This is a genomic window from Actinoalloteichus caeruleus DSM 43889 (assembly GCF_000429185.2).
GTDB classification, from domain to species: domain Bacteria; phylum Actinomycetota; class Actinomycetes; order Mycobacteriales; family Pseudonocardiaceae; genus Actinoalloteichus_B; species Actinoalloteichus_B caeruleus.
In genome coordinates this window covers 3,626,087-3,741,429 of record NZ_AUBJ02000001.1, presented here as the reverse complement: position 1 = coordinate 3,741,429, position 115,343 = coordinate 3,626,087, and the positions used below count along the sequence as shown (strand labels likewise).

At 72.8% G+C, this 115,343-nt stretch carries 101 protein-coding genes, 1 tRNA gene and 1 riboswitch (2 of these 103 running past the window's edge); of the genes, 47 read left to right on the top strand and 55 right to left on the bottom strand.

Annotated elements, in window-relative coordinates:
* Nucleotides 1-464, top strand: the 3' portion of a protein-coding gene (locus G443_RS14565; protein ID WP_253860217.1) for a DUF3558 domain-containing protein. It extends 94 nt beyond the left edge of the window; 464 of the gene's 558 nt are visible here — the last part of the coding sequence; its start codon lies off the left edge, out of view; its stop codon occupies nt 462-464.
* Between the two features lie 257 nt (nt 465-721).
* Here G443_RS14565 and G443_RS14560 read toward each other — a convergent pair whose 3' ends face one another.
* Nucleotides 722-1,282 (bottom strand): hypothetical protein, encoded by a 561-nt coding sequence (locus tag G443_RS14560; protein ID WP_026417583.1) that lies wholly within the window; start codon nt 1,280-1,282, stop codon nt 722-724.
* Between the two features lie 134 nt (nt 1,283-1,416).
* Between G443_RS14560 and G443_RS14555 the strand changes: the two genes are divergently transcribed.
* From G443_RS14555 to G443_RS14540, 4 genes are all read left to right on the top strand, one after another.
* A complete protein-coding gene (locus G443_RS14555; RefSeq protein WP_051313401.1) occupies nt 1,417-1,722 on the top strand; it encodes a type VII secretion target in 306 nt (101 codons plus the stop codon).
* Between the two features lie 57 nt (nt 1,723-1,779).
* Complete coding sequence (locus G443_RS14550; RefSeq protein WP_051313399.1) at nt 1,780-2,505, top strand: hypothetical protein; 726 nt, start codon at nt 1,780-1,782, stop codon at nt 2,503-2,505.
* Entirely contained in the window at nt 2,502-2,909 is a 408-nt protein-coding gene (locus G443_RS14545) for a hypothetical protein (RefSeq protein ID WP_026417580.1), read from the top strand. The genes G443_RS14550 and G443_RS14545 overlap by 4 nt, the downstream gene beginning before the upstream one ends.
* 190 nt (nt 2,910-3,099) lie before the next feature.
* The gene (locus G443_RS14540; protein WP_162147268.1) at nt 3,100-4,461 is read left to right on the top strand and encodes an alginate O-acetyltransferase AlgX-related protein; all 1,362 of its coding nucleotides are present in this window, start codon (nt 3,100-3,102) and stop codon (nt 4,459-4,461) included.
* 128 nt (nt 4,462-4,589) lie between these two features.
* On the opposite strand, the gene G443_RS14535 is transcribed toward G443_RS14540, so the two are convergent.
* The 7 genes from G443_RS14535 to G443_RS14505 form a co-directional block, all read right to left on the bottom strand.
* Nucleotides 4,590-5,444: a metal ABC transporter permease gene (locus G443_RS14535; protein ID WP_026417578.1), complete on the bottom strand. Its 855-nt coding sequence runs from the start codon at nt 5,442-5,444 to the stop codon at nt 4,590-4,592.
* Nucleotides 5,441-6,301 carry a metal ABC transporter ATP-binding protein gene (locus tag G443_RS14530; protein ID WP_026417577.1) on the bottom strand — a complete coding sequence of 287 codons (861 nt, stop codon included), beginning with the start codon at nt 6,299-6,301 and terminating at the stop codon, nt 5,441-5,443. The genes G443_RS14535 and G443_RS14530 overlap by 4 nt, the downstream gene beginning before the upstream one ends.
* Before the next feature lie 49 nt (nt 6,302-6,350).
* Entirely contained in the window at nt 6,351-7,409 is a 1,059-nt protein-coding gene (locus tag G443_RS14525) for a metal ABC transporter solute-binding protein, Zn/Mn family (RefSeq protein WP_026417576.1), read from the bottom strand.
* A 309-nt stretch (nt 7,410-7,718) separates the two neighbouring features.
* Nucleotides 7,719-8,828, bottom strand: coding sequence for an ABC transporter ATP-binding protein (locus tag G443_RS14520; protein WP_026417575.1), 1,110 nt, complete (start codon nt 8,826-8,828; stop codon nt 7,719-7,721).
* A 146-nt stretch (nt 8,829-8,974) separates the two neighbouring features.
* Nucleotides 8,975-9,895, bottom strand: coding sequence for a sugar ABC transporter permease (locus G443_RS14515; RefSeq protein WP_026417574.1), 921 nt, complete (start codon nt 9,893-9,895; stop codon nt 8,975-8,977).
* 1 nt (nt 9,896) lies between these two features.
* The gene (locus G443_RS14510; protein ID WP_026417573.1) at nt 9,897-10,889 is read right to left on the bottom strand and encodes a carbohydrate ABC transporter permease; all 993 of its coding nucleotides are present in this window, start codon (nt 10,887-10,889) and stop codon (nt 9,897-9,899) included.
* A 3-nt stretch (nt 10,890-10,892) separates the two neighbouring features.
* Nucleotides 10,893-12,155: an extracellular solute-binding protein gene (locus G443_RS14505; RefSeq protein ID WP_026417572.1), complete on the bottom strand. Its 1,263-nt coding sequence runs from the start codon at nt 12,153-12,155 to the stop codon at nt 10,893-10,895.
* A gap of 252 nt (nt 12,156-12,407) precedes the next feature.
* On the opposite strand from G443_RS14505, the gene G443_RS14500 reads away from it, so the two are divergent.
* The gene (locus tag G443_RS14500; protein WP_026417571.1) at nt 12,408-13,448 is read left to right on the top strand and encodes a LacI family DNA-binding transcriptional regulator; all 1,041 of its coding nucleotides are present in this window, start codon (nt 12,408-12,410) and stop codon (nt 13,446-13,448) included.
* Nucleotides 13,449-13,579: 131 nt separating this feature from the next.
* Nucleotides 13,580-14,680, top strand: a complete 1,101-nt coding sequence (locus G443_RS14495) for a LacI family DNA-binding transcriptional regulator (RefSeq protein WP_081715225.1) — start codon at nt 13,580-13,582, stop codon at nt 14,678-14,680.
* A 106-nt stretch (nt 14,681-14,786) separates the two neighbouring features.
* On the opposite strand, the gene G443_RS14490 is transcribed toward G443_RS14495, so the two are convergent.
* The 4 genes from G443_RS14490 to G443_RS14475 form a co-directional block, all read right to left on the bottom strand.
* Nucleotides 14,787-15,656 carry a class II glutamine amidotransferase gene (locus G443_RS14490; RefSeq protein ID WP_026417569.1) on the bottom strand — a complete coding sequence of 290 codons (870 nt, stop codon included), beginning with the start codon at nt 15,654-15,656 and terminating at the stop codon, nt 14,787-14,789.
* Between the two features lie 634 nt (nt 15,657-16,290).
* Nucleotides 16,291-18,825 (bottom strand): trehalose-phosphatase, encoded by a 2,535-nt coding sequence (otsB, locus tag G443_RS14485; RefSeq protein WP_026417568.1) that lies wholly within the window; start codon nt 18,823-18,825, stop codon nt 16,291-16,293.
* Nucleotides 18,826-18,868: 43 nt separating this feature from the next.
* Nucleotides 18,869-20,311, bottom strand: a complete 1,443-nt coding sequence (locus tag G443_RS14480) for an alpha,alpha-trehalose-phosphate synthase (UDP-forming) (RefSeq protein WP_026417567.1) — start codon at nt 20,309-20,311, stop codon at nt 18,869-18,871.
* A 260-nt stretch (nt 20,312-20,571) separates the two neighbouring features.
* A complete protein-coding gene (locus G443_RS14475) occupies nt 20,572-21,990 on the bottom strand; it encodes a threonine/serine exporter family protein (protein WP_026417566.1) in 1,419 nt (472 codons plus the stop codon).
* Nucleotides 21,991-22,532: 542 nt separating this feature from the next.
* On the opposite strand from G443_RS14475, the gene G443_RS14470 reads away from it, so the two are divergent.
* From G443_RS14470 to thpD, 5 genes are all read left to right on the top strand, one after another.
* Nucleotides 22,533-22,608, top strand: a tRNA-Thr gene (locus G443_RS14470).
* Nucleotides 22,609-23,389: 781 nt separating this feature from the next.
* Nucleotides 23,390-23,935, top strand: a complete 546-nt coding sequence (gene ectA, locus G443_RS14465) for a diaminobutyrate acetyltransferase (protein ID WP_030105138.1) — start codon at nt 23,390-23,392, stop codon at nt 23,933-23,935.
* Nucleotides 23,936-24,074: 139 nt separating this feature from the next.
* Entirely contained in the window at nt 24,075-25,328 is a 1,254-nt protein-coding gene (ectB, locus tag G443_RS14460; protein ID WP_026417564.1) for a diaminobutyrate--2-oxoglutarate transaminase, read from the top strand.
* Nucleotides 25,329-25,407: 79 nt separating this feature from the next.
* Complete coding sequence (locus G443_RS14455; RefSeq protein ID WP_026066275.1) at nt 25,408-25,842, top strand: ectoine synthase; 435 nt, start codon at nt 25,408-25,410, stop codon at nt 25,840-25,842.
* A gap of 241 nt (nt 25,843-26,083) precedes the next feature.
* On the top strand, nt 26,084-26,989 hold the full coding sequence (gene thpD, locus G443_RS14450; RefSeq protein WP_026417563.1) for an ectoine hydroxylase: 906 nt from the start codon (nt 26,084-26,086) through the stop codon (nt 26,987-26,989).
* Between the two features lie 185 nt (nt 26,990-27,174).
* On the opposite strand, the gene G443_RS14445 is transcribed toward thpD, so the two are convergent.
* A complete protein-coding gene (locus G443_RS14445) occupies nt 27,175-28,269 on the bottom strand; it encodes an ADP-ribosylglycohydrolase family protein (RefSeq protein WP_026417562.1) in 1,095 nt (364 codons plus the stop codon).
* A gap of 394 nt (nt 28,270-28,663) precedes the next feature.
* Here G443_RS14445 and G443_RS14440 point away from each other — a divergent pair, with 394 nt between their 5' ends.
* Together G443_RS14440 and G443_RS14435 are read left to right on the top strand one after the other, a co-directional pair.
* Complete coding sequence (locus G443_RS14440; RefSeq protein WP_051313395.1) at nt 28,664-31,528, top strand: AfsR/SARP family transcriptional regulator; 2,865 nt, start codon at nt 28,664-28,666, stop codon at nt 31,526-31,528.
* 105 nt (nt 31,529-31,633) lie between these two features.
* Nucleotides 31,634-32,473, top strand: coding sequence for a DUF3159 domain-containing protein (locus tag G443_RS14435; protein WP_081715246.1), 840 nt, complete (start codon nt 31,634-31,636; stop codon nt 32,471-32,473).
* A 25-nt stretch (nt 32,474-32,498) separates the two neighbouring features.
* Here G443_RS14435 and G443_RS14430 read toward each other — a convergent pair whose 3' ends face one another.
* The 3 genes from G443_RS14430 to G443_RS14420 all read right to left on the bottom strand — a co-directional run bounded on the left by G443_RS14430 (nt 32,499) and on the right by G443_RS14420 (nt 34,803).
* Nucleotides 32,499-33,521 carry an N-acetylglucosamine kinase gene (locus G443_RS14430; RefSeq protein ID WP_035291315.1) on the bottom strand — a complete coding sequence of 341 codons (1,023 nt, stop codon included), beginning with the start codon at nt 33,519-33,521 and terminating at the stop codon, nt 32,499-32,501.
* 235 nt (nt 33,522-33,756) lie between these two features.
* Nucleotides 33,757-34,452 carry a LytR C-terminal domain-containing protein gene (locus G443_RS14425; protein ID WP_026417561.1) on the bottom strand — a complete coding sequence of 232 codons (696 nt, stop codon included), beginning with the start codon at nt 34,450-34,452 and terminating at the stop codon, nt 33,757-33,759.
* A gap of 51 nt (nt 34,453-34,503) precedes the next feature.
* Nucleotides 34,504-34,803 carry a DUF3263 domain-containing protein gene (locus tag G443_RS14420; RefSeq protein WP_016698464.1) on the bottom strand — a complete coding sequence of 100 codons (300 nt, stop codon included), beginning with the start codon at nt 34,801-34,803 and terminating at the stop codon, nt 34,504-34,506.
* Between the two features lie 272 nt (nt 34,804-35,075).
* On the opposite strand from G443_RS14420, the gene G443_RS14415 reads away from it, so the two are divergent.
* From G443_RS14415 to G443_RS14400, 4 genes are all read left to right on the top strand, one after another.
* On the top strand, nt 35,076-35,648 hold the full coding sequence (locus G443_RS14415) for a peptide deformylase (protein WP_026417560.1): 573 nt from the start codon (nt 35,076-35,078) through the stop codon (nt 35,646-35,648).
* A gap of 476 nt (nt 35,649-36,124) precedes the next feature.
* Nucleotides 36,125-37,789, top strand: coding sequence for a phosphomethylpyrimidine synthase ThiC (gene thiC / locus G443_RS14410; RefSeq protein ID WP_026417559.1), 1,665 nt, complete (start codon nt 36,125-36,127; stop codon nt 37,787-37,789).
* Complete coding sequence (gene thiD / locus G443_RS14405; RefSeq protein WP_035291313.1) at nt 37,786-38,640, top strand: bifunctional hydroxymethylpyrimidine kinase/phosphomethylpyrimidine kinase; 855 nt, start codon at nt 37,786-37,788, stop codon at nt 38,638-38,640. Before thiC ends, thiD begins: the two co-directional genes overlap by 4 nt.
* Nucleotides 38,641-39,662: 1,022 nt before the next feature.
* Nucleotides 39,663-41,591 carry an FUSC family protein gene (locus tag G443_RS14400; RefSeq protein WP_051313391.1) on the top strand — a complete coding sequence of 643 codons (1,929 nt, stop codon included), beginning with the start codon at nt 39,663-39,665 and terminating at the stop codon, nt 41,589-41,591.
* Nucleotides 41,592-41,625: 34 nt separating this feature from the next.
* On the opposite strand, the gene G443_RS14395 is transcribed toward G443_RS14400, so the two are convergent.
* From G443_RS14395 to G443_RS14385, 3 genes are read right to left on the bottom strand one after another with little or no spacing between them, the layout of a single operon-like run.
* On the bottom strand, nt 41,626-42,393 hold the full coding sequence (locus G443_RS14395) for a thiazole synthase (RefSeq protein WP_026417557.1): 768 nt from the start codon (nt 42,391-42,393) through the stop codon (nt 41,626-41,628).
* A 5-nt stretch (nt 42,394-42,398) separates the two neighbouring features.
* Nucleotides 42,399-42,599, bottom strand: a complete 201-nt coding sequence (thiS, locus tag G443_RS14390; RefSeq protein WP_026417556.1) for a sulfur carrier protein ThiS — start codon at nt 42,597-42,599, stop codon at nt 42,399-42,401.
* A complete protein-coding gene (locus G443_RS14385) occupies nt 42,599-43,858 on the bottom strand; it encodes an FAD-dependent oxidoreductase (RefSeq protein WP_026417555.1) in 1,260 nt (419 codons plus the stop codon). The genes thiS and G443_RS14385 overlap by 1 nt, the downstream gene beginning before the upstream one ends.
* 6 nt (nt 43,859-43,864) lie before the next feature.
* Nucleotides 43,865-43,973, bottom strand: a riboswitch (TPP riboswitch).
* 113 nt (nt 43,974-44,086) lie between these two features.
* Here G443_RS14385 and thiE point away from each other — a divergent pair.
* Nucleotides 44,087-44,767, top strand: coding sequence for a thiamine phosphate synthase (gene thiE, locus G443_RS14380; RefSeq protein WP_026417554.1), 681 nt, complete (start codon nt 44,087-44,089; stop codon nt 44,765-44,767).
* 14 nt (nt 44,768-44,781) lie between these two features.
* On the opposite strand, the gene G443_RS14375 is transcribed toward thiE, so the two are convergent.
* From G443_RS14375 to G443_RS14355, 5 genes are all read right to left on the bottom strand, one after another.
* A complete protein-coding gene (locus G443_RS14375) occupies nt 44,782-45,453 on the bottom strand; it encodes a S1 family peptidase (RefSeq protein WP_155886025.1) in 672 nt (223 codons plus the stop codon).
* Between the two features lie 202 nt (nt 45,454-45,655).
* Nucleotides 45,656-46,798, bottom strand: coding sequence for a S1 family peptidase (locus G443_RS14370; protein ID WP_026417553.1), 1,143 nt, complete (start codon nt 46,796-46,798; stop codon nt 45,656-45,658).
* Nucleotides 46,799-47,395: 597 nt separating this feature from the next.
* Nucleotides 47,396-48,544 (bottom strand): S1 family peptidase, encoded by a 1,149-nt coding sequence (locus G443_RS14365; RefSeq protein ID WP_026417552.1) that lies wholly within the window; start codon nt 48,542-48,544, stop codon nt 47,396-47,398.
* 1,234 nt (nt 48,545-49,778) lie between these two features.
* The gene (locus G443_RS14360) at nt 49,779-50,900 is read right to left on the bottom strand and encodes a hypothetical protein (protein WP_026417551.1); all 1,122 of its coding nucleotides are present in this window, start codon (nt 50,898-50,900) and stop codon (nt 49,779-49,781) included.
* Between the two features lie 74 nt (nt 50,901-50,974).
* The gene (locus tag G443_RS14355) at nt 50,975-51,817 is read right to left on the bottom strand and encodes a GntR family transcriptional regulator (RefSeq protein ID WP_081715245.1); all 843 of its coding nucleotides are present in this window, start codon (nt 51,815-51,817) and stop codon (nt 50,975-50,977) included.
* A 341-nt stretch (nt 51,818-52,158) separates the two neighbouring features.
* On the opposite strand from G443_RS14355, the gene G443_RS14350 reads away from it, so the two are divergent.
* On the top strand, nt 52,159-53,217 hold the full coding sequence (locus tag G443_RS14350) for an SIS domain-containing protein (RefSeq protein WP_035274192.1): 1,059 nt from the start codon (nt 52,159-52,161) through the stop codon (nt 53,215-53,217).
* A 113-nt stretch (nt 53,218-53,330) separates the two neighbouring features.
* Here the strand turns inward: G443_RS14350 and G443_RS14345 are convergent, their stop codons facing one another.
* The 7 genes from G443_RS14345 to moeA form a co-directional block, all read right to left on the bottom strand.
* Nucleotides 53,331-53,723 carry a hypothetical protein gene (locus tag G443_RS14345; RefSeq protein WP_026417549.1) on the bottom strand — a complete coding sequence of 131 codons (393 nt, stop codon included), beginning with the start codon at nt 53,721-53,723 and terminating at the stop codon, nt 53,331-53,333.
* Nucleotides 53,724-53,854: 131 nt separating this feature from the next.
* A complete protein-coding gene (locus G443_RS14340) occupies nt 53,855-55,000 on the bottom strand; it encodes a quinone-dependent dihydroorotate dehydrogenase (RefSeq protein ID WP_051313387.1) in 1,146 nt (381 codons plus the stop codon).
* Nucleotides 55,001-55,130: 130 nt separating this feature from the next.
* On the bottom strand, nt 55,131-57,899 hold the full coding sequence (locus tag G443_RS14335) for an AAA family ATPase (protein WP_245588683.1): 2,769 nt from the start codon (nt 57,897-57,899) through the stop codon (nt 55,131-55,133).
* A gap of 83 nt (nt 57,900-57,982) precedes the next feature.
* Nucleotides 57,983-58,894 carry a CDP-diacylglycerol--serine O-phosphatidyltransferase gene (pssA, locus tag G443_RS14330; RefSeq protein WP_026417548.1) on the bottom strand — a complete coding sequence of 304 codons (912 nt, stop codon included), beginning with the start codon at nt 58,892-58,894 and terminating at the stop codon, nt 57,983-57,985.
* A 4-nt stretch (nt 58,895-58,898) separates the two neighbouring features.
* Nucleotides 58,899-59,723 carry a phosphatidylserine decarboxylase gene (locus G443_RS14325; protein ID WP_103055799.1) on the bottom strand — a complete coding sequence of 275 codons (825 nt, stop codon included), beginning with the start codon at nt 59,721-59,723 and terminating at the stop codon, nt 58,899-58,901.
* 669 nt (nt 59,724-60,392) lie between these two features.
* Entirely contained in the window at nt 60,393-60,662 is a 270-nt protein-coding gene (locus tag G443_RS14320) for a GlsB/YeaQ/YmgE family stress response membrane protein (RefSeq protein WP_026417546.1), read from the bottom strand.
* Nucleotides 60,663-60,720: 58 nt separating this feature from the next.
* Nucleotides 60,721-61,983 carry a molybdopterin molybdotransferase MoeA gene (gene moeA, locus G443_RS14315; protein ID WP_026417545.1) on the bottom strand — a complete coding sequence of 421 codons (1,263 nt, stop codon included), beginning with the start codon at nt 61,981-61,983 and terminating at the stop codon, nt 60,721-60,723.
* Between the two features lie 144 nt (nt 61,984-62,127).
* Here moeA and G443_RS14310 point away from each other — a divergent pair, with 144 nt between their 5' ends.
* The 3 genes from G443_RS14310 to groL all read left to right on the top strand — a co-directional run bounded on the left by G443_RS14310 (nt 62,128) and on the right by groL (nt 65,958).
* Nucleotides 62,128-62,772, top strand: coding sequence for an AIM24 family protein (locus tag G443_RS14310; protein WP_026417544.1), 645 nt, complete (start codon nt 62,128-62,130; stop codon nt 62,770-62,772).
* A gap of 97 nt (nt 62,773-62,869) precedes the next feature.
* Nucleotides 62,870-64,003, top strand: coding sequence for a serine/threonine-protein kinase (locus G443_RS14305; protein ID WP_030105163.1), 1,134 nt, complete (start codon nt 62,870-62,872; stop codon nt 64,001-64,003).
* A 335-nt stretch (nt 64,004-64,338) separates the two neighbouring features.
* Entirely contained in the window at nt 64,339-65,958 is a 1,620-nt protein-coding gene (gene groL, locus G443_RS14300) for a chaperonin GroEL (protein WP_026417543.1), read from the top strand.
* Nucleotides 65,959-66,160: 202 nt separating this feature from the next.
* On the opposite strand, the gene G443_RS14295 is transcribed toward groL, so the two are convergent.
* Together G443_RS14295 and G443_RS14290 are read right to left on the bottom strand one after the other, a co-directional pair.
* Nucleotides 66,161-66,382, bottom strand: a complete 222-nt coding sequence (locus G443_RS14295; RefSeq protein WP_026417542.1) for a PspC domain-containing protein — start codon at nt 66,380-66,382, stop codon at nt 66,161-66,163.
* Between the two features lie 469 nt (nt 66,383-66,851).
* Nucleotides 66,852-67,256, bottom strand: coding sequence for a hypothetical protein (locus tag G443_RS14290; RefSeq protein WP_026417541.1), 405 nt, complete (start codon nt 67,254-67,256; stop codon nt 66,852-66,854).
* A gap of 244 nt (nt 67,257-67,500) precedes the next feature.
* Here G443_RS14290 and G443_RS14285 point away from each other — a divergent pair, with 244 nt between their 5' ends.
* Nucleotides 67,501-68,643, top strand: a complete 1,143-nt coding sequence (locus tag G443_RS14285; protein WP_026417540.1) for a CapA family protein — start codon at nt 67,501-67,503, stop codon at nt 68,641-68,643.
* A gap of 179 nt (nt 68,644-68,822) precedes the next feature.
* Nucleotides 68,823-72,554 carry a S8 family serine peptidase gene (locus G443_RS14280; protein WP_026417539.1) on the top strand — a complete coding sequence of 1,244 codons (3,732 nt, stop codon included), beginning with the start codon at nt 68,823-68,825 and terminating at the stop codon, nt 72,552-72,554.
* A 60-nt stretch (nt 72,555-72,614) separates the two neighbouring features.
* On the opposite strand, the gene G443_RS14275 is transcribed toward G443_RS14280, so the two are convergent.
* The 6 genes from G443_RS14275 to G443_RS14250 form a co-directional block, all read right to left on the bottom strand.
* Nucleotides 72,615-73,637 carry an o-succinylbenzoate synthase gene (locus G443_RS14275; RefSeq protein WP_081715222.1) on the bottom strand — a complete coding sequence of 341 codons (1,023 nt, stop codon included), beginning with the start codon at nt 73,635-73,637 and terminating at the stop codon, nt 72,615-72,617.
* Entirely contained in the window at nt 73,634-75,295 is a 1,662-nt protein-coding gene (locus tag G443_RS14270; protein WP_026417537.1) for a DNA repair helicase XPB, read from the bottom strand. Before G443_RS14270 ends, G443_RS14275 begins: the two co-directional genes overlap by 4 nt.
* A gap of 190 nt (nt 75,296-75,485) precedes the next feature.
* A complete protein-coding gene (locus G443_RS14265; RefSeq protein WP_030105170.1) occupies nt 75,486-76,460 on the bottom strand; it encodes an ABC transporter ATP-binding protein in 975 nt (324 codons plus the stop codon).
* A 2-nt stretch (nt 76,461-76,462) separates the two neighbouring features.
* Nucleotides 76,463-77,290 (bottom strand): ABC transporter permease, encoded by an 828-nt coding sequence (locus G443_RS14260; RefSeq protein WP_026417536.1) that lies wholly within the window; start codon nt 77,288-77,290, stop codon nt 76,463-76,465.
* Nucleotides 77,287-78,054: an ABC transporter permease gene (locus tag G443_RS14255; RefSeq protein WP_026417535.1), complete on the bottom strand. Its 768-nt coding sequence runs from the start codon at nt 78,052-78,054 to the stop codon at nt 77,287-77,289. The genes G443_RS14260 and G443_RS14255 overlap by 4 nt, the downstream gene beginning before the upstream one ends.
* 39 nt (nt 78,055-78,093) lie before the next feature.
* On the bottom strand, nt 78,094-79,128 hold the full coding sequence (locus tag G443_RS14250; protein WP_026417534.1) for an ABC transporter substrate-binding protein: 1,035 nt from the start codon (nt 79,126-79,128) through the stop codon (nt 78,094-78,096).
* A 938-nt stretch (nt 79,129-80,066) separates the two neighbouring features.
* On the opposite strand from G443_RS14250, the gene G443_RS14245 reads away from it, so the two are divergent.
* The 4 genes from G443_RS14245 (at nt 80,067) to G443_RS14230 (ending at nt 85,250) form a co-directional block, all read left to right on the top strand.
* Entirely contained in the window at nt 80,067-83,228 is a 3,162-nt protein-coding gene (locus G443_RS14245) for a sensor histidine kinase (protein ID WP_253860216.1), read from the top strand.
* Nucleotides 83,229-83,517: 289 nt separating this feature from the next.
* Nucleotides 83,518-83,940 carry a roadblock/LC7 domain-containing protein gene (locus G443_RS14240; RefSeq protein ID WP_026417533.1) on the top strand — a complete coding sequence of 141 codons (423 nt, stop codon included), beginning with the start codon at nt 83,518-83,520 and terminating at the stop codon, nt 83,938-83,940.
* 31 nt (nt 83,941-83,971) lie between these two features.
* A complete protein-coding gene (locus G443_RS14235; RefSeq protein ID WP_103055796.1) occupies nt 83,972-84,661 on the top strand; it encodes a DUF742 domain-containing protein in 690 nt (229 codons plus the stop codon).
* Nucleotides 84,642-85,250, top strand: coding sequence for a GTP-binding protein (locus tag G443_RS14230; protein WP_026066338.1), 609 nt, complete (start codon nt 84,642-84,644; stop codon nt 85,248-85,250). Before G443_RS14235 ends, G443_RS14230 begins: the two co-directional genes overlap by 20 nt.
* Nucleotides 85,251-85,513: 263 nt before the next feature.
* On the opposite strand, the gene G443_RS14225 is transcribed toward G443_RS14230, so the two are convergent.
* On the bottom strand, nt 85,514-86,194 hold the full coding sequence (locus G443_RS14225) for a RibD family protein (RefSeq protein WP_026417532.1): 681 nt from the start codon (nt 86,192-86,194) through the stop codon (nt 85,514-85,516).
* 159 nt (nt 86,195-86,353) lie between these two features.
* Here G443_RS14225 and G443_RS14220 point away from each other — a divergent pair, with 159 nt between their 5' ends.
* Nucleotides 86,354-87,226 carry a helix-turn-helix domain-containing protein gene (locus G443_RS14220; protein WP_051313381.1) on the top strand — a complete coding sequence of 291 codons (873 nt, stop codon included), beginning with the start codon at nt 86,354-86,356 and terminating at the stop codon, nt 87,224-87,226.
* A 49-nt stretch (nt 87,227-87,275) separates the two neighbouring features.
* Here G443_RS14220 and G443_RS14215 read toward each other — a convergent pair whose 3' ends face one another.
* Nucleotides 87,276-87,770 carry an SRPBCC family protein gene (locus G443_RS14215; protein ID WP_081715218.1) on the bottom strand — a complete coding sequence of 165 codons (495 nt, stop codon included), beginning with the start codon at nt 87,768-87,770 and terminating at the stop codon, nt 87,276-87,278.
* Nucleotides 87,771-88,000: 230 nt separating this feature from the next.
* Between G443_RS14215 and G443_RS14210 the strand changes: the two genes are divergently transcribed.
* Nucleotides 88,001-88,384, top strand: coding sequence for a hypothetical protein (locus G443_RS14210; RefSeq protein ID WP_026417531.1), 384 nt, complete (start codon nt 88,001-88,003; stop codon nt 88,382-88,384).
* 41 nt (nt 88,385-88,425) lie between these two features.
* On the opposite strand, the gene G443_RS14205 is transcribed toward G443_RS14210, so the two are convergent.
* Entirely contained in the window at nt 88,426-90,708 is a 2,283-nt protein-coding gene (locus G443_RS14205; protein ID WP_026417530.1) for a helicase-associated domain-containing protein, read from the bottom strand.
* 114 nt (nt 90,709-90,822) lie between these two features.
* Here G443_RS14205 and G443_RS14200 point away from each other — a divergent pair, with 114 nt between their 5' ends.
* From G443_RS14200 to G443_RS14165, 8 genes are all read left to right on the top strand, one after another.
* Nucleotides 90,823-91,008, top strand: a complete 186-nt coding sequence (locus tag G443_RS14200; protein WP_026417529.1) for a hypothetical protein — start codon at nt 90,823-90,825, stop codon at nt 91,006-91,008.
* Nucleotides 91,009-91,194: 186 nt separating this feature from the next.
* Entirely contained in the window at nt 91,195-92,589 is a 1,395-nt protein-coding gene (locus G443_RS14195; RefSeq protein WP_026417528.1) for an NAD-dependent malic enzyme, read from the top strand.
* Between the two features lie 108 nt (nt 92,590-92,697).
* Nucleotides 92,698-93,324 carry a GNAT family N-acetyltransferase gene (locus G443_RS14190; RefSeq protein ID WP_030105179.1) on the top strand — a complete coding sequence of 209 codons (627 nt, stop codon included), beginning with the start codon at nt 92,698-92,700 and terminating at the stop codon, nt 93,322-93,324.
* Nucleotides 93,325-93,369: 45 nt separating this feature from the next.
* Nucleotides 93,370-93,861: a cyclic pyranopterin monophosphate synthase MoaC gene (gene moaC / locus G443_RS14185; RefSeq protein ID WP_026417526.1), complete on the top strand. Its 492-nt coding sequence runs from the start codon at nt 93,370-93,372 to the stop codon at nt 93,859-93,861.
* A complete protein-coding gene (locus G443_RS14180) occupies nt 93,834-94,883 on the top strand; it encodes a molybdenum cofactor biosynthesis protein MoaE (RefSeq protein ID WP_051313377.1) in 1,050 nt (349 codons plus the stop codon). The genes moaC and G443_RS14180 overlap by 28 nt, the downstream gene beginning before the upstream one ends.
* Nucleotides 94,884-95,131: 248 nt before the next feature.
* A complete protein-coding gene (locus G443_RS14175) occupies nt 95,132-95,476 on the top strand; it encodes a hypothetical protein (protein WP_026417524.1) in 345 nt (114 codons plus the stop codon).
* 29 nt (nt 95,477-95,505) lie between these two features.
* The gene (locus G443_RS14170) at nt 95,506-96,228 is read left to right on the top strand and encodes a hypothetical protein (RefSeq protein ID WP_026417523.1); all 723 of its coding nucleotides are present in this window, start codon (nt 95,506-95,508) and stop codon (nt 96,226-96,228) included.
* Between the two features lies 1 nt (nt 96,229).
* Nucleotides 96,230-96,664, top strand: a complete 435-nt coding sequence (locus G443_RS14165; protein WP_026417522.1) for a hypothetical protein — start codon at nt 96,230-96,232, stop codon at nt 96,662-96,664.
* 195 nt (nt 96,665-96,859) lie between these two features.
* On the opposite strand, the gene G443_RS26000 is transcribed toward G443_RS14165, so the two are convergent.
* The 6 genes from G443_RS26000 to moaA form a co-directional block, all read right to left on the bottom strand.
* Complete coding sequence (locus G443_RS26000; protein ID WP_443612868.1) at nt 96,860-97,498, bottom strand: transglycosylase family protein; 639 nt, start codon at nt 97,496-97,498, stop codon at nt 96,860-96,862.
* Nucleotides 97,499-97,975: 477 nt separating this feature from the next.
* Complete coding sequence (locus G443_RS14150) at nt 97,976-98,263, bottom strand: MoaD/ThiS family protein (RefSeq protein WP_051313375.1); 288 nt, start codon at nt 98,261-98,263, stop codon at nt 97,976-97,978.
* 77 nt (nt 98,264-98,340) lie between these two features.
* A complete protein-coding gene (locus G443_RS14145) occupies nt 98,341-98,925 on the bottom strand; it encodes a TetR/AcrR family transcriptional regulator (RefSeq protein WP_026417519.1) in 585 nt (194 codons plus the stop codon).
* Entirely contained in the window at nt 98,922-99,296 is a 375-nt protein-coding gene (locus G443_RS14140) for a DUF4267 domain-containing protein (RefSeq protein WP_026417518.1), read from the bottom strand. Before G443_RS14140 ends, G443_RS14145 begins: the two co-directional genes overlap by 4 nt.
* Before the next feature lie 232 nt (nt 99,297-99,528).
* Nucleotides 99,529-100,170 carry an AAA family ATPase gene (locus G443_RS14135; RefSeq protein ID WP_081715217.1) on the bottom strand — a complete coding sequence of 214 codons (642 nt, stop codon included), beginning with the start codon at nt 100,168-100,170 and terminating at the stop codon, nt 99,529-99,531.
* 234 nt (nt 100,171-100,404) lie between these two features.
* Nucleotides 100,405-101,463, bottom strand: coding sequence for a GTP 3',8-cyclase MoaA (moaA, locus tag G443_RS14130; RefSeq protein WP_081715216.1), 1,059 nt, complete (start codon nt 101,461-101,463; stop codon nt 100,405-100,407).
* A 171-nt stretch (nt 101,464-101,634) separates the two neighbouring features.
* On the opposite strand from moaA, the gene G443_RS14125 reads away from it, so the two are divergent.
* From G443_RS14125 to G443_RS14115, 3 genes are all read left to right on the top strand, one after another.
* Complete coding sequence (locus G443_RS14125; RefSeq protein ID WP_051313373.1) at nt 101,635-102,201, top strand: MarR family transcriptional regulator; 567 nt, start codon at nt 101,635-101,637, stop codon at nt 102,199-102,201.
* Nucleotides 102,152-102,556: a TOBE domain-containing protein gene (locus tag G443_RS14120; protein WP_026417516.1), complete on the top strand. Its 405-nt coding sequence runs from the start codon at nt 102,152-102,154 to the stop codon at nt 102,554-102,556. The genes G443_RS14125 and G443_RS14120 overlap by 50 nt, the downstream gene beginning before the upstream one ends.
* A 166-nt stretch (nt 102,557-102,722) precedes the next feature.
* Nucleotides 102,723-103,481, top strand: coding sequence for an HAD-IIA family hydrolase (locus G443_RS14115; protein WP_211237461.1), 759 nt, complete (start codon nt 102,723-102,725; stop codon nt 103,479-103,481).
* 48 nt (nt 103,482-103,529) lie between these two features.
* Here G443_RS14115 and G443_RS14110 read toward each other — a convergent pair whose 3' ends face one another.
* From G443_RS14110 to G443_RS14100, 3 genes are all read right to left on the bottom strand, one after another.
* Nucleotides 103,530-104,309 carry a PhzF family phenazine biosynthesis protein gene (locus tag G443_RS14110; RefSeq protein ID WP_026417514.1) on the bottom strand — a complete coding sequence of 260 codons (780 nt, stop codon included), beginning with the start codon at nt 104,307-104,309 and terminating at the stop codon, nt 103,530-103,532.
* Between the two features lie 121 nt (nt 104,310-104,430).
* Complete coding sequence (locus G443_RS14105) at nt 104,431-105,108, bottom strand: TetR/AcrR family transcriptional regulator (RefSeq protein WP_162147267.1); 678 nt, start codon at nt 105,106-105,108, stop codon at nt 104,431-104,433.
* 126 nt (nt 105,109-105,234) lie between these two features.
* On the bottom strand, nt 105,235-105,456 hold the full coding sequence (locus tag G443_RS14100; protein ID WP_026417513.1) for a hypothetical protein: 222 nt from the start codon (nt 105,454-105,456) through the stop codon (nt 105,235-105,237).
* Between the two features lie 276 nt (nt 105,457-105,732).
* Between G443_RS14100 and G443_RS14095 the strand changes: the two genes are divergently transcribed.
* The gene (locus tag G443_RS14095) at nt 105,733-106,119 is read left to right on the top strand and encodes a cold-shock protein (RefSeq protein WP_016700119.1); all 387 of its coding nucleotides are present in this window, start codon (nt 105,733-105,735) and stop codon (nt 106,117-106,119) included.
* Between the two features lie 187 nt (nt 106,120-106,306).
* Here the strand turns inward: G443_RS14095 and G443_RS14090 are convergent, their stop codons facing one another.
* Together G443_RS14090 and G443_RS14085 are read right to left on the bottom strand one after the other, a co-directional pair.
* Nucleotides 106,307-106,831, bottom strand: a complete 525-nt coding sequence (locus G443_RS14090) for a DUF2771 family protein (RefSeq protein ID WP_245588682.1) — start codon at nt 106,829-106,831, stop codon at nt 106,307-106,309.
* Between the two features lie 73 nt (nt 106,832-106,904).
* Entirely contained in the window at nt 106,905-107,645 is a 741-nt protein-coding gene (locus G443_RS14085) for a hypothetical protein (protein ID WP_253860215.1), read from the bottom strand.
* A gap of 95 nt (nt 107,646-107,740) precedes the next feature.
* On the opposite strand from G443_RS14085, the gene G443_RS14080 reads away from it, so the two are divergent.
* A complete protein-coding gene (locus G443_RS14080) occupies nt 107,741-108,067 on the top strand; it encodes a hypothetical protein (RefSeq protein WP_253860214.1) in 327 nt (108 codons plus the stop codon).
* 925 nt (nt 108,068-108,992) lie between these two features.
* Here G443_RS14080 and G443_RS14075 read toward each other — a convergent pair.
* Complete coding sequence (locus tag G443_RS14075; RefSeq protein WP_253860213.1) at nt 108,993-109,739, bottom strand: alpha/beta fold hydrolase; 747 nt, start codon at nt 109,737-109,739, stop codon at nt 108,993-108,995.
* 80 nt (nt 109,740-109,819) lie between these two features.
* On the opposite strand from G443_RS14075, the gene G443_RS14070 reads away from it, so the two are divergent.
* Entirely contained in the window at nt 109,820-110,416 is a 597-nt protein-coding gene (locus tag G443_RS14070) for a TetR/AcrR family transcriptional regulator (RefSeq protein WP_026417510.1), read from the top strand.
* A 56-nt stretch (nt 110,417-110,472) separates the two neighbouring features.
* Here G443_RS14070 and G443_RS14065 read toward each other — a convergent pair whose 3' ends face one another.
* Nucleotides 110,473-111,378, bottom strand: a complete 906-nt coding sequence (locus G443_RS14065; protein ID WP_026417509.1) for a glutaminyl-peptide cyclotransferase — start codon at nt 111,376-111,378, stop codon at nt 110,473-110,475.
* Between the two features lie 57 nt (nt 111,379-111,435).
* Here G443_RS14065 and G443_RS14060 point away from each other — a divergent pair, with 57 nt between their 5' ends.
* Together G443_RS14060 and G443_RS14055 are read left to right on the top strand one after the other, a co-directional pair.
* A complete protein-coding gene (locus tag G443_RS14060; RefSeq protein ID WP_026417508.1) occupies nt 111,436-112,569 on the top strand; it encodes a DUF3027 domain-containing protein in 1,134 nt (377 codons plus the stop codon).
* Nucleotides 112,566-115,343, top strand: the 5' portion of a protein-coding gene (locus tag G443_RS14055) for a sacsin N-terminal ATP-binding-like domain-containing protein (protein WP_051313369.1). The gene runs 408 nt beyond the window's last position; the window shows 2,778 of its 3,186 coding nt (coding positions 1-2,778); its start codon is at nt 112,566-112,568; the stop codon falls past the right edge of the window. Before G443_RS14060 ends, G443_RS14055 begins: the two co-directional genes overlap by 4 nt.

Genomic DNA, 115,343 nt, shown 5'->3' with positions numbered 1-115,343 from the left:
ATCCGTCGGTGGGTGGGGGTCCCGGTGAGCAGCCGGGGGTGGATGTGGCGGCGGAGCTGTCGGAGATGTTGCCCTGTGAGATCCTCAGTGACGAGGAAATAACCGCCCTGGGCTTCGACCCGGAGAGTGCCACGTTCGATGACGTCGGCCTGTCCTACGACTGCCGCTATCGTTTTCCGGGCGGCGCGCGTCCGGTCTTGACGATTCACCTGAACTGGATGCGCGGCGTTGATCAGCTGAATCTGACGAACTACACGGTTGAAGAGATCAGCGTGGGGCCGTTGCGCGCACTCCGCGTCATTGACAAACCCGCAGCGCAGCATTGTCAGATTTCAATGGATTTGAGTGAGCAGGCCCATGTGTCAGCTGTTGTGGATTACGCGGAGACACTCGAGGAGGCGTGCGCCCTAGCGGAGGACACCGCGGCGGCGGTGGAGCCTGTGCTGCCTCGCTCCCCCAGCTGACCGCAGCCGATGGCCGTCTTCGCCGGCCGTGTGGGTTGTCCGTCGAACCGCCCTGCGTGTTCGCTGGCGGAACGGGTGAGCTGGGAGGCGGAACGCGTGCCCTCCCGCCGACTGGTGGTCGTGGGTGCGGACCCGCCACTCGTCGACGAACCGGGTCAGGGCCGCGGTAGCGACCCGCTCCGCCGAAGAGGAACGGGCGGGGGGGAGGAACGGAACCGGCGGCCACGCGCTGCCCGGCGACGGGGTGGGTGGGACTGTCAGCGAGGGCCTTCGCGAGGGCCGCCGAGTGCGGCCAGTTCGGTGGCGAAGGCGGGATGCGGCTGGGCGAACCGCACCCACTGCCCGTCCGGCGTGACTTCGGCGGAGAGCACCGCGTTCCAGCCGGAGCGGCCGAAGACGAAACCGGAGCAGATCACGGCGGCCACCCCGAGGACGATGGGGAGGCCGAGCAGCGGCTGCGGTTCCCCGAGAGCCAGGAAGGTCACGACCGCCGCGAGGGCGACGGCGAGGCCCCCGAACAGCAGGGCCCGTGCCGTGCCGCGCAGCCGGGATCGGTGGGCGAGGCACGACTCGCAGAGCGGCCAGCCGGTGAGGGAGACCCCGCGCTGGTTCTGCGCGTTCTCCGCGACGCGGGCGGCGATGCTGACCGCTCCCGCCTGGGCGGGAGTCCCCTTGGTGGTGGGGCGTGTCACCAGCGCGACGTCCTGCCAGGAGCTGGCGGGCGCGCCGTGCCTCGCGCAGCGCCCGGGACGTCGGCGTTCGGCGGCGAGCCAGGCCGCCGGAACGACGAGGGGCTCGTCACCCCGGTGTGGCGCCATCGGTCCTCCCGTCTCGGTACCGACGCCGGTGGGCGCGGCGTTCGGCGGAGATCCTCTCATTGTTTTGGCCCAGGGTTCACTCCTTTCGGAGTACGGTCAGGCCCGGCAGCACTGGGTGAGATGGGGCAGACCACATGGAATTCGAAGCCAGGACGGACAGCATCCGGGCCTTCGCCGACCGGGTGGACGGTCTGGGGCAGGACGTGCCGAACGCCACGAGTTACATCAGCACGCACCTGGACATCGGTTACGCGGACGCCCGGCTCTTCGCGACGATCGCCGCCGCGTGTGACAGCGCCAGGGAGGCGCTGCTCACCAGCTACGAGCACCTGCGGAGCATCTCCGAGGAGTCCGCGGCCGAGCTGCGTGGCGCGGCGACGATGTACGACAACACCGACGAGGACGAGGCTCGGCGACTGGACGCCACCTACGCCGGCTGAACATCGGAACCGGTCGCGGCCGTCCGCCGCCAGTGAGAAGGGAACGAGGAACACATCGTGGCCGACACGCCGTCGAGCAATCTGACCGAGCCGGTGCCCGAGACGCTGGTGCCGGGCGGTATCGCGAACGTGCTGGGTGCCAGCCAGTACCTGAGCCCGACCTACTGGATCAGTGAGCTGACGAACCTGATCTGCGGTACCAACCCCACGGAGTGGATCGCCCAGCAGTACGTGGGCGACTGGGAGCAGGCATCCAAGGCGGGGGGCGCGCTCGCGAACCTGGCCGAGTTCAACACCGACTTCGCGGCGGACGTGAGGGGCGCCACCGAGGACGTCGCCCACGACTGGACCGGGAACGCCGCCGACCAGGCCACCGGTTACCACCACCAGCTGGTCGACGCGCTGAACGCGCAGGTCGACGACCTCAAGGACGTGGCGCACCAGTTCCAGACGATGGCGCAGGGCGTGTCCTCCACGACGAACGCCATCAAGAGCACCTTCGAGGGGCTCTGCGACACGATCATCGCGGCCGCGATCAGTGCGGCCGCCGCGGCCGCGACCAGCTGGACCGTGGTCGGCGGCATCATCGGTGGCTCCGCCACCGCCGCGGCGATCGCCAACGGCGTCCGGCTCTGGGCGAAGATCATCGAGCTGATGGGGACCGCCTGGGACATCGCGCAGGCCTTCTCCGGCACGGTCGCCGGTTACCTGGGCGGTCTGCGCGGAGTAGCCGACCACGAGCTGCCCGCCGGCGGCTACGACCACCCGGGGGTGAACCGGTGAGCAGTCCGGAGCAGGAGCCGATGATGGACGTGGCGGGCGGGGATCCGGCCCTGTCCCGACACCTGCGTGACTCGTTGAAGGTGCTGCGCGACGCCAGCGACAACCCGGAGTTCCAGCGGTTGGCCGACGACATCATCGCCGGTCGGCAGGGCCTGCGGGCGGCCGCCACCTCCGACCTGTTCGCGCAGGCGATGGCGCCGCACGTCGGGCAGTTCGTCGAGCGCTACGAGCAGCTCTCCGAGGAGGAACGGGAGGAGCTGGCCCGGCAGGGGGAACGGCAGCTCGCCGAGCAGCGGGAGGTCATCGCCGAGGAACGCCGCGAGGCCGAGCGGCGGGCGAGGCGCCGGGACGACGACGATGACGACGACGAGGGCGGCGGCGGCTTCCTCCAGCGCGGTTGGTGATCTCCGTGGCCCGTGCGCGGGTGTGGCGGCCAGCCCTCACGGTCGGCGGCGGACCTCGTCACCCACCTCTCGGCGGGTGGCGAGCCCAGTCCCGGGCAGGTGCGGACGGACGGCCGTCGCGCACCGCTGGTGGCCGGGCGAGATCCGGGTTTCCGACCTGGGGAGAACCCCGGCTCGTTACCGTGTAGTGGTGGTAGCGCAGGGGAGCCGGGAGTCCACGGGCTGGCAGCCGAGCACTCCGGGGCCGGAGGAGCCGCCGGGCGGCCAGGGCCTGCCCGAGGTGCACGAGTCCTGGCTGCCGAGGGAGCACTCGCTGTACCGCCCGAGGCACGGTGGCAGGCAGCTGGTCGCCCTCGTGTCCGCCGCGGTGTTCTTCGGTGCCCCGTTGGCCGCGTACGCGGTGGGAGCGCGGGCGGCGGAGATCGAGAACCGCCCGCTGGTCGAGTTCCCGTCACTCTCGGAAGGCTGGGGTTTCGTCACCGGCCTGTCCCAGTGGGCCACGGACAACCTCGTCTTCCGCGAGGCGGCGGTCCACGCGGCGGACGGCATCAGTCGGGGGGTCTTCGACGACGGTTCGCCGTTCGGTGGCCAGCGTGGCGGCTCCCCGCTCGACCAGGGGCCGATCGCTCCGCCCGTCCCGCAGGAGGACACGCCCCCCTCGGAGGACGGCCCGTTGATCCTCGCAGAGTCCAGCGAGGTCATCGAGGGCAAGGAGGGGTGGCTCTACTACGGCTACGACATCGAGGGGAAGTGCTCCCAGAACCGTCCGATCGACGACACCATCGACGGCATGCGTGAGCTGCGCCGGGTGGTGGAGGAGTCCGGCCGACGGCTGGTGGTGCTGGTCGTGCCGGACAAGAGCACCGTGGTCCCGGAGTACATGCCGGACCAGTACCCCGGGATGGACTGCGCCGAGGAGGTGCGGGACGAGCTGTGGCAGCGGTTACCGGACGAGACCGGCGCGATCGATCCCCGGGTGAACCTGATGCAGGGCGGAACCGCCGCCTCCACCTACCACCGGCTGGACACGCACTGGAACGACGAGGGCGCCATCATCGGGCTGCGGCGGATCGCCGAGGCGGTCCAGCCGGGGGTGACGCGGTCCTGGCGCACCGTTCCCGACGGCCGGTGGGACCACAGTCCTGACCTCCCGCCGCTCCTCGGGCGCGCGGAGACCGAGGAGACGACCCGGTTCCAGCTGCGACCGGACGGCCGGACCGACCGCACCCGGGCGCGCACCACCCGGATCACCGAGCCGGTGCGTTTCGAGTCGGAACCGATCGAGGGAACCGTCCCCGAGAAGGTGGCGATGCTCGGTGACTCCTTCATGATCTCCACCAGCCGCTACGTCCCCGCCGCCTTCAACGATCTGACGTTGATCAGTTACACCGTCGCGCACACCGACCGCCAGCTCATGTTGGACGTGCTCGCCGACAGCGAGGTGATCGTCGTGCAGGCGGTGGAGCGGGTGTTGGCCAGCGGGGTGGCTCCCTTCGCCGATCCCGAGGTGGTGGCCGACATCGAGCGGACCCTGTCGGCCAACCCGCGCTGAGGCCTGGCGGGCGGGACCTGGCGGAGGTGGCCGGCCCGGCTTCCTCGACGGCCTGGCGCCTCCCGTGCCGCTCCGGACCCCGCCTCCTCGCCCCCCGGGGCTGGGCGGCACGAGGACGGGCCTCCCGATCAGCCGGACGCGACCAGCCGGCGGTGTCTCGCGCCGCCCACGAACCGGCAGACGAGGTAGATCAGGAACGAGATGGCGGTGACGAAGCTGCTGATCGGCACGCCAGGGGCCAACGAGAGCACGATGCCACCCAGGACGGCGATCTCGGCGAAGACGACGGCGAGGAGCGCGGCGAGGGCGGGGTTGGCGGTCACACGGGACGCGGCGGCGCCGGGCGTGACCATCAGCGAGAGCACCAGCAGCGCGCCGACGATCTGCACGGCCAGGGCGGTGGCGATGCCCACGAGCACCGCGAACACGGGTGTGAGCACCCGCACCGGGACCCCCCGCGCGACGGCGACACCAGGGTCGACGCTGGCGAACAGCAGCGGGCGGTAGAGCAGCGCGAACACCAGGATCACCGCGAGCGCGGAGACCGAGAGCAGCACGATCCCCGTGGAGCTGACGCCCACGATCTGCCCGACCAGCAGGCTGAACTTGCTCGACGCCCGCCCCGGGTACAGGGAGAGCAGGAGCACGCCCAGCCCGAGGCCGAACGCCAGCACCGCGCCGATCACCGAGTCGCGTTCGCTGCCCCGCTGCCCGAGGAGCCCGAGGATGAGCGCGGCGACCACCGCGCCGAGCAGGGCGCCGGTGCCCACGCTCCAGCCGAGGAGCAGGGCGGCGGCGGCGCCGGTGAAGGCCAGCTCCGCCGTGCCGTGGACCGCGAAGGACATGTTCCTGGCGACCACGAGGGGGCCGAGCACGCCGGACACCAGGCCGAGGACCGCCCCAGCGAGGAGGGCGTTGCGCACGAATCCGAGCTCGAGGAGGTTCAGCGTCGTGTCGATGTCGAAGAGGGCGTCGAGGTTCACGGCTGTCGTCCCTCGGTCTCGTCGGAGACGTGGTGCGGTTGTTCGGTCTCCAGACCGCCGCCGAGGTCGACGCGGTGCCCGCTCTCGGCCATCACCATGATCCGGTCGCCGAGCCGCAGGACGCGCACCGGCGTCCGGTACAGCTCCGACAGCACCTCGGAGGTCATCACCTCGTCGGGCGGGCCGATCCGGAACCGTCCGTCCACCAGGTAGAGCACCCGGTCCACCACCGGCAGGACGGGATTGATCTCGTGGGTGACGAAGACGACCGCGGCGTCCCTGTCCCGTGCGGACTCGGCGATGAGCTCGCTCACCATCCGCTGGCTCGCGAGGTCCAGGGAGAGGAGGGGTTCGTCGCAGAGCAGGACGTCGGGGGCGCCCACCAGCGCCTGCGCGACCCTCAGCCGTTGTTGTTCCCCACCGGAGAGCAGACCGAGGGGTCTCGACGCGTACCCGGTGGCGTTCACGGCCTCGACGGCCTCGCGGACCCGCCGCCGTCGGTCGGCCCGGCCTCGCAGTCCCAGCCCCCACCGGTGGCCGTCCAGGCCGAGGCCCACCAGGTCCGTCCCCCGCACGGTGACGGTGCTGTCCACCGCCCGCTGCTGCGGGATGTACCCGATGCGGCGGGAACCGCGGCGCACCGCGGTGCCGCCGATCTCGACCTCGCCGCCGCTGAGGGGCTGGAGGCCGAGGAGCACCCGGAGGAGGCTGGTCTTGCCCGAGCCGTTGGGACCGAGCACGGCGACGAACTCGCCTGGCATCACGTCGAGGTCGAGCCCGTCCCACAGCACGCGGTCGCCGTAGGCGAGGCGGGCCGAGCGCAGCCGCACGGCTGGCGGGCGGTCATCGTGGATCATGGTTTCCGTCCGGTGGGCAGGGGCCGGTGGACGTCCCGGTCGAGCGCGGTCAGCGGCCCAGCGCGGCCGCCAGGGCGTCGACCTGGTCGGTCATCCAGGCCAGGAAGTCGTCCTGGCCCTCCGGCAGTGTCTCGGTGAATTCCACCACCGGCATCCCCGCCTGCTCCGCGCGGCTCAGCATCTCGTTCGTCACACCGGTCTCGGTCTGCGGGTTGTTGATCATCACGTCGGCCTCGCCGCCGTCGATGATCTCGTTGATCTCGGCGATGACGGCGGCGGGCGGGTCGGTCTCGTTGTGCATCGCGAGGTGCATGCCGGCCGGGGTCAGATCGTGGATGTGCGCGTCGGCGAGCAGGTAGGTGGCCACGGACTCGGTGGAGAGCACGTGCGGGTGGCCGCCGTCCTCGCTTTCGCCGAGTTCGGCCACCGAGGTGGCGAGTTCGTCGATCCCGTCCTGGAACTCCGCCAGGTTCGACCGGTAGCCGTCGGCGTTGTCGGCGTCGAGTTCGCTCAGCTCGTCCGCGATCCGCTCGGCGACCTCGGACACCACGGCCAGGTCGTACCAGACGTGCTCGTTGTCCTCCGCGCCGTGCTCGTGGGAGTGCTCGTCGTGGTCGTGGTCGTGGTCGTGGTCCGCTGGTTCCTCGTCGTGGCCGTCCTCGCTGTGCTCGTGGCCGTCCTCGCTGTGCTCGTGCCCGTGGTCGTGGGAGTGGCCCTCGACCCCGGCCACGGCGGCGGCCTCGACTGCCGGGGTGTCCAGGCCCTCCGAGGCGATGATCTGGCTGACGAACTCGTCGTACCCGGCGCCGTTGTGCACGATCAGGTCGGCGCCCACCAGCTCGGCCGCGTCCGAGGGCTGGCTCTCGTAGGAGTGGGGGTCGGCGCCAGCCTCGTCGATGATGGACACGACCTCGACGTTCGAGCCACCGACCGCGGCGGCCACGCTGCCCCACACGTTGGTCGAGGCGACCACGGTCAGCCCGGAGGAGCCCTCACCGGCGTCGGCGGCGTCACCCTCGCCACCGTTCCCGCCGCAGGCGGTGATCAGGGCCGCGGTCGCGGTGAGGCAGCCCACCGTCAGCCAGTGCCGTCGATTACGGAGGGTCATAGCATTGCCTCTTTCTGCCCCCGGCGCAGGGAATGGAAACCGTTACCGTTTGCAGTGTAGACGCAGTTCGGTGTGGTTCCGCAATCCCCGGCCGGAGTCGCCGCGCGGAGCTCCCAGGGCTGGTGTGCGCAGCACAGCGGCCCCGGAGTGACTCCGGGGCCGGTGTGGTTGGTGGGTGCGAGGTGCGTCGTCACCCTGCGCCGCGTGGCGTTGGCACTTCGCTCCCGACGCCACCCGCCGCGTACGTTCCGTGATCGTCATTCCCTCCCTGGGGGGAGGTCCGTGTTCCGCGAGGTGAAGAGGTGCGGGTCAGGCCGTGGGAGCCTTCGTGGTCTCCAACCTCGCCCCGGACTCGGGGTGGAAGAGGTGCACCTCGTTGTCGTCGCGCAGGGTCACGTTCACCGTGGAACCGATCGAGGGCGGGGTGCGACCGTCGGTCCGGACGATGAAGCGCTCCGCCGTGCCGCCGATGTCCACCGAGCCGTAGACGTAGGCGTCCGCGCCCAGCTCCTCGACGAGGTCGACGGTGAGCTTCATGCCCACCTCGTCGCCCCCGGTGAGGCGCAGCGATTCGGGGCGGACCCCGAAGGTGATGGTCTTGGCGTCGTGACCGGCCACCACCGACCGGGGCAGCGGGACCGTGAGGCCGTCGAGGACCGCGCCCTCGGACGTGAGGGCGACCGTCTTCAGGTTCATCGCCGGCGAACCGATGAAGCCAGCGACGAAGGAGTTCGCCGGCCGCTCGTAGAGGTTGCGCGGGGTGTCGCACTGCTGCAGGAGGCCGTCCTTGAGCACCGCGACGCGGTGCCCCATGGTCTGGGCCTCGACCTGGTCGTGGGTGACGTAGATCGTGGTCGTGCCCAGCCGGGCCTGGAGCGCGGCGATGTTCGCACGGGTCTCCACCCGCAGCTTCGCGTCGAGGTTCGACAGCGGCTCGTCCATGAGGAAGACGGCCGGCTCCCGGACGATCGCGCGGCCCATCGCGACCCGCTGCCGCTGACCACCGGACAGCGCCTTCGGCTTGCGGTCGAGGTAGGGGGTCAGGTCGAGCATCTTCGCGGCCTCGGCGACCTTGGCCTTGATGGTCTCCTTCGGCACGCGGCGCAGCTTCAGCGCGAAGCCCATGTTCTCGCCCACCGTCATGTGCGGGTACAACGCGTAGGACTGGAAGACCATCGCGATGTCCCGGCCCTTCGGCGGCGTGTGCGTGACGTCGTTACCGCCGATGTGGATGGCGCCCTCGTCGACGTCCTCCAGGCCGGCGAGCATCCGCAGGGCGGTGGACTTGCCCGAACCGGACGGGCCCACGAGCACGAGGAACTCACCGTCGTTGACCTCGAGGTCGAGCTGGTCGACCGCTCGGACGGGCGGGTTGCCCGGGTAGACCCGGGACGCTTTGACGTAACTGACTCCGGCCATGCGGGCCCTCCGGTTTCCGTGTCCGCGCTTGCTCTCGCGGGAACACATCTTGACGCCGAGTGGAAGCAAGACGACGTACTCGTTGACAGGGACGGAACTGACCAGGACCGCCACCCGCGAGGGCCAGGACTCCGCCCTCGAAGCGGTCAACCCTTGACACTGCCTGCGGCGAGCCCTGAGACCAGGAACCGTTGCACGAGGTAGAAAACCACGGCCGCGGGGATCGCCACAAGGATGGAAGCAGCCGCAAGATGGCCCCATTCGGTCCGGTTCTGCTGAACGAACACCTGGAGGCCCACCGCCAGGGTCTTGGACTGGTCGGCGGCGGAGAGGAAGGCCGAGGCGAAGGCCACCTCACCCCACGCGGTGATGAACGCGTAGAAGCCGGTGACCGCCAGGCCAGGCCTGGCCAGCGGCAACATCAACCGCCAGAAGACCCCGAACGGCGAGAGCCCGTCCATCCGGCCGGCCTCGTCGATCTCGCGGGGGATGCCGTCGAAGTAGCCCTTGAGCATGTAGGTGCAGAACGGCACCGCGGTGGTGCAGTACACGAGCACCAGCCCACCGGCCGACCCCTGAAGGCCCAGGCTGAGCAGCAGGTTGTAGAGCGGCACGATGAGCACCGCGAAGGGGAACATCTGCACGACGAGGAAGAAGAACAACAGCCCTCGGCCGCCGGGGAAGTTGAACCGGCTCACGGCGTACCCGGTGCTCGCCGCCAACATGACCGCGAGGACCGTCGTCAGCCCCGCGATCAGCAGCGAGTTCCCGAACCAGGCCAGGAAGTCGCCCTTCTCGCCGGCGAGGATGCGCGCGTAGTTGTCCAGGCTCGACTCGTTGATCAGGCTCGGACTCGCCTCGATGGCGCGGGAGTCCGGCTTGAAGGAGGTCACCAGGACCCAGAAGACGGGGAAGACGGCGATCAGCGAGGCGACCACCAGCGCGGCGTGCAGCCCGAAGCTCGCCGCCGGGGAACGCCGGCCGCGGTGACCGGACCGGGGCGGGGCGGGACGGCGCCCGCCGGACGGGCCAGCCCGGCCGCTCGTCTGGAGCGAGGTCACGTCCATCTCAGTCGGCCTCCTGTGATCGCAGGGCGCGCAGGTAGACCCCGGCGAAGACCAGCAGGACGGAGAGGATGAGGACCCCGTAGGTCGAGGCGATCGCGTAGTCCCTGGTGGCGCCGGAGAAGAAGCGTTCGAACGCGTAGGTGATCAGGATGCGCGTGTGCGGGTTCTGGCCGGTGATCAGGTAGATGACCGGGAACATGTTGAACGTCCAGATCACGCCGAGCAGGATCACGGTGCTCGACACCGGGCGCAGCCCGGGCAGGGTGATCTGCGTGAAGCGTTGCCAGGGGGTGGCGCCGTCGATCTCGGCGGCCTCGTAGAGGTCACCGGGAATGGACTGGAGGCCGCCCAGGAGCGCGACCATCATGAACGGCACCCCGAGCCAGACGTTGACGATGATCACGGCGACCATCGCCACCGGTGACTGGCCGAGCCACACCGGGGTGGGCAGGCCGACCGAGCCCAGCAGCCAGTTGATGAGCCCGTAGTCGGCGTTGAACAGGTACCGCCAGGCGAAGGCGCTGACGAAGGCGGGGACCGCCCAGGGGAGGATCAGCAGGATCCGGTAGAGCGTCCGGAACCGCATGGGACGGTTCAGCAGCAGTGCCAGCCCCAGGCCGATGCCGTAGTGGAACGCGACGCAGATCCCCGACCACACCAGGGTTCGGAGCAGCACCCCCCAGAACGACCCGTAGGCCGGATCCCCGGAGAGCACGTTCAGGTAGTTCGCGAGCCCCACGACGTCGTAGTCGGCCTCCCGGCCGAGCACGGGGTTCGCGATGTTGCCCTCGTTGATGTTCGTGAACGTGAAGAAGACACCCTGGGCCAGCGGGAGGATCACCAGCCCGCCGACCACGACCACCACCGGCAGCACCAGGGCGTAGGCGTACCAGTACCGGTCGAGGAACCGCCGGACGCGCCCGCGCCGCTCGGTGCCGCCCCGGGGGCCGGGCCGGCGGTGCTCCGCCGCCGCCCCCGTCGTCGTCGCGACCACGGCTCAGCCGATCGTGTAGTCGGGAACGACGGTGTCCTGGTACGCGGTGGCGACCTGTTCTGCCGCCTCCGCCGGGCTGAGGTTGCCAGCCAGCACGTCGGCGTAGCCGATCTTGAGCGGGTCGAACAGCTCGTTGCCCTCGGCGATCCAGGGGCGCGGGTGAGCCCGCTCGACGGCCGCGCTGAACGCGGAGACGACGGGGTGCTCGGCCACCTCCGGGTCCTCGTACACCGACTCCCGGGTGGGCAGCAGGCCGAGCTCCACGGCCACCGTCGTCTGCGCCTCCACCCCGCTCATGCACTCGATGAGGGAGACCGCGTCGTCGGTGCGCTCACTGCCCTGCCGGATGACGTAGTCGTGGCCGCCGACCGGTCCGTTGCCGTCCCCGTCGGCGGGGCCGGGCAGCGGCGCCACTCCGAGGTTCTCCGGGTCCTGGAAGGCCGCCCCGTCGAGCAGGTCGGCCACCGCCCACGGCCCGTCGACGATCATCGCCACCTCGCCGGAGGCGAAGGCGGCCTTCATGTTCCCGTAGGAGTTGCCCGGGTCCTGGGCGGTCCTGGCCGCGCCCTCGTCCAACAGCGCGCGCGCCGTCCCCAGGCCGGCCACGGCCTCGTCGGAGTTGACGACGATGGTCTGGTTCTCGACGTCGAGGAGGTCGCCGCCGGCCGAGTAGATGAAGGGCAGGGCGTAGTAGCCGTCGTTGTTCACGAAGAACGCGGAGTCCCCGCCGAGGTCGGGGGCGATGTCGAGCAGTTCCTCCCAGGAGGTCGGCGGTTCGACGCCGGCCTCGTCCAGGAGCTCCCGGTTGTAGAGCAGGGCGAGCGTGTCGGTGACCTGCGGGACGGCGTAGGTCGCGCCGTCGAACTGGGTGGAGCTCCAGGGGGTGGCCAGGAAGTCGCCCTGGTCGTCGAGGCCGGTTCCGGCGAGGTCCTGGATCAGGCCGTTGTGGGCGAGCTGGGCGACCCAGGCCACCTCGGCCCTGAGCACGTCGGGGCCCTGCCCGCCCTGCGCGGCGTTCTTGAAGTTGTTCAGGGCCTGGTCGAAGGCGACCTGTTCGACGGCGACCTCGAAACCGCCGCTCGCCGCGCAGCCCTCGGCGAGGTCGCGGAAGACCGCTGACTCACCGGGGCCGCTGGTGTCCCAGAAGACGACCGGCCCGTCCTGGTCGTCTGATCCGCCGGAACCGCCACAGGCGGTCATCGCCAGCACGCAGCCGAGTCCCAGCACGCCGGTTCGGCCGAGGGTGTTGAGGGTGTCACGCCGCATCGTCGCTGTCGTCCCCTCTGTGGACGCGCCGACCGCCCGGACTGGCGGCCGAACTGAAATTTTTTGCAAGCTGTGTGACGCGAATTGCATACCCGTGAGCCAGCTCACGTCAAGGTCCTTTGGGTAACCAAGCCGTAACAGCAGGTTCTTGGGGCCACCTGCCGGGTGAAGAGGTTTGAAAAAACGTGCCGTCACCGGCACGCTACGGCCATCGGCGTGCGCAGGACGCGCAGGAGAAAGGGGCGACCCGCTGTGGCCGGACTATCCGAGATCGCGAGCGCGGCCGGGGTCAGCGTCTCCACCGTCAGCCGGGTGCTGAACCGGCGGGCCGGGGTGAACCACGAGACCAGGCAACGGGTGCTGGCCGCGCTGGCCGAGCTGCCGCACACCTCCCGGGGCGTGGCGGCGCTGGGGAGGACGGGGGTGGTCGGCCTCCTCGTTCCCGAGCTGTCCAACCCCGTGTTCCCCGCCTTCGCCGAGGCGTTGGAGACCAGGGCGGCCCGGGCGGGTTTCTCGTGCGTGCTGTGCAACACGCGGTCCTCGGAACCCGACAGCCTCGGCGAGGAGCAGTACGTCGGGATGCTGCTCGCCAGGGGGGTCACGGGGATGATCTTCGTGTCGCCCGGGATCGCCAACGTCAGCCCCGCGCGACGGACCGCCAGGAGCGCCTACTACCACCAGCTCGTCAACGACGGGGTCCGCGTGGTGTTCGTCAACGGCGGGGTGCCCTCCGCGGACATCCCGGACGTCGCCGTCGACGAGCAGCTCGCCGGCTACCTGGCGACCCGCCACCTCCTCGACCTGGGGCATCGCCACATCGGTTTCGTCAGCGGGCCGGCCCGTTCGCTGCCGTCCCGGCTGAAGCACGCCGGCTGGGCCACCGCCCTGGAGGAGGAGGGGCTGGCGGCGAGGCCCGCCCTCGTGTCCCACGCGCCCTACGGGGCGGGCGGCGGTGCCAGGGCGCTGGGGGAACTGCTGGACAGGGAGCCGGTGACGGCCGTCATCTGCTCGTCCGACCACATGGCGCTCGGCGCGATCCGGGAGTGCCATCGGCGGGGGGTGTCCGTGCCGGACCAGCTGTCGGTGATCGGCTTCGACGACAGCCCGCTGGCCGACTACTGCACCCCGCCGTTGACGACGCTGGCGCAGCCCATCGCGGAGATGGCGCGGGCGGCGGTCGAGGAGTTGGCCGCCCGGCTCGACCCCGACGCCGGGGCGCAGCCGGTCGGGGCGCACACCCGGATCTTCCGGCCGAGGCTGGTGGTCAGGGAGTCGACGGCGCCCCTTCGCTGAACTCCCGGAACCCGGTGCGGGCCCCCACGGGTGCGGGGCGGCCGGCGACGGGGCACGCGCGGAAAATACCCGCGTCGTGGCGTGGGTCGCCCTGGCTTCACCAATTGGTTCTGAACCGTTACGGTCACTTCATGGTGCGGTCCATCAGTTCTCGCCGGCCGGCAACCCTGGCCTCGCTGGCGGCGGAGCTCGGCGTGTCCAGGACAACGGTGTCCAATGCCTACAACCGTCCTGACCAGCTCTCACCCGAACTCCGGCAACGCGTGCTCGAAGCCGCTCGTCGGGTCGGCTACCCCGGTCCGGACCCGGTCGCGCGGTCCCTGCGCACCCGCAAGGCGGGCGCGCTGGGTCTCCTGCTGACCGAGAACCTCTCCTACGCCTTCCGTGACCCCGCGGCCGTCAGCTTCCTGGAGGGCCTGGCGCTCTCCTGCGAAGCCGCGGGGCAGGGGCTGTTGCTGGTCCCGGCCAATCCCGAGCGGGAGGACCTCGCCGCGGTGCACCGGGCGGGGGTCGACGGGTTCGTCGTCTACTCGGTGCCCGACGACGATCCCCACCTGGCCGCCGTGCTGGAGCGCCCGGTGCCCACCGTCGTCTGCGACCAGCCCAGCCTCCCAGGGGTCGACACGGTCGGCATCGACGACGGTTCCGCGATGACCGGCATGGCCGACCACCTCATCGGCCTGGGGCATCGACGGGTCGGGGTGGTGTGCATGCGGCTCGGACGCGACCGCAACGACGCCATCGCCTCGCTGGACCGGCAGCGGTCAGCGCACTTCCACGTGCAGCGCGCCCGGCTGGTCGCCCTCGCCGCGGCCTTCGAGGCGGTTGGGGTCCCGTGGGCGCAGGTACCCGTCGTCGAACGGTTCGACCACAGCGTCGAGTCCGGCGCCTCGGCCACCGCCCGGATCCTGGATCTCGACCCTGAGATCACGGCCGTGGTCTGCACCTCCGACATCCTGGCGCTCGGCGCGCTCGAGGAGGCCAGGCGTCGCGGCCTGCGCGTGCCCCAGGATCTGACCGTGACCGGCTTCGACGGCATCGCCGAGGCGGAACGGGTGGGGTTGACCACCGTGGTGCAGCCGGTGCGGGACAAGGGCGCGGAGGCGGGCCGGCTGCTACGGGAGCAACCGGACCACGGCCGTCCGAGGAAGATCGTCCTGCCGACGAGCCTGCGGACCGGTAGCACGGCCGCGCCACCACGGAACAGCCAGGAGCGCTGGTTCGGGCCGTGACCGGCCGGCGTTCTCCGCGCCGGCCGGTGGTCGGCCGCCCCGGGGACGCCCTCCGCATCCGGGCGGGGTCGGATGTCCGCTGGGGTTCGCTCGCGGGAGCGTGAGTTCAACGGCCCCGTTGGGACCGTGCTGCCGTCTCCCCCAGGTCGTCCAGGGTGAGCCGGTGCCGGGGCGGCGAGTCCAGCACGGTCCGCCGCCTCGTCCGCAGCCGGTCGTCGACGTGCAGCAGCTCGCCTGGTGCCAGTGATCGCCAGTCCGGGCTCTCGTCCATCGGTTCGCTCGCGACCACGACCGAGGAGCAGCCCGCCAGGGCGTCCGAGCGGACCCGGACGGTTCCCGCCGCGCTCGCGTGGTCCAGGTGCCGCCGGCGCCCGTTCGGCGGAACCACGCGTTCGAGGACGACGAGATCGTGCGTCTCCGGGTACCGCAGGGCCCACAGCTCCGTCGGTGTCGTCAGGACCACGTTGAGCGCGTAGACGGGCAGGTTCTCGGCCACCCACCGCGCCGCCTCGGTCAGTCCAGCACCGACGTCACCGCCGTTCCGCTCGGTGTAACGGGTGACCAGGGCGAGGAACCGCTCCGAGTCGGTGTCCCCCTCGACGAGGGACAGGTGCCGGCCCAGTTCGCGCTCCAGGACGGGCAGGTCCCCGATCACGCCGTTGTGGGCCAGCATCCGCCCCCGTTGGAGGAACGGGTGCGTGTTCTCGGGCCTGGCCGGCCCGGAGGAGGCGTAGCGGATGTGCGCGAGGAACGTGGTCGACTCGCGGTGCCGCGCCTCCTCCGCGAAGGCCCGGTCCTCGTAGGCGGCGATCGGCTGCTTCTCCACGAGGGGGAGGCCGTCCTCGGTGAAGGTCCCCAACCCGGTGCCGTCCGGTTCGCGCCGGCTCTGCTCCGCCAGGCTGTCCGAGACGTCGAGCAGCCAGAAGGTGGCCGACATCCGCCGGGGCGCACCGGACAGGCCGAACAGTCGACACATGAGCACTCCCCGCTCTTCGACCGGCAACGGTCCTCCCAGCGTGACCGCCGGCCGGCCCGCCGGCGCGCCGATCAGCCAGGGCGGGCGCGCGACCCGTCCAACGGCGGCGACCGGCCCCGGGACAACGGCCACTTCCGGCCAACATGCTCGTCCGAAAGGGTGAAGTCCGCGAGCCGTGACGGCGGGCGCCCCACCCGGACGCCGAGCCCGGTGACCGCACCGATCGAGGTGAGGGCCGCCAGGCACCGCCCCATCCGCGAGCCGCCAGATGCCCAGTTCCCGCTGATGTCGGCCACCCCCGGCGAACCTGGACGGGTTCGAGGCGCAACCGACCGGGCGGCGGCCGTGGTGACCTCCGTGGAGCGGCGGGTCTCGCTGTTCTTCGGCGTGGGGAAGGGGACCCGGTCCCCGCGCGCGGGAGGTGAGGAGAGGTCGACGGGTGGAGGCGCCGGGGGAACGCGCCCGAGCCCGCGTTGGTGGAGCAACGGGTTCACCGGGTCGGCGGGAGGGCACGCGGCCCCGGCCACGGGGGCATGCCCCGAGCAGGCCGGCCGTCCACACCCGGAAAAGCCGACGGGGCCCGCCGTTCTCGGCGGGCCCCGCGACGGAACTCATCCCCGGGAGGGGAGGAGCGTCAGACGGCCTCGGACAGCAGCCTGGCGCACCGGATCAGACCCACGTGCGAGTAGGCCTGTGGGTGGTTGCCCAGCGACCGCTCCGCGATGGGGTCGTACTCCTCCGGAAGCAGCCCGGTGGGGCCGGCGGCGTCGACCAGCTGTTGGAACAGGTCCTCCGCCTCCGTCCGCCGACCGGTCAGCAGGTAGGCCTCCACCATCCAGGCCGCGCAGAAGTGGAAACCGCCCTCGTCCCCGGGCAGCCCGTCGTCCCGGCGGTAGCGGTACACCGTCGAGCCGCTGCGCAGCTCGGACTCGATCGCCGTCACCGTCGACTGGAACCGGTCGTCGGTCGGGTCGATCAGGCCGGAGAGCCCGACGAAGAGGGAGGCCGCGTCCAGGTCGACCCCGTCGTAGGCGGTGGTGAAGGACTGGACCTCGTCGTTCCACCCGTTCTTCAGCACGTCCCTGGCGATCTCGTCCCGCAGGGGCTCCCAGGTCGGGTCGACCTCGCGGCCGTAGCTCTCCGCCAGCCGCACCGCGCGGTCCAGGGTCACCCAGCACATGACCTTCGAGTAGACGTGGTGCCTGGGCGCGTGGCGCTCCTCCCAGATCCCGTGGTCAGCCTCGTGCCAGCGGCGGGACACCGCCTCGGCCATGGCCGTCACCAGCCGCCAGTCGTCGTCGGTGAGCTTGCCCCTCGACTCGGTCAGCATGGCGATCAGATCCACCACCGGGCCGAAGACGTCGAGCTGCACCTGCTGGTTCGCCAGGTTGCCCACCCGGACGGGGCGCGAACCCGCGTAACCCGGCAGGGTGTCGATCACGGCCTCCGGTGGGAGGTTGGTGCCGTAGATCGTGTAGAGGGGGTGGAGCCGTTCCGGCCCCGGGAGGGTCTCCAGAACCCGGTGCAGCCAGTTCAGGAAACCCTCGGCCTCCTCGTGCGACCCGAGCGAGACCAGGGCCTGGGCGGTGAGAGCCGCGTCCCGCAGCCAGCAGTACCGGTAGTCCCAGTTGCGGACACCACCGATCTCCTCCGGCAGCGAGGTGGTCGCCGCGGCCATGATGGCACCGGTCTCCGAGTGGCACAGCCCCCGGAGGGTGAGCGCCGAACGGGCCACCAGGTCGGTCTCCACCGGCGGCAGCGACAGCCCCTGGACCCAACTGGACCAGTACTCGCCCGCCCGCTGCCGACGCTCCTGCTCCGCGATCTCGCCCGGCCCGAGGTCGTCGGTCCCGCAGCGCAGCTCGAGCACCACGTCGTGACCAGGGGAGGGCTCCACCACGGCACGCGCCGACTCGTGCATGCCGTCGGAGGTGATCTCCCAGACGACGCCGGGAGCGCGCAGGACCATCGGCTCCGAGGTGCCCACGACCCGGAGGCCGTCGGCCTCCGCGATGAGGCGGACCGGCACCTGGCCGAACTCGGGGCGGGGAGCGAACTCGACGCTGGCGGTCGTGTTGCCCGAGACGACCCGGACCACGTCCGTCCGGTGGGAACTGGAGTAGTGGTCGAGGTAGTCGGTGACCAGCAACCGGGACCAGCGGGTTTCCACCACCATCGTCCCGGGCAGGTACCGCTGGCCCAGTGGGAGGCCGTTGCGGTTGGGCTTGATGGAGAAGTGGCCAGCGGTGGGACCGCCGAGCAGGTCGGCGAAGACCGCCGCCGAGTCCGGCTCCGGGTGGCAGAGCCAGGTCAGCCGGGCGTCCGGGGTGACCAGGGCGACGGTTCGCTCGTTCGCCAACATGCTCAACCGCTCGATGGGCGGAGCCTGCTCACCGAACAACCAGGTGCGCCGTTCCTCCAGGAGGAAGGCGAGGACCGTCGCGACCGCCTGGGCGTCGTCCACCCGGTAGGCGGCGGCGGTGTCGCCGGGGCCGACCTTGATGCCCATGTCGGGGCCTTGGAGGCTCCGGAAGGCCTTCTCGTCGGTGACGTCGTCACCGAAGAACAGCGCGGCGGTCGCGCCCACCTGGTGGCGCAGGGTGTCCAACGCGTTGCCCTTGTTGGTCTGCACCACGGCGAGTTCGATCACCGCCTTGCCCTCGGTGACCTGGACTCCGTCCCAGGTCGCCGGGCCGGTGCGCACCGTCTCCAGCACGCGTTCGGCGACGGCTGGTTCCGCTCGCCGCACGTGGACGGCGACACTGGCGGGTTTCACCTCCAGGTGGATTCCCTGTCCCTCGTCGGCGAGGGGATCGAGTTCGGACTGGATGCGGCGGAGCAGCGTGGTGGCCTCGGCTCCGAGTTCGTGGACGAATCCCACGTCGAACTCGGAGCCGTGGCTGCCCACGAGGTGCACCTCCGCGGGCAGCCGGGACAACGCGGCCAGATCACGGAGTGCCCGGCCGGAGATGACCGCGGTGACGGTGGCGGGCAGCGCCGCCAACGACCGCAGCGCGTGCACCGACTCCGGTAGCGGCTGGGCATGGTCCGGGTCGACGACAATGGGAGCGAGTGTCCCGTCGTAGTCACAGGCGACCAACAGGCGCGGCGTCCTCGCAAGCTGGACGATCGCGCGCCGAAGTTCGGCTGGGAGGGCCTCGGCGGTCAACGCCTCCTCCTCACGGCGTCAGGGATGGGTAAACGAATGAACCTTAGCGGTTCGGCTGCGCCCCCAAAGCCTCGAGAAAAGATCGCGCCCAGCGATCGACGTCATGATTGAGAACTTGACGCCGCAGCGCGCGCATCCTACGGCGTCCCTCCGCCGGGTCAATGTTCAGGGCAGCCTCAAGCGCGTCCTTCACGCCCTCCAGATCGTGGGGATTGACCAGGAAGGCACTCGTGAGTTCGGCGGCGGCTCCCGCGAACTCGCTGAGCACCAGCGCGCCGCCGAGGTCGTTCCTGCAGGCCACGTACTCCTTGCAGACCAGGTTCATCCCGTCGCGGACCGGGGTGACTACCATGACGTCGGCAGCGCAGTAGAAAGCGACGAGGTCCTTGCGGTCGATGGACGAATGCAGGTAATGGACCGCCGGTCGGCCGAGGCGGCTGAACTCGCCGTTGATGCGCCCGACTTCCCGCTCGATCTCCTCCCGCATCTTTTTGTAGTGCTCCAGACGTTCTCGACTTGGAGTCGCCAACTGCACCATGACCGTGTCCGAGGCGTCGACCCGTTCCTCGGCCAGCAGTTCGCGGAAGGCGTGTAGCCGCAGGTCGATGCCCTTGGTGTAGTCGAGCCGGTCCACGCCCAGCAGAATTCGCCGGGGGTTGCCGAGGTCCGCGCGCAGCTGCGCCGCCCGCCGCGCGCTCTCCTCGCTCGCGGCCAGCTGGTCCAGCGACGAGGAGTCGATCGAGATCGGGAAGGCGCCAACGCGGACGGGGCGGTCCCCGACCTGGACGACTCCGGGGCGGTTGCGCACCCCCACGCTGCCCTTGGTGGGTTGGAACCCCGCCAGCCTCCTGGCGAGCCAGAGGAAGTTCTGCGCGCCACCCGGACGGTGGAAGCCGACGAGGTCGGCCCCGAGCAGTCCTCGCACGATCTGGGTGCGCCAGGGGAGCTGCATGAACAACTCGACCGGGGGGAACGGGATGTGGAGGAAGAAGCCGATGCGCAGGTCCGGGCGGAGGTCCCTGAGCATGGCCGGGACCAGTTGGAGCTGGTAGTCCTGCACCCAGATGGTGGCGCCCTCGGCGGCCACCGACGCGGTGGCCTCCGCGAACCGCTGGTTGACCCGCACGTAGACGTCCCACCACGTCCGGTCGAAGACCGGGGTGGCGACGACGTCGTGGTAGAGGGGCCACAGGGTCGCGTTGGAGAAGCCCTCGTAGTAGTCCCGGAACTCGTCCGAGGACAGGCTGACCGGGTGCAACCGCAGGTCGCCGTCCTCGAAGGGAGCGACGTCGGCGTCGGCGATGCCCGGCCACCCCACCCACGCCCCCTTGCGGGCTCGCAGGAACGGCTCGAGCGCCGTCACCAGCCCGCCAGGGCTGTGACGCCAGCGCTCCGTCCCGTCGGGCAGTCGTTCGAGATCGACCGGAAGGCGGTTGGCGACCACGACGAAGTCGGCACCCGTTGAAGCTGGTGTCGTGCTGCCCACTGGCCAGGCCTCCTCAGCAGCGACGAGAGTCGAACGGTGTGGCCACCTGCCCCGACCTCCGTTGGCCCTGGTGGCAGCCGGTGACTCTCCGTGTCATCCTCCATTGTTGAGGCTAGCCACAATTCGTGCTGATTGGTGGACGCAGTAAGCGCGATCACATGACCGTGAGTAGTTGAATCGGCTGCCCGTCGCAGCCCGCGATCCGCCACCTCGCGCAGGTCGGACGAGTTCGGGCTCGACGGGGGCCGAGCCCGCCGTGCTCACTCGAGGCGACGGCGCGACGGACGCAGCGGTCCCGACATCCTCGGGCCGGAGAAGCGCCGTTCGAGCCGACCGATGCTGGTCCGGACCGGCTGCGCGAGGAACTCACCGAGGACGACCCCGGCTCCGAGGCCGAGGCTCACCCCGGCGGCGAGGACGGCGTCGGACAGCCCGGCGGTCAGGTTCCCCTCGGCGGCGAGCTGGTAGACGGCCCGGTAGGTCGCCAGTCCCGGCAGCAGCGGCGTGATGCCCGAGACGACCACGATCAGCGTGGGCAGTTTCAGGCGCCTCGCGAGCAGGCCCCCCGCGAAACCGATCACCACGGCGGCTCCGGCCGAGGCCGGGATCGGCCCCACGAGCGCCGTCAGCGACAACGTGCTGTAGGTGAGCTGGCCGAGCGCGCCCGCTCCACCGGCGACCAGCAGCGTCCGCAGCGGCGCGTAGCTGGCCAGCGCGAAGCACACCGCCGCCATACCGCCGGCGACCACCAGCAGCGGGAGCTGGCTGGCTGCGGGGGGAAGCCTGGCCGCGACGTCGGTCGTGGGCGCGCCGAGCGCGACCCCGATGCGCAGCGCGACGATCACCCCGGTGACCAGGCCCGCCGTCATGATCAGGATCTCGCCGGCTCTGCCGGCGGCGGTGACGTTGTACCCGCCGACCGCGTCCTGGGCGACACCGACGACGGAGAGCCCGGAGAGGAGCACGACCAGGTTCGCGGCGACCGCGAGCGAGGCGCTCCCCCCGCCGAGGACCCCGGACTGGAAGAGCAGCAGGGCCGCCCCGGTCGCGACCGCGCCTCCGACCGCCTGCTGGAAGAAGAACGGCAGGGCACGGCGGTTGAGGAACCGCCCGATCTGGTCGATCAGCGCGCTGACGAGCGCGGCGAGTCCGGTCAGGAGGGGGCCGGCGCCGATGAGCACGGCGATCGACGCCGCGAGACCGGCCCAGGCGAGGGAGGACACCCATCGCGGGTAGGGGTGGGCGGCGTTGGTGATGCGTTCGAGCTCGGCGTAGGCGTCCTCGGCGCTGATCTCGAAGCCGGTGATCCGTTGGACGAGGTCCTCGGTCGCGGTCAGCCTGCTGTAGTCGTGGGAGCGGCTCCGCACCACTCGCAGCGTGGTGATCGGGGCCTTGCCGGAACCGAGGTGACAGCACACGGTGATGGACGTGTAGATGACGTCCACCTCGCAGTGGGGGAGACCGTAGGCGTTGGTGATCGCGATGACCGTCGCGGTGGCGTCGGCGGCACCCGCGCCACTCGCCAGTTGGACCTCGCCCACCCGCAGGGCGAGGTCCAACACCAGGTGGATGGTCGACGCCTCGGGGAGCTGCGGTCCATAGACGGCGGTGTTCGCCACCGTGGCGGGCGTCGCCTCCTTCCGGCGCAACGCTTCACGGGCCCGCTGGGCGATACCCACGGACCGGCCTCCTTCACCTCGTGCCTGCTCGGTCTCTGCTGGCGTGGCCGACCGGGGTCGACCCGGGACAGGGGTCTGAGATCACCACGCCGCTCACGACATCGGCGGCGGGCTCCCCTCCGTTGCGGGTCCGCGTAGTGGCGTGCGCCACCCTAGGTCGACGTGGTCCCCGGCCGCCTCACCTGCGACAACCGGGGGATGGCCTCGGCGCGGGTGGTTCGGCCCCGCGCGCCCGTCGGTGCCCAACGCGTGGACCGCCGAACTTTGTTCCTGCTCCTGATCGTCCCGCCGCCGGGGACGGGCGGCAACCGGCGTGGCGGGGCTCCCAGGGCGGTGAGCCGACCGCGACCGGCGGTGGTGGCGCGGGGAGCGCCGGCGGGCGGCCGAACCCGTCGCCGGCCCACTCCTCCCGGACGCTCGGCCCCGCGGCCCCACCCGAGAACCGGTCTCCGGTGGATCGAAGGGACGGTTCCGGGGGCGTGCGCGGTGTCGATACGATGTGCTCGGCGACCGCGACGCCCCAGGGCGGGTCGCGGTCACCCGCCGACGTAGCTCAACTGGCAGAGCACTCGCCTTGTAAGCGAGTGGTTAGGGGTTCGAGTCCCCTCGTCGGCTCCATCGCTGGTCAGAGGGCATTCGGGGCGCGACGGCCGCACCGGGTGCGCCCGGGGACCACTCGCCACGCGGCTGTCCCCGGCCCGTTCGGGTCGTCCGCCGGTTCCGGGCGCTCCCCGAGGTCGCCCCCGTTTCCGTTCCCGCTCCGGCCCACCGCCGGCCCGAGCGCGGTCGCGGCCCGCACCCTGGTCGCGCTCCTCGGCAGCTCACCACCTCACCGCGAGGCGAGGCGCGCCCGCGACCGGGGCGCCGCCACGCCGGTGCCAACGCCCACGCCGGTGCCCGCACGGGTCGACATCCCGCCGGTGCGGGCCGGGCGGTCCGCCGAGTCACCGTGGAGGTGTTCCGCAGCCGGGGCGCGGACCTGTCGCCCACCCCGGCGCGGCCGTGCCCGTGGCGGCTCCCGGGCGCCGGCGGTGCCGGGATCAGGACCGTCGGGGCGACCGGTCGCTCGCGGGTGGCCGGCCCGCGCTGGCCCATACCGGGGTACCGACTCGCCCATTCAGGAGATGCGGTGCGGGAAGATCCGTCCTACGGTGAGTTGATCAGTGAAACATCACGCTCCGTGGGCGCGATGTGCGGTATGAGAACACAAACGTCACCCGTTCATGGGGAGAGCAGTCACCCGGCCGATGAACGCCGGCGCAGCCTAGCACAATTGGCCGTGTTAAATCAAGGTTAATGTGCTTCTTGTCACGCCGTTTTCTGTGAATCCACTGGTAGATGCCGGGTCGCGCATTCGCAGATCTGCCGGGAAACGGGACCTCTGTTAGGTTGACAAATTATGACCACGGCACACCCGAATTCTGAAAGCAGCGGAAGTGGGTCAGTGGCGCAGGTGGCGATCGAATCGCCGAATGTGTCGGACGGATCCGCCATGTGGCGCCTCGCGCGCGATTCCGGGGTGCTGGACCTGAACTCGTCCTACGCCTACGTGCTGTGGTGTCGTGACTTCTCCCGGACATCCGTCGTCGCTCGCGTGGACGGCGCGGTCGGCGGATTCGTCAGCGGCTACGTGCGCCCGGACGCGCCGGACACGATCATGGTGTGGCAGGTCGCCGTCGACGAGCGCCACCGAGGTCGCGGACTGGCCGGCGGCATGCTCCGCGAGCTCGTGGACCGGGTCACCCACACCGGGGTCCGCTACCTCGAGACGACGATCACCCCGGACAACACGGCGTCCATCCGGTTGTTCACCGCGCTGGCCAGGAACCGCGGCACCGAACTCGAGCGACGGGAGCTCTTCCCGGCCGACTCCTTCCCGGACTCGCACGAGGGCGAGGACCTGTACCGCATCGGTCCCTTCCGCCCCGCCTCCTCCGGAACCTGACCCGCCGGTCACCCAAGACAGCGACCAAGATCGATGAAGCGATTACCGGTCACGGGAGCGACGTTGTCGCACGGCCTCCCGCCGGGTGAGTCCGTCGCCGCCGGTGCAGATATCGCAATCCTAGAACGGACGGAGAATCGTGAACGTCTTCGAGAGTCTGGAATCCGAGGTTCGCAGCTATAGCCGTACCTGGCCGACGGTATTCGACCGTGCGCTCGGTAGCGAACTCTTCGACGAGAACGGCAAGCCGTATCTGGACTTCTTCGCCGGTGCCGGCGCCCTGAACTACGGGCACAACAATCCCGTGTTCAAGGAGGCACTGATCGACTACATCCGGCGGGACGGGGTGACGCACGGTCTCGACATGCAGACCGTCGCCAAACGGGACTTCCTCGAAACCTTCAAACGGGTCGTCCTCGAGCCGAGGAACCTCGACTACAAGGTGCAGTTCCCCGGCCCGACCGGTGCCAACTCGGTGGAGTCCGCGCTGAAGCTCGCGCGCAAGGTGACCGGGCGTGAGTCCATCATCAACTTCACCAACGCCTTCCACGGGATGACGCTAGGCGCGCTCTCGGTCACGGGGAACTCCATGAAGCGGGGCGGCGCGGGGATCCCGCTGGTGCACGCCACCCCCATGCCCTACGACCACTACCTGGACGGCCAGACACCGGACTTCATCTGGTTCGAGCGGTTGCTGGAGGACAGCGGGAGCGGGCTCAACGAGCCGGCGGCGGTCATCGTGGAGACGGTTCAGGGCGAGGGCGGCATCAACGTCGCCAGGGCGGAGTGGCTGCGAGCCCTCGCCGACCTGTGCAAGCGGCACGGGATCCTGCTCATCGTCGACGACGTGCAGATGGGCTGCGGCCGTACCGGCCCCTTCTTCAGCTTCGAGATCGCCGGTATCCAGCCGGACATCGTCTGCCTCTCGAAGTCGATCGGCGGCTACGGCCTCCCGATGGCGCTGACCCTGCTCCGCCCCGAGCTGGACGTCTGGGAGCCGGGTGAGCACAACGGGACCTTCCGGGGCAACAACCCGGCCTTCGTGACCTCCGCCAAGGCGCTCCAGGAGTACTGGACCAGCGACAAACTGGAGAAGAGCACCCTGGCCAAGGGTGAGCAGATCGGGCGTTGCCTCGAGGAGCTGGCCCAGGAGCTGAAGCCGGCGGGCCTGGAATCGCGTGGGCGGGGACTGGCACGCGGGCTGGCGTTCGACGAGCCGGCACTGGCGGGTCGGGCCAGCGCGGCGGCCTTCGAACGGGGGCTGCTGATGGAGACCTCGGGGCCCAACGGCGAGGTGCTCAAGCTGATGCCCCCGCTCACCGTGACGGACGAGGAACTGGAACGCGGCCTCGGGATCGTCGTGGACTCGGTGCGGGCCGTCAGCGCCAGCTGACCGGACAGGCGACGACGTTCGCGGGCCCGCCGTACCACCCCGCCGGACGTCCCCGAAGAGACAGTCGAAGGAGTCAAACGTGATCGTACGGTCATTGAGCGAGATCGAGGACACCGAGCGCGACATCAAGACGCCGAACTGGCGCAGCAAGCGCATCGTGCTGGCCAAGGAGGGTGTCGGGTTCTCGGTGCACGAGACCACGCTCTACGCCGGCACGGTGAACGACTTCTGGTACGCGAACCACATCGAAGCGGTGTTTGTGGTCGAGGGTGAAGGGGAAATCACCAACAAGGAGACCGGCGAGACCTTCCCGCTGGCTCCGGGCAGCCTGTACTTGCTCGACGGGCACGAGCACCACCAGGTGCGGCCGAGGACGGACATCCGGACGGTATGCGTCTTCAACCCGCCGGTCACCGGGCGTGAGGTGCACGACGAGAACGGCGTGTACCCGCTGATCGTGGAGAAGGCGGAGCAGGACGAGCAGGCACCAGCGAAAGCGGCCAACGTCGAGTGAACCGGGACGGGGTTCTCCGGTAGTGACGAGAGGGGTTGACGCCACCACCACCTGACCCGTATGCCGGGACGTGGGGATTTCGACCGCGAGGTCGGCGCGGGGCGGGTGCCGCCCTGGCGCCGACCGGCGGTACGCCAGTCCCGGGACCCGAACAGCGACGAGCCCGGACCACCACCACATCGCGGATCGACCCGTGTTTCCCTCGGGTCGCCGATCGGGAATTCGCCTAGGAGGCAATCACATGACTGTGGCCGACGTGAAGACCGATGACCTCTACCCGACCCGGGTCGGGACGGAGCCGGCGCTGATCAAGCGAGAGGACCCGGTGGCCTGGCCGGGGGTGGACTCCGGGCCGATCGACGCCGACACCTTGCGGTCCTACGACGACAAGGGCTTCCTGACGGTCGAGGGGCTCCTGACGCCGGCCGAGGTGCAGAAGTTCTGGCAGGAGCTCACGCGGCTCTCGTCCGACCCCGAGGTGAAGGCGGACGAGCGCACGGTGGTGGAGAAGTCCTCCAACGAGGTCCGCTCGATCTTCGAGGTGCACAAGATCAGCGAGGAGATCGGTCGGCTCGCCACGGACCCGAGAGTGCTCGACCGCGCGCGGCAGATCCTCGGCTCGGACGTCTACGTGCACCAGAGCCGCGTGAACTACATGCCGGGTTTCAAGGGACGAGGCTTCTACTGGCACTCGGACTTCGAGACGTGGCACGCCGAGGACGGGATGCCGAGGATGCGAGCGGTGAGCATCTCCATCGCGTTGACCGACAACTACCCGTTCAACGGTGGTCTGATGCTGATGCCCGGCGCCCACCGGACGTTCGTCTCCTGCGTCGGGGCCACCCCGGACGACCACTACAAGGAGTCCCTCAAGGAGCAGGAGATCGGCGTCCCCGACCAGGACAGCATCAGCAAGCTCGCGGCGGAGCACGGGATCGAGCAGTTCACCGGCCCGGCCGGCTCCGCGCTGATGTTCGACTCCAACTCGATGCACGGCTCGGGCAGCAACATCACGCCGTTCCCCCGCTCGAACATCTTCATCGTGTTCAACAGCGTGGACAACACCCCGGTGGAGCCGTTCGCCGCTCCGCAGCCGCGTCCGCCCTTCGTGGCGAACCGGTCCGACTTCACCCCGTTGTCCCGGTGACGTCGGCACCACGTTGACCCGGGGCCGTGGGCTCCCGCGCGTTCCTGGCGTCCGGCCGGGATGGCGGGGGCCCACGGCCCTCGGTCGTCAGGTCGGTCAGACCCGGCGTGTTGGGTGGCGTGCCCACCGCCCCGGGGCCGCTCGTCGGACCGCCCGGTGTGGTGTGGCGGCCCGTGGCCTCCGTGTCAGGCGACCAGGTAGCGCTGCTCCTCGAAGGTGTCACCGGCGCAGGTGGCCCCGAGGTCGTGGCCCACGCGTTCGATGACGTCCGCGAGTTCCAGCCGCGCCAACCAGGGGCGGGGCAGCACGGCGGTGCCGTGCAGGGCCCCGAGGATGTTGCCGGTCAGACTCGCTGTCGAGTCGCTGTCGCCGGAGTGGTTGACCGCCAGCCGCAACGCGTCCGGGAACTGCGCCGCCCTGCGGTGGGTGAGCGCCGAGTACACGGCGATGGCCAGCGCCTGCGATCCCACCCAGCCGGGACCGAGACCCATCACCGACTCCGCGCCGGGGCCGCCCTCGGTGGGTGCCCGGCCGAACGCCCGCGCCTCCAGGGACGCGCGGGCGGCCCCGAGATCCCGTTCGGCGAGGCGGACGGCCGAGGCCAGGCTCTCCGCGGTGTCGGGGTGGTCCCGCAGCACTCGTCCCGTCACCTGGTCCACGGCGTCGGGCAGCGACCGCCGGCGTACCGCCACCAGGTGCACGAGGAGCGCGAGCGCACCGGCGGGGGCCCAGGCCGCCGGGTGGCCGTGGGTGAGGGCGGCGAACTCGCACCCCATCTCGTAGGCGAGTTCTCCCGTTGGCGCGAACCCGGCCGGAGCGGCGCGCACCACGCCGCTGCACCCGTTCGCCCGCTGGTACTGCTCGCCCTGGGTGGGGGGTTCGGCGCTGGAGAGGGCGCGGAGGCAGGCCAGTCCGGGAGCGCGCCTGGCGTAGAGCCGGGGATCGGCGAGCAGCCCCACCGCGTCGCGTTCCGGGCGCTTGCGCTGTTGGGTTCGAAGCCAACGCCGATAGCCGCTCCACACCTCACGGGCCGGGTCCCAGATCTGGAGGTGCTTCCCCCGCACCCACGCGCTCAGGTAGCCCTCGGCGGTGAAGAGGGTGAGTTGGGTGTCGTCACTGATCAGGGCTGGCTTGGGCGGTTCGGTGACGCCGTCCTGCCCGTGACGCCGGCGGATCTCCGCGAGCTGGTGGAACTCGACCGGGGCGCCGAGCGCGTCGCCCAGCGCTCCGCCCAACAGGCAGCCCGCAGCCCGGTCGACCACGGTGGTCGCTGTAGCCACGTGCCCTCCACGCCAGGATGTCAACGAGTCGACAGTAGCCGGTTTGGATCACCCATAAGGGTGGTAGCGGCCCCCACCTGGGGACACGCCGTGCGTCAGGGAGGCGTGAGAGGTCGACATCGGACCGCCTTGGGCGATGAACACCCTTCTTCCGGGTGAGGTTCACCTCGGGAGGTGGGCACCAGCGGTCGGAGACCGCGCGTCGTCCACGCGGCACCGGCCGGCGTCGAACCGGGACCACCGGCCGACCCCTCGGAGCGCACCCCTGCCATCGCCCCAGCGCCGGTCAGTACGGTGAAGCGATCACGGGGAGTTCGGCGAACGCCTACGTTGTCGAATCGAGGCGGGGGAGCGGGTCCGTCCGCCCGAAGGCGGCGATGGAGGCGACGAGGCGGTGCTGAACGGCGACGACACCCCCGGCGGGCAACCAGGAGCGCGTTTCCTCCTGCTCGGTCCGGTCGAGGTCACCGTGGACGGGCGGCCGGTGCCGCTCGGGAGCCGGGCGGTGCGGAGTGTCCTCGCGCTGCTGTTGCTGAACCGGGGCACCGTGGTCCCCACCGAGCGCATCGCGGAGATGCTGTGGGGACACTCCCCACCCGCGAGCGCGCGCACCATCCTGCACGGCTACGTCTCGCGGCTGCGCAGGCAACTGGCGGCCCTCCCCGGGGATTCCCCGGCCGACATCCGCACCAAGCCCCCCGGCTACCGGATCGAGGTGGACGGCGCCCTGATCGACCTGGTGCGCGCTCGTGACCTGGCGGCGTCGGCCGGTGCCGACGCCGACGACGCCCCGGGGCCGGACCGGCGGGCCAGGCTGCTCCGCCAGGCGCTCAAGCTGTGGCGGGGACCGAGCCTGGGCGACCTCTCCGACGAGGGCGTGCTCGGCTCGATGGCCCACTCCATCGAGGAGTTCCGCCTCGACCTCGTCGAGCAGCGGGTCGCAGCCGACCTGGAACTCGGCCGGGAGGGACTGGTCACCGCGGAACTCGTCCGCCTGTTGGACGAGCATCCGCTCCGGGAACGGATGGCCGCGCACCTCCTGGTCGCCCTGTACCGGCTCGGTCGCCGGGCGGACGCGGTGGCCCGCTACCAGGACATCCGACGGCGGTTGCGCGAGGAGTTCGGCGTCGACCCCTCGCCCCACCTCCAGCGGACCTACGAACGGGTACTGCGGGACGACCCGCTGCTGCTCGGGTCGGGGAACCGGCCGGCGATCGCCGCTGGCCGCGACGCGGCCGCCCCCCGCCAGCTGCCCCCGGAGGTCGGTGGCTTCACGGGACGGGCACGGGAGCTGGCGAGGCTGCGCGAACTGTGGGAACGCCGACGTCCGACCGAGGCGGAGCGTGCGGGCTCCGGCCCCCGGATCGTGGTGCTCGCGGGGCCGCCGGGAGCGGGGAAGAGCGCCCTGGCGGTGACCTGGGCGCACCGCGTGCGCCACCACTACCCCGACGGGCAGCTCTTCGTGCACCTCGGTGGGGCCGACGGGCGGAACGGCCCGGTGCCACCCGACTCCGCCCTCCGGCAGCTGTTGGTGGGACTGGGCGTCCGCGACCGGGACGTGCCCGCCGGGGTGGCGGAGCGCGCCGCGGCATTCCGGTCCTCGGCCGCCGACCGCCGGCTGCTGCTGGTGTTCGACGACGCCGCGAGCACCGAACAGGTCCTCCCCCTCCTGCCGGCGGGCCGGGACTGCCTCGTGCTGGTCACGAGCAGGCGACGCCTGGAGGGGTTGGTGGTGCGCAGCGGAGCCGCGCTCCTGCCGCTCGGCATGCTGGCCGAGGACGACGCGGTCGAACTGCTGGCGGGTGCCCTTCGGGACGTCGGCGGCGAGATCGACGGGACGAACACCGACACCGTGGTCGAGCTGGTGCGGCTCTGCGGTGGGCTGCCGCTGGCGCTCCGGATCGTGGCCGCGCGGATCATCGCGGGCGGCGGGTCGGGGCTCGCCACCCTGCTCTCCGAGCTCGGTGACGAGCGGGACCGGCTCGTCCGACTGGCCGTGGAGGACGACGAGATCAGTGTCCGGGGGGCCTTCGACGTGTCCTACCGGGACCTGCCACCCGACCACGCTGACGTCTTCCGCCTGGTGGGAGCCCATCCCGGGTCGGAGATGACCGACCACGTCCTCGCGGCGATGGCGGGGCGCCCCGTACGGGAGGTCAGCGTGGTGGTCGACGAACTGGCCTCCCGGCACCTGGTCGACCGGGTCACCCCCGACCGGGTCGGCGCGCACGACCTGCTGCGGCTCTACGCCCGCCAGCTCGACGTGCCCGACACCGGTCCCGGCTCCTCGCCCCGGCACCGCATGGTCGCCTACTACCTGGCCGCCAGTGAGCGGGCGCGGGAGGCACTCCAGCTGTCCAGCCAGCCGGTCAGGCTCGAACCGCTGGCACCGGAGGTCGAACTGCCGGAGCTGGGCGACGCCGTCAGCTGGTACGACCGGGAGTGGGCCAACCTGGGGCAAGCCGTGGCGACGGCGGAAGCCCTCGGTGAGCACCGCCGCGTCTGGCGGCTCATCTGGTCCCTCATGCCCTACGTCCGTTTCCGGCACCTGCTCGACGAGGCGGGCGGGCTCTTCGAACGGGGACTCGCGGCGGCCAGGCAGGACGGCGACAGGCTGGGGGAGTGCCTGATGCTGCGGGGACAGGTGAGCGTGGCGCTCTACGGTTCCACCGGACTGCCGGCCGCGCTGGACCGCGCGGTGGCGGCGTCCGAGATCGCCGAGGAGCTGGCCGGGCCGGAGCTGGTGGCGGCGACCGTCGCCGACCTCTTCACGGTCCGGGTCCAGCTCGGGCTGTTCGAGGAGGCGAGATCGGTCGGCGAGCGGACGCTCACCCTCTACCGCGAGTTGGGGGACGTGGCCGGGCAGGCGATGGCGTTGAACAACCTCGCCCTCCTCGACCAGAACGAGGGGCGTCTCGACTCCGCCTTCGCCCGGTGCCTGGCCGTTCGGGAGCTGTACCGGATCACCGGGCGGCCCTTCCACGAGGCGGTCGCGTTGAACAACCTCGCCGAGCTGGCTGGTGAACTCCGGCGGTGGGACGCCGCGCGCGACTACGCCGAGGCGGCGCTGCGCGTCGCCGGTGGGTGCGGGGCGACGGTGCAGGAAGGCAAGGCCCTCATCAGCCTGGGCGACGTCCACCGGGCCTCCGGCGACGAGGAGCTGGCCCTGGCGACCTGGCGGCGGGCGGAGGAGCTGCTGCGGCCCACCAGTTCGCCGATCCTCCGCGAGGCCGAGCAGCGGATCGCCGAGGCCAGCTGACGGCGCGAGTCGACGACGTGCCGGCGCGTCCCCGAGGGGAGGGCGGGACCCGGACGTGACGGACCAGGCGTGGTCCCGCCGGACCGGATCGGGCAGGCTGGAGGCGTGACCGAGCAGCCGAGGGAGGACGTGGCCGAGGTCAGGGCCGCGCCCGCGCAGCAGGAGTCGCTGGCCGCCGTGCTCGGTGGTCGCCGAGGGGCACTGGACGCCACCGCGCCCGCGGTCGCGTTCGCCGGGGGGTGGTTCCTCGGGGACTCGTCGGTGGGTGCCGGCGCGGCCGCCGCCCTCGTCGTCGGACTCGCCGTGGCGCTGTGGCGGTTACGGCGCGGCGACCGTCCCCGCGCCGTCGTGCTGGGGCTGCTCGGTGTCGGGCTCGCCACGGTGATCGCCCTGTACACCGGCCGCCCGGAGGACTTCTTCCTCGCGCAGCTGATGTCGAACGTGGGCAGCGTGGTCGTGTGGGCGGCCAGCATCCTGATCCGCTGGCCGTTGCTGGGCGTGGTGGTCGGGGGCGTGCTCGGGCAGCGGACCCGGTGGCGTCGGGACCCGGCGCTGTTGCGCGCCTACAGCCTCGCGAGCTGGATCTGGGTCTGCCAGTACCTCGTGCGGGTCGCCGTGTTCCTCCCCCTCTGGTTGGCCGGGCTGGTCGGCCCCCTGCTCACCGCGCGGGTGGTGCTCAGCTGGCCGTTGGTGGCGCTCTGCCTCGCCGTGAGCTGGTGGGTGCTGCGGCGCGCGCTTCCCACCGAACACCCGGGGATCCGGCACCCCCGGGAAGCGGAAGGAGGTACCGGCGCCCCGCCACCCCGGGACGGCGGCCGAGCCGGGAACGGGTCGTTGGCCGACCAGCAGCCATCCACTCCGTATTCCCCCGACGTCGGCCGCGAGGCGACCTCACCGGCGGTGGCCGGCCCCGGTGGCCAGGAGGAGAGCGCCACCGAGCGCTGAGCGGTGGTGCCGGGACGTCGCCTGGTCAGGGGGAGAGCACCGGGTCCTGGTCGTGGCCGAGCAGCCGGCGGTGGGTGATCCGCGCCTGACGGCGTCCGGCCAGCCGGTTCAGCGCGAGCCAGGCCGCGCCGGCCGCGGCGTCGCCCGCCGCCAGGGGAGTGCCGCCCCAGCGGCGCGCCAGTTCCGCCCGGACGACCGCCCCGACCGAGGTCCCCTCGCCGAGGACGCTGCCGCCCATGACGAGGGGCGTCGTGTCCGAGGGGGGCCGGATGAGCGCCAGACCGGTGGCCAGCGCGAGGGCTCCCGCCCGCGCGATCTCCGCCGCCGGCGCGTGCCCCTCCCCGACCGAGGTGTCGACGAGCGGCGCCAGGGCGGCCAGGTCGATCGGTGGCCGACCGTTGACCGCCGTCAGCAGCCGCTGCTTCAGCGTGATGCGATCGCGCCTGTCCGGGGGGAGACCGCCCGGCACCTCCACCACCAGCGCGGCGAGGACGGCGTGGGACAGCGCCCCGCCGGGGCTGTCCGCGTCCAGTTCGCGCAGGGTGAGCCGCACGGCCTCCCGCCCGAGCCAGAACGCCGACCCCTCGTCGCCGAGCAACCAGCCGTGGCCACCCGCCGTCCGCACGAGACGACCCTGGTCGACCGCTCCCAGCACCGATCCGGTGCCGGCGATCACGACACTGCCCGTCGGCTCCGCCGTGGCCGAGGCGAAGGCGACCTCGCAGTCGTCGATGACGTCGACGGGGCAGCGGAGTCCCAGCGACCGCCAGGACTCGTCGAACAGCTCCCGAACCCTGGGGTCGGTCATCTTGCTCGCCCCCGCCAGGCCCAGGACCACGTACCGGACCAGACCCGGGTCGAGCGAACCGAGGGCCGAGCGCATCGCGGCACCGACCTCCCGGACGGCGATCTCCGGGGGGTGCGCGTTCGGGTTGCCGCCACCTCGGCGGCTCACCCGCACCCGCGTGCCGTCCAGGCCGGCGAGCAGGGCGCGGGTGGACGTACCCCCGACGTCGAGGCCGAGCACGAACTCCGCGGCAGTGTTCATCGGCACCTCCTGGCTGCGAGTATCCGGCACGGACCGCCCCGGGTCACCCGTTGGCGCGAGGGTGACCTCGGGTACGCGCCAGGTGGGTCACCGCGGGGTCGGCGCGGCTACTCCGTTCAGAGGTACCGTGAGGATGCCCGTCTCACCCAACCCCCTCGGTGAGGCGGGCTCCCCCGGCCGCCAACCGAGCCGGGGCCGGTGTGTCCCGCCCTGGTCCCGAGGGTCGGCGTCCGGTCTACTTCGGATCGGTCGAGGTCTGCCCGTAGTTGTTGGTGACGATGACGATGACCCCGGGGGCGGCGTCCCGGATGCCGTCGAACCTCGGCTCCACGGGGATGCCGAACGCGGCGCCGATCTCGCCGGCCAGCTGCTCCTCCGGGGTGCCGGGCCGGTAGTAGATGGTGGTGGAGGGGATCACGCCGGACGAGTAGTTCCCCACCTCCGACACGTCCCATCCCGAGTCGCGGAAGTCGCCGGCGGCCCGGTTCGCGAGGCCCCGCACCGTGCTGTTGTTGTACACCCGCAGTTCCGGCAGCTCCCCGCCGTCGTCGCCGGAGGCGGTCGATCCCGGTCCGGCGTCCTCGGAGTCGGACCCCGATCCCCCCTCGGAGCCCTCGGTCCCCTCCGGCGCGCCGGGCTCGTCCCCCGGTGCGCCGCCCTCCGCCGTCCCCTCGGGCCCCTCGGTCTCGTCGGCGTCCTCCGAGGACTCCGGAGACGAGGACCCGGACTCCGGGGCCGGGCCGGTCGGGGACGGCGAGCCACTCGACGTTCCAGCCCCGGAGGTCAGCGTGCTCTCCGCGGCGGTCGGTTCACCGTCGTCCTGGGTCAGGCTGACGACTCCGACGACGAGGGCCAGGATCGCGACCGCGAACATGCCGATGGCGGCGATTCGTAGCGGACGTGCCGAACCAGCGGGATCGACATTGCTCACGGGACGGGCCTCCAGGGCGATCGTGGTCTGGACTCGCTGGGGATTCCTGGTCTACTGGGGATCGAAACCCAGCCCCCGCGCGGTGCCGGCGCGGCGCCGGCTCCCTCGCAGGCGGGACAACCGTCGGGCGAGCATGGGATCGGCACGACGCGCCGCCGGCAGGTTGATCAGGACGTCCAGTCGCTCGTAGTAGCCTTCCGGGGACATTCCGAACAACTCCTGGACCGCCTGCTCCTTGGTGCCCGCGTACTTCCACCACTGGCTCTCGAATGCGAGGATGGCGCGGTCGAGAGCGCTGACTCCAGAGTCCGGCTCCGGCGTGGGTGGCAGAGCCTCCCCTGCGGCGTCCATCTGGGCTCCTCGCCTGACGGTCCGAGATCCTGGCGTCCAGCGAATGACACTCGTGTCATTCCGTGTCATTACATCATGTCAGCCCGTCACGAGCAGCCGATATCGACACGCGGGCGGTCAGCGGCGGCACTCCTTCGGTGAATGGCCCTGCCCTGGGACAACGCTCTCCCAACGGGCGCGCCCCTGGTCCGAGGATCGTGCGCGCGCCGGCGGCGGCGGAGCGGGCCGACCGGTGTGTCCCCCGTTCGGACCGAACGCATAGGGTCACCAGCATGGCCGTTCACCCCATCCGGATCGCGGGCGACCCCGTGCTGCACCAGCCGACTCGTCCGGTGGAGACCTTCGACGACGAACTCGCCCGGCTCGTCGAGGACATGTTCGAGACGATGGCGGCGGCGGAGGGTGTCGGACTCGCCGCCAACCAGATCGGGATCGACCTCCGGATCTTCGTCTACCACTGCCATGACGACGAGGGCGACTGGCACCGCGGCGTGGTCGCCAACCCCGTGCTGGAGACCTCCGAGATCCCCGAGGGGATGCCGGATCCCGACGACGACTACGAGGGCTGCCTCTCCGTGCCCGGTGAGGCGTTCCCGACGGGACGGGCGCGCTGGGCGAAGGTGACCGGGCAGGACCAGCACGGCGAGCCCGTGGTGGTCGAGGGAACCGGGTTCTTCGCGCGCTGCCTCCAGCACGAGACCGACCACCTCGACGGCTACCTCTACGTGGACCGGCTCATCGGCCGGTACAAGCGGGAGGCCCGACGGGCGCTCAAGGCCAACCAGTGGGGACGGCCCGGGCTGTCGTGGGACCCCGCCACCGAGTCGGCGCGGGAGCAGAGCTGATCGGTCCCGTTCCGTTCCAGCGGGCTGGGGCCGGTCCCGGTCCCGATGGCGGGTACCCCGCGCGGGCCGGGTGGCGGCGGGACACCGGGCAGCGCCTCGGCCCGCCGGCCGGGGCCGGGTCCCTCCGCGCGCCGATGCGCCCGGCAGCCGCCGCGCGTCCCGGCAGCCACCGCTCCTCCACGGCGGACGGACGGGCGGTCGCGCCGGGGGCGGGTGCGCCGCCGTGCCGCCCGCCGGCCCCGAGGGCGGGTCGGCCGTGACCGTGCGGCGCACCGGCTGGGCTCGTGGTCGGGCCCGGCCGCGCACGATCGCGGTCTTTACGGGTGCCGCGCCTGGCCGTTAGCCTCGGCCGAAGACAACCGAACACACGCGGGAGCTCGCGCCAGAGCGGGCTGAGAGGGCGACTCGTGCCGGAGCACGGGTGTCGCCGACCGCATGAACCTGTCCGGGTAATGCCGGCGTAGGGAGGTGCCGCGATGGCGGCCGAGTCCGTTCCGTTCGACCTCGGGGAGTCCGGGAACCCGAGGGTCACCACCGGTCCGATCAGCGGATCGCGCAAGGTGCACGTCAGCACGCCGTCCGGGCTGCGCGTCCCCCAACGCCGGGTCACCCTCACCAACGGCGAACACCTCGACCTCTACGACACCTCGGGCCCCTACACGGACTCCGAGGCGACCGTGGACGTCCGCCGCGGGCTCGAACCGCTCAGGACGACGTGGATCACCGACCGGGAGGCCACCGGCGGTGGCACCCAGCTGTCCCTCGCGCGCTCCGGTGTGGTCACCCCGGAGATGGAGTTCGCGGCGGTGCGGGAGGGAGTCCCGCCGGAGCTGGTGCGCGACGAGGTCGCGGCCGGCAGGGCCGTCATCCCGGCCAACCGTCGCCATCCCGAGTCGGAGCCGATGGTGATCGGCAGGCGGTTCCTGGTCAAGGTCAACGCGAACATCGGCAACTCGGCGGTCACCTCCTCCATCGAGGAGGAGGTGGAGAAGATGGTGTGGGCCACCAGATGGGGCGCGCACACCATCATGGACCTGTCGACCGGTCGCCGAATCCACGAGACGAGGGAGTGGATCCTGCGGAACTCCCCGGTCCCGGTCGGCACCGTGCCCATCTACCAGGCGTTGGAGAAGGTCGGCGGGGACCCAGCCCGGCTCTCCTGGCCCGTCTACCGCGACACCGTCCTCGAACAGGCCGAGCAGGGCGTGGACTACATGACGGTCCACGCCGGTGTCCTGCTCCGGTACGTCCCGTTGGCCGCCCACCGCGTCACCGGCATCGTCTCCAGGGGCGGTTCGATCATGGCGGCCTGGTGCCTCGCGCACCACGAGGAGAGCTTCCTCTACACGCACTTCGAGGAACTCTGCGAGATCTTCCGCGAGTACGACATCACCTTCTCCCTGGGGGACGGCCTGCGTCCCGGCTCGATCGCCGACGCCAACGACGAGGCGCAGTTCGCGGAACTCCGCACCCTCGGGGAACTGACTCACGTCGCGCGCCGACACGACGTCCAGGTGATGGTCGAGGGCCCGGGGCACGTCCCGATGCACCTGATCGAGGAGAACGTGCGGTTGGAGGAGGAGCTCTGCGGAGAGGCGCCCTTCTACACCCTCGGCCCGCTCGCCACGGACATCGCCCCGGCCTACGACCACATCACCTCGGCCATCGGAGCCGCGATGATCGCGCGGGCGGGTACCGCGATGTTGTGCTACGTCACCCCCAAGGAACACCTCGGGCTCCCGGACCGGGACGACGTCAAGACCGGTGTGGTCGCCTACCGGATCGCGGCGCACGCCGCCGACCTCGCCAAGGGCCACCCCCGGGCCCGGGAGCGGGACGACGCCCTGTCCAGGGCACGCTTCGAGTTCCGCTGGGTGGACCAGTTCCACCTGGCCCTCGACCCGGACACGGCCCGGGCCTTCCACGACCAGACCCTGCCGGCGGAACCGGCGAAGACCGCCCACTTCTGCTCCATGTGCGGACCGAAGTTCTGCTCCATGCGCATCAGCCAGGACGTGCGGCGGTTCGCGGAGGAACGCGGCCTGACCACGGAGCGGGCGGTCGAGGAGGGCATGAGGGCCAAGGCGGCCGAGTTCACCGCCAGTGGCGGCTCGGTCTACCTGCCGGTGGTGGAGCGATGAGCCCCCGGTCGACCCCCGGCCCAGGGGTGACGCCCCGGACCGCCCTGACCATCGCGGGTTCGGACTCCGGCGGCGGCGCTGGTGTCCAGGCCGACCTCAAGACCTTCCTCGCCTGCGGGGTCCACGGCATGTCCGCGATCACCGCCGTGACCGTCCAGAACTCGCTCGGCGTCAGCGGGTTCCACGAGATCCCGGCGGAGACGGTGCGGGACCAGGTCCGGGTGGTCACCACCGACATCGGCGCGAACGCGGTGAAGACGGGGATGTTGGCGAGCGCGGGGATCATCGAGGCGGTGGCGGGGACGTGCGACGAGCTCGGGATCGGCCGGGCGGCCGAGATCCCGCTCGTGGTGGATCCGGTGGCCGCCTCGATGCACGGCGACTCCCTGCTGGCGGACAGCGCGCTGGGCGCGGTCAGGGAGGTGTTGCTGCCTCGGGCGACGCTGACCACCCCGAACCTCGACGAGGTGCGGCTGCTGACCGGTGTCGAGGTCACCAGGCGCGCGGACCTGCGCAAGGCGGCCGAGGCCGTGCTGGCCCTCGGACCGCGGTGGGTGCTGATCAAGGCGGGGCACCTGGCCGCCGACTCGGACTGCGTCGACCTCCTCGTGGGCGCGGGTGGTGAGGTCATCGAGCTGCCGGGCCCGCGTCATCCGACGGAACACACGCACGGCGGCGGCGACACGCTCGCCGCGGCCGTGACCGCCGCCCTGGCCCAGGGGCGGGACCTCGTCGACGCGGTGCGGGTCGGCAAGCGGTACATCATGCGGGCGGTGGCCGCCGCCTATCCGCTCGGCGGCGGCGTCGGGCCCGTCTCGGCGTTCTGGCGGGTCTCCGACGTCCCGTGGTGAGTCCGTCCCCCGTCACCGGAAGACCCGCCGGGACTCCCACCGGGTAGGCACCGCTGGGGGCGGCCGGGCCGCCCCGGTGCCGGGGCCCCGGTCGTGGCGGGGCGGGTGCCCGAGGCCCTACCGCCAGCCAGGTGATCAACCAAAGGCTGATCGATGATCACTCCCGGTGATCGTTCTGGTGGTGTTCGGCGCGGGGCCCGCCTCGGTCAGCCGGTGGCCCGGCCCGACGTCACCGGTCACCCCGGCCGCTCCCCGTGGCGCCGACCCCGCCGCCCGGTGGGGCGCGAGGGCGCGCCGCGGGGCCGGGCGGTGAACGGAGGGGCCCCGCCCGGTCGGGCGGTGGCGCCGCCTACCACCACCCCCGCCCCACCCGCCTCGGCCGGTCTCCCGGCCAGGGCTCGAGAGCCGCTCCGGGGGTCCGGGCGTTCGGCCGGCGGGTGCGCGGGGCCGCACAACCGCACACCGGTCGCGCCGTACCGTCCGCCGGTCGGGCGATCGGGTAGCCCGATCGCGGCGTGAAGTCCCGGCAACGCGGTCATGATCCTGTCGCGTGTCCTCCCCACGGGGAGGGACCGTCGCTGAGTGGGGCGAAAGCGCGGTGTGGTCGAGCGCCTCATCCCCGTCCCCGCCGCGAAGGGCCCTGGACGGGGTGGCTCGGCCCCGCCGCCGCCCCCGTCGGTCACCCCTTCCCCGCTGGGCCTCCGCGCGGCACCGGGACACCGGCGCCTCCCGTGGACGTCGCCGTAACGCTCCGCGTTCCGGGGGCAATAACAGAGCAGGTGCCCCGTGCGCCCGAGGGCCGCTCCCGGGGAGCGGCAGGGGATGGCGCGGTGGGGCCCGGCACGAGATCGGGGGGTTGCCGTGGCGGCAGGACGGTCGGCCAGACCTTTTCCTACTCTCGGGTGGTCCTTGCCCGCTGAGCGTGTGGTGCGGTCACTTCGTGTAGTTGATCAGGGAACATTCTCGTCGTGGTTGGTTGGGTGCTGACAGGCATACGGTCGCGACCGTCAACTCGCCTGAGCGTGGAGCTGCCGGTTCGGCAGCTCGTGATGACGGCCGTGGCGGTCGGACTCGCCACCGGCGTCGCGGTGCCGCTCGGCCTGGACCGGGTGGCCGTCCTCGGTGGGCTCGTGGCGGTGCTCACGCTCGTCGGAGCGAGCGTCGGGCCGCTGCGCGCCGACCTGAGAGCGATGGTGTGGTTGGGGCCGCTCCTCACCGCCGTCGTCGCGGTGGGGCCGTCCCTGGAGGGGCCACCGGCCATCGTCGTGGCCTCGCTGGTCGTCCTGGGGGCGGGCATGCTGCCCGCCCTGGGCAGCGGCTACCTGCGGGTCGGGCAGGTCATGGCCACCACCACCCTGCTCGCCCTGACCACCGGCCTGGGCGCGGGCCAGGACCCGGTGTTCCTGGCGGCGGGCGGGGCCTGCGGTGTGCTGCTGGCCGTCGTGGTCCGGATCGCCGCGGGCAAGGACGACCCGTCCGGACCCACCCGAGCCGCCGTGGCGGCGGCCCTCACCGACCAGACCCCCGGCGGGCTGCACGACGCCGCCCGGGTGTGGCGAGCCGACGGCACCAGGGCCTGGCTGGGTGAGGTGCTCGCGGGGGCCGCCGAGTACCGGGCCGGCCGGGCCATGCTGCTGGCCGGCGCGGCGAGGTCGACCGGGGTCGAGGCGCGGAGGCTCCGCACCATCGCCAGCGACGCCGAGCTGGTGGCTGGGGAGCTGGCGGCGGCCGTCACCGCCCCCGCCTGCACCGGGCTACCGGCGATGGCGAAGCTGGACCCGGCGGCGAAGGTGCTCGCGGAACGCGGGGCGGAGCTGCCCCCCGCGGTGGGGATGGTGCGGTCCGGCCTGGACAGGGTCCGCCGCGCCGTGGTCGACCGGAAGCCGGACCGGTTGGCGAGGCCGTCGTGGCGGGGCGTGCTGCTGCGCGCCCTCGGCGTGCTGACCGCGCACCTCTCCTTCCGGTCCTCCCTGTTCCGGCACTCGCTCCGCTGCGCGCTCGCGGTCGCCGGAGGCATGTTCATCACCCTGTGGCTGGACACGCCGTCCGCGGCCCCGATGCTGCTGGTGCTCTACCTCGTCCTCCAGCCGATCACCCGCGACACGATGGAGGGGGGCCTGCAGCGGACCGGGGCCTCGGTCGTCGGTGTCGCGCTCGCGGCCGGGCTGGTCGCGCTGCTGCCCTGGCCGTGGGTGCTCATCCCGGTGGCGCTCTTCGCCATGATCGCCGGCGTGTCGGTGCTGCGGACCAGCTTCCCGCTGCTCATGTCCGGTGTGGTGGCCGTCGTGCTGCTCGTCCAGGTCCCGGCCACCGAACGGCCCGTGGCGGCCGTCCTGGTCAGCTTCGGCGCGATCACCGCCGTCGGGGCCACCCTGGCACTGATCCTCGGCTACGCCAGCTACCTCGTGCTGCCCAGCAGTTCGTTGCCGAACGTCGGCCGGACCACGCGGATGGCGGCGCTGGCGGTCGGCGAACTCACGCGAGGCGCCTACGGGGCACGGGACACCTCGGAAGGTCGCAGGGCCTTGCGCGGTGCCTACGTGCGGTCCCTGCGACGCACCCAGGACCTGCTCGGGCTGCCAGCGCGGCTGGAGGAGGCCGGCCCGTCCGCCGAGGAGGCCGCCCGCCGAGCGGGGGCGGCGCTGGACGCCCTGCGGGCCGCCGTCGGCGGCGTCGCGTTCCGCCCCCAGGAGGTCCGGGAGCGTCTCACGCCCGTGCTGCGCCTGGCCGACGAGGAACTGAGCGAGGTGGGCCGCCGCGCTCCCCGCGAGGAACGACCGGACCTCGCCGGGATCGAGCTGCTGGCCGGGCCGGTCGTCGAGGGCGCCTACCTGTCCCGGTTGGCGGTGGACGAGCTGGTCGAGCTGGGGAGGGAGCTCTCCGAGGACGCCGAGCAGGAGGCGACACCGGACGCCGCCTTCGAGCACGCGTTCCGGTACCGGTCCTGGTGAGGACGGGCGCGGCGCCCGCGCCGGCGGAGCGGTCTCACCACCCGCCCTCGACGGCTGGGCTGGAGGCCCGCGCCCAGAACCGCCGGGGGATGCGACCGGCCAGGCGTGCCTCCCGACCGGCCCGGACGGCGTCCCGCATCGCCCGCGCCATCCGCTCCGGTTCGTCGGCTCGGGTGACCGAGGTGGCGAGCAGCACCGCGGCGCAGCCCAGTTCCATGGCCAGGGCGGCGTCGGAGGCGGTCCCGATGCCGGCGTCCAACACGACGGGCACCGACGCGCGGTTCACGATGAGTTCGATGTTGTGCGGGTTGCGGATGCCCAGACCCGAACCGATGGGTGAGCCGAGCGGCATCACCGCCGCGCAGCCCGCGTCCTCCAGCCGGCGCGCGAGTACCGGGTCGTCGTTGGTGTAGGCGAGGACGGTGAAGCCGTCGGCCACCAGTCGTTCGGCCGCGTCCAGCGTTTCGAACGGGTCCGGGAGCAGCGTGTCCTCGTCGGCGACGACCTCCAGTTTGACCCAGTTCGTGTCGAGCGCCTCCCTGGCGAGCTGGGCCGTCAGCACCGCCTCCGCCGCGCTGCGGCACCCGGCCGTGTTGGGCAGCGCCCCGACCCCGCACCGGCGGAGCAGGTCGAGGACTCCGGGGCCTCCCGAGGTGTCGGCCCTGCGGAGCGACACGGTGGTCAGCTCGGTTCCCGAGGCCACCAGCGCGCGTTCCAACACCGACAGGTTCGCGGCCCCGCCCGTCCCCAGCACCAGCCGGGACGAGAAGCGGCGACCGGCGATCTCCAGCACGTCGTCCATCGACCTCACCCTCCCTGTACCGCTGTCAGCACCTCGAGCCGCGCGCCGGGCGTCAGCTCGGTCCGCGTCCACTCGGCGCGGGGGACCAGCTGGCCGTCGAGCGCGACCGCGGTCCCCCGCGCCGGTGCGCCGGCGGCGGCCACCGCCCCCGCGACCGTGCACGACTCGGCGAGCTCGTGCGCGCGGCCGTTGATCAGCACCCGCATCACCGCACCTCCTCCACGTGGTCGGCCCCGCCCACCGTCGCGAAACGCGCCGGGTCGGTCGCCGACAGCAGTTCCTCGGCGTCGGTCGACGCCGAGGTGAACGCCGCCCTGGCCAGCCCGAGCAGCCGGCCGACCAGCTCGACCGTCACCGGCGTCAGCAGGAGGCCGTTGCGGTGGTGGCCACTGGCGACCAGCAGCCCGGGTTCGAGCGCGCCCACCAGCGGGACGTTGTCCGGGCTGCCGGGTCGCAGGCCCGCGATGGTCTCGGTGACCTCGTACTCGTCGAGGGCGGGGACGAGCGCGCCCGCGTCGGTCAGCAGCTCGCGCACCGCCCGCGCCGTCACCGAGGTGTCGAAGCCGTTCTCCCGTTGGGAGGCGCCCACCACGAGGCGGCCGCCGTCCCGGGGCACCAGGTAGGCGGTGCGGCCGTGCACCGAACCTCGGATCACGCGCCGGGGCGGTGGCAGGCTGCCCGGGGTCGCGGCGAGTCGGATCACCTCGCCCTTCACCGGGCGGATCAACCGCTCCAGCCCGGGGTGCAGCTGGCTCGACCACGCGCCGGCGGCCAGCACGACCACGTCGCACTCCCGGGTCCCACGCTCCCCGTCCTCGCCACCGCCCACGTCGAGCCGGGGCGGCCCGCCGGGACCCACGCGCGTGGCGCGGCGCAGCAGCACCCGGCCACCGCGTGCCTCCTCCGCGAGCCAATCGGTGTCGAACACGGCACCGGCGGCCCGCGCGGCGGCGCGCACCGTCCACAGCAGACGCCGGTTGTCCACGGCGAGGTCGCCGGGCACGTGGAGCCCGTGGCGGACCGCCGGCCCCAGCGCCGGCTCCAGCGAGCGTGCCTCCCGCCCGGACAGCGCGGTCACCTCCCGGCCGCGCGCGGCGAGGTAGCGGGCCAGCCGTTCCAGGTCGGCCCGGTCCGCACCGTCCACTCCGACCAGGAGGCCGCCCTCGGCGGAGAGCAGCGGGCCACCCGGCGCGCGGTCCGCCGAGCCTCCCGCCGCCACCGAGACGGCCGAGGCGAACGCGGGCCAGGACTCCAGCGACGCGGAGCCGAGTCGCAGGGAGATCTCCTCCCCCGGCCAGGCCTCGGAGACGGGGGCCAGCATCCCACCGGCCACCCAGGAGGAACTGGTGCCGGCCGGTTCCGGACCCACCACGACCACCGACCAGCCGGCGGTGGCCGCGTGCCAGGCGACCGCGCTGCCGATCACCCCGGCGCCGACGACGACCAGCTGGTTCGTTCGATTCACCGATGACACACCACTCACCACGCTCCCTGCGCCGGCATGATCCGGATCAGGTTCCACGGTCGGGGCCGGCAGGCCCCCTCTCAGCCTGGTGCCCCAGACTCCCGTGCGGACTGCCCTCACCGTAACCCGGCGGCGGGGCCGGGAACCACCCGCCCGCCCGGGGAGGTCGGCCGGGTGGGGTCCCACGGACGTCGTCACCCGCGCGACGCGTCTCCTAGGCTCACGGGTATGCCAGGACTGACGGGAGAGCGGGTACGGGCTCGGCTCGCGGCCGCCCGGCTCTATCTGTGCGTCGACGCCCGCCGGGACAGGGGCGACCTCGCCGAGGTGGTGGCGGCCGCGTTGGCCGGCGGGGTGGACGTCGTGCAGCTGCGGGACAAGGGTGGCCGGTCCGGGCCGCTGGAGGCTCGGGAGGAACTGGCGGCGCTGCGGACGATCGGGGAGCTGTGCGCCGGGCACGGCGCGCTGCTCGCGGTCAACGACCGGGCGGACATCGCGTTGGCGGCCGGGGCCGACGTGCTGCACCTCGGGCAGGACGACCTGCCGGTCTCGTGGGCGCGTCGGGTGGTCGGGGAGGACGTCGTGATCGGCCGGTCGACCCACGACCGGGGCCAGGCGGACGCGGCCGCGGTGGAGCCCGGGGTCGACTACTTCTGCGTGGGCCCCTGCTGGACCACCCCGACGAAACCGGGCCGACCGGCCGCCGGGCTCGACCTGGTGCGCCACACGGCGCGGCGTTGGGGGACCGACGGCCGGCCCTGGTTCGCCATCGGCGGTATCGGCCCGGAGCGGTTGTCCGAGGTCCTCGACGCCGGAGCGGAACGGATCGTCGTCGTCCGGGCCATCACCGAGGCGGCCGATCCCCGGGAGGCCGCCTCAGCCCTGCGGAAGCGGTTGCCCCCGGCCTGAGGGGGCGGGCTTCGTCAGGCGGTGCGCAGCGTGAGGCCCCAGGCGGCCAGCAGGGGGTTGACCGGCAGGACGTGGTCGCTTCCCCCGCCGCCGGGGCACGGTCCACTCGCGAGCAGGAGCACGCCCTGGGCCTGGTTGCCGCTGACGACCGGCGTCCCCTCGTCACGGCCGTGGTCGGAGCACAGCGTCGTCCTCGTGAGACCGGAGACGGTGCCCTCCGGGAACGCCACCGACTGGTCGTGGGCCAGCACGTTCCCGCACCGCCAGCCCGAGGTCGAGGTGGTGGCGCAGACGGCGCCACCCATTGGGACCAGGGTCGAACCGAGGACCGCTGTGCCGCCGCCGGCGCGACCGACGCTCGGGCTCAGGGTCCACGCGTCGGTGGTCTCCACCCAGGCACCACCGGGGACGGGGTACGTGCTGCCCCGGACCACGCCGACGAGTTCGCCTCCGGTGGTGCGCACCTCACCTCCCACCGGGCCGCACCGGCTCGTCGCGACGAAGCCCTCGGTCACGGTGAAGCCCACGACGCAGCGGCCGGTGTCGACCAGGAAGGCGTCCCCGCCGCGGATCTCACCGCCGGTGCCGGCGGAGGGGGACGGCGCCGCCGTCACGCCGCCGCTGGCGGCGAGCAGCGCCGCCACGACGGCCGCTCCGGTGACCAGTGCGCGGAAAGTTCCTCTCATGGCTGCTCCCTGGGGGTGGTCCTGCTCGGTGGCTGGGGGAGTGCGTTCCCCCGGTCCGCGTCCGGGCGGTGCTGGGCCGCCACGCACCCGGGGTCGATCAGTGGCGCGCGCCGCGCCGGGGCGGCGGGTGTTCCGACGGGACGGGCCGCCCATCCGGTCGGGATGGGCGGCCCGTGTTCACGAGTGCGGAGGAGTGCCCGGATCAGCCCCTGGTCAGGGACAGGCCCCAGCGGGAGAGGATCGGGTTGAGCGGCTGGAAGTAGGTGGTGCCGCCCCAGGTGCAGTTGCCGGAGCCACCGGAGGTGACGCCCTGGGCCTGGCTGCCGCTCAGCCAGGAACCACCGGAGTCACCGCCCTCGGCGCAGGCGTTGGTCCTGGTCAGGCCGCTGACCGCGCCCTGGGCGTAGAAGACGGTCTGGTTCTTGGCCTGGACGGTGCCGCAGCGCCAGCCGGTGGTGGAGCCGGACCGGCAGATGGAGGCGCCGACGGCGGCCTCGGTGGAGCCGCTGACGGTGACGGTGGTGTTGCCGCTGTAGCGGTTCACCAGGGGACGCGGGGTCCAGTTGGCGTTGGTCCGGACGTAACCCATGTCGCTGCCCGGGAAGACCGAGCCGGCGACCTGGCCGGAGGAGACGCGGTTGTAGCCCTGGGTCGCGGTACCGACCCCACCGCAGTGGCCCGCGGTCACGTAGCCGACCGACACGGAGAAGCCGACCGAGCAACGGGAGCCACCGAAGTAGTAGGCGTCGCCGCCGATGATGTCGTAGAGGGTCCGGGGCTGCTCGGTGCTCTCCACCACGGTCACCGCGTCGGCGTTGACCCCGGAGTCGGCGACGAAGTCCGCCGCCGCCTCGCCGCTGCCCAGGGCGGTGGTCACCACGACGGTGTTGTCGGCGGTGTCCACGTACCAGCCGGTGACGCCGTCGGGCACCTCGGTGGTCTCGTTCAGGGTCGACACCACGCCGTCCAGGCTGTCGGCGCTGTAGGCCACGACCTCCGGGGTCGCCCCTGCGGCGCGAACCTCGTCGGCCTTCTCGGCGGTGGTCACGCCGACGACGAGGGTGTTGGTGTCCCCGTCGAAGTGGGCCCCGCCGAACGACGAACCCAGGCTCGCGCGCAGCTCCTCCTCGGTCTCGACGGCGGTGGCCTCCACCGCGACCCTCGTGAGTGCCTCCTGCTCGGTCAGGCCGAGGTCCCGCTGCATCGCCGAGAGCATCTCCGGCGAGGCCACGGTGGCGTCGGGTCCTTCCGGGGTGTCCGCGCCGGCTGGCAGGGCCAGCGCGGTGGCCGTGCCGGCGGCCGCGACCAGGGCACCGGCGATGCGGGCCAAGGATCTGTTCCTCATGTTTCGCGTCTCCCTTGTAGGGGTGCAGGGATATCCGGGGAGGGGAGTGGGTCTGGCGAGAGGCCCCGCCCCGGAGGTGCCTCGTCCGAGGTGGACTGGGCCGTGCCGGTCGGCGCGACTGGGCTGGGCACCAACAGCCCTGGCTCATGGGCTTCCGCGGTTCGGCTGTGGCGGTGAGAGGTGAGCTCGGTTGTGGACCTGGACGGCGTCGTCAGTGGGTGTCCGACGTGAACAACTGGGTCCTCTCCGTTCACACCGGCGTCGCCGCCGGTTCATCCAGGCCCCCGTTGGAGTGAAAGTCTTGGCTCAGGATCGTGTTACGGATATCCGCCAATCGGGGAAAAACCGTCACAGTCGTCGGACCGGCGCTCACGTCCCGTAATGGCGTTCCGCTGTCGTACCGCTGTTTCGGTCGTTGTCCGGTGAACGAGTCATGGTCCGAACGGGGGTTGGTCCTGGACCGGATGCCGAGCACCCGTTCCGCCCGGTCCCGCGTGCGGCACGCACGTCAACGGGCGGCCTCCCCCGATCGGAGGAGGCCGCCCGTTGACGAACCGAACAGTTTTTGTCAGAAACCCGCGACTGGGCCGCTCGGGATCAGGAGGTGGTCAGGCTCAGCCCGAACTCGGAGAGGATCGGGTTCAGCGGCTGGAAGAAGGTGGTGCCCCCCAGGGTGCAGTTGCCGGAGCCGCCGGAGGTGACGCCCTGGGCCTGGCTACCGCTCAGCCAGGAACCACCGGAGTCGCCGGGTTCGGCGCAGGCGCTGGTCTGGGTCATCTCGTGGACGGCGCCCTCCTGGTAGTTGACGGTGACGCCCTTGGCCTCGATGGTGCCGCAGTGCCAGCCGGTGGTGGAGCCGGAACGGCAGACCGAGGCGCCGATCGCGGCCTCGGAGGAACCGCTGACGGCGACGGTGCCGCCGTCGTAGTCGTTGACCGCCGCGGTCGGCGTCCAGCTGGAGTTGGTCTCCACCCAGCCCATGTCACTGCCCGGGAAGATCGAGCCGGCGACGGTGCCCTGCGACTGCTGGTTCACCCCGGAGGTGCTGGTGCCGACGGTGCCGCAGTGGCCGGCGGTGACGAACCCGCCGTCCACTGAGAACCCGACGGAACAGCGCGAGGCGCCCGGGTAGTAGGCGTCACCGCCGACGATGTCGGCGAAGGGGACCGGCGTGGAGTTGGCCTCCTCGACGACCCGGACGGTGCCGTCGCTGGCCGCCCGGTCGAGGAAGGCGTCCACCTCGGCGTCCCGCAGCTCCGGGTCCACGGTGACGACGACGGAGTTGGTCTCGACGTCGACCGCCCAGCTGCTCACCCCGGCGGGGGCGCCCTGGCTGGACGCGGTCTGGTCGATGGCCGACTTCACCGACTCCAGCTCGACGAGGGTGTGCTCCACCACGCGAGGCACCGCACCGGCGGCCCGCACCGCGCTCGCCTCCGCCTCGTCGGTGACGGCCACGACGAGCGCGCCCCGCTCGGCGTCGAAGACGGCGCCGGCGAAGACGCCGTCCAACGTGCGGGTCAGGGTCTCCTCCGCGGTCGCCGCGGCCGCTTCCTGGGCCAGGCGGAGTTCGGCTTCGGCGGCGTCGAGGCCGAGGTCCCGCTGCATGGCGAGCAGGACCTCCTGGTCGGCGCTGACCGGGGCCGGGGCCTCCTGGTCGGCGGTGGCGGGGAGGGTGAGGCCAACGGTCGTTCCGGCGGCCAGCACGACCGCTCCGGTAACGCGCGCCGCGATTCTCCGATTCACTAGATGTCTCCTTGTTCACGAGTGCAGGGACACCCCGCGGGCGGTTTCTTGGCAGGGGCCCGCCCGCGGGTCTCAACTCGTAGCGGACCGGGGTCGTGGGAACCCCGGTCGAGGGGATCAGCGGTCTCATCGACTCGCGCCTGGCGGAGGACGACTGTCCGGACGCCGCGCCGCTGTGTGCTCGGTCGCCCTTCCCTGTCGATTCCACTTCAGACCATTACGGATGATTACCATCCGGTAGCTAGACGTTATTAAGCCGTTACTGCTGTCCGGAAGCCATCATTCGGAGTCAAAGAAACGGCTGGACGGCGGATAGACGCGCCGTTTTCGTAACCCATGGTGTTGATCTAGTGCACACAGTGGTGAACGTGTGTGTGGTCAAGTTGGTGAGTTACCGGCATCGCTTACCGCGCGGACGGGAAGTGACCTACCAATCACGCGCATGTTCCCGCGCCTTCTCCGTGGCGATATCGGGCGAATCCCCGGAAGGCCCCACGGGGGCGCTACTGGTGGTGGATGACCGAGAACGTGGCGGAGGGATGACGGCGGCCGTCCTGAGCGGGACGCGTACCGGGCGGCCGAACCGTGCCATGTGGACCTGGCCTGGCGGACGAGGACGGCGAGAACGCGTGGTGCGCCGCCGGCTGGGGCCCGATGCGACCGTGGCCGCGCTGCTCGACGCCGGGTGGGGCTCCGGACGGGGGGAGCAAGGGGAGTGGACCCTCGGCCGATCTTCTCGGCGGCATCCCAGGGGCGGGTGGAGGCGGTCGCCTCGGCCCGCCGTCGACGCGGACCCCGACCCCCGATGTGGACGGGAACGGGAACGGCGCGCTGCTCGCCGCAGTGGAGCGCTGCTCGCCGCCGTGGAGCGCGGCTCCCCGGCCGTGGTGCGGCTGTCGCTCCAACGCGGTGCTCGGGCCGATGAGCGGCCCGGGCGGAACAGGACTCCGGCGGAGGCCGCCGCGGCCTGGCTGACCCGGGCGGTGGCGCGCGCCGCGCGACCAGGCGCGTGCCACGGGTGCCGCACTGGAGGCGCTGGTCAGGGAGGAGGAACCGGTGGACGCCGGCACCGCCGGCACCACCCCGCACCGGCTGCGGGTACCCGGGGCCGGGCCGTCCTGGAACGGCAGGACGGCCACCGGCGGTTCGCCGACGAGCTGGCGGGTCGCTGGACTCGCCACCGGGGCCCGTGGGGGAAGGAACGGTCCACCCGGGAAATCGGCTCGTGCGGGACTCAGGTGGCCGGGACCCGGTCCGGGATCTCCAGCCGCGCTCCCGGCGCCGGCTCCTGGTCGTCCTCCTGTTCCCCCGCCCCTTCCGGCTCGTCCTCGGCCGGTGCCTCCGTGGTCGTGGGCGGCGGCTCGGTCTCGGACGGCTCGTTCCCGGCCGGTTCCCGCCCGGGTTCCTCGCCGGACGTGGTGGGAACCTCGGGTGCACCAGTGGTCCCGGTCCCGGCGGGAGGGGCCGGGTTCGGCGGGTCGACGACGTCCGCCCCGCCCGCTGGCGGGTCCTGCTCGGCCGGCGGGGGCACGTCGTCCCGGCGGAAGAGGGGTTCACCGCCGAGGATGCCGCTGATCGACGTTCCGGTCGAACCGCCGGAGAGGGATTCGCCCCGTACGAGCTCGACGCCGACGATGGCCGCCATCGCGAGGAGGAAGGACAGCACCCCGCCAGCCACGATCATCCGGGTGGGACGTCGCCGACGAGGGGGCTTCTCCCCTGGTCCGTCGGTCGGCAGGCGGTTCGTCCCGGCCGATGTCGGCAGGAGGGCCGTGCTGTCCGCGTCCCGGTGCCCGCCGACGCCCTGCCCGAGGAGCTCCGTGTCGGGCGGCCGAGCGCTCGCCTCGCCTCGGATCGGCGTGTCGGGCGGGCCGGCGTCGCGCGGCGGAGGGCCCGCCAGCCGGGCGGTCGGTGCCCCGGGGCTCGGGTGCGGCACGGTCAGCCGCGTGGTCGGTTCGGTCGCCGAGCGGGGACCGACCGGGTGGGACGGGCTGGCGACCGGGCCTGTCCGCCCGTCGCCGACGGCTCGGCCGGCGGTGCGTTGCCGGCGTCGACCGAGCGGGGCCCTGGCGGCGGTCGCCCGAACGGTCTCGGCGGTCCGTTCGAGGTAGCGCTGGTAGACCGCGCCACCGACCGTCGACACCACGCTGGCGACGGCTGCTCCGGCCACGGTGCCAGCCACCCCGAGCTGGGAGCCCAGCACCGCCGAGGTCACCGCGGCCAGCGCGCCGGCCGTGATCTGGGCACCGGACAGCCCGAACGCGCCCCGCCGCTCCGCCGGTTCCCCGTCCTCAGCCGGGGAGCCGCCCTGGCGCGCCAGTCGGGTCGTGAGCTCCTGGTCGTGCTGCTCGCGCATGGGTCCCCTCGTGGTCGCGCTCCGTTTCCGGCCCCACCCGGGCCTCGGGATGACAACGAGGAAGACGTGCCGATTTATCCCCCGGTTGGCGGATGGTGATATCGCCCACTTGGGCTAACTGGGGTGTCGTCCCGGTTCCCGGGCGCGAGTCCGCCAGCCCCGTCGGGCGGGTTGATGGTCGTGACGAACTTGTACCTGTCCCCCCGGTAGAGGGAGCGCACCCACTCGACGGGGTGGCCTTCGGCGTCGAAGGAGTGCCGGCAGAGCAACAGCATCGGGAGGCCCACGTCCGCCCCGAGTAACTCGGCCTCCTCGGGCGCCGCGAGGGCGGTCTCGATCGTCTCCGTGGCGTGGCCGAAGCGGACGTCGAACCGGTTCCGCAGCACCTGGTAGAGCGAGTCGCCCTCGCTCAGGCAGCGGCGCAGGCCCCGGAAACGGCCCAGGGGGAGATGGGTGGTCTCGATGGCCATCGGTTCGCCGTCGGCGAGCCGCAGGCGTTTCAGCCGGAGCAGCTTGGCGCCCGGCCGGACGTCCAACAGCCTGGCCAGCTCCGTCTCCGCCGGGTGTTCCTCGGCCGCGAGCAGCCGGGACTGCGGTCGCATGCCCTGGGCGAGCATGTCCTCGGTGTAGGAGGAGAGCTGCAAGCGCTGGGCCACCTTCGGCTCCGCCGCGAAGGTCCCCTTGCCCTGGATCCGGAGGAGACGCCCCTCGACCGTGAGATCGGCGAGCGCCTGGCGGACCGTCGTCCTGGACAGGCCGAACTCGGTCGCGAGCGATCTCTCGGTGGGGATGGGCGTTCCGGCGGGCATCGACCGGAGCAGCTCGAGCAGGTGCCGTTTGAGCCCCCAGTACTTGGGCTCCCGGGTGTGCCCGGTCCGGCTCCCGCTTTCCCCGCACGGCGGTGTGGCGTCGAGCATGGCCTCCTCCTCGGTGACGTCCGGCCTGCCTGTGCTCTCCAGGATGCCGAGCCGTTCCCTCGGTTCCCACGTTGTCACAGGGTGACTCCGATCTTCCTCCGTCCGCGCGATCCCCGGCACGGGGCCGTCGAAGGCGGCCCGACCAGGCCGAGGAGGGGTCCCGCCGCCTCCCGCTCCGGTGGCCGGTGCCGGGCACTCGCCCGGTCGGCGGCGGTGGACGGCGGGCCCCGGTGGGTAGTGTTGGTCTGGACCACTGCGGGCGTCGGACCGGTGTGCCCGAACCCGGTTGGCGACGGCCGCCCTGAGTGGCCGGGGCGGCTGACCCGGCGGAACGAGGCGGTATGAAGGCGGAAGCGGCGTCGGCCACCACGGCCGGTTCCCTGATGGCGGACGAGATCGCGGCGCAGCCGGCGGTCTTCCGAACGCTCCTGGCGGCCGGACCGGAGATCCGGGCCCTCGCCGGGGACATCACCCGGCGACGTCCCCGGTTCGTGCTGTTCGCCGCGAGGGGGTCCAGCGACCACGCGGCCCTCTACGGCAAGTACCTCGTGGAGACGCTGCTCGGTCTGCCCGCCGGCCTCGTCTCGCCCTCGACCACCACCCTCTACGGAGCTCGGCAGGACCTGCGCGACGTCCTGCTGGTCACCGTCAGCCAGAGCGGTGGTTCCCCGGACCTCGTCGAGGTCGCCGCGACCGCGCGCGACCAGGGCGCGTTGACCGTCGCGGTGACCAACACGGAAGGGTCGGACCTGGTGTCGGTCACCGACGCGGCCCTGTCCGTCCGGGCGGGCGCGGAACGGGCGGTTGCCGCCACCAAGACCTACACCGCGACCCTGCTGGCCCTGTACCTGCTCGTCGACGCCCTGCGAGGCGGTCACGGCGAACGGGCGGAGCCGCTGGGGGACCTGGCGGACGAGGCGTTGGCTGGGGCCGCCGCGCCGGTCGTGGACCTCGCCTCGCGACTGCGCTTCGCGGACCGGCTGCTCACCGTCGGTCGCGGCTACTCCTCGGCGACGGCGGGTGAGGCGGCGCTCAAACTCGCCGAGACCAGTTACCTGCTGACCCGCGCCTACAGCGCCGCCGACCTGTTACACGGACCGGTCGCCGCCGTCGACGCCGACACCGCGCTCCTCGCCGTCACCAGCGTCGGCCCGGGCGGCACGTCGACCCTGGAGACCCTGGAGGCGGTGCGGGAACGAGGCCCCTTCGTCGCCGCGATCGGATCCGCCTCGGCGTCCGCCGCACCCGACGTGGGGGTGGCCCTGCCGGCTACTCCCGAGGAGGTCGCCCCGGTGCTGGAGGTGCTCCCGGCGCAGCTGCTCGCCCTGGAACTCGCCAGGGCCCGGGGAGTCGACCCGGACCGGCCCCGGGGGCTGAACAAGGTGACCAGGACGCGCTGACCACTCCGGCGCGGACGGCCGGGGACGGCTGGGGCACGTCGAGCTGGCGACGCCGCCGGGGGGTGGTCGTGCGCGGGTGCGGCCTCCTCGGGGAATCGCGCGGCCCGAGGAACTCAGGCGGGGACCGCTCCCACGTCGTCACCGTCGGGGGTGCGCTGGCGCAGCTGCCACGCGAGTGGCACCGGTAGCGCGCTGACCAGCCCGGCCAGCACCACCAACGCCACCGACAGGCCGTGGTCGAGAACGGCGACCCCGTTGCCGAAGACGAGGGTCACCGTTCCGAGCAGGCCGAAGACGATCCCCACCGGGGCGGCCGACCGGACCCAGTGGAACAACGCGATGGTCACCAGCACGGCGACCGTCGTCACCCCGAGCACCGACCTGTCCAGCGCGAGCTGGAGCCACACCGAGCCCACGGCGACGGCGCCCGAGGTCACCGCCAGCGCGAAGGCCAGGATCTGGCGCTGGGCTCGGTTGCTGCCGGGGTTGGCCGGGGTGCCTGGCATCGCCACTCCTCGTCGGAACCGGAAACCGTCCAGGTGATCCTATTCACCCCACCCCGGGCGGGCGGCCCCTCGGGTGCGGGGGCGGTGGATCGCCCTCGCCGACGCGCCGCCGCCCACCTCGCCACCGAGGATCATCCGGGGGACGAACCGTCCCGCCGCCGGTCGTCCCGGTCGGGGGAGGTGGTCGGAGCGTCCAGCCCCACCGCCTCCGCGACCGTCCGCAGCCCGGCCTGGCGCACCCGCCGGGCCAGGTCACGGTGCACGGCCCTGGGCCAGAACGGCCCACCGTAGATGAATCCGGTGTACGCCTGGACCAGGGTGGCGCCGGCGCGGATCCGGGTCCAGACGTCCTCCGCGGACTCGACACCGCCCACCGAGACCAGCAGGACCCGGTCGCCGACCCTGGCCCGCAACCGCCGCAGGACGGCCAGCGACCGCTCCCGCAACGGGGCTCCGGACAGCCCGCCGGCGCCGACGGCGGCCACCTCGGCGTCCCCGCTGCGCAGGCCAGCGCGCCCAGTGGTGGTGTTGGTGGCGATCACCCCGTCCAGGCCGAGCTCCAACGCCAGGTCGGCCACCGCGTCGACATCCTCGTCGGCCAGGTCGGGCGCGATCTTCACGAGGAGCGGCACGCGGTGGGCGACCGCCTCGTCGAGGGCGGCCCGCACCTCGGTGAGCAGCGGCCGCAGCAGCTCCACCGCCTGGAGGTTCCGCAGGCCGGGAGTGTTCGGGGAGCTGACGTTGACCACCACGTAGTCGGCGTGCCGGGCGAGCAGCTCGGCGCCGCGCCGGTAATCGGCGACCGCCTCGGCCTCCGGCACCACCTTCGTCTTGCCGATGTTCACCCCGAGGCCCACCCGCCCCGACCGGGGCCGGGTGGTCAGCGCCCTCGCGGTGGCGGCGGCTCCGTGGTTGTTGAAGCCCATCCGGTTGACGATGGCCCGGTCCTCGACCAGTCGGAACAACCGCGGCTGCTGGTTTCCGGGCTGCGGCTGCCCGGTGATGGTGCCGATCTCGACGAACCCGAAGCCGAGCGCCCCCAACGCGTCGGCTCCGGTGCCCTCCTTGTCGAAGCCGGCGGCGAGGCCCAGCGGGCTGGGGAGGTCCATCCCCAGCGCCCGGACGCGCAGCTCCGGATCGCGCGGCACGAGCCATCCGCGGAGCAGACCGCGCACGCCGGGAACGGCGCAGATGGCCCGGAGCAGCCCGAAGCTCACCCGGTGGGCGGTCTCGGCCGGGACGCGGCGCAGGACCAGCGAGAACAGCAGTCGGTACATGGTCTCCCCGAGAGTGGTCGATCCCGCGCGCGCCGCCGCTTCCGCCGGCCCGCCGGGCACGCCAACGGCCGACGCGCCGGCGTCTGCCGACAACCTACGCGGTGGTCGCGCACCCCTGGGACCGGGTTCGTCACCGCTGGGAGGCGGCGTAGGCCTCCAGTTCCGCGAGCTGCGCGGGGTCCAGTGAGGGGCGCACCGACTCCCGGGCGGCGGCCAGGTGGTCGGCGGTGACCTCGGTGGCCTCCAGGTTCTCCCGCATCGCGGTCAACGCGGCCTCCCGCACCAGGGCGGCGCAGTCGGCGGCCGAGTACCCGTCGAGGTCGGCGGCGAGCGCGTCGAGGTCGACCTGGTCGGCCAAGGGCGTGTTCCGGCTGGCCGACCGCAGGATCGCGGCGCGGGCCTCACCGTCCGGCGGCGGGACGTAGACCAGGCGCTCGAGGCGACCCGGCCGCAGCAGGGCGGGGTCGATCAGCTCGGGCCGGTTCGTCGCCGCGAGGATGACCACGTCCCGCATCGGCTCGACACCGTCCAACTCCGTGAGCAGGGCGGCGACCACCCGGTCGGCCACCCCGCTGTCGCTCGACCCGCCCCGGCGGGGGGCGAGGGCGTCGACCTCGTCGAGGAAGACGAGGGTGGGCGCGGCCTCCGCCGCCCTGGCGAAGAGTTCGCGCACCGCCCGCTCCGACTCGCCCACCCACTTGTCCAGCAGCTCGGCGCCCTTGACGGACATCACGTTGAGCTGCCCGGTGCCGGCGAGCGCGCGGACGAGGAAGGTCTTCCCGCAGCCGGGTGGGCCGTAGAGCAGGACGCCGCGCGGCGGGCGGACCCCGAGCCGGGCGAAGGAGTCCGGGTAGCGCAGCGGCCACAGCACCGCCTCGGTGAGGGCCTGCTTCGTCTCGGCCATGTCCCCGACGTCGTCCAGCGTGAGCCCGCCGGTCTGGAGCGTGTCGGAGGAGGACATGGAGATCGGCCGGACCGAGGAGAGCGCGTCCAGCAGGTCCCCCTGCCGGATGCTGGGCCAGCCGGGCCCGGCCTCCTCCGAGGTGGCGGTCTCGGGGCTCGCGGGTACCGGCTCCTCGGTGGTCGCCTGGTCGGCAGGTGCGGCCGGAACCTCGACGGTGTCATCCCGGCTGGGTGGTACCGCGAAGCGGGTCGTCTCGCCGCCATCCTGGTCGGGGGGCACGGGAAGGCGCGTGGTCCCGCCGCCACCGCCCGGCGCCGGCAGGGCCAGGGTCTCCCCGTGGGGTGACACGTCCACGACCTCCGCGTCGGTGATCGCGTCGGCCACCTCGCTCGCCAGGTCACCGCCTTCGGCGGTCCGAGCGGTACGGGTCTCGCCAACCGGGTCGGCGAGCAGCTCGCCGTCCACGACCTCCTCCACCGGCGCCTCCGCCTGGGGGGCCACCGGTGCCGTCGCGGTGTCCGTGGCCGCCCCCTCTCGCTCCGGCGGCTGCCGCAGCGCCGCGCGGACCGCCGCCTCCCGGCGCAACGCGAGCAGGTCGGCGGTGACGAACCCGGGAGTGCGCTCGGCGATCACCCCGAGGTCGACGTCGTCGGACAGCGGAACGCTGCGCAGCAGCATCCGCAGCACCTCGGTGCGGGTTCGGGTGTCCGGCGGGACCAGGACGAGTTCACGGTCCAGCAGCTCCGGATCACGCAGCCGGGGGTCCACCCCCTCCGGCTGGGCCGTGGTGCCCACGATGGCGAGCCTGCCGTGGTGGCTGCTGGAGCGCAGCGCGTCCAGGACCACGGTGGTCAGCGGAGGAGGGTTCGCGCCGGGGACCAGGGCCTCGATGTCGGTGACGAGCAGGACGCAGTTCCGGCCGGCTGCGGCGTGCGCGGAGGCGGCCGCGACGGCGTCGTGCACCCGCTGCGACGCGGTGCCCGCCTCCAGGGCCGCCACGCTGGGCGCGGACACCTCGACCAGCTCCGCGTCGACCGCACGGGTCACCGCGCGCACCAGGGTCGCCTTGCCCACTCCCGCCGGCCCGGCCACCAGCACGCCGAGCCGGGAGTTCGCTCCCAGGCGTTCGAGCAGCTCGGGACGTTCGAAGGTGAGCCGGAGCCACTCGGTGAGCCGCGCGGCGGCGTCCTCGGAGCCGACCAGGTCGCTGACGCTCGGTGCCTCGGGGCGGACCGGAGCGGTGGTCGCCCCGGTCGTGCCGGTGGCCGTTCGGGCGGCGTCCGAGGCCCGGGGAACCGTGCCCCCGGGGGAGGAGGCACCGGTGGTCGGGGTGCCACCCGCCGGGGTCGCCGCCGGGGTGGGACCGGGGGACTGCGCGAACCTGCCCGAGGGGCGGGAGCCGGCGGAGTAGTCCCTCCCGGTCGAGTCCCGCAGCGGGGCCGCGTCCCGCCAGGAGAGCTGGGTGGACGGTTGGACGGCCACCGGACCGTCCGGCTCGGTGGCCGTGACGGTGAGCAGTTCGTTGGTCCAGGTGATGCCGATCGCGTTGGACAGCTTCCGACGGGCGGTGCTGAGGTCCACCCCGGAGGGCGGGGCGACGTCCTGCGGGAGGAGGGAGACCGTGTCGCCCACGCTGAGCACCTTGCCCGTCAACGCCAGCCGGAGCGTCTCCGGTGGGAGGGAGGCGGCGGCCATACGGGACCCGGCGACCGTGACGGATCGGGCCGCGCTGACCTCGACGGGCGCGACGACGACCTCCGCTCCCTCGGCCAGGCCCAGGTTCGACAGGGTCAGGTCGTCCACGAGGATGACGCCGGGCGCCGCTCCCCGCCCGGTCGCGACCGCGGCCAGGGCCGAGGTCACGCGACTCCCGGTGAGTCGGACGGCGTCCCACGCCGTGAGGCCGAGCGCGTCGAAGACCTCGGGATGGAGCCGGACGACACCCCTCCGGGTGTCCAGCGCGGACGGGGAGAGCCGAGCGGTCAGCGCGATCACCCGACCAGATTACGTGCCGGCGCGGCGCCGGACCGTACCCACCACGGAACCCGGGGGATCCGAGGGGCCCGGGGGTCGGGTGTTCAGGAACGTCGGCGGAGCCCGAGTCGACGCCAGGACCGGCGGGCGCCCACCGGTCCGGACCCGCCGCTCTCCGCCCGGACGGCGTCACCGGCCACCCTGGGGCGCAGTCGAGGACGCCGCAACCGCAGCCTGCTGGTGCTCCGCCGGATGGCGCGCCGTTCCCCGGCCGGTACGTCCCACGCTTCCGGGTGCCTGCTGAGCCAGCGGTACCGGCGAACGGCGAAGGGCACGTGCGCGAGGTAGAGCACGATGAAGGTCGCCAGGACCAGCAGGGGGTAGGTGATCACGGCCGCCGCGAGCAGCCCCACCAACATCAACAGCGGTGCGATCGCCTTGGCCGGCACCTTCAGCGTCTTGAACGACAGGGTCGGGACCCGGCTGATCAGCAGTCCGCCGATCGCGATCACCCACAGCGCCACCACCAGCTGGGACGACCACCAGCCCTCGCCGGACTTGAGGGAGATGACCAGGGGGAAGAGCGCCGTCAGCGCGCCGGCGGGCGCGGGAACCCCGACGAAGAACTCCTTGCCGAACGGCGGGCTCTTCGTGTCCTCCATCAGCACGTTGAACCGGGCGAGCCGGAGCACCGCGCACACGGCGAAGAGGAGGCAGACGACCCATCCCCATTGGCTGCCGTGCAGCGACCAGATGAAGACCACCAGGGCGGGAGCGACGCCGAAGGAGACGGCGTCGGCCAACGAGTCGAGCTCGGCCCCCATCCTGCTGGTGGCGTCCAACAGGCGGGCGAGGCGGCCGTCCAGTCCGTCCAGCAGCGCGGCGGTCGCGACGGCGGCGACGGCCGCGGCGAAGCGCCCGTCGAGCGCGAACATCACCGATGAGAGCCCGGCGCACAGCGCCAGCACGGTCACCGCGTTGGGCACCAGTCCGATGCCGGGCGCTACCCGTGCCATGCGCTCAGCCCCCCGCTGCGGCCGAGGAGGGCTCCGGGAGTTCCGCGATGACGGTTTCGGCGCCGACGGTGCGCTGTCCCGGCTCCACGAGCACGCGGCTTCCCGCCGGCAGGTAGAGGTCCACCCGCGAACCGAACCGGATCAGGCCGTAGGTGTCGCCCGCCGCGACCCGCTGGTCGGCGGCCACCTCGCACACGATGCGCCTGGCCACCATGCCCGCGATCTGGACCGCGACGACGCGGTGGCCGTCCTCGGTCTCCAGCACCAGGGAGTTCCGCTCGTTGTCGTCGCTGGCCTTGTCGAGGTCGGCGGAGAGGAACTTGCCGGGGCGGTACGCGACCTGGCGCACCACTCCCGACACCGGGGTCCGCTGCACGTGCACGTCGAAGACGGAGAGGAACACGCTGACCCTCGTCAGCGGGGTGGCTGGCAGGCCGAGTTCGACGGGCGGGACCGCCGTGTCCACCTGGGAGACGGTGCCGTCCGCGGCGGACACCACGAGCCCGGGCCGGCTGGGGGTGACCCTGCGGGGTTCCCGGAAGAACCAGGCGCACCAGGCGGTGAGGACGAGACCGAGGCCCCCCAGCGGGCGGGAGAACCGCCTGAGCACCAGGGCGAGCCCGGCGGCGGCGGCGACGAAGGGGCGTCCGGCCGGGTGCATCGGCGGGACCACGGACCGGGCGAGGTGGAGGAAGTGCGCCAGCGTGCCGGGACGCTCCTCGGCCGACGGCTCGGGCCGCTCCGTCGCTGGGGGCACCACCGGGAGGCGGGTGGTGTCCTCGCTGTGGTTCTCACGGCCCCGCGGGGGTCGCGGTGTGTCGGTGCTCATGTCGGCAGTCCGTAAGCGTCGAAGGGTGTCCCCGTGCATCGCACCCGATCGGGTGGCACGGAGGCGCGGCACACGGTACGCGCCCACCGCGAGCGTAACCAGGGGGTGGCGGAGCGAGAGGAGTGGATCAGCGCCGCACCCGACGGGCTGGTCACCGGGGCCCTCCCGGAGCTGGCGCGTCCCGGGCCGCCGAGCTGGCGAGCCCCGGGCCGGTCCCGGGCGCGAACACCAGAGGGCGAACCGTGCGCCCCCCGACGGCACACGGTCCACCCTGTCCTGGGGACCACGACGAGACAACGACTCAACTCGAGCGGTCGGGGTGGGAGTGTCGGAATCCCACCGGCAGGCCCTGGCTCCCGGGTGGAGACGGGCCGGGACGTCGTCCAGTGGCCCGGACGGTCCGACCCGGCCGCCACCGCCGCGGCGGGGCGACGCGGGTTCCTGGCGACACCACCACCGTGTCCTGGCCGCCGAACGGCGTGACCTGCGTGCGCGACCAGCGTACTCAGCCAGGACACGGGGGATCAATAGCGTCCGGTAATGAGTTGATCACGAATCGTGAGTCATCGTCGTTACCTCGTGCGGCGTCGGAGGAAGCCGTCCTTGTCGACCACTTGGGCGTCGACGAGTTGACGCCGACGACCGGGACCGGTGCCTCGTCCGGGGCCGTCAGCGCCGGGAGCGGGTCCCCAGCAGCCGGAGGACCACCAGCAGCAGGACGGCTCCCACCGCCGCGACACCCATGCTGGGGAGGTCGAAGGCGAAGGCCCGGTCCTCCCCGGTGACCAACCGCCAGACGAGGCCGCCCAGGGCCGCGCCGACGACGCCGACCAGGATGCTCACCAGGCAACCCTGGCGTTCCCGTTCCCGGCCCCCGACCACCAGGTTGGCGGCCCAGCCGACGATGGCTCCGAACACGATCCATGACAACAGGCCCATCCGACCAACCCTAGCCCCGGCGGAGGGGGGGCGACCTCGCCTCGCCGCGGGTACCCCGTCAGTTCTCGCCGGGTCCACCACCGGTGCGGCTCGGCCCCCCGAGCAGGAGCACCTCCACTGGGGTGTCCGGCTCCACCACCGTCACCTCCGGCGCGATCTCCACGAGGCAGTTGGACTCGGCCAGGGCGGACAGCAGGTGCGATCCGGCGGCTCCCACCACCCGGACGGCTCCGGTCTCCAGGTGGTAGCTGCCGCGGCGGTACTGCCGCTTGCCCGAGGGGGAGGACAGGGCGGCGCCCTCGAGCACCGCTCGGGACCGGGGCCGGTCGGTCACGTCGAACCCGGCCGCCCGTCGGAGGGCCGGCCGCACGAAGACCTCGAACGACACCAGCGCCGAGACCGGGTTCCCCGGCAACGCCACCACGGGGACGCCCCGGTAGCGACCACTGCCCTGCGGCATGCCCGGTTGCATCGCGACCTTGGTGAAGGTGACCCCCTCACCGGCGAGCGCGTCCTTGACGACCTCGTAGGCTCCCGCGCTGACCCCGCCGGTGGTGAGCAGGAGGTCGGCATCGGCCAGGTGCGGCCGCACCGCCTCGTGGAGGGCGCCCACGTCGTCGGGTACGAACCGGACCGCCGTGGCGTGGCCACCGGCCTCCCGGACGGCGGTGACGAGCATGACGGCGTTCGACTCGTAGATCTGCCCGAGGCCGAGCGGCTCGCCGGGCTCGACGAGTTCGGAGCCGGTCGAGAGGACCACGACGCGGGGACGACGGCGCACCGGGAGCTCCGCGAAGCCCAGCGCGGAGGCCAGGCCGAGCTGGGCCGGCCCCAGCTCGCTCCCCCGGCGCAGCACCGTGGTGCCGGCCGGGACGTCCTCCCCCGCCCGCCGGACGTGGCGGCCTTCCTCGGGCGCGAGACCGATCGCGACCTCGCGGGTCCCGCCGTCGGTGTGTTCGACCGGGACGACGCAGTCCGCGCCCAGCGGGAGCGGGGCCCCGGTCATGATCCGTTGGGCGCTGCCCACTGCCAACGGCAGCACCTCCGGCGCGCCGGCCGGCAGGTCGGCGGTCACCGGCAGTCGCACGGGGCGGTCCGGTGAGGCTCCCGCGACGTCGACGGACCGGACGGCGTAGCCGTCCATGGCGGAGTTCCGGAAGGGGGGCAGCGGGATGGAGGCGACCAGGTCCCGCGCCATCGCGAGTCCCGCGCACTCCTCCAGCGGGGACCTGGTGACCTCGGTGGGTCTCAGCAGGCTCGCGACGTGCTCCTGGTGTTCCTCGACTGGTACCAGCGGAGGTGTCCTGTTGTCCTGGGCCACCCGATCATGGTGCCCTGCGTGGCGGTGGGACCGGCCCCGCGACTCGCCCGGGCTCACGCGGGCCACAGAATCGTCCGCGCCCGGGGCGCGCGGCCACCCGAGGCCGGTTCCGACGCGGTGGGTACGAGGGACGGAGGACTACCAGTGCAGGTCGTGACACGTCACACCCCGGGGTACGGGGTGGCGCGGCTGGTGCTCGGCGGTGGTGAGCAGGCCCTGGCGGAGGTGGGAACCATGATGGCGACCAGCTTCGGCGTGGCCGTGGAGTCGCGCCGGGTCGCCACCGGTCGGGGCCCGGGACGGGGGTTGCGCGGTGGCGGCACCCAGGCCACCGGTTTCACCGCTCCGCCCCCCGGTGGGTGGGTGGACGTGGCGCCCAACCAGGCCGGGGACCTCTACATCGTGGAACTGGACGGGCGTTCCGGGTGGTGCGTTCGGGCCCGGTCCTGGCTCGCCGTCGCCGGCACGGTGGTCTTCGACCGGGACTGGCCTGGCCTGCGCTCCCTGCTCGGCTCGGACGAGGGGTTCCTCACGCACGCCGGCGGGCACGGCCCGCTCGTCCTGTCCTGCCACGGCAGCCTGGACGTGGTGAACCTCAAGGCGGGGGAGGTGATCACGCTCAACGCGGGGCACGTGCTCGGGTACCGGGACGACACCAGGGTGCGGCTCCGCGCGCTCGACCAACTGGGGGAGCAGTCGGTGCGGACCGGCGCGGGGCTGCTCCTCGACGTCGTGGGGCCGGCCCGCGTGCTCACCCAGACGCGGGTTGCCCGTACCGTGAGGACCTGAGGAGCAGGTGGTTCCCGTCGTCTCTTTCCGCGCCCGGTGGCCGCGGGATCGGTGAAGCGCCTGTGAACGGGTATCACCGAGCGTTAGGCTGCGAGTCGTGTCGGAGGACCTCACCGGAAGCCGATTGGGGCACTACCGGATCAACGGTGTGCTCGGCCGAGGTGGCATGAGCGTCATGTACCGCGCCACGGACGAGCGCCTCGGCCGCAAGGTGGCGCTCAAGGTGATCGCGGAGCACCTGTCCGGGGACGCGGAGTTCCGCGAACGCTTCGTCGACGAGGCGCGGAACACCTCGGCGATCGACCACCCCAACGTCGTGCCGCTGTACGACTTCGGTGAGGTGGACGGCCTCCTCTTCATCGCGATGCGGCTGGTCGACGGGGCCGACATGGCGACGCTCATCAAGGACGGTCCGCTGGCACCGCAGCGAGCGCTCGCCCTGCTCGGGCAGGTCGCCGAGGCGCTGGACATGCTGCACGACCGGGGTCTGGTGCACCTGGACATCAAGCCGGCGAACGTGCTCGTCACCAGCAAGGAGTCCAGTGAGGAGCACGTCTACCTCGCCGACTTCGGGCTCACCCGGCGCGGCGCGACCGGCCACCGCACCCAGGGCGGGGACTTCCTCGGATCGCCGACCTACGCCGCCCCCGAGCACCTGCGCGGGGAACCGGTCGACCCGAGGACGGACGCCTACTCGTTGGCGTGCGTGCTCTTCGCCTGCCTGACCGGGCGCCCGCCGTACCGGGGGCAGGTCCCGCAGGTGATCGAGGGTCACCTGGGTCGCGAGGTTCCCGCCGTCAGCTCGGTCGTCGCCCTCCCGCCGGCCATCGACGAGGTCCTGCGCCGGGGGATGGCCAAGGTCCCCGGACAGCGGTACGCGAACTGCCGGGAACTCGTGGCCGCCGCGAGGACGGCGCTGGCGGGCGTCGCCCAGCCCGACCACCCCGCTCCGCCGGTGGGCCGCGAGACCGTGCCAGGACCGGGCACGCCGGCCGCTGGCTGGGCGCGCCCTGGGGTGCCGACGGGGCCGCCGTCCAGCCCCACCGGTCTGCCCCGTCAGAGCCCCGCTGGTCTCGCCGAGCCCATGCGCTTGCGGCCGCCCTCGCCGGCGCAGTCCGCGTCGTCGTTCGCCTCCAGCGGTGGGGGTGGCAACCGTTGGGTGTTGCCGCTGATGGCCTTGGCGGCGTTGGTCGCGGTCGTCGTGCTGGTCGTCGTCATCGTCAACTCCTGACACCCTCCAGCCCCCGAGGGCGCCGGCACGAGAAATCCCGAGGGTTCCCGCCGGCCTCGTTCCGGGTCGTGCCTGGTCACGGCGGGGGTGTCCTCGCGGGCGTGTGGCGCGCCCTCTCGTTGTCGCTTGCACTCATCGCCGCAGAGTGCTAAACACGGAACTGGCACTCGCTACTGGTGAGTGCCAAGGCCGGGACGGTGAGGCTGGCAAGGGGCCCCGCATGGAGGGGCAGACCGGTCAGTCGTCCGTCGCGGGCACCGAGCCTGGCCCATTACGTGTCCTGCTGTGGGTACCCACGTTCCCGCAGCGCCCAATCGCCGGAGGACAACACCGCAATGGCCAAGTTGATTGCGTTCGACGAGGACGCGCGCCGCGGTCTCGAGCGTGGTATGAACACCCTCGCCGATGCTGTCAAGGTGACGCTCGGCCCGAAGGGTCGCAACGTCGTCCTGGAGAAGAAGTGGGGCGCCCCCACGATCACGAACGACGGTGTCTCGATCGCCAAGGAGATCGAGCTCGAGGACCCGTGGGAGAAGATCGGCGCCGAGCTCGTCAAAGAGGTAGCCAAGAAGACGGACGACGTCGCGGGTGACGGCACCACGACCGCGACCGTGCTGGCTCAGGCCCTGGTGCGCGAGGGTCTGCGCAACGTTGCCGCCGGCGCGAGCCCGCTGAGCCTGAAGCGCGGCATCGAGAAGGCCGTCGACGCCGTGGCCGAGCAGCTCCTGAAGGCCGCCAAGGAGGTCGAGACCAAGGAGCAGATCGCCGCCACCGCCGGCATCTCCGCCGCCGACTCCAGCATCGGTGAGCTGATCGCCGAGGCCCTCGACAAGGTGGGCAAGGAAGGCGTCATCACCGTCGAGGAGAGCAACGCCTTCGGCCTCGAGCTGGAGCTCACCGAGGGCATGCGCTTCGACAAGGGCTACATCTCGGGTTACTTCGTGACCGACACCGACCGCCAGGAGGCGGTCCTGGAGGACCCGTACATCCTCCTGTTCGGTTCGAAGATCTCCAACGTCAAGGACCTGCTCCCGCTGCTGGAGAAGGTCATGCAGGCCGGCAAGCCGCTGCTGATCATCTGTGAGGACGTCGAGGGCGAGGCGCTGGCCACCCTGGTCGTCAACAAGATCCGCGGCACCTTCAAGTCGGTCGCGGTCAAGGCCCCCGGCTTCGGCGACCGCCGCAAGGCGATCCTCCAGGACATCGCCATCCTCACCGGTGGCCAGGTCATCAGCGAGGACGTGGGCCTCAAGCTGGAGAACGCCGACCTGTCCCTGCTCGGCCAGGCCCGCAAGGTCGTCGTCACCAAGGACGAGACGACCATCGTCGAGGGCTCCGGTGACACCGAGCAGATCGCCGGTCGCGTCAGCCAGATCCGCAGCGAGATCGACCGCAGCGACTCCGACTACGACCGGGAGAAGCTGCAGGAGCGGCTGGCCAAGCTCGCCGGCGGCGTCGCGGTCATCAAGGTCGGCGCGGCCACCGAGGTCGAGCTGAAGGAGCGCAAGCACCGCATCGAGGACGCGGTGCGCAACGCCAAGGCCGCCGTGGAGGAGGGCATCGTCGCCGGTGGTGGCGTGGCCCTGCTGCAGGCCGCCGAGGCCGCCTTCGCGGACCTGGTGCTGGACGCCGACGAGGCCACCGGCGCCAACATCGTCAAGGTCGCCGTCGAGGCCCCCCTCAAGCAGATCGCGGTGAACGCCGGTCTCGAGGGCGGCGTCGTGGTCGAGAAGGTCAAGGGCCTGAAGGCCGGCGAGGGTCTGGACGCCGCCAGCGGCTCCTACAAGGACCTCGTCGAGGCCGGTATCACCGACCCGGTGAAGGTGACCCGTTCCGCGCTGCAGAACGCCGCCTCCATCGCCGGTCTGTTCCTGACCACGGAGGCCGTCGTGGCCGACAAGCCGGAGAAGGAGAAGGCCCCGGCCGCTCCCGACGCCGGCGGGATGGACTTCTGAGCCGTTCCACGACCGCTGGTCGACAAGGGGCCGGTCCGCGTCTCGCGGGCCGGCCCCTTCGCCGTGTTCCGGGACCGGGGGAGGCGGTGACCGGGTGGGGCGCCGACCGGGCCGCGCACGGGAGTGCTCGCTGACCGCTCGCGGCGGGAGGACCCGAGCTGGTGTGGTGCCGGTGTCCTCCCAGTGCCGGTGGCGGCGGTCGTCAGTCGGTGCCCCGCTCCGGCACGAGGAGGCAACAGCCCAGGTAGAGCACGACGGCGATACCGAAGCTCGCCAGCGTGAGCACCAGGAAACCCACCCGTACCAGGGGGGTGTCGACGCCGGTCAGGTCGGAGATCCCGCCGCAGACCCCGCCGAGCATCCGGTCAGTGGTGCTCCTGCGGAACCGGCGTCGGATCCTGCTGGTGAAGTTCCCGTCAGCCATGCCACCACTCTGGCCGGGGCGCGTCGCCGATCCATCGGGGATGGCCCCGATCCCGCCCCTTGACCCCGTCCGAGGCGGATCCGGGGAACCGCCTGGTGGGGGGCCGTCCGTCATGGCGTGAGGTCGGCACCGGGCGAGGTCGAGCGGGGTGCCCCGCCCTGTCGGGGAGCGAGGCGTCCGTTCCCCGGTGGAACATGGCGGGCGAACTGGAATTCCTCGGCCGGGTCCGACGACCAGGTCAAGGTCCGCGCACGACCACGCCGAGCACCCGCCGGCCACCGCACCCCACGCCGACAACCCGCGCGACAACCACAACCCCTCCGGTGCCCTGGGTGGCGCGTCGATCTCCGGCCACGGGTTCTCCGCCCAGTTCGCGGAGCTGCTGGCCAACGCCCACTTGTCAGCCGGGGCAGGGCGGTGCTGGGCGTCGAACCCCGATCCGGGTGCTCCTCGACGCCTGAGGGGGTCCTCAGAGCAGACGGCCCGGTCTCGTCGCCTCGATGTGCCGAAGGCCCGTTCGCAGGTGACTGATCAGCTCGGTGGTCTGGCGGGGGGTGAAGGCGACGGTGATGGGGCTGCCCTCGATGCGCAGCGACAGCGTCATGTCGTTCCCGTCGGGTTCGACGACGAGGGTGACCGGCCCCTCGGTCTCGTGCCGGCACGCCACTCCGAAGCGCATCTCCGTGCTGAGCGCCTCGATCAGGTGGAAGAGGCCGCGCCACTCCAGGGTGACCGCGAACTTCGCCGTGGAGGCGAGCCGGAGATGCAGGCGGTTCCTGTCCTCGCTCAACTCGATCTGGTTCGTGCACGCCCCGTAGACAGCGTCGGTGCCGGCCACCCGTCGGTAGAAGTAGAAGCTGCGCGTCGCCGGCATCGGGTTCACCTCGCTGGTCACCCTCGGTTGCGGGCGACGGGTTGGCGCCAGTCGGTTAGGCCGTATGGGTGGTTTCAGCGTACAAAAAAATCGATCACCGGGAGATGAGGCTACCTAGAGTATTTGTAAGCGCTGTCCGAGGGACACCCGTACGGTTGGTGATGCCGGTTCTCGCCTTCAGGGCGTGACCGCTGGTGGCCCGACTGGGGCCACCTGCCGTGTGGGTGTCGGCTGGAGGACCGAGATGCGCTACCGGGTGCCGACGCTGGCACTTGCCCTGTCCCTGCTCGCGGCCGGTTGCACCGGGGGTTCACCGGTGGTGGCCCGGCCTCCCGAGCTGGACGCCGCCGGGGCCGGAGCGGCCCAGGCACCCGACGACACGTTCGTGTTGGTGGCCACCGGCGACGTCCTCGTCCACCCGGCGTTGACCGAGCAGGCGGAGCTGGACGCCGCGGAGACGGGCGAGGGGGAGCGGGACTTCCGGCCCCTGTTCGCCGGGGTCGCTCCCCTAGTGGAGGACGCCGACGTGGCACTGTGCCACCTGGAGGTGCCGATCGCGCCCGCCGAGGGCCCGTTCCTCGGCTGGCCCAGGTTCAGCGCGCCACCGGAGGTCGTCACGGGACTCGCCGCCACCGGCTACGACGTCTGCACCACCGCCTCCAACCACACGGTCGACCAGGGCGAGGAGGGGGTCATCCGCACCCTGGAAGCCCTGGATGACGCCGGGCTCGGCCAGGCGGGAGCCGCCAGGACCGAGGAGGAGGCCCTCACCCCGCTCGTCCGCGAGGTGAACGGCGCGCGAGTCGCGCACATCTCCCACACCTTCAGCTTCAACGGAGTGCCCCTCCCCGAGGGCAAGCCCTGGATGTCCAACACGCTCGACCCGGAGGAGATCCTCGCCGGGGCCCGCCGAGCCAGGGAGGCCGGCGCCGAGGTCGTGGTCGCCAGCCTGCACTGGGGTGTGGAGTACGTGCACGAGCCGACCCAGGAACAACAGGACCTCGCCGAGCTGTTGCTGGCCGACGACGCGATCGACCTGATCATCGGTCACCACGCCCACTCCGTGCAGCCGTTCGAGCGGATCAACGGCAAGTGGGTCACCTACGGGCTCGGCAACCACGTGGCCAGGCACGCGGAGCCGCGCGGCATCACCGAGGAGGGCGTGGCCGCGCGCTTCACCTTCGAGCGGGACGAGGCGGGCGACTGGGCGGTCACCGTCGCGGAGTACGTGCCGACGCTGGTCGAACTCGGCCCACCGATCCGCCTGGTGGATCTCACCACCGCCGACATCGAGGCCCCCGGTCGGGCCGAGGCGCTGGCGCGGACCGAGGAGGTCGTCCTCAGCCGGGGAGGGGCCGAGCACGGCCTCACCCGCTACGCCGGCTGAGCCCCCGGCCCCCGGCGGCACAGCCCCCGAACCTGGTGCCGGGGCCGCCCCAGGCCGGAGAGCGGCGGCTCCCCCGGTGCCACCGCCCCGCGCGTGGCCGACATCGGCCACGCGCGCAACCCCCACACCGCACGGCCTGTGTTGATGAGGACACCAGAAGTCAACCAGGAAGTGAGCTCATGGGCTTACCAAGATCGAGGATCGCCACCCTGGCCGCCCTGTGCCTGCTCGGCGCCGCGTTGGGGCCGGCCACGGCGGCGGCGTCACCGGACCGAGCGGCGGCGGCCGCCGACCCGCCTGCGACCGGGAGCCCGAGGGACGACGTCCCCGCTCGGGTGACCCTGGTCACCGGCGACCAGGTCTTCGTGCGCCGTGACGACGACGGTGCGCTCGCGGTCACCGGGGTCCGGATGGCCGAGGGCCGGTCGGACGTCGGGTACACCCGGGTGCGGCTCGACGGTCAGGAGTACGTCTACCCGCTCGACGCGCTCCCCCTCGTCGCGGCGGACCGGATCGACGAACGGCTGTTCAACGTCTCCCTCCTCGTCGACCAGGGCTTCGACGACCTCAGGTCTCCCGACCTCTCCCTGCTCGCCACGGGCGCGGACGTGGTCGGGACCTTCGCGGAGCCGGGGGAGGGCGCCGGGGTCGCCGTGACGAGGACGGTGCCCGGCCTGGACGTCAGCGCGCTCACGGCCCCCAAGGAGGACGCGGCCGCGTTCTGGGAGGAGATCCGCGACCCGGACCCCGGCGCCACCGAGTTCGCCCACGCCTCCGGTGGGCAGAAGCTCTGGCTGAACCAGCGGCTCCGGCCCACCCTCGTCGACAGCGTCGCGCACGTGGGCGCTGCGACCGCCTGGGAGGCCGGGCACACCGGGGAAGGCGTCACCGTGGCCGTCCTCGACACCGGGTACGACCCGGAGCACCCCGACCTGGTGGGCAACGTGGCGGGGGCGGAGAACTTCGTCGACCCGGATGCCCCTCCCGGCGACGGTGTGGGGCACGGAACTCACGTCGCCGCCACCATCGCCGGGTCGGGAGCGGCCTCGGACGGCGCCTACCGGGGCGTCGCGCCGGACGCGGACCTGCTGCACGGGACGGTCTGCGACGACTACGGCTGCCCCGAGGACGCGATCCTCGCCGGGATGCGCTGGGCAGTCGACTCGGGCGCCCGGGTCGTCAACCTCAGCCTCGGAGGTGGGCCGTCCGACGGCACCGATCCCCTCGCCCAGGCCATCAACCAGCTCACCGAGGAGACCGGTGCCCTCTTCGTGGTGGCCGCGGGCAACTTCGGGCAGGACCGGGCCGTCGCCTCTCCCGGCAGCGCGGACGCCGCGTTGACCGTGGGCGCGAGCACGAAGAGCGACGAGCTCGCCGACTTCTCCAGCAGGGGCCCGCGCGTCGGGGACGCCGCCGTCAAGCCGGAGATCAGCGCGCCAGGTGAGTCGATCGGCGCGGCCAGAGCCGCCGGTACCGGTGGGTTGGACGGCCTCGACGAGCACCACGTGGCCATGTCGGGCACGTCGATGGCCGCCCCGCACGTCGCGGGGGCGGCGGCGGTGCTGGCCCAGGCGCACCCGGAGTGGGACGCGGCTGAGCTGAAGGCCGCCCTGGTCAGCACGGCTCGGGAGATCGGGGGGACCACCGTCTACGGGCAGGGGGCCGGACGGCTCGACCTGGCCAGGGCCAGCGGACAGCGGGTCCACGCCGAACCGGGTGCGGTGTCCTTCGGCTCGGTCGAGTGGCCGGTCGACGAGGAGCGGACCCCGGCGGCGGAGACCGTCGTCCTGCGCAACGGTGGTGCTGGGCCGGTCGACCTGGAGCTGGACATCGTCGGCGTGGGTGGCGAGCCGCCAGCCGGGATGTTCGGGCTCTCCTCCGACTCGGTGACCGTGCCGGCCGGCGGCGAGGTGCCCGTCGAGGTGACCGTGGACCACGCGGCAGCGGGTCCGGGCGGGACCCTGGCCAGCGCGGCCCTGGTCGCCGAGGGCGACGGGGACGTGCTGGTCCGGGTCGCGCTGGGCGCGGAGGTCACGCCGGAGACCAGCTCGCTCCGCGTCGAGGCGACCGCGTACTCGGGCCAGCCGGCCGCCCTCAGCCTGAACCTCGTCCAGAGCCGCACCACCGGGGAGGCGTGGGCGACGTACCAGGATGAGGCGGTGGCCCTCCCACCCGGTGACTACCGGGTGCTGACCCTTGCCCTCGACCTCTACACCCCGCCGGGCGGTGGGGCGGGGGCCTACTGGGACCGGGTGTTCGGCATGCGGGAGGTGAGCGTCGGCACGCGGGACGAGGTCATCCGGTTCGACGGCACCGCCGCCTCGGACGTCCGGGTCCGGGTCGAGGACCCCGCCGCTCGTCCCCTCGGCGGGATGTTCGCCGAGACCGGGATCATCTCGGAGGCCGTGGCCGATGGCGACTCCGTGCTGATGAGCTGGTCGACCAACGGCCGCGAGCACGTCCTGCCCAGCGGGCCGGCCGACGGCCTCGCGCTGTTCCACACCGCCCACTTCGGCAGCCCTGAGCTGTTGTTCTCCGTGGGAGACGAGGACGCCCTCGAACTCCAGCCGCAGATCTTCGGCCTCGGCGAGCTCCAGGAGCCGCTGAGCGCCCCGCTCGTGGACGTGGGGGACGGCGCCGAGCTCCCGGACGTCGACGGGGCGGTCGCGGTGCTGGACCTGCCGGACGCCGGGTACGACGCGCTCGCGGAACGCATCGGGGAACTCGTCGCCGCCGGGGCGAGCGCGGTGTGGACCACCGGCTACCCCGAACCCGGGTCGACCTGGGACATCCCGGTGCTGGGCGGGTACGGCGTGGAACTGTTCCAGATCCGGGAGCGCATCGCCGCCGGAGCGGACGAGGCGACCCTCACCCCGCGTGACGCGTCGGCCGCCGCCTACCTGCTGCACGACGAGGTGCGGGGCGGGCTGCCCGACGGCCACGAGTGGTCCTACACCCCGGACGATCTCGTCGAACTGGCGCTGCGGGCGCACTCCGTGCGGGACGCGGAGCACCGCACGAGCGTGGTGGCCATCCACGAGCGGGGCGACCTCGTGTTCGGCGCGGAGGCCACCGTGCCGGCGGGCACCGAACAGCGCGCCTTCGTCACCCCGGGGCCGTGGTCCTTCGAGTACTCGGTCAGCACCGACATCATGGATCCGGTCGGGGTCCACATCACCGGCACCGAGGACTACCAGCCGGGCGGCTCGTACGCGCTCGACCTGCTGCGCGGCCCGTTCGGTCCTCGCCTGACCGGAGTCGGTACCGACCCGTTCACCGGACGGGAGGTGCCCTTCGTGGCGAGGACCGGGGACAGCCTCCGGGTGAACCTCCCGATGCTCCAGGGCCAGGACACCGGCGCCCGGGGGATGGTCTTCCCGAACGACTACACGGGGGAGACCGTCCTGAGTTCGGCCGGCACCCAGGTGGGCCGCAACGACTTCCCCGGGATGGGCACCTTCCTGCTCGACCCGGAGGAACGGGAGTACCGGCTGGCGGTCAGCGCCACGCGGGACCTCCCCGGGATCGCGGTGGGCACCGAGGTGCGGAGCGAGTGGACCTTCCCCAGCGCGCGCACCGGGGACACCACGCCGCTCCCGCTCCTCGGGTTCGCCTACCGGATCCCGCTCGACCTGGAGAACGCCGCACCGGCCGGCGCCGAGTTCACCTTCGGCCTCGGCGTCCACCGGCAGGAGGGGTCGGACGGGGAGGGCACGGTCGGAACGCCGTCCGTCGAGTACTCGGCGGACGGCGGGGAGACCTGGTCGGCGGCCCTGGTCGAGGCAGACGGCCCCGAATGGCTGGTCAGCCTCCGGAATCCCGGATCGGGCGTGGTCGCCCTGCGCACCACGGCCAGCGACGGGGGCGTGACGTACACGGAGACCCTGCCTGACGCGTACCGGCTGCGCTGAGCCGGTGCCCCCGCCCGCCGCGCCCTCGGCGGGCGGGGGTGCGTCGGCTGCCCGCCGCGATCAGCGTCGCCGGGACTCCTCGGCCAGCGCGGCGACGCGGCCGAGCCGGTCGACCCACCACCGCGCCGTGGACGCGTCGGCCCAGGGGAACCCGGCGTCCGCTGGTCCCACCTCCGGGGAAGCGCGGGGCACCGGCAGCCACCCGCCGGCCGGGACGGGGCCGTCCGAGGTGACGTCCGAGGTCAGCAGGGAGCCGGTGCCGAGCCCGCAGGCGAAGTCCAGCTCGGGGAGCGCGCCAGCCAGCGCGACCCCGGCGGACAGGCCAACGCCGCTCTCCAGGGCGGAGGACACCACGCAGGGCAGTCCGCAGGCCTCCGCCACCGCGAGCGCCGCCCGCACCCCGCCCAGCGGGGCGACCTTGAGCACCGCCACGTCGGCGGCACCGGCCACCGCCACCGCGAGCGGGTCGGCCGCCCGGCGGATCGACTCGTCCGCCGCGATCCGCACCCCCCGCTCCACGACCCGACCGCGCACCTCGGCGAGCTCCGAGACGGTGCGGCACGGCTGTTCCACGTACTCCAGGCCGCCGGCCGCGCGGTCGAGGACGGCGATGGCCCCGACGGCCGCGTCGACCTCCCAGGCGGCGTTGGCGTCCACCCTGATCGCTCCCGCCGGCCCCAGGGCGTCGCGCACCGCCGCCAGCCGGTCCGCGTCCTCGGCGAGGGACGACCGGGGGTCGGCGACCTTGACCTTCGCCGTCCGGCACCCGGAGGCCCGGACCAGCCGGTGCGCCTCCGCCGGGGGCACCACCGGAACCGTGCAGTTGACGGGCACCCGCTCGCGCAGCGGCCCCGGCCACCCCGAGGTGGCCGCCTCGACCGCGCTGAGCAGCCACGGGACGCACTCCTCGTCCCCGTATTCCCGGAAGGGGGAGAACTCGCCCCAACCGGCGGGGCCGCGCAGCAGGACGCCCTCGCGGACCGTGATGTCCCGGAACCGGGTCCGCATCGGGATGGCGTAGACCCTGGCCAGCAGGTCGTCGACGGCACCAGGAACGCGGACGGCCGTGCCGCCGGTCGTCACCCCACCTCCGGCAGCGCCGGGCCGAGCAGGTCGTCGGCGTCCACGATCCGGTAGGCGTAGCCCTGTTCGGCGAGGAACCGCTGCCGGTGCGCCGCGTAGTCGGTGTCCAGGGTGTCCCGGCTGACCACGGAGTAGAAGTGCGCCTGCCGCCCGTCACCCTTCGGTCGCATCACCCGGCCGAGGCGTTGCGCCTCCTCCTGCCTCGACCCGAAGGTCCCCGACACCTGCACCGCGATGCTCGCCTCGGGCAGGTCGATGGAGAAGTTGGCGACCTTGGACACCACCAGCGTGCGCAACTCGCCACGACGGAAGGCGTCGAACAACGCCTCCCGCTCCTTGTTCTTGGTCGCGCCCTGGATGACGGGGGCGTCCAGGGCGGCTCCCAGTTCCTCCAGCTGGTCGAGGTAGGCGCCGATCACCAGGGCGGGCTCGGTGCCGTGCCGGTCGAGGATCGCCCTGACCACCGGGATCTTGGTGGCGGCGGTGGAGCACACCCGGTACCGCTCCTCGGCCTCCGCCGTCGCGTAGGTCAACCGTTCCGACTCGGTCAACGTCACCCGCACCTCGGTGCAGTCCGCCGGCGCGATCCAGCCCTGCGACTCGATGTCCTTCCACGGCGCGTCGTAGCGCTTCGGTCCGATCAGGGAGAACACGTCGCCCTCCCGCCCGTCCTCGCGGACCAGGGTGGCGGTCAGTCCGAGGCGACGGCGGGACTGGAGGTCAGCGGTCATCCGGAACACCGGAGCCGGCAGCAGGTGCACCTCGTCGTAGACGATCAGGCCCCAGTCCCGGGAGTCGAACAGCTCCAGGTGCCGGTACTCGCCCTTGCTCCTCCGGGTGATCACCTGGTACGTGGCGATGGTGACCGGTCGGATCTCCTTGCGTTCCCCCGAGTACTCGCCGATCTCCTCCTCGGTCAGGGAGGTGCGGGCGATCAGTTCACGCTTCCACTGCCTCCCGGCGACCGTGTTGGTGACGAGGATGAGGGTGGTCGACTTCGCCCGGTCCATCGCGGCCGCTCCGACCAGGGTCTTGCCAGCCCCGCACGGCAACACCACCACGCCCGAGCCGCCCGCCCAGAAGGCGTCCGCGGCCTGCCGCTGGTAGTCGCGCAGCTCCCAGCCGTCCTCCTCCAGAGTGATGGGATGCGCCTCCCCGTTGACGTAGCCGGCGAGGTCCTCCGCCGGCCACCCGACACCGAGCAGCACCTGCTTGAGCCGGCCGCGCTCACTCGGGTGCACCACGACGGTGTCGTCGTCGATGCGGGCACCGAGCATCGGCGCGATCTTCTTGTTCCGCCGCACCTCCTCCAGCACGGCGCGGTCGAAGGAGACCAGCACCAGCCCGTGCACCGGGCTGTTCGTGAGCTGGAGCCGGCCGAACCGGCCCATCGTGTCGACGACGTCGACCAGCAGCGGCTGCGGGACCGGGTACCGCGAGAAGCGGACCAGGACGTCGACCACCTGCTCGGCGTCGTGTCCCGCCGCCCTGGCGTTCCACAGCGCGAGCGGGGTGATCCGGTAGGTGTGCACGTGCTCGGGGGCACGTTCGAGTTCGGCGAACGGCGCGATCGCCAGTCTGGCCTCCTGCGCCTGCTCGTGGTCGACCTCGAGCAGCAGCGTCTTGTCGGACTGGACGATCAGTGGACCATCGGTCACGGATTCAGCGCTCCTTCCGCTGGCTGGGCCGTCCACCAGTGTCCCACCGGCGGAGGGGTGCTCGGGCCGGGTGAGGGCGCGGGCCGGTGGGCGGGACGTGGCGAGGGGTGACCGGGTCGCGCGCTCGGGGAGGACGCGGAACGGGGCGCCCCGGCGGTGCCGGGACGCCCCGTTCGGGCCGACGACGGGTTCAGCGCGGTCGCTGGACGGTGACGCCGCGCTTCTTCTTGGTCTTCATGTGCTTCTTGCGGCCCTTGCCGCCGGCGCCGTTGCGGCGGTTCTTCGGGGCCGTCACGGTCCGCTGGCCCTTCGGGGTCCCACCATCGGCGACGTGGACGCCCTGGTCGCCCGTCCCGGCTGCCTCCGAGGTCACCTGGGGCGCGGAGCGCGTGGCCGGCTCCTTGCCGTGCAGCAGCCGGGCCACCTCGCTCCGGAGGGAGACGAACGCGTCGGACTCGCGGGTGGTGATCTGGTCCCGCACCGGGGGCAGGTCGACGGGCAGCTCGGCCACCACCGTCGCGGGGGGCTTGGACAGCACCAGCACCCGGTCTCCCAGGTACACGCTCTCGTCGATGTCGTGGGTGACCAGGAGCACCGTGGCGTTCAGCTCACGCCGGACCCGCAGCAGCAGGTCCTCCAGCTCGAAGCGGGTCTGGGCGTCCACGGAGGCGAACGGTTCGTCCATCAGCAGCAGGGAGGGCCGGCAGGCCAGCGCCCGCGCGATCGACACCCGCTGCTGCATCCCACCCGACAGCTGCCAGGGGTACTTCTTGCCGGCCTTGCCGAGGCCCACCCACTCCAGGGCCTCGGCGGCCCGGCTGGCCCGGTCGTCGGCGGACACCCCGCGTGAGCGCAGGGGGAACTCGACGTTGTCCCGCACGGTGAGCCAGGGGAAGAGCGAGCGGCTGTAGTCCTGGAACACCACGGCCAGGTCCTCCGGCACCCCGGCGACGGTCTCGCCCTTGAGCCGGACGGTCCCGCCGGTGGGGGTGTGCAGGCCGGCGATGGCCCGCAGGAGGGTGGACTTCCCGCAGCCGGACGGGCCGACGATGCAGGTCAGCTCCCCGGTCTCCACGGTGAAGGACAGGTCGGAGATCGCCGTGTAGGCCGTGTCACCCGATCCGTAGGTGTGGCCGAGGTCGGAGACCTCCAGCATGGTCGTCATCGTCATCCTCCTGCCTTGGCCGTCGCGGGGGCGGCCTCACGCTTGGGTTGCCAGCCGAGCATCCGCCGCTCCAGCGCGAGCAGCGCGTTGTTGAGCAGGTAGCCGAGCGCCCCGAGCAGCACCAACCAGGCCCACATCGTGTCGAAGGAGAAGGTGTTCTGCGACAGCTGGATGCGGTAGCCGATGCCGTGGTTGGACGAGACGAGCTCGGACATCACCATGAGGATCAGCGAGATGGCCAGGCTGGTCCGCAGCCCGGCGAAGATCTTGGGCAGGGCCGCCGGGAAGACGACCATCCTGATCCACTCGGTCCGGGAGATCCGGAAGGACCGCGCGGTGTCGGTCTTGACCCGGTCGACGGACCGGGCGCCGTCCACGCTGTTGAGCAGGACCGGCCACAGCGCGCCGAAGACGATGGTGGCGATCTGCATCTGGGCGCCGATGCCGAAGGCGACCATGAACACGGGGATCAGCGCCGGGGGCGGTACGGACCGCAGGAACGTCACCAGCGGGTTCAGGTACTCGTAGGCGATCCTGGACCGGCCGAGCGCGAGCCCGAGCGAGATGCCCACCACCGCGGTGATCAACCAGCCGCCCAGCGCCCTGGCGAGGCTGGGCAGGATGTCCTCGTAGACGGTGTCGGCGAGGAAGAGCTGGGTGGGCTCGGCCACGAACCACAGCTCGGCGCAGAACTGGACGATCTTCGACGGGGGTGGGAAGAAGACGCTGTCGGAGATGCGGGTGACGATCTCCCACACGACCACCGCGCCGGCGAACACGAGCCAGCGTTCGAGGAAGCCGAGGGCCCGGCGTCGCGGTTGCTCGCTCATCGGGCCTCCTGGGCGATCTCGTTCCAGCCGAAGAGCCGCCGTTGCAGCCATTCGAGCCCGTAGTTGCTGAGCAGACCGATGACCCCGGCGACCAGCGTGCCGGCGAGCACCAGGTCCATCTGCCGGATGCCCTGGCTGACGCCGAGCATCCAGTACCCGATGCCGGCGGTGCCGCCGCCTCGGAGTTCGACGCTGATCACCAGGATCAGGGCGATGGACGCGGAGATGCGGACTCCGGTGAAGATGAAGGGCAGGGCGTTGGGCAGTGCCACCCTGGTCATGATCGCCGCTCGGCCCAGGCCGAAGGAGCGGGCGGTCTCGACGTACATCGGTTCGAGTTCGTCGAGCGCGTAGATGGTGTTGAACAGGATCGGCCAGAGCGCGCCGAAGACGGCCAGGCTGATCTTGGTTTCGGGGCCGTTGCCGATGAGCACGATCAGCAGCGGGATCAGGGCCACCGGTGGCACCGGCCGGATGAACTCGACCAGCACCTTGGTGGCCCGCCGGACGGCGGGGTAGCTGCCGAGCAGCAGGCCGAGGGGGACGGCGATCCCGGTGGCGACGGCGAGGGCGATCAGCCAGGCGAGGACGGTCGCGATGATCTCGCGGAGGAACTCCTCGGTCGCCAGGAGTTCTCCCAACCGCGCGAAGACCATCGAGACCGGGGGGAAGAGGTTCTGCGGCGCGAACCCGGCGTGCCCGGCGGCCTCCCAGAGGAGGAGGAAGCCGGCCACGCCGATCGCGCCCCTGAGCGCTGAACGCATGAGGTGTCAGTCCGTCGTGGTGTGATCAGTGAACGGCGATCAGTCCTCGGGGAGCGGGACGATCATGTCCTCCACGTCGATCGGCTCCTCGATGAAGGAGAACTGCGACATGAGGGTGGCCACCCGCTGGATGCGCTCGGCCTCCAGGGTGGTCGGGAAGGCGCCGAAGTTCAGGACGGAGACGATGTCCTCCTCGATGCCGGCGACCTCGGGCAGGATCTGCTCCAGCTCGCCCTGGTCCACCAGCGCTTCGGAGGCCCGCACCAGCGCGCGCTGGAACGCGGCCACGGTCCTCGGGTTCTCCTCCGCGAAGTCCGCGCTGACCACGTACCCGCCCAGTGGCCACTCGGCGGTCGGTCCTTCCGCGGCGTCCAGGACCTTGAACGCCCCGTACTCCATCGCGGCCTGGGTCAGGAACGGTTCCGGGAGGAGGGCGGCCTTGATGTCGCCGTTGGCCAGGGCCGTGGGCAGGTCGGGCATGGCCATCTGCTGCCAGTTGACGTCGTCGTAGGCGACGTCGACGCCGTTGGAGGTCATGGCGGAGATGGAGAGCAGGTCGGCGAGGCTGCGTTCGGCGTTGATGCCGATGCTGACGTCGGCGAGGTCCTCGGGCGTCTCGACCCCGGAGTCGGGCACCGTCATGATCGCCACGTTGTCCTCGAGGGCGGTGTACGCGTCCCCGACGATCTTGAGGTCGGCGATGCCGGAGGCCTGCGCGGCCATGAAGGCGACGTGGCTGCCGTAGGTGAAGTCGAGCGATCCCCCCGCGAGCGAGGCGATCGCCTCGGCGCCGCTGGTGGTGCGCTCCGTGGTGACGTTCAGGCCCTCGTCGGCGAAGTAGCCGTTCTCGTCGGCGTAGAAGATGGGCGCCACGTCGATGATCGGGTTGTAACCGATCGTGATGTCCGACTTCTCAACCTGGCCCCCGCCCTCGGCGGCGCTCTCGTCCGCTCCGCTGGACCCGTCGAGCAGGCCGCAGCCGCTCAGCAGGGCAGTCAACGAGAGAGCGGTGCCCACCGCGGCCACCCGTACGGGCCGCGACGTGGGCGCCGTCCACCGGTTCGGTCGAACCATGTGATGCTCCTTGATGATGTGAGAGGACTTCGGCGAAAGTGGCGATTCGCCTGGCCGGCCGGGCGACAAGCGTCAGAGGCGTCACTATCCGTGCTCGGTTGATCGCCATTAGATCACTCGATTACTTCGCTTAGGTGAGCGAACGATCCCGTTTTGCGCTACTTCAAGTAACTTTCTGATCAACTTGCCAAATCGATAGTCCGACTGGTGGTACCCGCACTGCTCGAATGTCGGAGTGGTGCTTGCTCGGTCGCGGGGCGTGGTCGACGTCCGGGGGTGGATCTCCGGAGCGCGCTGACGTCGTGCCGTGGCCGAGGGGTGAGCGGATCGCGATCTTCCCGCATGTCGGAGTGGCCGACGCCACTGCCGCCCCGGTGTCCGAAGTAGAGTGCGGGGACCGAGGGTCGCCGTCGCTCCGGTCGGGAGGTGACACCGCTCGCCCGGGCGGCGAGGGCCGGTGGTCCGGCGTGCCGGCGGGCCGTTCGCCGCCGGGTCGGCGTCGCGATGCGGACATGGCCTCATCTCTGGGAGTGTGCTCGCCTTGGCAAGACACGAGACACCCTAAACGGGGGCATTACTGGAAACAACCGGTAGTTTTTGAGACGATGCCAACCCAATTGGGTGGTCTATCGGGGGATGTCCGGCGTGGCGACTTGCGCTGCGTGAGTATAGTGGCGCGGCGACGCTCGTTGCCTTCACGAACATGACGGGGCCGAGGCGTCGCGAGTCGATCAGGGAGTGGGATGGCAGGGGTCCGGCCGCTTCGGCTGCGCGCAGCGGGAGGGCCAGGGGCTCCGGCGCAGCCGCGGGGCCGACCGGTCGCGGTGCGGGGGCCGTGGCACTCCTGCCAGCGGCACCGAGGCTGCTCCCGGATCCCGGAACTCGTCGACGCTCGACTCCGCTCCCTCTGTCACCCCGAGTTGGAGGATTAACTAGCCGTGCCAGGTCAGAAGGCGTCCTCCGGGATTGATGCCGCCGCTGACGCCGACGAGGCGCGCGGTGCGGAAAGCGACGGCCGCCCCAGTGCGGTCGGTCAGCAGGGCGCAGCGCGCGACTCCGGCGTCGAGCCAGCCGAGGACAACGCGAACGAGGTCGCGTTGTCCCCGAAGCGCAGTGGCCGCTGGCGGCTCCAGAACTGGAAGGTCCGCAACAAGCTGATCGTCATCCTGCTGGTGCCCACCCTCGCGGCGGTGGTGCTCGGCGGGTTCCGAGTCCTCGACCAGCTGCGCGCCGCAGACACCTACGCGTTGGTCGTGCGCAGCGTCGAACTGTCCCAGCGGATCACCGGTCTCGCCCACGAACTCCAGCGTGAACGCGACCTGGCCGCCGTCTACATCGCCAGCGGCCGGGAGCGCAACGACGAGTCGCTCACCGAGGTCATGGGGCAGGTCGACTCCGCCGTCGCGAGCTTCGACAGCGCCGCCGGCGTGCTGGCCACCGACACCGCCTCGGTGCAGTCCGCCCTCGACCGGGCCCAGTACCGCCTGGGCACGCTGGGCGTCCTGCGGGAACGGGCGGTGCTGGGCTCCCAGTACCCGCACGTGGCCGTCATCACCACCTACACCAGCATGATCGACACGCTGTTGCAGCTCAACCGGGAGCTCGCGGCGAGCGCGGCCGACACCGAGGTCAGCTCCACCTTCCGTGGGACCGAGGCGGTCGCCAGGGCCAAGGAACAGATCGCCATCCAGCGGTCGGTGCTGCTCACCGCCGCGCAGGAGGGTTCCTTCGTCACCGGGCAGACCGACGTGGTCTCCCGGGCCAGCGCCCAGTACGCGGCGGCGCTCACCGAGTTCCAGAACACCGCCTCGGTGTCGGAGGCGAACTTCTACGCCGACACCGTCACCGGTCCGGAGGTCGACCTGAGGAGCCGCCTGCTCCAGCAGGCACTGGCCAGGTCGGGCGGTGAGGGGGGCCTCGGCATCCCCGTCGCCGAGTGGAACCAGGCCGCCGCCACCACGCTCGACCTGATGCGCCAGGTGGAGGACGGCCTCCAGGGCCAGCTGCACGGCGAGGCCGAGCGGTTGGCCGGCGACGTCCGCACCGCCGCCTACCGCGACGCCGGTCTGGTGCTCGGCACCCTGGTGCTCGCGCTGGTCCTGATGACCGTCGTCCTCCGGTCGATGCTGAGCCCGCTGCGGACGCTGCGGACGACCGCGCTGGACGTGGCCCACGAGCGCCTGCCGGCGGTCATCGCCCAGATGCGGGACACCGACAACGAGATCCCGAAGGTCTCCGTGCCCGCCGTGGACGTGCACACCCGCGAGGAGATCGGTCAGCTGGCCCGCGCGTTCGACGCGGTGCACAACCAGGCGGTCCGGCTGGCCGGTGAGCAGGCCCTGCTCCGGGCGAACGTCAACGCGATGTTCGTCAACCTCTCCCGCCGCAGCCAGACCCTGGTGGAGCGGCAGCTGGGCCTGATCGACCGGCTGGAGCGCGACGAGCAGGACCCGGACCAGCTGGCGAACCTCTTCGAGCTGGACCACCTCGCGACCCGTATGCGCCGCAACAGCGAGAACCTGCTGGTCCTCGCCGGCACCGACACCACCCGGCGGATGGCCAAGCCGGTCCCGGTCGGCGACATCCTGGGCGCGGCGGTCTCCGAGGTCGAGCAGTACGCCAGGGTCACCGTCTCCAGCACGCCCGAACTGCTCGTGCAGGGCCGTGCCGTCAACGACCTCGTCCACCTCATCGCCGAGCTGCTGGACAACGCGACCGCGCTGTCCGACCCGAGCACGAAGGTGACGGTGCGCACGGCGCACAGCCGCAAGAACGAGCTGATCATCGAGATCACCGACCGCGGTGTCGGTATGCCGGACGAGGAGCTCTCGGCGGTCAACGAGCGGCTGGCCAACCCGCCGCGCGTCGACGTCGGGGTCTCCCGGCGGATGGGTCTGTACGTGGTCGCCCAGCTCGCCAAGCGGCACGAGATCCGCGTCCGGCTGCGCAGCGAGTACCTGGAGGGCGGCATCATCGCCCTCGTCGTCGTGCCAGCCGCGCTGGTCGTCCGGCCGTCCTCGGTGCGGGGAACCGCCGCCGGTGCGCTCGCCCCGCCGCCCGGTCCGGCCCAGCCGCCCGCCGCGGTCGTCAGCCAGGGTGGTGCCGCCGACCCGGCTTCGGTGCCAGCGCTCCCGCCCGGCGGCGACGCCGAGGACGAGTACGAGTACTACGACGAGATGGAGGAGCCGGCGTCGCCGGCGCTGAACAACCTCGACAGCGGGGTGTTCGACGCCAGCGCGGTGCAGGACGCCGGCACCACGGCCACCGCCAGCACCAGCTCCTTCTTCTCCCCGGCTCCGGAGAACCAGGCGGCCGAGCAGCCGGCGCCGGCTCGCCGCCCCGACCGCGGCGCCGACTTCGCCAACCGGCTGTCGGGCGCCCGCCCGGTCGGGCCGGAGGACACCGCCCACTTCAGCCCGACGGACGTCGACGACGCCCAGGGCAGGGCCGAGGAGCCCGAGGGCGCGGACGACGACTGGGCCGACGCCCAGGAGGCGCTGGGGGCATCCCAGGAGGCGCCGGCCGCCCCGCCGGCCAGGCCGGTCGACCGCCCCGCGCGGCAGGCGGCCCAGGCCGGGAAGCGGCAGGCGCCCGAGGAGGAGAGGGACCCGAACGCGGACCTCGACGCCCCCACCGAGCGGCTGCCCATCTACGAGGAGGTGCTGTCGCAGTGGTTCCAGCCGGAGGACCCGGACGCCGCTGACGACCAGCCCGCCGAGGAACCCGCCCCCGCCCCGCAGGCGCAGGCGCGGCAGCCCGCTCCCCGGCCGGCCGCCGGCAGGGACCAGGCCGCACCGTCCGGCAACGACCACCGTGGTCCTCGGCCGCTGCCCAAGCGGCCGGACCGGTCCGCGCCGACGGAGATCGTGCGACGGCCACGCCCCGCCGACCGGCCCGCCACCAGGGAGCCGGAGCGCCCCAGGAGACGCCCCCGCCCGCACCACCGGTCGCCGAGAGCGCTCAACCGGAGTCGACCGGTCAGCACAGCTGGCGTTCGGCCGGCGACGAGGGGTGGGAGGCCGCCAAGACCGTGCTCAACCAGAGCCCGGAGGACACGACGACGGCGGGGCTGCCCAAGCGGGTGCCCAAGGCCCAGCTGATGCCGGGCTCGATCGCTCCGAAGAAGGACAAGTCCAAGACCCCACCGAGGGTCAAGCCGTCCGAGCAGTCCCCGAGGAGCACCGCTTCTGGAACGGCACCCGCCCCCGCGTCGACCGGGCAAGAGCGCTTCGGCCCCGTTCGCTCGGCCGACTCGATCAGAGGCAGGATGTCCAACTTCCAGCAGGGACTGCGGCGTGGCAGGCACCATAGGGTCGAGACCCTGGTGAACACCGGCCCGTCCGCAGCACAATCACACCAGTCCACCGGCCGTCACGACGAGGAGCAGGAGTGACCGCTTCCGCCCAGCAACCAGGCAGCTTCGGTTGGTTGATCACTGATTTCGTACGGCGTGTCCCCGGCGTCGCCCACGCGGTGGTCGTCTCCGCGGACGGCCTCCTACTCGCGGGTTCACACGGCCTGCCCCGGGACCGGGCCGAGCAGCTCTCCGCGGTTGCCTCCGGCCTGATCAGCCTCACCCAGGGCGCCGCCCGGGTCTTCGACGCCGGTGAGGTGGCGCAGACCGTGGTGGAGATGGAACAGGGCTTCCTGTTCCTGATGTCCATCAGTGACGGCTCCTGTTTGGCTGTCCTGGCGGCACCGAACTGTGATATCGGTTTGGTGGCCTACGAGATGACATTGCTCGTCGAGCGGGTCGGGGCCCAGCTCACGCCAGAGCTACGAGCCCAGTTGCAAGGTGCTACCCGCAGGTGACCTCGCAGGTGAACTTACGGAGTGATCGGTGATGACCACTGACCCTGGTTCCGGTGACGGACGTGCTGGCGACTGGGCCAGCCGCCTCGACCTCGATGGCTTCTACGGACGATCCCATCACCGGGACCGGGCCGAGCGGCACCACCGGGACGAAGACGTCGACTACCTCGTCGGAGACCCGGACCGCGCGCTCTTCGGTGGACCTGGCGCCGATTTGCTCGGCACGAGCATGTCCGACAACTATTCCGACGGTTACGCCGGGGAGTACGCCGACCGCGGCTACTCCGACGGCTACCAGGCCCCGCCACCGGTCGACGAGACCGAGCAGAGCTGGCCGGAGTACGAGCACGACGACGAGGAGAGCCGGGATCCGCTGGTGGAGACCGGTTCCCTCGTCCGCCCCTACGCCAGGACGGGCGGGCGGACCCGCCCCGATTATGATCTTCCCATCGAGGCGTTGGTCTCCACCAGCGATCGTGGCCGCGAGCAGCGGACCGCGGCGCTGGCCGAGCACCGGTCGATCTGCGGTCTGTGCACCGAGACCCGGTCGGTGGCGGAGATCGCCGCGCACCTCCGGTTGCCACTGGGCGTGGTCCGGGTGCTGATCGGCGACATGGCGAGTCTGGGGCTGGTCCTCGTGCACAACAGCGGCCTGGTGACGGGTGACGGGCCGTCTCTCGCGTTCCTGGAAAGGGTGTTAAGTGGGCTTCGCAGGCTTTGATCCCCAGCGGAATGCGGAACAGAAGCAGGCGACCACATCCACGAAGATCGTCGTGGCCGGAGGGTTCGGCGTCGGCAAGACGACCTTCGTGGGCTCGGTCTCCGAAATCGTGCCGCTGACCACTGAAGCTGTCATGACGGAAGCCAGCGTGGGGGTCGACGACCTGACCGCGACGCCGGGGAAGGTGACCACCACGGTCGCCATGGACTTCGGCCGGGTCTCGCTGGACAGCGACCTGATCCTGTACCTGTTCGGCACGCCCGGCCAGCACAGGTTCTGGTTCATGTGGGACGACCTCGTGAAGGGCGCCATCGGCGCGATCGTGTTGGTCGACACCCGCCGGCTCGCCGACGCGTTCGCCTCGATCGACTTCTTCGACGACCGGGAGCTGCCCTACGTGGTGGCGGTGAACTGCTTCGACGGCATGTTGCACCACCGGATCGAGGATGTGCGGGAGGCGCTCACGATCGACGAGAACGTGCCGATCGTGACGTGTGACGCGCGCAACCGCGACTCGACGAAGCAGGCGCTGATCACGCTGGTCGAGCACGCGATGCGGCAGCGGCTGGCCGTGCACAGCGGCAGCTGAGGCACACCGGTGGCCGTGGCGGGTGCCGCCGGCGGCCATCGTTCCGGCAGTCCGGGTGGGGCCGCTGCCGGCTGAGAAGAGAGGTGGACCCGGGCCAGGAGGGAGTCGTCGGGGGCTCCCGGTCCGGGCCGATGGGCGGAAGCGGCACGAGTCCGACCGCGGACGCGGTGCCACCGCCGCGCCGGCAGCCCACCACCGGGGCGGACCCTCCGGGCCCCGGATCGGAACACCGCCGGGCGCGACCGGTCGAACTCGACCGAGGATCAGGACGGCAGCCGGTACCGGAGCAGCACCACGTCGCCGACCGGGCGAGCCTCCACCAGGGTCATGCGTCGGTTCGACGTCCAGGGGAACTCGCCGTCGCCGACGAGGCGCGGAGCCCGGCGGTCCCCCACGAAGAACGGCGCGACGACCAGATGGAGTTCGTCGACCAGCCCGGTCGTGAGGAACCAGGTGTGGATCGCCGTGCCCCCCTCGACCAGCAGACGGCGCACCCCCCGCCCCGCGAGGTCGGCGAGCACCCAGGCCAGGTCGACCCGGGGCCCCGCGTCGACCACGACGGCCCGACCACCGACGTCCCGACCCAACACGCCGGCGGCCCGATGGGGCGCGTAGACGAGCTTCTCCACCGTCCCCTCGGTGAAGAAGGCCGCTCCGGGGTCGAGATCTCCGCTGGTGGTCAGCGTGACCTTGGTCGGCGAGGGCGGAACTCCCCTCGCCACGCGCGCCCGCCGCCGGTCCTCGGACCGCACGAGGAGTCGCGGGTCGTCCCGGCGGATGGTGTTGGCGCCCACGAGGATGGCGTCACAGCCCGCGCGCACCTCGTCCACCCGGTCGAAGTCGGCCTCCCCGGAGAGCAGCAGCCGGTCGGGCGAGGCGTCGTCGATGTGACCGTCCACGGACATCGCGCAGCTCACCAGGACATACGGCCGGTCCTCACCCATCGCGTTCCTCCTCGTTCGCCGCCCACCGTGGGCACGGCGTCACGATCCTCCCGCACCCGGATGGCCGGAACCGCCCCGCCAGCGGGGCCAGCCGCCCGCCGGGGACGCGGCCAGGGGCTGGGTCGGCACGCCCACCTCGGGCGCTGGCAGGGTGGGGGCATGTCTGCCACCACGGACACCGGCGGGCGCGCCGAGCGCGGCGACACCTCCTGGCACCCGGGCTCCGCCGGCGGGCCGTCGCGGTTGCCAGCCGGGCAGGGCCGGGCGACCTCGGCGGTGCGCACCGGGTCGTCGTACCGGGAGCACCCCGCCACCTCGCTGTGGCCGGGGCTGGCCGTGCGGTGGACCCAACGGGTCCCGGACGGCACACGCCACCACCAGCTCGTCCTGCCGGACGGGGCCGCCGACGTCGTGGTGTGGGACAGCGGCGTGGTCGAGCTGGTCGGCCCCACCATGGCACCGGTCGTGGTGGGCCTGGCGGGCGGGTCCCGGTGTCGTGCGATCCGCGTCCGGCCCGGGGCGCTGTCAGCGGTGTTCGGTGTCCCGGCGTCCCTGCTGCGTGACGAGGTCCTCCCCCTGGACGCGGTGCTCTCCCCCGCCGCCGCGCGGGAACTCACCGGGCTGGCCCTCGGGGAGCCGGGGGCGGCCGGTGCGACCCGCACGAGGTGGGCCTGTTCCGCTCCCGATCCGAGGGTGCGCCGAACGGTGGACCGGCTGGCGCGGGACCCGGCGGCCCGGGTCGAACGGATGGCCGCCGACCTGGGGGTGTCCGGTCGGCAGCTCCGCCGCCTGGTGCTCGCGCACGCGGGCCTCGGGCCGAAGGAGCTGCACCGCACGTTCCGCCTGCACCGGTTCCTCCGCCTCGCGGAGTCGCCGCACCGCCAACGGAGGTCCCTGGCCGGGCTGGCCGGGGAGGCGGGGTACGCGGACCAGGCGCACCTCTCCCGGGAGGTGCGGGCGCTGTCCGCCCTCAGCCCCGGCGACCTGCTCCGCCACCGGGCGGGCGAGGACGGTGTGACCGGTGCGGGGTGACGTCGGCGGAACGGTTCGGACCGGGGGAGGCCGTCGTGGCGGACCGGCCTCACGGATCCCGGTCCGCCGCCGAGGCCGCCGGTCCCACCAGGAGCGCGAGGCCACCAGCCCAGCCCATCGCCGTCGCCGTCCGGTACTGCCGCCGATCCTCCGGGGACACCTCCAACGCCGTCAGTCCGCTCTCCACCACCCGGACCAGCGTCGAGGTGGGTGACCGGGCCTCCAGTCGCACGGTGACGGTGGCCAGCCCGCCCGGCTGGGGTGGGCGTTCGGGAAGCGTCGAGCACCGGTAGCGGAGGAGCGTCGGCGGGTCGAACTCCTCCACGACCCCGAGGTACCCGCCGTGCTCACGCCGGCGGTACTCGACCAGGCCGCCCGCCCTGCCGTCCAGGGCCGCGCCGTCGAAGGCGTACCAGACCCGAGGGTGGTCCGGCCGCGTCACCAGTCGCCAGGCTCGTGGCGGCGGCACGTCGAGCACGACCTCCTGCCGCACGCTGCCCTCGTCCACCCTCGCCCCGCTCGTCCCTCGGTGTTCCCGCTCCATGACCGCATCCGGAGCACGAGGCCCGGAGCGGGAACGACGTCGCGTCGGCGCGGGTCAGGCCGACGGGACGGCTGCCGCCGCCCGGTCGCCGCACCCGGGGCGCCACCACCACACCGCGTGCCCACGTCCCCGCGGGCAGACTCGACGGCGACAGCGGGACGTTCGGCGACCGCCGCCGTTCCCACCCCGGCCCCACTCGGGGCGGTCCGCGCGGTCCGCCCGGGAGCGACATGCGAGCCGTCCAGGACGCGGTCCGAGCGTTGACCGCGAGGAACTTCACCCACGTTCGGCTGCCCGCGCGTGGCCGGACCGCGCGCGCCGAGCTCTTCGCCCGCGACCACGGGCTCCACATCGACCTGCTCAGGGTCACGGGATTGGCGGACGCCCACGCGGCGAGGATGGTGGCCGGCCCCAGCGGCCCCGGGAACGCCACCCTGCTGTGGGCGGCGGAGGGAGGGTTCGTCGAGGTGGTCGTCGAGTTGCTCTCCCTGCCCGAACCGGGTGAGCCGGGGGCGCCGACGTCGCCAAGCTACCGGGTGGTGCGTCCCCGGTACCTGTGGACCCGCCCGCCGTCGGGCCGCACCGGTGCGACGCCGCTCTGGTCGCCCAACTGATCAGGGCGGCGGGCCGCCCGAACCAGGCGACGCGGCTCCCCTCAGTCCTCCACCAGGGCCGCGCTGGTGATGCGGTGCAGCGGGTACCGGCAGGCGGCCTGGTCCTGGTCGAAGCCCTCCACGTACCCGCCGCCGATGCGGACGGGGCGCACCACCCGCTGGGTGGCGGTGCCGTGCGAGTCGACGAAGCCGATCCAGATGCTGCGCCCGGCGCGGACGGCCTGGTGCAACAGGCTGAGCGCCGCCGACGAGCTGGTCCCGTTCCCGACGCCCGAGGAGGCCGTGCGACCCCGTTGGGCCGCTCCGGCGCGGTCGCCCGCCCGGAGGTGCGCGACCAGCTCGAGCACCCGCTCCTCACCGAGGGCGCCGGTCGGCACGGTCCGCCGGCCCGGAGCGGCGCGCCGGGCCGTGCGGCGTCCGGGGGGTCGCAGATCGAGCAGCTGCCCGCCGGTGTCCTCGGCGGCCGGGGCGAACCCCGCCGCCCGCAACTCGGCGAGGACGTCACCGAGGGGTAGCGGGCTGATCGCCACCGTGGGGGCGATCCGGCGCAACCCGAGGTCGGTCGTCCTGGGACTGCTCAGCACCTCGGCGAGCAGGACGGGGTCCTCGCAGCGGACGAAGCACTCCGCCGTGCCGACCCTGAGCAGCCCGTGCCGCCGCGCCACGTCGTCGAGGAGGTAGGACAGCGACTGGGGGACGGGCGTCCTGGACCGGGTGCGGAAGAAGTCGTGCAGCTCGGCCGCGGTGTGACCGGCGTCGAGAGCTCGGCGCACCGTGCTCTCGGTGACCCGGTAGACGGTGGCCCCTCCCGCGGACTCCACGTCCGCGACCAGCCCCATCATGTCGCTGAGCCCGGGTTCGAGTGGGCCGGGGGCGACGACGGTCAGGTCGGCCTGGACCAGCACGTGGTCCACCGGCGGGGGCATCGCTGCCCCCATCAGGCGGGTCGGCTCGTCCTCCGGAGGCGCACCGCTCGCCTCGGCGAGCAGCGCCCTGCCCGCCGTGGAGAGCCCGCCCAACGCCAGCACGCCGAGCGAGGTCGCCTCCTCGACGGTCCACCGGGCCAGCTGGTCCCGGAGCCGTCCGCCGCGGCGGGGGGCCCGCCAGGCGAGGACCGCGACGGCCCGTTCCTGGTCGCGGACCACCGTGCCCGGGGCCAGCCCGGCGAAGAGATCCAGCACGCGGACCCGTTCCAGGGGGGCCTGCGGGAAGCGCAGGTCGTCGGAGAGCGGGCCGAGCGCGCGGTCGCGCTCGTCGCGCGCACCCGTCCGCCCGGGGAGGCGGGGGAGGTGGAGCCACGCCCTGGCCAACGCCCCCCAGCGCAGCTCGGGGGGCGCGCTCAGCCACTGGTCCGCCGTTGTGCTGAGCAGCCAGTCGCCCGACTCCTCCCCGCTGGCCGCGACCAGCCCCGCGCCCACCGCCAGCTCCACCAGCAGGGCGGCGTGCCCCTCGGCGCAGTCCACGGCCTTCGCGACCCGTTTGAGCTCCCGGACCGCCAACCCGCCGGACTTCAGGATGGGCGGGGGGTCGGCCGACCACAGGCGCAGCACCGCCTCCACCTGCCGGCCCAGTTCCATCGCCGCGCCGGCGGCGGTGGCGTCGACGAGTGCGGCGTCACGGGGGGCGGTGTCCAGGACCGGTGGGGTGCCGCGGAAGCCCGGGAGCGGGTCGGAACCGCGCAGGGCCAGCCCGACCTCCCTGGGCAGTTCGACGGTCTCGCTGTCCCGCCGCACCAGCAGCCCCGCCGCCAGCAGGCGTTGCACGGGCGTCCGGGGTGGTGTCGGCACCGGGCTGCCCGCCTCCCGGGTGGCCCCGACCGGCGGGCCCGCGGCGAGGGTGTCGAGCAGCCGGCGTTCCGGTTCGCCCAGTTCCGCCACCCTGGCGAGCGGGTCGACCCCGGCCAGGTCGGGGACCGACCTGCCCAGCCCGGCCGGGTAGGGGCCCAGAACCTCGCGGAGGCTGGGGACGACGGCGAGCTCAGCCCCGTCGCCCACGGTCCACACCAGCGCGCGGTGCGTGAGCGTGGTGAGCGAGTCGCGCAGCGGTTCGGCGGGTACCGCGTCGCCCAGCAGCCGGTCGAGCTCCGACCGGGAGGCGGGCCGACGGTCGGCGTCGAGGACCAGCAGGGCGGTGAGGATGTCCAGGCAACGGGCGTCGAGGTCATCGCAGGCCCGGGCGACGGACACCCGGACTCCGACGCGGGTGGCCAGGACCGAGCTGTCCGCGGGGGGCGGGGTGGCCACGTCAGGGCGCGCCCGCAGCAGGGCCGCGAGCGTGCCGTCGTCCTGGTCACGCAGCCAGTCCGCGAGTGAGGTGCCGGGCATCGGCGTCCACGTTAGCCCGTATCGGGCACACTGATGAGCAGCACCCGCCGCCCGTGGGGCCGTCAGGCGGCCGTCCGCCGGGTGCGAGACGACCCGTTGCGATCAGGAGGAGCCGTGGCCAAGCCTGTGCCGAGTGACCGGATGGAACCGACGTGGCCGGACGTCCACGAGGGCAAGTACGCGGTGAGCGAGCTGGCCGCCCCCGTGGCCGGGGCGCTGTCCCCCTTCGGTGAGGTGGAGTTCCCGCTGCCCCAGGACAAGCTGCCCTACCGGCACCCCGTCACCAGGATCAACAGGTGATGAACGTCAGACTGTGACGCCTCCGGGCGGCGCGCTCGCCCCGCGCCGCCTCCGGGGGCGCGCACGCCGCCCCAACTGCGGCTTCCTCCTCCGCCGGGCTGCTCCACCCCTGATCGCCACGCGAGCGCTGTGAACTACGCTGTCCCAACGCTATCGCGCCTGAACAGGTGAAACAGGGAGGACACGATGCCGGTTCCCGGCCCCGGCTACGCGATCACCGTCCGCGTGGAGGCTCCGCCGTCCGCGAGCGCCGCGGGTGATCTCACCAGCGCGGTCGGCAGGGTCGGCGGTGTGATCACCGCCTTCGACATCGTCGAGTCCCACACCGACCGGATCGTCGTCGACATCACCTGCAACACGACCTCGACCGAGCACGTCAACGACATCACCCAGGAGCTCGGTTCGCTGCCCGGCGTGACGGTCAGGAAGGTCTCCGACCGGACGTTCCTGGTGCACCTCGGCGGGAAGCTGGAGGTGCACTCCAAGGTCGCGCTGCGGAACCGGGACGACCTCTCCCGCGCCTACACGCCGGGCGTGGCCCGGATCTGCCAGGCGATCGCGGCCAACCCCGACGACGCCCGCCGGTTGACCATCAAGCGGAACACCGTCGCCGTGGTGACCGACGGTTCCGCGGTCCTGGGCCTGGGCAACATCGGTCCCGCCGCCGCGCTGCCGGTCATGGAGGGCAAGGCGGCGCTGTTCAAGAAGTTCGCCGACGTCGACGCCTGGCCCATCTGCCTGGACACCCAGGACACCGAGGAGATCATCCGCACGGTGGAGCTCCTCGCGCCGGTCTACGGCGGCATCAACCTGGAGGACATCGCCGCGCCGCGCTGCTTCGAGATCGAGCACCGGCTGCGCGAGAAGTTGGACATCCCGGTCTTCCACGACGACCAGCACGGCACCGCGATCGTGGTGATCGCCGCTCTCCGCAACGCCCTGCGGGTCGTCGGCAAGGAACTCGAGAACTGCCGGGTGGCCGTGTGCGGCGTCGGGGCCGCCGGGTCGGCCATCATCCGACTGCTGCTGCGCACCGCCCCCGCGGACGTCCTCGCCGTGGACGTGGACGGCATCGTCCACACCGGTAGGTCGGACATGGACCCCAACATGAAGTGGATCGCCGAGCACACCAACAAGGAGGGCGTGACCGGGTCCCTGCACGACGCGCTCGTGGGAGCCGACGTCTTCATCGGGGTGTCCGCGCCCAACCTCTTCGGCGCCGAGCAGGTCCGGACGATGGCCGACGACGCGATCGTCTTCGCCCTCGCCAACCCGGACCCCGAGATCGACCCGCTCGAGGCGCAGCAGCACGCCGCCGTGGTCGCGACGGGCCGCAGCGACTACCCGAACCAGATCAACAACGTGCTGGCCTTCCCCGGGGTCTTCCGGGGCCTGCTCGACGCGCAGGCCCACGAGATCACCGACGACATGCTGGTCGCCGCGGCGAGCGCCGTGGCCGACGTGGTGGACGGCGAGCGGCTGAACGCCTCGTTCATCGTGCCGAGCGTGTTCGACACGGCCGTCGCGCCGGCGGTGGCGGAGGCGGTCCGCGCCGCGGCCGAGCGGTCCCGGGAGGGCTGAGGGTCCCGGGGCGAAAACGGGATGACATCCGCCGCCCCGGTGGCGCAGGCTACGGCCGCGCCCCGGCGAAGGGGGCGTGGACTCCGACGGCGGAAGGTGCCCTCCACCATGTCATCCGGTTCCACCTCCGGGAACACCCCGGTGTCCGTACGCCTCGCGGTGGCCGAGGACGTCCCGGCGATCGGCCGCGTGCTCGCCTCGGCCTTCTCCGACTACCCGTTCCTCCGGCACACCGTCGCCGCCGACGACCACGCCGAGCGGGTGCGCCGGGGCCAGGAGCTGATGGTGGGGCGCATCGCGCTGCCCCACGGCCGCGTCTGGCTGGCCGAGTCCGGTGGGAGTGTCGTCGGTGCCGCGGCGTGGACGACGCCGGACACCGACGTCGAGGCGGCCTTCGGCCCGGTGGCGGCCGAGGTGGGCGAACTGGCGGGTGACCGGGCCGCGATCGCCGCCTCCGTGGAGGAGGCACTCACCCCGCACCGCCCCACCGAGCCCGTCTGGTTCCTGGCGACCATCGGGATCGACCCGAGCTGGCAGGGGCGGGGCGTGGGTGGCGCGCTCCTCCGGCCGGGACTGGCGGCCGCCGAGGAGGCGGGCTCAGACGCGTTCCTGGAGACCTCCGACGAGCGCAACGTCCGCTTCTACCAGCGGCACGGCTTCCGGGTGGTCGCCGAGGTGGACCTGCCCTCCGGTGGCCCGCGCACCTGGGCGATGCGGCGGGTGCCCGCCGGCTGACCTGGGGCGCGCCGGCGCACCTCCCACCGCCTAGGATCATGCGTCATGGACCAGCGTGCCCGGCTCTCCCACGTCGACGACACCGGTGCGGCCCGGATGGTGGACGTGTCGGAGAAGGCGGTGACGGCCCGCGTCGCGGTCGCCAGCGGTGTCCTGCGCACCACCCGGGAGGTGGTGGACCTGATCGCGGAGGGCGGTTTGCCCAAGGGTGACGCGCTGGCGACGGCGCGACTGGCCGGGATCATGGGCGCGAAGCGGACGCCCGACCTGGTGCCGCTGTGCCACCCCCTCGCGCTGTCCGGTGTCGAGGTCGACCTCCGTCCGGACGAGGACAGCGTGGCCATCACCGCCACCGTCCGGACCACGGACCGGACCGGGGTGGAGATGGAGGCGTTGACCGCGGTCACGGTCGCGGGACTCACGCTGCACGACATGGTGAAGGCCGTCGACCCGGCCGCGGTCCTCGACGGTGTCCGGGTGGAGAGCAAGGACGGGGGCAGGACGGGCTCATGGACACGGCCGACCGACCGGAACTGACGTCCGACCCTGGCGAGGCCAGGGTCATCACCGCGTCGAACCGCGCCGCCGCCGGCGTCTACCCGGATCGCACCGGGCCCCTGGTCGTCGACTGGCTCCGGCAGCGGGGGTTCCGGGTCCCCGACGCGGTCGTCGTCCCCGACGGGGCACCGGTGGCGGAGGAACTCCGACGGGCGCTCGAGGACCGCGTCTCGGTCGTGCTGACCACCGGGGGCACGGGGATCAGCCCGACCGACCGCACCCCCGACGTGACCCGGCCGTTGTTGGACCGGGAACTCCCCGGGCTCGCCGACGCGATCCGGCGGTCCGGGCTGCCCGCCGTTCCCACGGCCGTTCTCTCCCGCGCCCTCGCTGGCACCGCCGGTGCCACCCTCGTGGTGAACCTGCCCGGGTCGACAGGCGGGGTGCGCGACGGTCTCGCCGTCCTGGACGGGGTGTTCGCCCACGCCCTCGACCAGATCGCCGGTGGCGACCACCCCCCGGCCGTGCCCTCGGAGCCCTCGGGTGGCGCGGCGGACGAACAGCCGGCCGGGCCGGCAGCGTCGGGAACCGCGTCGCCGGCGACGGGGACGCCCGCGCGCCCCACCTCGGCACCGGGGCCGGAGATCCCCCTCGTGTCCGTCACGACGGGTCCGCTGAGCCTGGCGGACCACGCCTCGGCCGTGTCGCGCCGGCAGGCCGGTGCGGTGGTCACCTTCTCCGGGGAGGTCCGTGACCACGACCACGGGCGGGCTGTTCGGGACCTGGAGTACGTCGCGCACCCGAGCGCGGAACAGGTGCTGCGGGAGGTGGCCGAGGACGTGGCGGGCCGTATGCCCGGCCTGCGGGCCCTCGCCGTCAGCCACCGGGCGGGGTGGCTCGCCATCGGGGAGTGCGCCCTGGCCTGCGCCGTGGCCGCCGACCACCGGGCCGAGGCGTTCGCGGCCTGCGCCGAACTCGTCGACGAGGTCAAGCGGCGGCTCCCGGTGTGGAAGCGGCAGCGGTTCGCGGACGGTAGCGAGGAATGGGTGAACTGCCCGTGAGCGGTGGCCGCCCACCCGCGCATCCGGTGCGACATCCGTTGGGCGGCTGAGGGCGCGACCGAGGGCGATCCACCGTATCGCCCCCCTCCTGACGTGCGAATATCCACCATCGGATACGGAACTGGGCCGAGGGGCGGGGCGTCGGAGACGGTGACGGCCCCGTCGCCGGCAGCGCGGTGTCGACACCCGGTCCGAGGCCGGGGTGCCGGTGCGGGGCTTCCCCCGTCCCGCGACACCAGGAGGCCGCCATGGCCGGTTCGGGCTACGAGCTCGACGATCCGGACACCCTGATCACCCAGGGCCCCACCCTGCTGAACTCCCTCGCCGAGGACGCGAACACGGCATCCGAGTACGCCATGGAGCACATCATGGTCAAGTCGGAGGAGTTGGGCCTGGTCTACGGCTCCCTCGTCGAGTTCTGCACCCAGGTCGCCACGGCGATCTCCGGGAACGCGCTGGTGCTGCGCTCCCGGATGGAGGAGTCGGCGACGGCGATGAAGGCGGCGGGCGAGGACTACGCCGGGTTGGAGGAGTCCGAGGCCGCCAGGATCGACGCGACCTACTCGCCCGAGCACTCGTTCGACCAGGACTGACGGCTTCCGGCCCGGAAGGAGTTCGACGCATGGCAGCCAGCAGTCCCGCCGAGGTGCTCACCGCGCCGGAGGCGGAGGAGGTGATGCCGACGTGGGCCGAGAAGGTCCTCGGGTTCACCGACTGGTTCAGCATCACCCACTACATCAGGATGGGGTGCAAGGAGCTACTCGGAGTCGACCCCGTCACGGAGCTCGGCGAGAAGATCGTCGGGAACTGGGAGGAGGTCGGGAAGGCCGAGGCGGCGCTGAACAACCTCGCCGAGTTCCACGGCGCCTACGCCGACCAGCTGGCGGACCTGGTGCCCGGTCTCGCCTGGGAGGGCAACGCCGCGTCGGCGGCCGACGACTACTTCGGCAGGGTGGCCGAGGCCCTGCGGGAGCAGCGGACGGTGATAGCGGAGGCCGCGGAGGGCTTCGGAGAGCTCAAGCGCGCCATCTACTTCCAGTTGAAGGCGCTGGAGAACATCATCTCGGCGCTGGTCGACCTGGTCATCGAGCTGATCTTCGAGGCGTTGGGCGGAGCCACCGGACTGTTCACGGCGGGCACGACCACGGCGGTCGCGATCGCCGCCGCCGTCTACACCATCGGCAAGGCCCTGGCGAAGTGGGCGCAGGCCATCGAGGCCATCGGCCTGATGATCACGGCGGTGTACGCGCTGACCGGGATCGTCCAGGGGCTGACCGCCTCCCTGAACCTCGAGGAGACCGTCCCGCTGCCCGGGGCGGGCTACACGCACCCAGGAGGGAGCTGACGTGTCGACCACCGGTGGGAATCCCGAGTCCCGGGAACCGATGCTGGACATCGCGGGAGGAGACGAGGCCCGTTCTCGGCGCATCCTGCGTTCGGTGCGAGCGGCGCGGGACCGCGCGCGGGACCCCGAGCTGCGGGCGTTGCTCGACGATGTCGCCAACGGGCGGCGGGGGGCTCGGGACCTGTTGCGCGAACCCGCGTTCGCCAGGGCCGCCGCCCCGGCGCTGGTCAACCTCGCCGACGCCTACCGAGGGCTGAGTGAGGAGGAGCGGGCCGAGGCGGCCGAGGAGGGCCGGCGCCAGGAGGAGGAGGTCCAGGCGGAGGTGGACGCCGAGCGGCGGGCCGCGATGTTCGGGCCCCCGCCGAGCTCTCGGGGCCGCCGCCGCGACGACGAGGACGACGACGAGGACTTCGAGACGCGCGGCTATCTGCGTTGAGCGGCTGACCGCGTCGAACGGCCGCTGGCTGGGCGACGGGCCGGGGGAGCCGGTCCGGGGCACCGGCCGGTCCCGCGTCGTCACGTCCCGACACGCGAACGCCGAGGTCCCACCGCCCGGGGGAAAGCGGTGGGACCTCGGCGTGGGTTCGCGGTCGTCAGGAACCGTTCACCAGGATGACCTGACCGGTGTAGATCAGGTCGGCGTCGTTGATGACGTCCTCGTTGTCCTCGTGGATGCGCTGCCACGTGGTGCCGTGCTCAGCCGCGATCTTGGACAGCGTGTCGCCGGCCTCGACGGTGTAGTTGCCCTCGGGGTGGTTCTGGATGTCCGCGGGCTGGGCCGGGGCCGGGGCGGGGGCGGGGCCTCCGCCGCGACGGGCTCGGGGGCGGGCTCCGGCGCGGGAGCCGGCTCCTCGGCGGCGACGGGCTCGGGGGCGGGCTCAGGAGCGGCGACGGGCGCGCCCTCCTGCAGGTGCCAGCCGGTCTTGGCGCTGCAGGCCGGCCAGGCGTTGGGGCCCTGGACCGCGAGCACCCGCTCGGCGACCGCGATCTGCTGCTCACGGGTCGCCTGGTGAGCCATCGGCGCGTACTCGGTGCCGCCGAACTCGACCCAGGTGGTCGGGGAGAACTGCACACCGCCGTAGTAGCCGTTGCCGGTGTTGATGCTCCAGTCTCCGCTGCTCTCGCACTGCGCGAGCGTGTCCCAGTCAGCGGCCTGCGCGGTTCCGGCCATGGCCAGCGGGGCACCGACGATGGCGCCGGCGACGGCGATCCGGGCGAAGGTGCGGCTGGAAGCGGAAGCCTTGCGGTGCTTGCCTTGGTAGCGAGACATGTCCCTCTCTCCTACCCGCGCCTGCTGGAATCCGGTCCCGCTCGTGGCGGGGCGGCTCCCTGTCCGGCCTGGCGCTGGATGCGCCCTGGCTTTCTGAGTCCCTGTCCGGCTCTGTGGTTCGGGGGTGGGGAGCCCGCTGGACAGGGTTCGGCGCGGCGGACTCCTCGGTTGTCATGGCCGTTCGGGGCGACCGAGAGGCGACGCTACGTAAGCGCCGGACAAATCCCAAACCCTATCAATGGTGACGCTCGTCACAGTAACACGGAGGGGTGTTCATCGATGCGGCCATCGTGCCTGGTCAGCGGGCCGTTATCCCCCCGTGTCCATCCTGATATCGATCACGGCGCGTGAGTCCTGGCTCACGTTCCTTGCTCACGGTAGGCGATTGGGCGATCGACGGATGGTGATTACCCCCAAAGGGGTGAGGATGTGAAGTTCTTGTAGGGGAACGCTGGATGCGGAGGGTCAACGACTCGTTCAACCACCGGCGAACGGCGGGAGGACGTCCAGCTCGCTCCCGGCCGTGATCGGCGTGTTCCGGTCACGCACCGCTACACCGTCGAGGAGGAAGCTGCACCCGCGCAGCACCCGGCCCAGGCGCTCCCCGTGCCGGTCGCTCACCATCGCCAGCACCGCCGCCACCGTGGGCTCGCCGTCCGGGAGCGGCAGGGACTCCTGGCCCGTGCCGGCGGCCGCCCCGGCGCCCGCGAAGTACCGCACGACGATGCGGTTCCCGGCCTCGGGCGGCGACGTTTCGTGGCTCATCCTCCGCATCCTTCCTGGTGCTCCCTCCTCCGCCGCCTCGAGGTCCGCCGAGGGGGCGCGCGGCGGGGGCGCGCTCCTCATCCGTCGAGCAGGTGGCCGATCCGGCGCACGTGCTCCTCCACCCGGGTCTCGGGGATCCGGCCCGCGAGCAGCAGGGAGACGAGGCCGTGGCAACAGGCCCAGAAGAACTCGGTCACTCCGTCCGCGTCCTCCGACTGGTGTCCCCGTGCGACGAGCTCCCGCAGGGCGAGGAACGTCCGCCGGAGTTCCTCCGGGGTGTCGGCGGTCGCGAAGACCAGGCTCGTGGGCGCACCGAACATCACCTCGTACAGGCGGGGGCGGCGGCGGCCGAACTCGACGTAACGGCGGCACAGCCCCTCGAAGGGGCGGGCGCCCCCGGCGCGCGCGACGCTCTCGATCTCGCCGGTGAGGGTGTCGAAGCCCCGTCGGGCGATCGCCGCGACGAGGTCGTCCCGGCTGGCGAAGTGTTGATAGATGACGGGTTGGCTGTAGTCGATCGACCGGGCGACCCGACGGGTCGTCACCGCCTCCCAACCCTCGCCTTCGGCGATCGCCAGGGCGACGTCCATGATCTCGTGACGGCGAGCGAGCCGGCGGCGCTCCCTCGGGTCCGTCGGGGGCGGGTGCTCCTGGCCCGTCATGCGGCGCTCACCAGGAAGCCAGCGGCGATGAGCATCAACACGGCCGTCGCCCCATGGATCCCGTAGGCGGCGCTCCGGCGCCCGTCGGCGCGGAGCACCGTCACCGCGTCACCGATGGGAACGATGGTGAAGGCGGCGACGGTCCACCCCAGGGTGGCGGCCGGGGCGGTGAACAGCACCGTGAAGGCGACGACCCCGGTGGCGAGGTCGCGTACGCCCTTGAGGCGCAGCCAGGCCACGTCCCTGCCCTCCGGGACGGAGGGCAGGCCGAAGCTGGCCGCCATCGGGCGGGGCGCCAGGAGGTAGAGGACGCCGATCGTGAGGATGGCGAGTCCCGCGAGGGTGGCGATGGTGACACCAGCGGTGGCCACGCGGCTCCGATCTTTCACTGAAAGGGAATCTGTCGATGACAGTACCACGTGCCGCCGCCCGGCCGAGGATTTCCAGCGCCCCCAGCGCCCCCAGCGCCCCCAGCGCCCCAGCGCCCCAGCGCCCCCAGCGCCCCCAGCGCCCTCGGCGGGCGCCTGGCGGCGGGTCCCGACGCCGGACGTCGTCCCCTGGCGGCCCGGACGTGCCGTCGGTGACGCGCTGCCGGCCGACTGGTCAGGGGAGCGCCGGTGGGGACTCGGCCCGCTCCCCGTGCCCGGCCACCTCGCAGGGAGCCGGGCGCTGGTCGTGAACGCGTTCCAGGACGAAGTCGGCCCGCTCGGCGGGCGTCCCCCTCGGGACGAGCACCGTCTCGTAGCCGAGTTCGCGGTACACCGCCAGCATCACCTCGCAGGTCCGTTCCGCCTCCGCGTGGTCCTGCCTCCGCTCCGCGTCGTGGTGGAAGATCTCCGGCCAGTACGGGGTCACGAACACCAGGCGGTGGTAGGGGACCTCCCGCGCCGCCCGCTGGACGTGCGGCGGCACCCTCGCACCGGACAGCCGCAGGTAGCCGAGGACGTCCGGCGTGCCCCGGTCGAAGAAGACCGGTCCCGCCTCCTCGGCGGCGGCGCGGTACGAGCGGAGCTCCCAGCAGAGCATCAGCTCGGCGAACAGCGCGGGGTCCGCCCAGGGCAGTGCCGGTCCGCCCACCAGCACCTGGTCCTGGATGATCCCGCGCCCGGCCTCTCGTGTCACCGCCATCCCTCGGGCCGCCAGCTCGTCGAGGATCGTCGTCTTGCCCGACCCCGGCCCCCCGGTCAGGACGAAGAACCGTTCGTCGGGCGCTCCCCGCCCCGGGACACCTGTCGTGCTCCGCACTTCCTGTCCTCTCCTCCTCGGGGGCGAACGTCCTCGCCCGTCCCCCGCTCTTCCCGTCCGAGCGGCACGCTGGTGCCAGACGCGGCCGCGGGCGCCCTCCGCCCGCGCGTGCGTCCCGCCTGCGCGTCGCCGGCACTGCCGCTCAGGAGCGGAGGTGACAAGCACGGGAAACGGGAGACGGGAACACGGTGGAGCCCGCGCCGGGCCGTCATCCCCGACGGGCGTGGAGACGGCTCAGCCGCCGATGGCGCTCATCGGGCGCTGGGGCTGGACGAAGTCCTCGTCGTCGATCCCGTGGCCGGCGGGCTTCCCCCACATCGCCTCGCGCCAGGCCGCGGCGATGCCGTCGTCGTCGGCCCCCGCCCGGACCAGTGCCCGCAGATCAGTCTCCTCCTGGGAGAACAGGCACGACCGGAGCTGCCCGTCGGCCGTGAGCCTGGTGCGGTCGCACGCCCCGCAGAACGGTCGGGTGACGGACGCGATGACGCCCACGGTGCCGGGACCGCCGTCCACGAGCCACCGCTCGGCGGGCGTGGAACCCCGGTCGTCGGTGGCCGGCGTGAGCCGGACCGACTCGGAGAGCAGCTCCAGGATGCGGTCGGCCGTCACCATCGCCGACCGGTCCCACCCGTGCTGCGCGTCGAGCGGCATCTGTTCGATGAACCGGGGCTCGTACCCGTGGGCGAGGCAGAACCGGACCAACTCGACCGCCTCGTGCTCGTTGACCCCGGGGAGCAGGACCGCGTTGACCTTGACCGGACGCAGTCCGGCCTCCGCCGCCGAGGCGAGGCCGTCCAGGACGTCGGCGAGCCGGTCCCGCCGGGTGATGCGCCGGAACGTCTCCGGCCGCACCGAGTCGAGCGACACGTTCACCCGGTCCAGGCCGGCGGCGGCCAGCGCGGCCGCCCGGGACCGCAGCGAGATGCCGTTCGTCGTCAACGAGATCCCCGGCCTCGGACTCAGCGCGGCGGCGGCCGCCACGATCTCCTCCAGGTCCGGGCGCAGGAGGGGCTCCCCTCCGGTGAACCTCAGCTCCGTGACCCCGAGGCGCTCCACCGCGATCCGGACCAGCCGGACCACCTCCCGCGTGGTGAGCAGCTCCCGGGCGGGCAGCCAGTCCAGCCCCTCCGCCGGCATGCAGTAGTGGCAGCGCAGGTTGCACTTGTCGATCAGTGAGACCCGCAGGTCGGTGGCGACCCGTTGGTAACGGTCCACGAGTTCTGGTGTCCCGGGCCGGGGTGGCAGGTCCCGGGACCGGGGGACCCTCGGCATGCCCAGATCAACCGCCGTCATCTGTCCCAGCCTAGAGTGCGGCGGCGAAGCCGCCCGGGGAGCGGGCACCCGGAGCTGGGTCGGAGGGGTCGATCCGACGGGCGGTGGCCCGCCGGTTTACCATCCGCGGGTCAGCCGCCCGGTCGAGGACCGCCCACCGGGGACGGCCAGGAACACGCAGGCGAGGTGCCCATGTCCGAGCGCGCCGGGCGAGCGGCCAGGCTCGCGGAGCTGAGCCGCGAACTCGGAGCGGCGACCGCCCTGCTCCACGGTCGGCTCGCCGAACGACTCGGCCTGTCGCCGACCGCCTACAAGTGCCTCGACCTCGTCAGCCGCGCACCGGTACCCCTCAGCGCCGGGGAGATCGCCGAGGGAGTCGGGTTGTCCACGGGCGCGGTCACCGGTCTGCTCGACCGCCTCGAGGAAGCGGGGTACGTCGTCCGCGTCCCCGACCCGGACGACAGGAGGCGGGTCCGGGTCCGGCTCGCGCCCTCGCCGGTGCCCTCCGGGACCGTCGAGGCACTCGTCCCGTTCACCGAGGAGCTGGTCGCCGAGTACGGGGACGAGGAACTCGCGGTGATCGAGGACTACTGCCTGCGGATGATCGGCGCCGTCCGGGAGGCCATCGACGCCGGCGACGAGCGGGGCCTCGGCGCGCCGCGCGGCGGTGTGCCACGGCGGCCGGTCGGCCGCCGAGTAGTGTCGCGCCGTGCCGCTCTACCGCATCTCCGAGGCAGCCGGGCTCCTGGGGGTCAGTGACGACACCGTCCGCCGCTGGCTCGACTCCGGGCAGCTCGCCGGTGAGGTCGACGCCGCGGGTCGCAAGGTGGTGGACGGCGCGGTGCTCGCCGCCTTCGCGGGTTCCACGGCCCGCGCGGTGCCCGATCCCTCCGCCGTGGGTCGCTCGGCCCGCAACCGGTTCGTCGGCCTGGTCACCGACGTCGTCGCCGACACCGTGATGGCCAAGGTGGAGCTGGTGTGCGGGCCGCACCGGGTGGTGTCGCTGATGAGCACGGAGGCGGTCCGCGAGCTGGGGCTGGAACCCGGGGTGCTCGCCGTCGCCGTCGTCAAGTCGACCCACGTGGTGGTGGAGACGCCGCGGCCCCCGACGTGACCTCCGGCCGGAGAGCGCCGATCCCGGCGGACCGGCGGACCGGACGAGTCGGACACACCGGTAGCGCTGACGGTGCCTCCCGTTGCAGCATGTTTCGGTGAGCGAGGCAGCGAGCGTCCCCGAGTCCGTCCCGTCCGAGGAGCCGGCCTGGTCGTACCTGTTCGACATGGACGGCGTGCTGGTGCACGAGGAGCACCCGGTCCCGGGAGCCGGTGAGCTGCTCGCCGAGCTCACCGAGCGCGGGATCAGGTTCATGGTGCTCACCAACAACTCGATCCACACCCCCCGCGACCTCCGGGCCCGGCTGCTCGGCAACGGTCTCGACGTCCCCGAGGACGCGATCTGGACCTCCGCCCTGGCCACCGCGCAGTTCCTGGACGCCCAGCGGCCGGGCGGGTCCGCCTACGTGATCGGCGAGGCCGGGTTGACCACGGCCCTGCACAAGGTCGGGTACGTGCTCACCGACCGCGATCCCGACTACGTGGTGCTCGGGGAGACCAGGACCTACAGCTTCACCGCGATCACCAGGGCGGTGCGCCTGTTGGAGGCGGGTGCGAAGTTCATCGCGACCAACCCCGACTCGACCGGCCCGAGCCGGGAGGGGTCGCTGCCCGCGACCGGTGCCGTCGCGGCGCTGATGGAGCGGGCCAGCGGGCGGGCCCCCTACTACGTGGGCAAGCCCAACCCGCTGATGATGCGGTCCGCCCTGCGCGCACTGGGCACCCACTCGCAGAACACGTTGATGATCGGTGACCGGATGGACACCGACGTCCGGTCGGGCCTGGAGGCGGGCATGCCCACCATCCTCGTCCTCTCCGGGATCTCGGGCCGGGACACCGCCGAGGCCTACCCCTACCGACCGACCCGCATCATCGACACGGTGGCGGACCTGGTCGGCAGGTCGGCGGACCCGTTCCCCGGGTGACGGTCGCGGTCCTGGGGCCCGTGGGCGCTGGCCCGGCCCGGCCGGCGGTCAGGCGTACAGCGAGCCGCGGAGCACGGTGACCGCGCGGCCGCCGAGCCGGACCCGCTCACCCTCGAGCTCCAGGCGCACCCGCCCGCCCCGGGCGGAGACCTGCTCACCGAGCAGGGACGAGCGTCCCAGCCGCTCCGACCACCACCCGGCGAGGACGCAGTGCGCCGAGCCGGTCACCGGGTCCTCGGGGATCCCCTGTTTGGGGTAGAAGCACCGGCTCACGAAGTCGGCTTCGCCGGCCGTCTCCTCGGCAGTGAAGATCACCCCACGCCCCGGCAGGGACGCCAGCGCGGCGAGGTCCGGGCGCAGGGCGCGGACCTCGGCCGGCGACGCGACCTCCACCAGCAGGTCCTCCCGGCCCATGCCGATCCCGGTCACGGTGACCTCGGGGAGGCCGGTGGGCGGAACTCCGTCCACCCTGCTCGGCGGGTCGGCGGGGAAGTCCATCTCCACCCAGCCCCCACCCGTGGAGACGCAGCGCAGCTCGCCGCTGCGGGTGGTGAAGCGCTGGCTGCCACCGAGCACGTGAGCGGCGGCCAGTGTGGCGTGCCCGCACAGGTCCACCTCCGTCTCGGGGGTGAACCACCGCAGCGGGAGGGCTTCGTCCTGGTCCTCGGCCCCGATCTGCACGAAGGCCGTCTCCGAGTGCTTCAGTTCGGCGGCCACTGCCTGCATCCACTCCGGGTCCCGGAACCCGGGGAGGAGGACCACTCCGGCGGGATTACCGCTGAACGCCCGGTCACTGAAGGCGTCCACGAGGTATACGTCAACCGACATGGCGAGACCCTAGCGGGCCGACGCGCACCGGGTGGTCCTTTCGCGCGCAACTGGTTGGCAGTTCACGGCAGGTGGTTCCCGGTACGCCCAGTTCGCGAGGGGAGCACCCGCCGCGAGCGGGTCAGTTGCTCGCTCCACCCAGGTGGGAGGCCCGGGGGCCGCCCGGTTTGGCGATGCCCCTGGCCGGCCGGCGGCGCTGCGCGTGGGCGGACAGGTGCGGGGCGAGCAGGGTCGCCGCGATGGCCGTGACGGAGTCCGCGGCCTCGGCTGGACTGGAGCTGGGCAGCAACAGGTGGCTCAGCGTCAACCGGACGATGCTCTCGGCGTAGAAGACGGTGGCGGAGGGAGGCATCCTCGGCAGCTGCTGGCGGAGGTGCTTGCTGATCAGCTCCACGGCGGCCCGCAGCGTGACGCGGTCCGGCGCGTGGAGGAACGGGAAGAGGGCGGTGGCGTTGATCCCGGTGAGGATGGACGTCAACAGCGGGTCCTCGACCGTGCGGTCCAGCGTGTGCCGGACGGCGGCCTTCACCCCCGCCACGGGGTCGTCCGAGGCGGCGAGTACGGCGCCGACACCGTCGAGGTAGGCGTGCGCCCTGCTCAGGGCCACCGCGTGGGCGAGGGTTTCCTTGCCGCCGAACTCGTTGTAGACGGTCTGCCTGCTCACCCCCGCCGTCGCGGCGACGTCGCTCATCCGCAACTTGTGGAACCCGCGTTCGGTGAGGAGCTCGACCGCCCCCGCCAACAGGGTGTCCCGGAGCGACATCTTGACCCGAACGGGCAACCGGGTGGCCGAGTCCACGGAGATCATTCTTCCGGACAGCGCTTCGATGTCAATCGACCGGCGGAGTCGACGCCGACCACCCAGCCCGGGGCCGGAGGGAGCCGAGCTCCCCGGAGGGCAGGGCCCGGCCGGGACCGGCTCCGGTCATCGGGCGGACCGGCGGGTCCGCCGGGCCTGGAACAGCACCGCCACGACGCCGACCGCGAGGCCGACCGGGGTGAGCAGCGTCCCGACGTTCAGCCACACCGGCTGGTCCTGGTAGCCGAGGCCGTACCCGGCGAAGGTGCCCAGCACCGCCAGCAGGCCCACCGCGAACAGCACGAACGCTATCGGCAGGGCGATGCTCCGGGAGGACTTCGACGACATGAGGCTCACCTTACGCCGCGCCACGGGGCGGCCGGTAGCGAGGCGACCGCCGTCACCGGGGGAGGGGCGGGGGCAGTCGGGACCCAGGACGGCGGAACGGGCTCGACGTACCCCTTACGCTGGAGGGAGACGCGTCCTGGCTTGGGACCATGACGGCGGCGTACCGGTCGGTGCGATCCGCCATGATGCCTGGGTCCGGGCGCGTTCGTCGTGCCGGGGGAGACGAACCCAGTGCACCGGAACGACATCCATCGACGACAGGGAACGGTGAGGACAGTGCCGAGCGGCAGGGTCAAGTGGTACGACGCGGAGAAGGGCTTCGGCTTCGTGACCCAGGACGGGGGCGAGGACGTCTACGTTCGCGCGTCCGCCCTCCCGCCGGGGGTGGAGGCGCTCAAGACCGGCCAGCGGGTGGAGTTCGGCATGGCCGAGGGCCGCCGAGGTCCGCAGGCGCTGTCGGTCAAGCTGCTCGACGCGCCCCCTTCGGTGGCCGAGGCGCGGCGGCGTCCCGCCGAGGAGCTGCACGGCCTCATCGAGGACATGATCAAGCTGCTGGAGGCGAAGGTCCAGCCGGAGCTGCGCCGGGGCCGCTACCCGGACCGGCGGAACACCAAGCGGATCGCCGAGGTGGTGCGGGCGGTCGCCCGCGAACTGGAGCCCTGACGCCGTCCCGGCGGAGCCCGGTGCCGGTCGCGTGGCCGAGGGGGCGCCACCCGCCGGAACGGGCACCGCTGGTTCGGGGCGCGGCCTCGCCGCCGGCGGGACACGGGTGAGCCGGTGGACGTCCCCCGGTGCGAGGGCAGGCGGTGTCCTCGTCAGCCGGTCGGCCTCGTCGCCGGCCACCCCCCCGTCAGCGGTCGTCCACCGAGAGCACCCAGGTGCCGCGCGTGATGAATCCGACGCCCCCCTCGGGGTCCTCGACCAGCACCGCGCTGAACTCCTGGATCTCCACGGTCTCCAGTTGGGCCGCGTCATCGGGGAGCCGCAGCGTGTACGCCTGGCGTTCCCCTGGCGGGAAAACGGGGCTGCGGGCCTCCACCTCCTCGCCGTCCTCCCGGTAGCGGAAGGTCACCTGCCACGGGGCGTCCCCCACCTCGCCGGGCACCGACACCTGGAGCGGGTACCCCGGCGGTACCCGCAGCTCCGCCACCGCCTCCGGGTCGACCGAGCACTCCTCGATCAGCACGTCGCAGTGCTGGGCGGGTCCGGTCCGGGCCGTCTCGCCCGCCGCGTAGAAGGAGACGGCCGGCACCGTCGGACTCGCGCAGCCCGCGACGGCGAGCCCTGCCAGTCCTGCGGCCCCCACGGCGCGGAGCCGCCGTCCCGTTCGTCCGCCGCCTCGCCCGGCCCGTGTCCTCAGCTCCCTGATGCGCACGGCTGGAGCTTACGGTGCGGTTCCGGGCGGACCGCCCACCCGGCGGGGGCGGGGGCCACCGGGAACCCGTCGATCAGCCGTCGCCTCCGGGGCCGGCTCGACCCGGCGGCGTCCCCGCCTCGTTCGCCGGAGGGGGGTGGTCCGGCCCGGCGCCGGACCCGGGGCCCACCGGTGGACCGGCGGCCAGGAACGGCAGCGGGCTCCGCCCCCGTCCGATCAGGATGGTCTGGGTGAGCCCGACCGCCACGAGGACCGACAGCACCGCGAACCCGACCCAGTAGGTGGGCGGCAACAGCAGCCCCAGCGCGCCACCGGACACCCAGCTCAGCTGGAGCACGGTCTCCGACCGCCCGAACGCCGACGCCCGGGCCTCCTCCGGTAGCTCCCGTTGCAGCAGCGAGTCCAGGCTGACCTTCGCCAGCGCGCTGGCTGTCGCTCCGACGAGGGCGACCAGCAGGGCGGTGGGGTAGCCGGCGGCGATCGCCGCGAGCGCGGTGCTGGCCAGCGCGGCGCCCACCACACCGATGACCACCTGGTCGGGTCGGCTCATCCGGATCCGGCTGCCCACGGCGTTGCCCAGCAGGTTGCCCAGGCCGGCCGCTCCCGCGAGGAGCGCCAGCATGAGCACGTGCATCCCCGCGGTGTCGTCCGTCGCCTGGATGGCGAAGGCGGCGAAGAACGTCAGGAAGCCGGTCAACAGGCGCGCGGTCCCGGCGCCCCAGAGACCCAGCACCACCAGGCGGCCCAGGGGCTGTCGCGCACCGCCCGGCCGGGCGCCGAGGGTGGCCCGCACCTCCCCGTCGGTGTTCTCCACCCAGGCGGGGACGCGGAGGCACAGCGCCGTCCCCCGACCGCGAGCAGCGCGGCCCACCAGAGCGCCCGCCGGAGCCGAACAGCGCGACCAGTCCGGTGGCCAGCGCACCGGCGACCGCTCCGGCCGCCAACCCGAAGATCGTCAGGCGGGAGTTGGTGCGCACCAGGGAGACCTCGGCGGGGAGGACCCGGGGCGTCACCGCTCCCCGGAGCACGCCGAACGACTTGGACATGATCACGCAGCCCAACGCGGCCGGGTACAGCACCCAGCCGTCGGGGTTCAGGGCGATCACCACGACGAGCAGGGCCCGGGCCGCGAAGGACGCCCCCAGCGCGTACCGCCTGCCCTGCTGGATCCGGTCCAGTGCCGGCCCGACCACCGGAGCGACCACCGCGAACGGGGCCACCGTGATCAGCAGGTAGAGGGCCACCATGCCCCTGCTCTCGCCGGGGGCCGCCGAGAAGAACAAGGTGTTGGCCAGCGCGACCGCGATGGCGGCGTCCACGGCGACGTTCGCCATCACCGCGTAGGTGAGGCGGTCCAGCCCCGTCCGCGCCGCCCCGTCGGCGTGCGCGGCCCGCCAGAAGAGGTCCACCGCGTGCAGGGAGAGCTGACGGGCCCGGTACAGGGCGACCCGGGTCACGGTGAGCTTCCTCGGCGGCGGTCCGCCGTCGCGGAGCGGGCGGGTGTCACCACCCCGCCGGCCATCCCGCTCGGGTCCGGAGCCGGGTGGCGGTGGTGGGGTGAGGCGCCGCGTGGGGTCCTCGTCCCTGGTTCCGGCCCCCTCCGCCGCCGGATCACCCGGTGCGGGCGGGTTCGGCTGAGCCCGTGGGTGCTCCTCCGCTGGCCGGGGGCCGCCCCACCCCGGGTGCCGCACCGGCGCGGTGTGCCGTTCGGTCGGCCCGCCGTGGAGTCCCTGGTCCGGCGCGCGCGCGGGGCGGTCGACCGGTGGGGGGATGGAGGGCTGGTCGGTCCACCCCCGCCGTGGCCGACGTCCCCACCGGGTGCGGGCCCCGTGCGGGGAGTCCTGTTCCGGGGGCGGTGGTGGTGGCGGAACGTGCTGTTCACCAACCCAACGACGCTTGCGCCCCAACCCTCCCGACCTCCTCGCGTGTCGGAGTTCCGGTGGCGGGAACGACTCCCACCGGAACCCATCCTGCACCAGGACGACGCACGACGGGGGCGGTACCGCCGTCGCGGTCGGCCGGGGTCGTCCCCGTCGCCGCGAGGGAGGGGAGATCCGTGCCTGGAGTCCACCCGCGCGGTCCGCACGGCTCGGTGTGGAGCGGCCGGTGTGGCCTCTGCGAGGTGCCGCCGTGGACGTCCGAGCTCAGAGCAGCGTGCCGATCAGCCGGCCCAGCGCCACGGGGTCCTCGGCGTGGGCGAGGTGCCCGTGTCCGGGGAGGAGGGTGGTGCGCGACAGCGGCAGCAGGTCGGCGACCCGCTCGAAGGCGTCGCCGTAGGGCGGGCGCCCCTGCTGTGCTCACCGAGGACGAGGTCGGCGGCGAGGCCGGACCAGGCGGCGTCGGGGCGGAACCGGTTCAGCGCGGCGTGTTCCTCGGGAAGGGGAGCGGCGAGTTCCCGGAGCCGTGCCCAGGCCGGCGTGCCGCGCAGGGCCGCCACCCGCTCGCGCGGTAGGCGCGCGATGTCCACGTTGACGATCTCCACCCTGGTGTCGAGGTCGGCGCCGCGCAGCGCGGGCAGGACGTGCTCGGCGAAGGGCGCGAGCACCGGTTCGTAGGCCACGACGCCGAGGACCCGGTCGTCGAGCGCCGCCGCCTCCAGGGCGATGGTGGCTCCGTAGCTCCACCCCACGAGCCGAACCGGGCTCGCCAGCTCGTCGACCCAGGCGAGGAGGTCGGCCACCTCGGTGCGCGTGGAGTAGTCCTCCCCGAGCGGTCCGCTGCGGCCACGCCCACGCCGGTCGAGGACGAGCGTGGGCTCGGGACGGCCGAACGCCCCGGCCACGGGGAGGAAGTCGCGGGCCTCGGCCAGCACCCCCGGGACGACGACGAGGGGCGGCCCTTGCCCGGCCCGCCACCGGCCGTGGAGCCGCGCTCCGGCGCGGTGGACGAGACGGGACTCCCAGCGCATCGGCCCTCCAATTCTGGAGTGGTCATTCCAGAATTGGAGGGTAGTCGGCGCCCTCGCTCCGCTCAAGCAGAATCCCGGGCATGGGCACACCGGGACGCGGGCGACGACGCGGCTTCGACCGGGACGAGGCGCTGCTGACCGCCACCCGGTTGTTCTGGGAACGCGGCTACGACGGCACCTCCCTCGCCGACCTGACGGGCGCGATGGGGATCTCCCCGTCCAGCTTCTACGCGGCCTTCGGCGACAAACGCACGGTGTTCGCCGAGGCCGTCCTCGGGTACATGCGGCGTTACACGGCCATCTACGTCGACGCGGCCGGTGAGCCCACCGCGCGCGCGGCGGTGGAACGGCTGCTCCGGGACTCCGTGGACGAGTTCACCGACGAGGACCGGCCGATGGGCTGCCTCACCGTCAGCGCCGCCATGACCGGCGGCGCCGACACCATCGACGTGCGCAGGACCCTGGAGGAACAGCAGGTCGCCCTGACCGCCGTCGTCCGGGAACGCATCGAGCGGGACCTGGCCTCCGGCGCGCTGGGCGCCGAGGTGGACCCCGAGGCCTGGACGGAGTGGGTGCGGGTGGTCTGGGAGGGCCTGTCCAACCAGGCGAACGCGGGCACCCCACGGGAACGGCTGCACGAGGTCGTCACGCTCGCCCTGCGTGCCTGGCCGAGCTGACGGAGCGGGAGGGGCGGGGAGGGGGGAACCACCGGTGGCGGGGGCACTCGCCTGCCTCAGCCGTCGACGAACCGCACCCGGAACATCGACGGCCACAGCTTCCCCGTGATCAGGAACTCGTCGGTCCCCGGCAGCGCCGCGATCCCGTTCAACACGTCCACGCCCGCCTGCTCCTCCGGAGGTAGGAGGCCGGAGGCGTCCACGACGTCGGTGACAGCGCCCGTCCCCGGGTCGATGCGGAGGATGTCCTCGCTGAACCAGACGTTCGCCCAGACCCCGCCGTCGACGCACTCCAACTCGTTGAGGTTCCGCTGCGGTGCCCCCGCGTTCGTGACCGCCACCGAGCCGAGTTCGGCGAAGGTCTCCGGGTCGCGGAAGGTCAGGACGTCGGTGCCGTCGCTCATCACGAGCCGATCACCGTCGTGGCAGATCCCCCAGCCCTCCCCGGCGTACTCGACGCGGTCCAGCTCCCGCAGGGTGTGCCGGTCCCGGAGCAACGCGGTGCCGTCCTGCCACGTGAGCTGCCACAACCGGTCGTCCACCACCGTGATGCCCTCGCCGAACAGCGGTGGCGGCAGGTCCTCGTGGGCCAGTCGTTCGCCGGTGCCCAGATCGGTGGCGCGGACCCAGGACGACCCGACCCGCCCGGTCGCCTCGTAGAGCACGCCGTCGGCGACCTCCAGCCCCTGGGTGAACGCGGTGACGTCGTGGGGCAGGACTTCGATGACGTCGACGGCCAGCCGCTGTGGGACGCTGCCACCGTGCGTGACGTCCTGCTCGGCCTGGTTGACAAAGTCCTCGGAGGAACCCGCGTCCTGCTCTTCGGCAGGCGGGAAGCAGGCGGCGAGGACGAGCACGGGGGCGACGAGCAGGCCGAGGACGGCTCGGCGCGGGCGGGCGCCACGACCGACCCGTCCGGGGCCGAGGGGCCGCGCACGGGGGACCGGGCGAAAGCGCACCATGACACCCTGGCACGGGAGCGGGGAGATCAAAAGGCGTCGGGCACAATTGACGCCGTGATGTCAACTCCCACGCCCTACGACGCCGATGTTGACACCGCCTCTGACCAGGAGGAACCGGTCGAGGCGCGTGAACCAGCCCCCGAGCTCGCGGCGGCGGTCGACCTGGCTTGGGAGGCCGCCCAGCAGGAGGCGGGCAGCGAGGTCGTCGGTCAGCACGTCGACGTCCTCGCGGAGGACGACTCCGCCGCCACCCACCTGTTCGCGGCCACACACCCCGGCTACGTCGGCTGGCGCTGGGCCGTGACCCTCGCCCACGCGGGCCCGGGCAGCCCGGTGACGGTGAGCGAGGTCGTGCTGCTGCCCGGCCCCGACGCGCTGGTCGCCCCCGAGTGGCTGCCCTGGGACCAGCGGGTCCGCGCCGGCGACCTCGGCGTCGGTGACCTGTTGCCGACCCCTGCGGACGATCCCCGGCTGGTACCCGGCTACCTCGCCAGCGACGACCCCGCCATCGAGGACGTCGCCAGGGAACTCGGCCTCGGTCGGCACCGCGTGCTGGGCAGGCACGGCCGGGTCGAGATCGCCGAACGGTGGGTCTCCGGTGAGTTCGGCCCCGACAGCGACATGGCCAAGAGCGCCCCGGGGAACTGCGGGACCTGCGGTTTCTACCTCCCCCTCGACGGCTCCCTCGGAGCGGCCTTCGGTGCGTGCGGCAACGAGCTCGCCCCGGCCGACAGCCGGGTCGTGCACGTCGAGTACGGCTGCGGAGCGCACTCCGAGGCGGAGGGTGGCGGTACCTCCCCGGTGCCCATCGCCGAGGTCGTCTACGACGACGCCGGCGTCGACCTCATCCCGGTGGGGACGGTGAACCGCATCGCCGAGGGCGAGCGCCGTCCCACGAAGACCTCCGCCGGACCCGCCGCCGCCGGGGAGCCGAGCGACCCGGCGCCGGAGCTGGCCGGCCCCACCGCCCCGGCCAGCCAGGACGAGGGCACCCCCGACACCACGACGGCCGGGAGCCCGGTCGCCGACGGCGCGGGCGAGGCTCACGGGGAGGGTGCGGCGGCGGGGAACGCCCCGGCCGACGCGGAGGCCCCCGCCCCGGTGGACGAGCGGGACCAGGAGGAGACCGCGCCCGCTCCCCGCGCCCGCCGCCGCCGACGGTCCTCCCCGGGGTCCGGTCAGCAGCGGTGACCGGACGGCCGGCCGACCAGGCGTCCGACCCGGACGACCCCTTCGGCACGGGACGCATCCGGGCCGCCGTCCTCGGGGCCTGGCGCTCGTCCCGCACCCGGTTCCGGGAGGACGCCAACAGCGAGGAGGACCTCCGGTACGGCGGGTACCGGGACCGCGTCGCGGTCGAGCTGGCCCAGAACGCGGCGGATGCCGCCCTGGAGGCGGGAGTTCCCGGGGAACTCCTGGTGACCATCGCCGAGGGCGGCGCCGGCCCGGAACTGCGGGTGGCGAACACCGGTCGCCCGCTGGACGCGCGGGGAGTCGAGGCCCTCTCCTCGCTGCGGGCCTCGACGAAGGCCATCAGCCCCGAGGCGACGTCCGGCAGGTTCGGCGTGGGGTTCGCGGCGGTCCTCGCCGTGACCGAGGAACCCCGGATCGTCTCCAGGGACGGCGGGGTGCGGTTCAGCGCCGCGGCGACGCGCTCCGAGATCACCGCCATCCCCGACCTCGCCGACCTCGTCGCGGCCAGGGACGGCGCGGTCCCAGTCCTCCGGTTGCCCTGGCCGGCGCCGCCCGGCGAACCGGGCCCACCCGCCGGGTTCACCACCGAGGTGCGGCTCCCGCTGGCCCCGGGAGTGGACGGGGAGGCGCTGCTCGCGGTATTCCGGGACCAGGCCGAGGACCTGCTGCTCGCCCTGCCCGGCCTGCGGCGCGTCCGGGTCGGTGCCGACGACTGGTCGTGCGAGGAGACACCACTGGCCCCGCCGGCGCCCGGCCCCCACCCAGGCGACGCCGCGGCACCCCACCCGCCCCCCGCGCTCTCCAGGATCGTGGTGCGGACCCCGGACGGGGCCCGGCGGTGGTTGGTGGCCAGCGCGAGCGGGGAACTGCGCGTGGAGCCGACCGCACTGGGCGTCGAGTCCCGCCGCACCGACTGGTCCGTGCGCTGGGCGGTCCCCACGACCACCCAGGGCACCCCGGACCCGCTGTCCGAGGACGTGCTGCACGCCCCGACCGGGACCGACGAGGCCACCTCCCTGCCGGCCCGCCTGCTCGCCGACGTCCCGCTCGAACCGTCCCGCCGCCGGGTGCTCCCCGGACCGGTCACGGATGCCGTGCTGGCCGAGGCCGCTCGCGCCTACCCCGCCCTGCTCCTCGCGGCCGAGGGGTCGGACCGGACCGAACTGGTGCCACGACCAGGGTTCCCCCGGTCCGACGTGGACTCCGCGCTCCGGGAGGGCGTCCTCACCGCGCTCCGCGCCGAGCAGTGGTTGCCCTCGGCTGACGGGCGGCGGGTGGCGCCAACCGGAGCACGCGTGTTCCCTGACCTCGATGCGGAGCTGGGGGTCGCGCTCGCCCCGCTGCTCCCAGGACTGGTGGCCCCCTCGGTGTCGCACCGGAGGGCGGCCAGCGCGCTGGCCGCCCTCGGGGTCGAGCGGGTCAGCCCCGCCGACGTGGTCGAGGAGCTGGCCGGGATCGCCCGACCGCCGTCCTGGTGGCGTTCCCTCTACACGGCGCTCTCGGCGCGGCTCGCCGAGGATCCGGACCGGCGGGAAGCGCTGGGCGGACTGCCCGTCCCCCTCGTCGACGGCCGCACCGCCACCGGCCCCCGCGACGTCCTCCTCCCGGCCCCCGGGCTGGTGGACGCCGAGGAACTCGCCGAAGCGGAGATCACCGGCCTGCGGCTGGCGCACCCCGAGGTCGACCACCCGCTGCTGCGCGAGTTGGGCGCGAGGGAGGCCGGCCCCGCCGAGCTGCTGGATTCCGAGCCACTCAGGGCCGCGGTGGACCGCAGCCTGGATGACGCGGACGCCGGGATCGACGTGGCTTCCCGCGCCGACCTGGTCCTCCGCCTTGTCGCCGAATCGGGCGGGAGCGGGACCAGACCGTGGTTGGCCGCGCTCGCCCTGCCCACCGAGGACGGCGACTGGGCCCGAGCCGACGAGGTGGTGCTGCCGGGTTCGCCGCTGCGCGCGGTGCTGGCCGAGGACTCCCCCCTGGCCACGCTCGACGCGGCGTTCGCCGACCGGTGGCCGGCCCCCGTGCTGGTCGAGATCGGGGTGCTGGAGACCTTCGCCGTCCTCCACGACGAGCACCCCACCGGACCCGACCACGACCTCGCGGACGAGGAGGAGTGGTGGGACGCCGCCGGCGCCGAGGACGACGGTCCCCGTGAGCTGATCGCCGTCCGGGACCTCGACCTCGTCGACGACCACGAGTGGCCCTCGGCGTTGCGGTTGCTGCGAGCCCGCCCCGACACCTGGCGAGCCGTCACCGCGACCGGCTACACGAGTTGGTGGCTGGCCAGGCACGCCCTGCTGGCGGGCCGCCCGCCCCGCGAGTGGCGGCTGGACTCGGCCACCGCGCTCGCCGGCCTCCACGACCCCGTGCCCGACCTCGGTCTGGCCGGGGAGCACGGCGGGGTCACCCTCGACCCCGTGGCGGTGACAGAACTGCTGGTCGCCGCCGGCGTGCGCGCGGGACTGCGGGTCGAGGACGCCGAGGACGCCGAGGACCTGCTCGGGCGGCTCGGGGACCGGGGGCGGGACGTGTCCGAGGGGGTGGCCCTGCGGGCGCACGCCGAGCTGGCCGTCGCCGTGCGCTCCGGGCGGGTGAGCCCGGAGGACGTCGATCCGCCCGACCACGTCCGCTCGCTGACCGGCGGCTGCGTTCCGGCGGACGAGGCGGTCGTCCTGGACGGTCCGTGGTTCCTGGCGGTCGCCGACGCGGCGCGGCTGGTCGCGGCCGGTGGCGACGGCCGGCCGGAGAACGGCTCCTCATGGCCCGGTGGC

Coding starts and splice junctions, on each gene's coding strand:
- G443_RS14205 (WP_026417530.1), bottom strand. CDS start 90,708: ATGCCCGGCACCTCACTCGCGGACTGGCTGCGTGACCAGGACGACGGC.
- G443_RS14255 (WP_026417535.1), bottom strand. CDS start 78,054: ATGCGTTCAGCGCTCAGGGGCGCGATCGGCGTGGCCGGCTTCCTCCTC.
- G443_RS14180 (WP_051313377.1), top strand. CDS start 93,834: ATGGACACGGCCGACCGACCGGAACTGACGTCCGACCCTGGCGAGGCC.
- G443_RS14415 (WP_026417560.1), top strand. CDS start 35,076: ATGGCCGTTCACCCCATCCGGATCGCGGGCGACCCCGTGCTGCACCAG.
- thiD (WP_035291313.1), top strand. CDS start 37,786: ATGAGCCCCCGGTCGACCCCCGGCCCAGGGGTGACGCCCCGGACCGCC.
- groL (WP_026417543.1), top strand. CDS start 64,339: ATGGCCAAGTTGATTGCGTTCGACGAGGACGCGCGCCGCGGTCTCGAG.
- G443_RS14320 (WP_026417546.1), bottom strand. CDS start 60,662: ATGGGCCTGTTGTCATGGATCGTGTTCGGAGCCATCGTCGGCTGGGCC.
- G443_RS14345 (WP_026417549.1), bottom strand. CDS start 53,723: ATGCCAGGCACCCCGGCCAACCCCGGCAGCAACCGAGCCCAGCGCCAG.
- G443_RS14340 (WP_051313387.1), bottom strand. CDS start 55,000: ATGTACCGACTGCTGTTCTCGCTGGTCCTGCGCCGCGTCCCGGCCGAG.
- moaC (WP_026417526.1), top strand. CDS start 93,370: ATGGACCAGCGTGCCCGGCTCTCCCACGTCGACGACACCGGTGCGGCC.
- G443_RS14190 (WP_030105179.1), top strand. CDS start 92,698: ATGTCATCCGGTTCCACCTCCGGGAACACCCCGGTGTCCGTACGCCTC.
- G443_RS14495 (WP_081715225.1), top strand. CDS start 13,580: ATGGTGCGGTCCATCAGTTCTCGCCGGCCGGCAACCCTGGCCTCGCTG.
- G443_RS14250 (WP_026417534.1), bottom strand. CDS start 79,128: ATGGTTCGACCGAACCGGTGGACGGCGCCCACGTCGCGGCCCGTACGG.
- G443_RS14525 (WP_026417576.1), bottom strand. CDS start 7,409: ATGACCCTCCGTAATCGACGGCACTGGCTGACGGTGGGCTGCCTCACC.
- G443_RS14295 (WP_026417542.1), bottom strand. CDS start 66,382: ATGGCTGACGGGAACTTCACCAGCAGGATCCGACGCCGGTTCCGCAGG.
- G443_RS14265 (WP_030105170.1), bottom strand. CDS start 76,460: ATGACGACCATGCTGGAGGTCTCCGACCTCGGCCACACCTACGGATCG.
- G443_RS14225 (WP_026417532.1), bottom strand. CDS start 86,194: ATGGGTGAGGACCGGCCGTATGTCCTGGTGAGCTGCGCGATGTCCGTG.
- G443_RS14520 (WP_026417575.1), bottom strand. CDS start 8,828: ATGGCCGGAGTCAGTTACGTCAAAGCGTCCCGGGTCTACCCGGGCAAC.
- G443_RS14290 (WP_026417541.1), bottom strand. CDS start 67,256: ATGCCGGCGACGCGCAGCTTCTACTTCTACCGACGGGTGGCCGGCACC.
- thiS (WP_026417556.1), bottom strand. CDS start 42,599: ATGCGGGTGCTGATCAACGGCCGCGCGCACGAGCTCGCCGAGTCGTGC.
- thiC (WP_026417559.1), top strand. CDS start 36,125: ATGGCGGCCGAGTCCGTTCCGTTCGACCTCGGGGAGTCCGGGAACCCG.
- thpD (WP_026417563.1), top strand. CDS start 26,084: ATGACTGTGGCCGACGTGAAGACCGATGACCTCTACCCGACCCGGGTC.
- G443_RS14360 (WP_026417551.1), bottom strand. CDS start 50,900: ATGCGCGAGCAGCACGACCAGGAGCTCACGACCCGACTGGCGCGCCAG.
- G443_RS14395 (WP_026417557.1), bottom strand. CDS start 42,393: ATGGACGACGTGCTGGAGATCGCCGGTCGCCGCTTCTCGTCCCGGCTG.
- G443_RS14220 (WP_051313381.1), top strand. CDS start 86,354: ATGTCTGCCACCACGGACACCGGCGGGCGCGCCGAGCGCGGCGACACC.
- G443_RS14125 (WP_051313373.1), top strand. CDS start 101,635: ATGTCCGAGCGCGCCGGGCGAGCGGCCAGGCTCGCGGAGCTGAGCCGC.
- G443_RS14420 (WP_016698464.1), bottom strand. CDS start 34,803: ATGGACGCCGCAGGGGAGGCTCTGCCACCCACGCCGGAGCCGGACTCT.
- G443_RS14060 (WP_026417508.1), top strand. CDS start 111,436: ATGTCAACTCCCACGCCCTACGACGCCGATGTTGACACCGCCTCTGAC.
- G443_RS14530 (WP_026417577.1), bottom strand. CDS start 6,301: ATGATCCACGATGACCGCCCGCCAGCCGTGCGGCTGCGCTCGGCCCGC.
- G443_RS14555 (WP_051313401.1), top strand. CDS start 1,417: ATGGAATTCGAAGCCAGGACGGACAGCATCCGGGCCTTCGCCGACCGG.
- G443_RS14195 (WP_026417528.1), top strand. CDS start 91,195: ATGCCGGTTCCCGGCCCCGGCTACGCGATCACCGTCCGCGTGGAGGCT.
- G443_RS14150 (WP_051313375.1), bottom strand. CDS start 98,263: ATGAGCCACGAAACGTCGCCGCCCGAGGCCGGGAACCGCATCGTCGTG.
- G443_RS14515 (WP_026417574.1), bottom strand. CDS start 9,895: ATGGACGTGACCTCGCTCCAGACGAGCGGCCGGGCTGGCCCGTCCGGC.
- G443_RS14375 (WP_155886025.1), bottom strand. CDS start 45,453: ATGAGAGGAACTTTCCGCGCACTGGTCACCGGAGCGGCCGTCGTGGCG.
- G443_RS14355 (WP_081715245.1), bottom strand. CDS start 51,817: ATGCTCGACGCCACACCGCCGTGCGGGGAAAGCGGGAGCCGGACCGGG.
- moaA (WP_081715216.1), bottom strand. CDS start 101,463: ATGACGGCGGTTGATCTGGGCATGCCGAGGGTCCCCCGGTCCCGGGAC.
- pssA (WP_026417548.1), bottom strand. CDS start 58,894: ATGGCACGGGTAGCGCCCGGCATCGGACTGGTGCCCAACGCGGTGACC.
- G443_RS14350 (WP_035274192.1), top strand. CDS start 52,159: ATGAAGGCGGAAGCGGCGTCGGCCACCACGGCCGGTTCCCTGATGGCG.
- G443_RS14175 (WP_026417524.1), top strand. CDS start 95,132: ATGGCCGGTTCGGGCTACGAGCTCGACGATCCGGACACCCTGATCACC.
- G443_RS14430 (WP_035291315.1), bottom strand. CDS start 33,521: ATGAACACTGCCGCGGAGTTCGTGCTCGGCCTCGACGTCGGGGGTACG.
- G443_RS14100 (WP_026417513.1), bottom strand. CDS start 105,456: ATGTCGTCGAAGTCCTCCCGGAGCATCGCCCTGCCGATAGCGTTCGTG.
- G443_RS14215 (WP_081715218.1), bottom strand. CDS start 87,770: ATGGAGCGGGAACACCGAGGGACGAGCGGGGCGAGGGTGGACGAGGGC.
- G443_RS14370 (WP_026417553.1), bottom strand. CDS start 46,798: ATGAGGAACAGATCCTTGGCCCGCATCGCCGGTGCCCTGGTCGCGGCC.
- G443_RS14280 (WP_026417539.1), top strand. CDS start 68,823: ATGGGCTTACCAAGATCGAGGATCGCCACCCTGGCCGCCCTGTGCCTG.
- G443_RS26000 (WP_443612868.1), bottom strand. CDS start 97,498: ATGTCTCGCTACCAAGGCAAGCACCGCAAGGCTTCCGCTTCCAGCCGC.
- G443_RS14075 (WP_253860213.1), bottom strand. CDS start 109,739: ATGCGCTGGGAGTCCCGTCTCGTCCACCGCGCCGGAGCGCGGCTCCAC.
- G443_RS14065 (WP_026417509.1), bottom strand. CDS start 111,378: ATGGTGCGCTTTCGCCCGGTCCCCCGTGCGCGGCCCCTCGGCCCCGGA.
- G443_RS14260 (WP_026417536.1), bottom strand. CDS start 77,290: ATGAGCGAGCAACCGCGACGCCGGGCCCTCGGCTTCCTCGAACGCTGG.
- G443_RS14325 (WP_103055799.1), bottom strand. CDS start 59,723: ATGAGCACCGACACACCGCGACCCCCGCGGGGCCGTGAGAACCACAGC.
- G443_RS14070 (WP_026417510.1), top strand. CDS start 109,820: ATGGGCACACCGGGACGCGGGCGACGACGCGGCTTCGACCGGGACGAG.
- G443_RS14560 (WP_026417583.1), bottom strand. CDS start 1,282: ATGGCGCCACACCGGGGTGACGAGCCCCTCGTCGTTCCGGCGGCCTGG.
- G443_RS14145 (WP_026417519.1), bottom strand. CDS start 98,925: ATGACGGGCCAGGAGCACCCGCCCCCGACGGACCCGAGGGAGCGCCGC.
- G443_RS14110 (WP_026417514.1), bottom strand. CDS start 104,309: ATGTCGGTTGACGTATACCTCGTGGACGCCTTCAGTGACCGGGCGTTC.
- G443_RS14115 (WP_211237461.1), top strand. CDS start 102,723: ATGGACGGCGTGCTGGTGCACGAGGAGCACCCGGTCCCGGGAGCCGGT.
- G443_RS14490 (WP_026417569.1), bottom strand. CDS start 15,656: ATGTGTCGACTGTTCGGCCTGTCCGGTGCGCCCCGGCGGATGTCGGCC.
- G443_RS14285 (WP_026417540.1), top strand. CDS start 67,501: ATGCGCTACCGGGTGCCGACGCTGGCACTTGCCCTGTCCCTGCTCGCG.
- ectA (WP_030105138.1), top strand. CDS start 23,390: ATGACCACGGCACACCCGAATTCTGAAAGCAGCGGAAGTGGGTCAGTG.
- thiE (WP_026417554.1), top strand. CDS start 44,087: ATGCCAGGACTGACGGGAGAGCGGGTACGGGCTCGGCTCGCGGCCGCC.
- G443_RS14210 (WP_026417531.1), top strand. CDS start 88,001: ATGCGAGCCGTCCAGGACGCGGTCCGAGCGTTGACCGCGAGGAACTTC.
- G443_RS14505 (WP_026417572.1), bottom strand. CDS start 12,155: ATGCGGCGTGACACCCTCAACACCCTCGGCCGAACCGGCGTGCTGGGA.
- G443_RS14170 (WP_026417523.1), top strand. CDS start 95,506: ATGGCAGCCAGCAGTCCCGCCGAGGTGCTCACCGCGCCGGAGGCGGAG.
- G443_RS14235 (WP_103055796.1), top strand. CDS start 83,972: ATGACCACTGACCCTGGTTCCGGTGACGGACGTGCTGGCGACTGGGCC.